The sequence below is a fragment of the Paenibacillus alkaliterrae genome (assembly GCF_021532375.1).
Classification (GTDB): domain Bacteria; phylum Bacillota; class Bacilli; order Paenibacillales; family Paenibacillaceae; genus Pristimantibacillus; species Pristimantibacillus alkaliterrae.
Window position 1 is genome coordinate 1 of sequence record NZ_JAKGAP010000008.1, and the last position, 115,343, is coordinate 115,343.

Annotated in this window: 83 protein-coding genes and 2 pseudogenes (1 of these 85 running past the window's edge); 66 read left to right on the forward strand and 19 right to left on the reverse strand. The window is 49.2% G+C overall.

Annotated features, from left to right (window positions below; genetic code table 11):
- Positions 1–458: 458 nt before the first annotated feature.
- From L1N85_RS04505 to L1N85_RS04515, 3 genes are read left to right on the forward strand one after another with little or no spacing between them, the layout of a single operon-like run.
- Positions 459–3,128 (forward strand): S8 family serine peptidase, encoded by a 2,670-nt coding sequence (locus tag L1N85_RS04505; RefSeq protein WP_235235343.1) that lies wholly within the window; start codon positions 459–461, stop codon positions 3,126–3,128.
- A gap of 37 nt (positions 3,129–3,165) precedes the next feature.
- Positions 3,166–9,351 (forward strand): RHS repeat-associated core domain-containing protein, encoded by a 6,186-nt coding sequence (locus L1N85_RS04510; RefSeq protein ID WP_235235345.1) that lies wholly within the window; start codon positions 3,166–3,168, stop codon positions 9,349–9,351.
- 15 nt (positions 9,352–9,366) lie between these two features.
- On the forward strand, positions 9,367–9,789 hold the full coding sequence (locus L1N85_RS04515; protein WP_235235346.1) for a hypothetical protein: 423 nt from the start codon (positions 9,367–9,369) through the stop codon (positions 9,787–9,789).
- 339 nt (positions 9,790–10,128) lie between these two features.
- Here the strand turns inward: L1N85_RS04515 and L1N85_RS04520 are convergent, their stop codons facing one another.
- On the reverse strand, positions 10,129–10,968 hold the full coding sequence (locus tag L1N85_RS04520; protein ID WP_235235348.1) for a M23 family metallopeptidase: 840 nt from the start codon (positions 10,966–10,968) through the stop codon (positions 10,129–10,131).
- 234 nt (positions 10,969–11,202) lie between these two features.
- Between L1N85_RS04520 and L1N85_RS04525 the strand changes: the two genes are divergently transcribed.
- Positions 11,203–14,310, forward strand: a complete 3,108-nt coding sequence (locus L1N85_RS04525; RefSeq protein WP_235235350.1) for a glycoside hydrolase family 2 TIM barrel-domain containing protein — start codon at positions 11,203–11,205, stop codon at positions 14,308–14,310.
- 100 nt (positions 14,311–14,410) lie between these two features.
- A complete protein-coding gene (locus tag L1N85_RS04530) occupies positions 14,411–14,986 on the forward strand; it encodes a hypothetical protein (protein WP_235235352.1) in 576 nt (191 codons plus the stop codon).
- 58 nt (positions 14,987–15,044) lie between these two features.
- Here L1N85_RS04530 and L1N85_RS04535 read toward each other — a convergent pair whose 3' ends face one another.
- The 4 genes from L1N85_RS04535 to L1N85_RS04550 form a co-directional block, all read right to left on the reverse strand.
- Positions 15,045–15,824 carry a hypothetical protein gene (locus L1N85_RS04535; protein WP_235235354.1) on the reverse strand — a complete coding sequence of 260 codons (780 nt, stop codon included), beginning with the start codon at positions 15,822–15,824 and terminating at the stop codon, positions 15,045–15,047.
- A 14-nt stretch (positions 15,825–15,838) separates the two neighbouring features.
- Positions 15,839–16,150 (reverse strand): hypothetical protein, encoded by a 312-nt coding sequence (locus L1N85_RS04540; RefSeq protein WP_235235356.1) that lies wholly within the window; start codon positions 16,148–16,150, stop codon positions 15,839–15,841.
- A gap of 195 nt (positions 16,151–16,345) precedes the next feature.
- Positions 16,346–17,344 (reverse strand): aldose 1-epimerase, encoded by a 999-nt coding sequence (locus L1N85_RS04545; RefSeq protein ID WP_235235358.1) that lies wholly within the window; start codon positions 17,342–17,344, stop codon positions 16,346–16,348.
- Positions 17,345–17,455: 111 nt separating this feature from the next.
- Positions 17,456–17,818 (reverse strand): hypothetical protein, encoded by a 363-nt coding sequence (locus tag L1N85_RS04550; RefSeq protein ID WP_235235360.1) that lies wholly within the window; start codon positions 17,816–17,818, stop codon positions 17,456–17,458.
- 169 nt (positions 17,819–17,987) lie between these two features.
- Here L1N85_RS04550 and L1N85_RS04555 point away from each other — a divergent pair, with 169 nt between their 5' ends.
- The 11 genes from L1N85_RS04555 (at position 17,988) to L1N85_RS04605 (ending at position 38,092) form a co-directional block, all read left to right on the forward strand.
- Positions 17,988–19,088 carry a lactonase family protein gene (locus L1N85_RS04555; protein WP_235235362.1) on the forward strand — a complete coding sequence of 367 codons (1,101 nt, stop codon included), beginning with the start codon at positions 17,988–17,990 and terminating at the stop codon, positions 19,086–19,088.
- Between the two features lie 62 nt (positions 19,089–19,150).
- A complete protein-coding gene (locus tag L1N85_RS04560; RefSeq protein WP_235235364.1) occupies positions 19,151–20,377 on the forward strand; it encodes an MFS transporter in 1,227 nt (408 codons plus the stop codon).
- A 1,032-nt stretch (positions 20,378–21,409) separates the two neighbouring features.
- Positions 21,410–22,654, forward strand: a complete 1,245-nt coding sequence (locus tag L1N85_RS04565; RefSeq protein ID WP_235235365.1) for an MFS transporter — start codon at positions 21,410–21,412, stop codon at positions 22,652–22,654.
- A 446-nt stretch (positions 22,655–23,100) separates the two neighbouring features.
- The gene (locus L1N85_RS04570; protein ID WP_235235367.1) at positions 23,101–24,063 is read left to right on the forward strand and encodes an S-layer homology domain-containing protein; all 963 of its coding nucleotides are present in this window, start codon (positions 23,101–23,103) and stop codon (positions 24,061–24,063) included.
- Between the two features lie 23 nt (positions 24,064–24,086).
- The gene (locus L1N85_RS04575) at positions 24,087–25,349 is read left to right on the forward strand and encodes an S-layer homology domain-containing protein (RefSeq protein WP_235235369.1); all 1,263 of its coding nucleotides are present in this window, start codon (positions 24,087–24,089) and stop codon (positions 25,347–25,349) included.
- Between the two features lie 31 nt (positions 25,350–25,380).
- Positions 25,381–31,047: an Athe_2463 domain-containing protein gene (locus L1N85_RS04580; RefSeq protein ID WP_235235371.1), complete on the forward strand. Its 5,667-nt coding sequence runs from the start codon at positions 25,381–25,383 to the stop codon at positions 31,045–31,047.
- A 104-nt stretch (positions 31,048–31,151) separates the two neighbouring features.
- Positions 31,152–32,933 carry a sensor histidine kinase gene (locus L1N85_RS04585; protein WP_235235373.1) on the forward strand — a complete coding sequence of 594 codons (1,782 nt, stop codon included), beginning with the start codon at positions 31,152–31,154 and terminating at the stop codon, positions 32,931–32,933.
- Entirely contained in the window at positions 32,911–34,338 is a 1,428-nt protein-coding gene (locus L1N85_RS04590) for a response regulator transcription factor (RefSeq protein WP_235235375.1), read from the forward strand. Before L1N85_RS04585 ends, L1N85_RS04590 begins: the two co-directional genes overlap by 23 nt.
- Before the next feature lie 158 nt (positions 34,339–34,496).
- Positions 34,497–36,221, forward strand: coding sequence for an extracellular solute-binding protein (locus L1N85_RS04595; RefSeq protein WP_235235377.1), 1,725 nt, complete (start codon positions 34,497–34,499; stop codon positions 36,219–36,221).
- Positions 36,222–36,290: 69 nt separating this feature from the next.
- On the forward strand, positions 36,291–37,181 hold the full coding sequence (locus L1N85_RS04600; RefSeq protein WP_235235379.1) for an ABC transporter permease: 891 nt from the start codon (positions 36,291–36,293) through the stop codon (positions 37,179–37,181).
- Between the two features lie 20 nt (positions 37,182–37,201).
- Positions 37,202–38,092: a carbohydrate ABC transporter permease gene (locus tag L1N85_RS04605; protein WP_235235381.1), complete on the forward strand. Its 891-nt coding sequence runs from the start codon at positions 37,202–37,204 to the stop codon at positions 38,090–38,092.
- Positions 38,093–38,202: 110 nt separating this feature from the next.
- Here the strand turns inward: L1N85_RS04605 and L1N85_RS04610 are convergent, their stop codons facing one another.
- Positions 38,203–39,399: an ROK family protein gene (locus L1N85_RS04610; protein ID WP_235235383.1), complete on the reverse strand. Its 1,197-nt coding sequence runs from the start codon at positions 39,397–39,399 to the stop codon at positions 38,203–38,205.
- A gap of 194 nt (positions 39,400–39,593) precedes the next feature.
- Here L1N85_RS04610 and xylA point away from each other — a divergent pair, with 194 nt between their 5' ends.
- From xylA to L1N85_RS04625, 3 genes are all read left to right on the forward strand, one after another.
- Positions 39,594–40,907, forward strand: coding sequence for a xylose isomerase (gene xylA / locus L1N85_RS04615; protein WP_235235385.1), 1,314 nt, complete (start codon positions 39,594–39,596; stop codon positions 40,905–40,907).
- Between the two features lie 20 nt (positions 40,908–40,927).
- Entirely contained in the window at positions 40,928–42,424 is a 1,497-nt protein-coding gene (gene xylB, locus L1N85_RS04620) for a xylulokinase (protein ID WP_235235387.1), read from the forward strand.
- Between the two features lie 301 nt (positions 42,425–42,725).
- Positions 42,726–43,517, forward strand: coding sequence for a sugar phosphate isomerase/epimerase family protein (locus tag L1N85_RS04625; protein WP_235235389.1), 792 nt, complete (start codon positions 42,726–42,728; stop codon positions 43,515–43,517).
- A gap of 81 nt (positions 43,518–43,598) precedes the next feature.
- On the opposite strand, the gene L1N85_RS04630 is transcribed toward L1N85_RS04625, so the two are convergent.
- A complete protein-coding gene (locus L1N85_RS04630) occupies positions 43,599–44,549 on the reverse strand; it encodes a helix-turn-helix domain-containing protein (protein WP_235235391.1) in 951 nt (316 codons plus the stop codon).
- 133 nt (positions 44,550–44,682) lie between these two features.
- Between L1N85_RS04630 and L1N85_RS04635 the strand changes: the two genes are divergently transcribed.
- The 3 genes from L1N85_RS04635 (at position 44,683) to L1N85_RS04645 (ending at position 47,871) form a co-directional block, all read left to right on the forward strand.
- Positions 44,683–45,519, forward strand: coding sequence for a phytanoyl-CoA dioxygenase family protein (locus L1N85_RS04635; protein ID WP_235235393.1), 837 nt, complete (start codon positions 44,683–44,685; stop codon positions 45,517–45,519).
- A gap of 311 nt (positions 45,520–45,830) precedes the next feature.
- Positions 45,831–47,396, forward strand: coding sequence for a GMC oxidoreductase (locus tag L1N85_RS04640; protein ID WP_235235395.1), 1,566 nt, complete (start codon positions 45,831–45,833; stop codon positions 47,394–47,396).
- Between the two features lie 64 nt (positions 47,397–47,460).
- Positions 47,461–47,871, forward strand: a complete 411-nt coding sequence (locus tag L1N85_RS04645; protein WP_235235397.1) for a hypothetical protein — start codon at positions 47,461–47,463, stop codon at positions 47,869–47,871.
- A gap of 66 nt (positions 47,872–47,937) precedes the next feature.
- On the opposite strand, the gene L1N85_RS04650 is transcribed toward L1N85_RS04645, so the two are convergent.
- Positions 47,938–49,194, reverse strand: coding sequence for a BaiN/RdsA family NAD(P)/FAD-dependent oxidoreductase (locus L1N85_RS04650; RefSeq protein WP_235235399.1), 1,257 nt, complete (start codon positions 49,192–49,194; stop codon positions 47,938–47,940).
- Positions 49,195–49,257: 63 nt separating this feature from the next.
- Between L1N85_RS04650 and L1N85_RS04655 the strand changes: the two genes are divergently transcribed.
- The 8 genes from L1N85_RS04655 to L1N85_RS04690 all read left to right on the forward strand — a co-directional run bounded on the left by L1N85_RS04655 (position 49,258) and on the right by L1N85_RS04690 (position 56,007).
- On the forward strand, positions 49,258–50,100 hold the full coding sequence (locus L1N85_RS04655; RefSeq protein WP_235235401.1) for an alpha/beta hydrolase: 843 nt from the start codon (positions 49,258–49,260) through the stop codon (positions 50,098–50,100).
- Positions 50,101–50,215: 115 nt separating this feature from the next.
- Complete coding sequence (locus L1N85_RS04660; RefSeq protein ID WP_235235403.1) at positions 50,216–51,883, forward strand: ATP-binding protein; 1,668 nt, start codon at positions 50,216–50,218, stop codon at positions 51,881–51,883.
- Positions 51,884–51,933: 50 nt separating this feature from the next.
- On the forward strand, positions 51,934–52,074 hold the full coding sequence (locus L1N85_RS04665) for a hypothetical protein (RefSeq protein WP_235235405.1): 141 nt from the start codon (positions 51,934–51,936) through the stop codon (positions 52,072–52,074).
- A 15-nt stretch (positions 52,075–52,089) separates the two neighbouring features.
- On the forward strand, positions 52,090–52,470 hold the full coding sequence (locus tag L1N85_RS04670; RefSeq protein WP_235235407.1) for a DUF3905 domain-containing protein: 381 nt from the start codon (positions 52,090–52,092) through the stop codon (positions 52,468–52,470).
- Between the two features lie 99 nt (positions 52,471–52,569).
- On the forward strand, positions 52,570–53,004 hold the full coding sequence (locus tag L1N85_RS04675; RefSeq protein WP_235235409.1) for a BrxA/BrxB family bacilliredoxin: 435 nt from the start codon (positions 52,570–52,572) through the stop codon (positions 53,002–53,004).
- A 15-nt stretch (positions 53,005–53,019) separates the two neighbouring features.
- Positions 53,020–53,829: an ammonia-dependent NAD(+) synthetase gene (gene nadE, locus L1N85_RS04680; protein WP_235235547.1), complete on the forward strand. Its 810-nt coding sequence runs from the start codon at positions 53,020–53,022 to the stop codon at positions 53,827–53,829.
- A gap of 233 nt (positions 53,830–54,062) precedes the next feature.
- Positions 54,063–54,233 carry a hypothetical protein gene (locus L1N85_RS04685; RefSeq protein ID WP_235235411.1) on the forward strand — a complete coding sequence of 57 codons (171 nt, stop codon included), beginning with the start codon at positions 54,063–54,065 and terminating at the stop codon, positions 54,231–54,233.
- Between the two features lie 10 nt (positions 54,234–54,243).
- Positions 54,244–56,007, forward strand: coding sequence for a copper resistance CopC/CopD family protein (locus L1N85_RS04690; protein ID WP_235235413.1), 1,764 nt, complete (start codon positions 54,244–54,246; stop codon positions 56,005–56,007).
- Positions 56,008–56,011: 4 nt separating this feature from the next.
- On the opposite strand, the gene L1N85_RS04695 is transcribed toward L1N85_RS04690, so the two are convergent.
- The 3 genes from L1N85_RS04695 to L1N85_RS04705 all read right to left on the reverse strand — a co-directional run bounded on the left by L1N85_RS04695 (position 56,012) and on the right by L1N85_RS04705 (position 58,470).
- Positions 56,012–56,506, reverse strand: coding sequence for a peptidase M56 (locus L1N85_RS04695; RefSeq protein WP_235235421.1), 495 nt, complete (start codon positions 56,504–56,506; stop codon positions 56,012–56,014).
- Positions 56,507–56,646: 140 nt separating this feature from the next.
- Positions 56,647–57,075, reverse strand: coding sequence for an RDD family protein (locus L1N85_RS04700; protein WP_235235423.1), 429 nt, complete (start codon positions 57,073–57,075; stop codon positions 56,647–56,649).
- A 12-nt stretch (positions 57,076–57,087) separates the two neighbouring features.
- Positions 57,088–58,470, reverse strand: coding sequence for a M48 family metallopeptidase (locus L1N85_RS04705; RefSeq protein ID WP_235235425.1), 1,383 nt, complete (start codon positions 58,468–58,470; stop codon positions 57,088–57,090).
- 159 nt (positions 58,471–58,629) lie between these two features.
- On the opposite strand from L1N85_RS04705, the gene acpS reads away from it, so the two are divergent.
- Positions 58,630–59,028, forward strand: a complete 399-nt coding sequence (gene acpS, locus L1N85_RS04710) for a holo-ACP synthase (RefSeq protein WP_235235427.1) — start codon at positions 58,630–58,632, stop codon at positions 59,026–59,028.
- Between the two features lie 60 nt (positions 59,029–59,088).
- Positions 59,089–59,313, forward strand: a complete 225-nt coding sequence (locus L1N85_RS04715; RefSeq protein ID WP_235235429.1) for a hypothetical protein — start codon at positions 59,089–59,091, stop codon at positions 59,311–59,313.
- A gap of 77 nt (positions 59,314–59,390) precedes the next feature.
- Here L1N85_RS04715 and L1N85_RS04720 read toward each other — a convergent pair whose 3' ends face one another.
- Positions 59,391–59,738 (reverse strand): c-type cytochrome, encoded by a 348-nt coding sequence (locus L1N85_RS04720; RefSeq protein WP_235235431.1) that lies wholly within the window; start codon positions 59,736–59,738, stop codon positions 59,391–59,393.
- Positions 59,739–59,911: 173 nt separating this feature from the next.
- Between L1N85_RS04720 and L1N85_RS04725 the strand changes: the two genes are divergently transcribed.
- Genes L1N85_RS04725 through L1N85_RS04740 form a run of 4 tightly spaced genes read left to right on the forward strand, consistent with a single transcriptional unit; the run spans position 59,912 to position 63,647 of the window.
- Positions 59,912–60,793, forward strand: a complete 882-nt coding sequence (locus L1N85_RS04725; protein WP_235235433.1) for an AraC family transcriptional regulator — start codon at positions 59,912–59,914, stop codon at positions 60,791–60,793.
- Positions 60,793–61,992, forward strand: coding sequence for an A/G-specific adenine glycosylase (gene mutY, locus L1N85_RS04730; RefSeq protein ID WP_235235435.1), 1,200 nt, complete (start codon positions 60,793–60,795; stop codon positions 61,990–61,992). Before L1N85_RS04725 ends, mutY begins: the two co-directional genes overlap by 1 nt.
- 28 nt (positions 61,993–62,020) lie before the next feature.
- The gene (locus tag L1N85_RS04735; RefSeq protein WP_235235437.1) at positions 62,021–62,653 is read left to right on the forward strand and encodes a bifunctional 4-hydroxy-2-oxoglutarate aldolase/2-dehydro-3-deoxy-phosphogluconate aldolase; all 633 of its coding nucleotides are present in this window, start codon (positions 62,021–62,023) and stop codon (positions 62,651–62,653) included.
- 19 nt (positions 62,654–62,672) lie between these two features.
- Positions 62,673–63,647 (forward strand): alpha/beta hydrolase, encoded by a 975-nt coding sequence (locus tag L1N85_RS04740; protein WP_235235439.1) that lies wholly within the window; start codon positions 62,673–62,675, stop codon positions 63,645–63,647.
- A 944-nt stretch (positions 63,648–64,591) separates the two neighbouring features.
- Here the strand turns inward: L1N85_RS04740 and L1N85_RS04745 are convergent.
- A complete protein-coding gene (locus L1N85_RS04745) occupies positions 64,592–65,488 on the reverse strand; it encodes a LysR family transcriptional regulator (RefSeq protein ID WP_235235441.1) in 897 nt (298 codons plus the stop codon).
- 266 nt (positions 65,489–65,754) lie between these two features.
- Here L1N85_RS04745 and L1N85_RS04750 point away from each other — a divergent pair, with 266 nt between their 5' ends.
- The 19 genes and pseudogenes from L1N85_RS04750 to L1N85_RS04835 all read left to right on the forward strand — a co-directional run bounded on the left by L1N85_RS04750 (position 65,755) and on the right by L1N85_RS04835 (position 94,963).
- The gene (locus L1N85_RS04750; RefSeq protein ID WP_235235443.1) at positions 65,755–66,594 is read left to right on the forward strand and encodes an SDR family NAD(P)-dependent oxidoreductase; all 840 of its coding nucleotides are present in this window, start codon (positions 65,755–65,757) and stop codon (positions 66,592–66,594) included.
- Positions 66,584–67,780: an MFS transporter gene (locus tag L1N85_RS04755; RefSeq protein WP_235235445.1), complete on the forward strand. Its 1,197-nt coding sequence runs from the start codon at positions 66,584–66,586 to the stop codon at positions 67,778–67,780. Before L1N85_RS04750 ends, L1N85_RS04755 begins: the two co-directional genes overlap by 11 nt.
- Positions 67,767–68,474 (forward strand): SDR family NAD(P)-dependent oxidoreductase, encoded by a 708-nt coding sequence (locus L1N85_RS04760; protein ID WP_235235447.1) that lies wholly within the window; start codon positions 67,767–67,769, stop codon positions 68,472–68,474. Before L1N85_RS04755 ends, L1N85_RS04760 begins: the two co-directional genes overlap by 14 nt.
- A 602-nt stretch (positions 68,475–69,076) precedes the next feature.
- Positions 69,077–71,353 carry an AraC family transcriptional regulator gene (locus tag L1N85_RS04765; protein ID WP_235235449.1) on the forward strand — a complete coding sequence of 759 codons (2,277 nt, stop codon included), beginning with the start codon at positions 69,077–69,079 and terminating at the stop codon, positions 71,351–71,353.
- 41 nt (positions 71,354–71,394) lie between these two features.
- Positions 71,395–73,038: an extracellular solute-binding protein gene (locus L1N85_RS04770; RefSeq protein ID WP_235235450.1), complete on the forward strand. Its 1,644-nt coding sequence runs from the start codon at positions 71,395–71,397 to the stop codon at positions 73,036–73,038.
- Positions 73,039–73,259: 221 nt separating this feature from the next.
- A complete protein-coding gene (locus L1N85_RS04775) occupies positions 73,260–74,195 on the forward strand; it encodes an ABC transporter permease (protein WP_235235452.1) in 936 nt (311 codons plus the stop codon).
- A 15-nt stretch (positions 74,196–74,210) separates the two neighbouring features.
- On the forward strand, positions 74,211–75,083 hold the full coding sequence (locus L1N85_RS04780; RefSeq protein WP_235235454.1) for a carbohydrate ABC transporter permease: 873 nt from the start codon (positions 74,211–74,213) through the stop codon (positions 75,081–75,083).
- A gap of 84 nt (positions 75,084–75,167) precedes the next feature.
- Positions 75,168–76,841 (forward strand): ABC transporter substrate-binding protein, encoded by a 1,674-nt coding sequence (locus L1N85_RS04785; RefSeq protein ID WP_235235456.1) that lies wholly within the window; start codon positions 75,168–75,170, stop codon positions 76,839–76,841.
- 86 nt (positions 76,842–76,927) lie between these two features.
- Positions 76,928–79,000 carry an alpha-glucuronidase family glycosyl hydrolase gene (locus L1N85_RS04790; RefSeq protein ID WP_407946319.1) on the forward strand — a complete coding sequence of 691 codons (2,073 nt, stop codon included), beginning with the start codon at positions 76,928–76,930 and terminating at the stop codon, positions 78,998–79,000.
- Between the two features lie 80 nt (positions 79,001–79,080).
- Positions 79,081–82,527, forward strand: a complete 3,447-nt coding sequence (locus L1N85_RS04795; RefSeq protein WP_235235460.1) for a glycoside hydrolase family 2 TIM barrel-domain containing protein — start codon at positions 79,081–79,083, stop codon at positions 82,525–82,527.
- A gap of 127 nt (positions 82,528–82,654) precedes the next feature.
- Positions 82,655–83,038, forward strand: a pseudogene (locus tag L1N85_RS27495) (alcohol dehydrogenase catalytic domain-containing protein); the annotation flags it as partial.
- 15 nt (positions 83,039–83,053) lie between these two features.
- Entirely contained in the window at positions 83,054–83,680 is a 627-nt protein-coding gene (locus L1N85_RS27500) for a zinc-binding dehydrogenase (RefSeq protein ID WP_328285153.1), read from the forward strand.
- 323 nt (positions 83,681–84,003) lie between these two features.
- Positions 84,004–86,310 (forward strand): AraC family transcriptional regulator, encoded by a 2,307-nt coding sequence (locus L1N85_RS04805; RefSeq protein WP_235235464.1) that lies wholly within the window; start codon positions 84,004–84,006, stop codon positions 86,308–86,310.
- A 163-nt stretch (positions 86,311–86,473) separates the two neighbouring features.
- Positions 86,474–87,430 (forward strand): ABC transporter permease, encoded by a 957-nt coding sequence (locus tag L1N85_RS04810; protein ID WP_235235466.1) that lies wholly within the window; start codon positions 86,474–86,476, stop codon positions 87,428–87,430.
- An 18-nt stretch (positions 87,431–87,448) separates the two neighbouring features.
- Positions 87,449–88,318, forward strand: a complete 870-nt coding sequence (locus tag L1N85_RS04815) for a carbohydrate ABC transporter permease (RefSeq protein WP_235235468.1) — start codon at positions 87,449–87,451, stop codon at positions 88,316–88,318.
- A 62-nt stretch (positions 88,319–88,380) separates the two neighbouring features.
- Positions 88,381–89,967, forward strand: coding sequence for a type 2 periplasmic-binding domain-containing protein (locus tag L1N85_RS04820; protein WP_235235470.1), 1,587 nt, complete (start codon positions 88,381–88,383; stop codon positions 89,965–89,967).
- 5 nt (positions 89,968–89,972) lie between these two features.
- Complete coding sequence (locus L1N85_RS04825; protein ID WP_235235471.1) at positions 89,973–90,866, forward strand: family 43 glycosylhydrolase; 894 nt, start codon at positions 89,973–89,975, stop codon at positions 90,864–90,866.
- Positions 90,867–90,889: 23 nt separating this feature from the next.
- Complete coding sequence (locus tag L1N85_RS04830) at positions 90,890–91,795, forward strand: exo-alpha-sialidase (protein WP_235235472.1); 906 nt, start codon at positions 90,890–90,892, stop codon at positions 91,793–91,795.
- A gap of 22 nt (positions 91,796–91,817) precedes the next feature.
- Positions 91,818–94,963: pseudogene (locus L1N85_RS04835) on the forward strand (alpha-mannosidase).
- Positions 94,964–95,429: 466 nt separating this feature from the next.
- Here the strand turns inward: L1N85_RS04835 and L1N85_RS04850 are convergent.
- Positions 95,430–96,365, reverse strand: a complete 936-nt coding sequence (locus L1N85_RS04850; RefSeq protein WP_235235480.1) for a DNA-3-methyladenine glycosylase family protein — start codon at positions 96,363–96,365, stop codon at positions 95,430–95,432.
- A 146-nt stretch (positions 96,366–96,511) separates the two neighbouring features.
- Between L1N85_RS04850 and L1N85_RS04855 the strand changes: the two genes are divergently transcribed.
- The 4 genes from L1N85_RS04855 (at position 96,512) to L1N85_RS04870 (ending at position 100,236) form a co-directional block, all read left to right on the forward strand.
- Positions 96,512–97,117 (forward strand): bifunctional transcriptional activator/DNA repair enzyme AdaA, encoded by a 606-nt coding sequence (locus L1N85_RS04855; protein ID WP_235235482.1) that lies wholly within the window; start codon positions 96,512–96,514, stop codon positions 97,115–97,117.
- Complete coding sequence (locus tag L1N85_RS04860) at positions 97,101–97,652, forward strand: methylated-DNA--[protein]-cysteine S-methyltransferase (RefSeq protein WP_235235549.1); 552 nt, start codon at positions 97,101–97,103, stop codon at positions 97,650–97,652. The genes L1N85_RS04855 and L1N85_RS04860 overlap by 17 nt, the downstream gene beginning before the upstream one ends.
- Positions 97,652–98,470, forward strand: a complete 819-nt coding sequence (locus tag L1N85_RS04865) for an SPL family radical SAM protein (RefSeq protein WP_235235551.1) — start codon at positions 97,652–97,654, stop codon at positions 98,468–98,470. Before L1N85_RS04860 ends, L1N85_RS04865 begins: the two co-directional genes overlap by 1 nt.
- Positions 98,471–99,054: 584 nt before the next feature.
- The gene (locus L1N85_RS04870; RefSeq protein WP_235235485.1) at positions 99,055–100,236 is read left to right on the forward strand and encodes a transglutaminase domain-containing protein; all 1,182 of its coding nucleotides are present in this window, start codon (positions 99,055–99,057) and stop codon (positions 100,234–100,236) included.
- A 395-nt stretch (positions 100,237–100,631) separates the two neighbouring features.
- Here the strand turns inward: L1N85_RS04870 and L1N85_RS04875 are convergent, their stop codons facing one another.
- On the reverse strand, positions 100,632–101,786 hold the full coding sequence (locus L1N85_RS04875) for a virulence factor (protein WP_235235487.1): 1,155 nt from the start codon (positions 101,784–101,786) through the stop codon (positions 100,632–100,634).
- Between the two features lie 228 nt (positions 101,787–102,014).
- Between L1N85_RS04875 and L1N85_RS04880 the strand changes: the two genes are divergently transcribed.
- The 5 genes from L1N85_RS04880 to L1N85_RS04900 all read left to right on the forward strand — a co-directional run bounded on the left by L1N85_RS04880 (position 102,015) and on the right by L1N85_RS04900 (position 108,650).
- Positions 102,015–103,070 carry an MBL fold metallo-hydrolase gene (locus tag L1N85_RS04880; protein WP_235235489.1) on the forward strand — a complete coding sequence of 352 codons (1,056 nt, stop codon included), beginning with the start codon at positions 102,015–102,017 and terminating at the stop codon, positions 103,068–103,070.
- Between the two features lie 69 nt (positions 103,071–103,139).
- Complete coding sequence (locus tag L1N85_RS04885; protein WP_235235490.1) at positions 103,140–104,207, forward strand: Gfo/Idh/MocA family protein; 1,068 nt, start codon at positions 103,140–103,142, stop codon at positions 104,205–104,207.
- Positions 104,208–104,497: 290 nt separating this feature from the next.
- The gene (locus tag L1N85_RS04890; protein WP_235235499.1) at positions 104,498–106,117 is read left to right on the forward strand and encodes an ABC-F family ATP-binding cassette domain-containing protein; all 1,620 of its coding nucleotides are present in this window, start codon (positions 104,498–104,500) and stop codon (positions 106,115–106,117) included.
- Positions 106,118–106,378: 261 nt separating this feature from the next.
- Complete coding sequence (locus tag L1N85_RS04895; protein WP_235235552.1) at positions 106,379–107,284, forward strand: cation diffusion facilitator family transporter; 906 nt, start codon at positions 106,379–106,381, stop codon at positions 107,282–107,284.
- Between the two features lie 349 nt (positions 107,285–107,633).
- Positions 107,634–108,650: a C40 family peptidase gene (locus tag L1N85_RS04900; RefSeq protein WP_235235554.1), complete on the forward strand. Its 1,017-nt coding sequence runs from the start codon at positions 107,634–107,636 to the stop codon at positions 108,648–108,650.
- Positions 108,651–108,707: 57 nt separating this feature from the next.
- Here L1N85_RS04900 and L1N85_RS04905 read toward each other — a convergent pair whose 3' ends face one another.
- The 3 genes from L1N85_RS04905 to L1N85_RS04915 form a co-directional block, all read right to left on the reverse strand.
- Positions 108,708–109,331 (reverse strand): YqaA family protein, encoded by a 624-nt coding sequence (locus L1N85_RS04905; protein WP_235235501.1) that lies wholly within the window; start codon positions 109,329–109,331, stop codon positions 108,708–108,710.
- Between the two features lie 172 nt (positions 109,332–109,503).
- A complete protein-coding gene (locus L1N85_RS04910; protein WP_235235503.1) occupies positions 109,504–110,919 on the reverse strand; it encodes an NAD-dependent malic enzyme in 1,416 nt (471 codons plus the stop codon).
- Between the two features lie 81 nt (positions 110,920–111,000).
- Positions 111,001–112,116, reverse strand: coding sequence for an MGDG synthase family glycosyltransferase (locus tag L1N85_RS04915; protein WP_235235505.1), 1,116 nt, complete (start codon positions 112,114–112,116; stop codon positions 111,001–111,003).
- A gap of 207 nt (positions 112,117–112,323) precedes the next feature.
- On the opposite strand from L1N85_RS04915, the gene kapB reads away from it, so the two are divergent.
- On the forward strand, positions 112,324–112,725 hold the full coding sequence (gene kapB, locus L1N85_RS04920; protein WP_235235507.1) for a kinase-associated lipoprotein B: 402 nt from the start codon (positions 112,324–112,326) through the stop codon (positions 112,723–112,725).
- An 8-nt stretch (positions 112,726–112,733) separates the two neighbouring features.
- On the opposite strand, the gene L1N85_RS04925 is transcribed toward kapB, so the two are convergent.
- A complete protein-coding gene (locus tag L1N85_RS04925) occupies positions 112,734–114,047 on the reverse strand; it encodes a stalk domain-containing protein (RefSeq protein WP_235235509.1) in 1,314 nt (437 codons plus the stop codon).
- A 462-nt stretch (positions 114,048–114,509) separates the two neighbouring features.
- On the opposite strand from L1N85_RS04925, the gene gltB reads away from it, so the two are divergent.
- On the forward strand, positions 114,510–115,343 hold the beginning of the coding sequence (gltB, locus tag L1N85_RS04930) for a glutamate synthase large subunit (RefSeq protein WP_235235511.1). It continues 3,771 nt past the right edge of the window; only the first 834 of its 4,605 coding nucleotides appear in the window; the start codon lies at positions 114,510–114,512; its stop codon lies off the right edge, out of view.

The following is a 115,343-nucleotide window of genomic DNA, read 5'->3' on the forward strand; positions in this document are numbered from 1 at the left end:
CACTGCGTAAACTAGGGAACCGCCGTATACCGAACGGTACGTACGGTGGTGTGGGAGGTCGGCTACTCAAATAATGAGTAGCCTCCTACCCGATTATTACGACGGTTTATTCAATGGATTCTTAAGTCTATATTCTTATGTCTATGGTAGTAGATAACGGTAGATAATTGACATACTTCCCCACTGTAAATACTTTACCGACAATTTTCGATTCAGAAAAAGGGAATGCAACAAATTCAGACATTTTACACCTATTGGTAAAAATATCTTTTTCTATTAAACTTACAATTAAAGTAAAAAAAGGGTTGTGGTAGAACGAATGTCATAAAATTATAGTTTATCGAAACCAACGAGGAGAGTGAAACAAAGGGAAGAGGATAATGTCCTTTTATTATCGTTTAGAGAAAAATCAGCTTAATGTTTTTAGAAAATGTACTTAAAGAAAGGGAGAAGCGGATATGAGGTATATATGGCGTACCAAAATAATGGTTGCGGTCATGCTTTGTTTTACAATGGTGCTGTTGTTATTTGGACCGTTCAACATGCTATCTTTTGCACTGGAGTATGCTGGAGTTCGAGAGCCAAAGTCCAATAAAATGGAGCCTAATTTCTCTAAAGAGGAGCGGTATATCATCAAATATAAGAATGTTGCAAAAGGGAAACAGGATCTAAAAAAGAAAAACAAAAAAGCTGGAAAAGAATTTAAGCATGTGCCTTATATTACTGCTGAACTTACGACGACTGAACTTGAGGACCTGCGCAAGGATAAAAATATCGAGTTCATCGAGAAAGATCATCCAATTGAAGTCATGACTGAAATCACTGAACAGTCAGAGCAAGACCTCTATACGGACAATATTAAAAGTGTCGGCGCGTTCCAGGCACATAACCAAGGTTTTTACGGGGAAGGAATAAAAGTCGCCTTACTAGACACTGGGATCGATAAAGAATCGCCTGAGCTGCGGATCGCGGGCGGGGTTTCTTTTGTACCGGAAGAATCCGATTACGATGATTATAACGGTCATGGTACAGCTGTATCCGGAATTGTTTCTGCCATTCAAGACAATAAAGGTTTAATTGGCGTTGCGCCTAATGTCGATTTATACGCTGTAAAAGTATTGAACACAGAGGGGATTGGGACATATAGCCAAGTGATTCAAGGCATCGACTGGGCCATTGATCAACGCATGAATGTGATTTCAATGAGCTTTGGCGGTAAGGCAGATAGCCTGGCTCTTCAACAAGCAATAGCTGCAGCAGATAGCCAAGGATTATTAATCGTCGCGGCAGCGGGTAACGAAGGATCGGGCGAAGAGACTGAATTATATCCCGCCCGCTATTCTGAGGTACTCTCCGTAGGTGCGGTCAATGAAGGGAATCAACGGGCAAGCTTCTCCAGTACGGGTTCGCAGCTTGATCTTGTTGCGCCAGGAGCCATTATATTAACGACAGGCTTGAATGGTGAGTCTGTCATTCAATCCGGGACATCGATGGCGGCACCGCATGTTACCGGTGCGGCAGCGGCACTATGGGCTAGCGATCATGCGTTAACAAACCAGGATGTGAAACAGAAGCTGCTTGAAGCGGCTACATCATTGGGTGAACCAAATGAATACGGTAGAGGATTAGTCAATTTGGCAAAAGCGTTGGAGTTAAGCGAAGAGCCGCCTGTGATTCCGATCTTGCATAAATCAGAGATGGAAGTATTCGATGCTGAAGTAACCGCAATGAGCAAGAAGTTAATGAGTCTTAGTGACCATGCCATCCAAATGAAGAATATCCCTTTAGCCAAACAAATCGACAATGACTATAATTCACTCATCATCACTAACAATGAGTTGTATTCCGAACCAGAGATTCCGGAATCCAAGGATGAAGTCGTCCAATCACGTGTACTAAACGATTATTATTCCAAACACATCACTGAATTTGAAAAGCTGAAAACGGTATATCAAGAAGCTATTGCACAATATACAGAACAACTTCCGACATACATTGAACCGGAAACAGATTCATTAAGCGTTCAGTCCATGCAATTATTACTCAATACTCCTGTCGATGTGAGTCTTGCAACGGGGGCTTACGAAGTTTTCAGTTTTACCCCGGCAACAAGCAGAGGTTATAAGATTTATACCGGTCCGTATGGAGGTGCCGGAGGTTCCAATGATACCGTTCTTGAACTATATTCAGATGCGAATCTAACGACGCTCATTACTTCAAATGATGATTCGAACGGTACACTATTCTCTGAAATCAAGCCCACGCTTACCGCTAACACGACATACTATGTTAAATTGCGTCATTTCAGCTCCGGCGCTGTTCATGCACGGCTGACGGCAGAGGTCTTTACACCTGCTATTTCACTAAATTCGCCGATTGATGTTGATTTGCCGACAAGCGGAAGCCAGATTTTTAAATTTACGCCCTCCAGCTCCGGATATTATAAGATCTATACCACCTACTATAACGGAAACAGTTCAAGCGGTTCCAACGATACGGTTCTCCATGTCTATTCGGATGTAAATTTATCTACCCAGATCGCTTATAATGACGACTCCAACGGCACTTTATTTTCACAAGTCAAAATGAATATGACTGCCGGTAAGAGTTTTTATATCAAACTCAGGGGTTATGGTAATGGTAGCGTACATGCGAGAATTAACGTAGTTCCTGAACCGCAAAGCTTTCAGTCAATTGACTTAAATACTCCCATTGATGTGAACGTTGGACAAAACCAGTATATGGCCTATTCGTTCACACCGACTATTACGGGGAGTTATCGAATTTATACAGGTCCTTACGGCGGAACGGGGGGATCAAGTGACACAATTTTGTATCTATATGGTGATACTAACATGACCAGCAGTCTCATTTATAATGATGATTCAAACGGTACTGTATTTTCTGAAATCAATTATACGTTAAGCGCTGGAACCACCTATTACATCCGACTTACAGGTTTTGCTGGCCGAAGTATAAGCACCAGGATAATGATAAGTCAACCAAAAAATTCTTACGTGTACGACGATGCTGGTAGATTGGATTACATTACGCTTAGTACCGGAGGAACCTTGGATTACCAGTATGATGCTAACGGTAATCTGAAAAAGAAGGTATTCCTGCCTTAAAAGAGTTTAAATTCAGAACGTTAAGGGAGAGGTTCTTTTGAAGTTTAGTATAAAATCGCGCATCGTATCCTTTGCGTTGGTCATCGCTCTCATGATGAGCTTATTTAGTACTTATGAACCCGTAAATGTGTATGCGGAAGCCTCCAGTTCAGATACGCTGACCGTTGATAGAGTCATCGAACGTTTTGCGGTCACGTCAGCATTTATTGACGCAGAAGAAGCGGACGGCTATTCCATTCACCAGGTTTATGCGGCCTTGTTCAGGGCAGAGAAAAGCGGCATTTCTTACGAAAGCGCGAAGCTGGCCTTGTATCCGGCTGAAACCAACCTGTCCACACAGGCTGAAGGTGAAGTGAACAACGCGCAGCTGCCGCTTGATGTGGTGCTTAGCGATCCTGCTGTCCAGTTGGAAGGGGAGCTCTACGATCCGGAGAAGCATCAACAAATTCAGGAAGAGACACCTGCAGAAGAAAAAGAAGAAGTCGAAGAAGAAGAAGAAGTCGGAGCGGAGCCGGAAGCGGGCAGTGAATCCACGCCTAATCCGAATCAAGAAGAGGAGCAACCAAGCCCGGTTCCGGATGAAACGCCGCTGGCGACAGACGCGCCGGTGACCTCGCCAGAGCCGACGAGTGAGGAGGCAGAAGAAACATCCGATCCTGAGATACCGGCTGAGGAGGCATCCAACGATCAGGAGCAGAACGAAGAACAGGCAGACGCTGAGAAAGAAGAATCCGGCAGCCAGCAAGCTACCGAGTCGATGTCGGCTATGGCGATTAGCGGGGGGCAGGAAGTTGCTCCGGTATATAATAAATCCTCCTTTAATCAAGCGCCTTATTCCATCAACAAGGATCAGGAATCCATTTCTACACTGACAGGTGACTTGTCCTTACACGAGACGGACATGATGCTTCCGGGACGAAACGGACTTTCCTTCGCCCTGACGCGCACTTACAGCTCGTCCGAAGCGGCGCTTCATGATTTGGATCACGGTTATGAAACCTATCCGGCGACGCTTTACAAATATTATGTCCAGTTTAACGCGATACGCAAGCAGCAGTTGTACAACATTGTGTATGAAGAAGCTAAATACGTAGAGGAAGACTTCGACGGTAATGGTACGGTGGACAATACATCGATGGCGATCGATTGGTATGATGTCACGCACAGCACGTATTCATCCGCTGAACAAGCCTGGCAAGTAGCCAGCCAGGGGATTTCCTATTCTACGCCTTCCGAGTCCCGTACGGAGACGACCTATTTGACCGGCAGTACGAACTCGTTTGTCTCTTCTATTCCTTACAATCAAGGCGGCTTCAGCGGTACGCTGTACAAGTCCGGTTCGTCTTTTGTCTCTTCAGGGTCTTATACTCCCGCAGATTCCCGGACGGAGACCTCAACGTGCAGTAATAACAAAGTTGGCGTATATAATGCGCAAGGGAACTGGGTACTCGTCAGTTCGGATCCGGATTGCCCAGATTCCAAGTTCTATAGCAGCGGCGGCTATACCGGTACTTTATATCGGACTACAACCGATACGATCAAAACCTGTGCTTCTACAGGAACACCAAACTACCAGTGTACGAAGATGTGGCAAGCCAATTATGCGGGTACAGTAACCAAACCGGCCTCGGACACGAGGGTATATCGACAAAACTACAGCGGAACCGTCACGAAACCTGGTACGAACAGCACCGTCCGCTATGGAAGCTGGCAGGGCAGCGGTACCTATAAAGAGCGTCTTAAATATGTCATGTCCGATGTGAGGGTCATCGGTACAGAAGGCAGCGGCGTGGCCACGACGCGGACTACGCTGGCCTACGAAGACTATGGCATTGCGCAAAGTTTGGCCACCCAGATTCAAAACTCGCCAGGAGCTCTTGCAGAAAGCTCAGGCGGCTATAACTATTATGTCAGCAGCAGCCCAGGCACCAGCATACAGTCAATCGCAGACGGCACGACAACCGGCTACCGCTATATCAACAAAACCAAGCAGCCGCTAAAAGAAAAGCTGTATGCCATTGGCAAGGGCTGGTCCTGGAATTTGCCGTTTGTGGAGACGGATAACAGCAAGCAGTACGTTCATCTGGCCGATGGCGGACGGTATGAAGTCGAGAATGGCACGCTGAAAGATTACACCTGGCTTGTACTAAGCTTCGCGCAGGATACCACCGTTAGTACAGGCGGGGAAACGTCCCAGTACGTTCTGTCTTCGGTCGATGGCACCTTGAAGCAATACTTCACCAGCGACGGCCGTCTGCTGCAGATAAAGGATGCTTACAATAATGCGATTACGTTTTCGTATGCCGATCATCCTGCGTATGGAACCAAAATGCTTAGTTCGATTACCGACAGTATTGGCAATTCGATTGCGATCACCTATACGGCTACGGAAGTGCGTTTGGTGAAGGGCAATGAAACCGTCGTCTATCAGAAAGAAAAAATCAACGACACGGAAGTGCTGAAGTCCGTGCAGGATGCAGAAGGCCGTCAAACAACATACTCCTACCAGATGGCGTCAGCCAAATTCAATCTGATTGGCTATGATGAAGGCCGGGCACTGTCCAATCCGTATGTATTGTTGACCAACGTCGTTCATCCAACAGGAGCGAACACCGCTTATACGTATGAGCCTTCGCCGGTTAAACGCTTCATTGGTTCTTCCTCGTTCAAGGAAGCTTACCGTATGAGCAGCCGGGCCGATGTGCTGACGTATGAGAACGACACGATCAGACGGTTTAATGAGCAGTCCATAACCTACACCAGCGATTTCGCCCAAACGTATGGGCAAAGCTTAACGTTCAGTACGACTTTGCATCAAGGACAGTTGGCGACCGCCTTCAATTACCGCGCAGCCTATGTCAACGATTCGCAGCCGACGCAATACTACCTGGAGACACAGGTGGCGAGCGGGGGCGGCATCACGAAAACGACGACGAATACGTACACCAAGAAAGTAGGCTCGCGTACGTACGCCGTAGCCTATCCGACGACAGTGGTCACAAGCGATAATCAGACGTCGGATACGGTAACCTCGTCGGTGCAATACGATGATTACGGAAATGTGACCCAATCGACGGATGGACTGGGAGCTGCGTCGACCAACACCTACGATCCGGTGAAAAAATGGCTCACCAGCACCTTGCAGCAGGTAGAGAGCAATCAATATCTGTACACGGATTACACTCGCAACGAACAGGGAAGCCTCACGGGCACCACGGTGCGCAAAACGAACGCCAGCGGCGAAATCCTGCAGCAGGTAAGCTTTGGCGGGTTCGACAGCTATGGCAATGCGACGACCTCAACGGTGGCCAATGGTACGAAATCGCAGGTTTTCACCATCACCTATGATACCTTGCATCACGCGTATCCGGAGAAACAGCAGATTCAGGTGAAGGATGCAAATGGCGTCAGCAGCACGAGCACCACACAGTTGGAATATGACGCGCCAACTGGACGCATTCTTGCATCGATCGACGGCAAAAATGCCAGAACTGCATATGCGTATGATAAGCTGGGACGTATTAAAACCGTCACGTATCCGAATCAAACCACGCTCAGCGCCGCGTATGACGATGCGCAGAATACGATCACCGTAACCGATGAGCTCGGACGGCAAAGCCGGACGCAGTTCAATGGCTTGGGCTGGCAGCAGGAGCAAGGGGTGTTCTTGGCCAGCGGCTATAAACGCTTAGCACTTACGGAGTACTTTTCTAACGGCCAGATGGAATGGACGGAGGATGCGACCGGCAACATCACAAGGCATGAGTATGACGTTTGGAGCCGTCCAACCAAAACCATCGCTCCGAATCTGTCCGAGTCGATGATCGCTTACAATGATGCACTGCGGGAAATCGCTGTGACGGATGCGCTGAATAACCAAGTCTTTGAGGTGTTCGACAAGTATGGCCGTACGATCCGGACAGAAGAAAAGGCGGCAAACGGCAATCGCACGGTTGTCAGCCAGATCAGCTATTACCCCATCAATGGCCGCCCGTATCAGCAAACGGATGCGAAGCAGCAGATCACCACGCATGCGTACGACCTGTTGGGACAGCTTATGTCGGTCACCAACGCCAAAAATGAAATGACGCAGTACCGCTATGACCAGTTGGGCAACCATATCAAGACGATTTTTCCGGACGGGAAAGAAGTCAACAAACGTTATGACGAGCTGGGACGGCTAATCGAGAACATCGACCCGCTGAATCAGAAGGATACGTATTTCTATGATGCCAATGGAAATCGCAGCATGCTCATCGATAAGATGGGACAAAGCTTCACGTACGCGTACAATAGTCGGAATTGGCTAGAGTCCAAAATCGGCCCGACAGAAACGATCTCTTTTGATTATTATGACGATGGTTCGCGCAAATGGATGACCGATTCCACGGGTACCACGAACTATGCGTACAAGCCGTATACCGGCGAACTGGAGATGGTGACGTATCCGGATGGCAAAAACATTCAGTACACGTATAACGATGCAGGCCAGCGTACAGGTATAATCACGCCGTTTGGCGATGTCGTGGTCTATGGCTACAACGAGATTAACCAGTTGAAGACCCTGTCGTGGAACGGGGATGTAGAGGCGGATTACACGTACAAGACCAACGGCCAGCTGTGGCAGGCGAACCTGGGCGGCGGCGTGGTGCAAGCGGAGAACGAGTATACGAACGGACTGTTGAAAGAGCTGAAGCAAGTCGGTCTGCAGGGGAATTTTAACCGGACGTACACGTATGACCGTGATGCAAACAAAAACATTACCGATATTATGGAGAAAAACCAGACAACGGTGACCCGAGACGACAACTTTTCGTATGATAAACTAGACAGGGTGGAGACCGCGAGCGCGTTCCAGGAAAAGTATACGTATGACAACCGGGGCAATCGTCAGACGCTGCAGTCCGATCAGAATCTGGAGCTGCCTGGAAACATCGATTACGAGTATGACAAGTGGGACCGCCTCACCAAAGTCACTCGTCAGGACGGCACGAACGTATCCTATCGTTACAACGGCGACAACCTGATGGTAGAGCGGAGCGAGAATGGACAGACGACGCGTTACTATTACGATGGGCAGCAGATCATAGCAGAAGGACTTGTCCAGCCGGATGGAACCGTCTTGGAAAAGGTGAGCTATCTGCGCGGCCACGGGCTCTCCATGCTGGAAGAAAGCGATGGTACGAAGGGGTACTATGTCCACAACGGGCATGGCGATGTCGAAGCGATTCTGGGTGAAACCGGCCAAACGCTGAACAGCTACACGTATGATATATGGGGAAAACCGCTGTCTGCCGCGGAGACGGTATCCAACTCCTTCCGCTATTCGGGCGAGTATTGGGATGAGACAACGGACTTGCAATACCTGAGGGCTCGCTGGTATGATCCGAGTATAGGGCGGTTTATTAATGAGGATACGTATGAAGGGGAAGTTACCAATCCTCTAACGTTGAATCTTTATACGTATGTAGCGAATAATCCTTTGAATTATACAGACCCTTCTGGACACATGATGGTTGGGGATGAGCGTTTTAAGGGGACAGACATTTACGCTGAATTGCAATATCTAACTGACATGTGGAATGCGACAGATGATAAAAATTCAAGAGCTCAGATTCATGGCGCGGCAAATGCTTTGCGTGTAATTGGTGATGCAGGGCATAGTTATTCAGTTATTAGGTCCAAAACTTATATCTCATCAGACACGGCTACTGACCCGTTTACAGGTAACGTATTTAATGGTAACCCTAATGGGGCTGGATTATCTTCTCTAGATGTAAAAACACTACAATATATCTTAATAGACCGCAATACTGCAGTAGTGACAAGTGCTGGATTCATAGGTCAAACTGAAAATTATTCTACTGGGAAGAAAGGTAGAGCTTCTGTAAGTGGTCTTTCTGTAACTAGCCAAGGACGACAGTTACAGAGATTTAATCCAGGTAACAATAATTTAATTGTATCTGCAAAAGTGAATGTAGCTGATCCTCTCGTTTGGTATGCGGCAGCGATTAATGACAATCTTGTTTTCACAGTTAATCTGACGACGGGTGCAATCAAATTAAGTGGTTCAATTGACGGATTTCCAGCACATGAAATCTGGGTAAGATCTTCCGAAAGCTCAAGTTATAATAATATCTATTCTTATTATTCAGGAAGCCTTACTGATCTTGGACCGATAAAAGGGAACAGCACAATTAGTGGGACTTACATTCCTAAGTAAGAGGGTGAAGGAAGAATGCTTAACAAATTAGTTGGATTTAGTCTAACATTACTTTCAACAGTTGGATGTTTCGTCTTATTTAAGTTACTGATTCATGGGGAGACTGATATCCAACTTCTTTTGACAGGTATATTTTTTATCATTCTGTATGCCAGTCCATTTATCTTATTTGGAGGAGTAGCATCTTTTGCAATAGATAAAATTCATTTAAAAACTTCAAATATTTTACTATATGTACTGTTGGGTCTGTTAATATCATTAATTGTTATTGGGATATTTAATCTTACTTCTTTGGATATATTGATATTTATAATATTTACTTGTGTTGTTGGTGCTCTCGTATTTCAATTAAGTGGGGCTATCAAGAATAGTATAATGAAATATATTATCGGGGTTGGTATTCCAATTTTAATTCTTATATTTATGTACTTGTTTTAATATTTCACCACATGGAGTAGATGCCCCATGTGGTTTCTTTACCACATGCGAGTACTTACTCCATGTGTTTTTTTTTGTCTTTTATCCGTAGCCCCTATCTGTTATCAGCTACGTAAACGTTAAATACTCCCCACCAAGAAGTCAAGCGAGGACTGGTGTATTGCTAGTTCTAAACTACGTTTACGGTTTCTTATTCAAGGTTTTTCTACACATGATTACAATCAAATTACCGACTTTACTATTGAGTGCATTTTTTTGAGAGAGGCCTATGTAACTGAACATAAGCCTCATTAATGTATGATAGGTTGCTGTTTAAAACTAACTATCCTTACGAACATGCTAAAGAGACCACCACTTCATATAAAGGTAAGGATCGATAGCGTGGTAGGTCGGCGTGCGCTTGTAGATGCCGAAGTGGAGGTGAGGAAGGAATTTGCCCTCCGTTCCTTCGGGACCGTAACCGGTGCTGCCTGCGTAGCCGATTAGCTGCCCAGTCGTTACGGTTGCTCCAACCTTGACCCCTGCGGCATATTTGGATAAGTGCGCATAATAAAACTCGGTCGATTCATCTACGCGGACCGTAACTCGCCAGCCGCCATACTCGTTCCAGCCGGCCTTGACAACCGTGCCGGCCATTGCGCTGTAGACCGGCGTGCCTTTGTCGGCAAACATGTCAACGCCCTCATGGGCGCGGACCGCCGAACCGTCAGCTGACCAGGAGCGCGCCTCGGCGTAGTTGTTCGAGAACGGCGTATAGGTGCCCTTGGCGAGCGGAAATACGCCGTTCAAATAAGCGGAAGGTTTTTTCGGAACGCGAATTTCGAGTCCGGTCCAGATATTGTTCGGATTCGTCAACTGCGGATTAGCGGCGATGAGCTTGGCTAGCGGGACGCCGTGCCGCTGCGAAATGATCCACATCGTGTCGCCCGGAAGGACGCTTACGGACGTGAATTCGGGAGGAGCGGGGACAATCAGCTTTTGACCGGCTGTTATGTAATCCGAGGTGAATCCGTTCAGCTTTTTGAGCTGCTCTACCGTAGTGCCTTGCTTGGTGCTAATCAGCCATAGGGTATCGTTTTTCTGAACCGTATAGGAAGCGGCGGAGCCAATTCCGGGCGATACGGTCAATAGAGCGGCCAATGCGGTACCGCAAACTAGCTTTTTCATTCTCAAATTCATGCTGTCTCGTCCTCTCTATGCAGAAGAATGGCCCTTCGTTTCCATTTTAATAGAGAAACCGCTTTAGTTTTAGAAGTAAATGTTGGGAATTGGCTGCGGCTGCGGGAGCTGCATGGATAGAGCGTTGTTTCATATTTTTATATGTAATATGAATATTCTTTCATTAAACAAGGGGACGTAATGAATTATAATGTGAATATAATTTCACTATAAGATGAAGAGGTGTTTAGATAAATGCGAAAAAAACTCAATTATACGCCGCCGGCCAACGGCTATCCGGAGTGGAACAATAATCCTGAAATCTATCAATTGAACCGGATGGAGGCACATGCGTCGCTCATGCCGTTCGATACGATCGAGGAAGCCTGGGAGGGTGACCATCGCAAATCGGCGAACTATCTTTTGTTAAACGGCCAGTGGAAGCTTGCTTTTGCTCCCAACGCAGAGTCGAGAATCGCGGGCTTTTATGAAACAGGCTTCGATCACAGCAGCTGGGACGAGATTACCGTACCTGCTCATTGGCAGCTGCAGGGTTACGATTATCCGCAGTATACGAATGTAAGATACCCGTGGGATGGCAACGAGGATATTAAGCCTCCTTTCGCGCCTACGGCGTATAATCCGGTAGGTTCCTATGTACGAACCTTCACCGTCCCTGCCGGCTGGGAGGGCAAGCCTGTTTTTATTAGCTTTCAAGGCGTGGAGTCGGCGTTTTATGTATGGCTGAACGGGGAATTGGTCGGGTTTAGCCAGGATACGTTTACCCCATCCGAATTTGATCTGACGCCATACCTCGTCCAAGGCGAGAACAAGCTGGCGGTTGAGGTTTACCGCTGGAGCGATGCAAGCTGGCTGGAGGATCAGGATTTCTGGCGGATGAGCGGCATTTTCCGGGACGTTTATTTGTATACGACGCCTGAGGCGCATATTTATGATTTCTTCGTGAATACAGTGCTGGATGAGCAATATCGCGATGCTGAGCTAGTCATTGATGCGAAGCTGATCAACTATTTCACTAAGCCGCTAGGGGCCGTTACCGTGGAAGCGGCCTTGTACGATGCCGATCGGTCGCCAGTATTTGAGATACCGTTAACGGTTAAAGCGACCGTCGACGGGGAAGAGCTTACAACTGTCCGAATCGGTACTGACGTACGGAATCCGCTCAAATGGAGCGCCGAGCAGCCGAACTTATATACGTTGATTTTAAGCTTGAAGACGGAGGACGGCACGCTGCTTGAAGCGATTAGCTGCAAGGTCGGCTTCCGCAAGTTTGAAATCAAGGATGGATTGATGCAAATCAACGGCAAGCGCATTATGTTCAAGGGCGTTAACCGCCATGAGTTCTCCTGCGACACGGGCCGCGCCATAAGCGAAGCGGATATGCGTAAGGACGCAGAGCTGATGAAGCTGTATAACATTAATTCCGTCCGGACGTCCCATTATCCGAACAATCCGCTTTGGTATAAGCTTTGCGATGAATACGGCTTGTACGTCATCGATGAAACGAATCTCGAGACGCACGGCTCCTGGTTCTACGGCCAAAAGGAGTTAGGTGATACGGTTCCAGGCAGCAGGCCGGAGTGGACGGGCGCCGTCCTGGACCGCTGTAACTCGATGTTCCAGCGTGACAAAAACCATGCTTCGATCGTAATCTGGTCACTCGGCAATGAATCGTTTGGCGGAGACAACTTTATCAAAATGCATGATTTCCTGCGTGAAGCCGATCCGTCCCGCGTCGTTCACTATGAGGGGACATTCCACTTTCGCGCTTCCGATGCGGCGTCGGATATCGAAAGCCATATGTACACGAGTCCGCAAGGTGTCGAGCAGTATGCCCGCAGCAATCCGCAAAAGCCGTACATCCTGTGCGAATACAGCCATGCAATGGGCAATTCATGCGGCGGGCTGCATGTCTATTGGGATATTTTCGAGAAATATCCGGTGCTGCAGGGCGGATTTATCTGGGATTGGATCGACCAATCCATTCGCGTGACGGACGAGGACGGTACTGTGAAAATGCAGTACGGAGGCGATTTCGGCGAGTCGCCGCATGACGGAAACTTCTGCGGCAACGGTGTGATTTTCGCGGATCGTACCGTGTCTCCAAAGCTTCAAGAGGTAAAGAAGGTTTACCAGAATGCGAAGTTTGAAGCGGTTGATTTGGCAAGCGGAGCGGTGAAGGTGACGAATCGCCATTTGTTCAGCGCGTTAGACCGCTTTACGTTTGCCTGGCAGGTGGCGATCGATGGAATTACGGTTCAAGAGGGAACGATCGAGGCCGTAACAGCGCCGGAGGAAGAAGAAACGTTAACTATTCCATACGCGATGCCAAAGCTGTCTTCCGTCTCTGAAGAGGCCGTGCTTACGCTGCAGCTGCTATTGAAGGAGAAGACGTTATGGGCGGAAGCGGGTCATGAAATCGCGTTTGAGCAATTCGTGCTGCCGGCGCCGGTTGAGCTGGCCATTGGAGGTAAAGCAGTTGCGCCTCCTCTTCAAGCCGATGAAATGGAGCAGGCTCTCGTTGTGAGCGGAGAGCGCTTCGTCGTGAAGTTCGACAAAGAGACAGGCTGTCTTTCTTCGTATGTATGGAATGGAAGCGAACGGCTCGCGCTAGGGCTCGCACCGAATTTCTGGCGCGCTTATACCGATAATGACCGAGGCAACAAGCAGCATGAACGCTGCGCCGCTTGGCGAATCGCAAGCACAGAACGCACGCTGCGCGGAATGACCTGGGAGATCGGTGCAAACAAAGTAAGCGTTCATGTAAGCTACAGCCTGCCTGCGACAGCCGAATCCCGGTTAGCGATGGTATATACCGTAAACGGTCACGGCGAGGTTGAGGTCTATGAAGAGCTGCAGCCGGGCGCGGGATTGCCGGAAATTCCGGAGGTGGGCATCCTCTTCCACATGCCGCCGCAATACGGTCAGGTAAGCTGGTATGGCAAAGGGCCGGACGAAACCTATTGGGACCGCCAGACAGGCGGCAAGCTGGGACGCTACGCTGGCAAAGTTCAGGATCAAATGGTTCCGTACATCCGTCCGCAGGAATGCGGCAACAAAATGGACGTACGTCAGGCGGCTGTGACGAACACCCAGGGCGAGGGCATCGTCCTGAAGGGTGCACCGCATTTTGAGCTGAACGTTCTGCCGTATACTCCTTTCGAGCTGGAGGCGCATGACCATATCCATAAGCTGCCGGAAAGCGATAAAACGGTTGTCAGGGTCAACCATAAGCAAATGGGCGTTGGCGGCAATGACAGCTGGGGACAGCGTCCAGAGAAGGAATATACGCTTTATGCGAACCGCGTGTATGCGCATCGCTTCACGTTTCAAGGGGTTTAATGGCCTTCATATCGCCGGCCGTTACAATGCCCAACACGTTTCATCCGGCATATGATGAAGGAGCAGTATCCGACAGGATGGCAAAAAAGGAGTGTTCTTATTGCTTCGGAACCATTCGAAACGCCGGAAGCCACCACGGGCCGCCGCCAAGAAACGCAAGCCCGTTGCTTACAAGAAGCGGAATAAAAGACGCTTTAACCAGGACCCCGGTTCTTTCTTTCCGGCCTATTCCAAGCTGATAGAATCGGTAATCGGGGTGATAGGGGATCAAATTTTGAACATTGAGATCAAACTGGCCGTGCAGCAGTTTTTGATTAATGAGACGATTGATGAGTGGAACCGGAAGGGCGGTTTTAGCGAGAGCGAAGTGAAGAGCCTGTACGAAAGGACTTATCAGTATTGGAAAAACGATCTTAAGGAGCAGGGCAAGCCGTTTGCAGAGCTGGATCTGATGAAGCGCCCGGCACTGGAAGCGTACAAGAGCAAGCTTGAAGAAACCGGGATGGCGGAGTTGGCGAAACCGGCTCCTATAAAACCGTTTGTAACCAATCCGAGAAGGGAGGAAGACGCTGAGCTTATCTTCCAGATGAAAGAAGAAATGAAGGTTTTAAAGCGGGAATTTTTGAAGCAAAAGCTGGACATGATGAAACGCACCCTAAGTAAAGACACGGTATAGGCGGATGCAAGCGCCTTATACCGTGTCTTTTTTTTTCGTCTTCAGCCAGTGAAAGCCTTCATGTTCCCGGAGGCTGTTCCTGAGTCGCGGCGGGAATCGGCATCGTTCCAGGCGGCAGGACGGCAATGCCAGGTGCAATCTCGACCGAGCCGGGAGGCAGCTGCATGCCGGGAGGAATAACCGTTGCTCCCGGCGGAATGGCCTCGGATGGCGGTTCCCCGCCTGGCGACGAAGGTGCGAATCCGGTTGGAAGCGTTGCACCGGGTGGAAGCAAAAGCCCGGGAGGGATGCTGACTCCTTGCGGGATGGCGGTGCCGGGCAGTAAATCGCCGATGAAATCGGCTTCCCCCGGAGCTGCAGCTGGAGCCGGATCCGGTGCTAAAGCCGGGGCTTGAGCACCGGCCGGGGAGCTCGGGACCTGTGCGCCTTGCGGTGTAATGTTGGTCGTTGTGACCACAGGGGGCAAGGCTCCGGAAGGCTGGGATCCGTTGAACAAGCCGATCTGCATGGAGCCGCTGAGCGTTTCCAAATTGATGGAATCGACAATAATATCAAATTTATCAAATTCGTTATGGATGTACATGTTGGAAGGCTGACGGTTCTGGTTCATTTGCGTCACGTTGGATTGAATATCGGCGAGCTGGCGCTGCATATTCAGCAACAGCTGCGATGTTTGCTGCTGGATAAGCTGCAATTGCTGCATGGATTGAATCATCATCGAGCCTGCGGCGGATGTTGGATCTGTATATGGGTAAACGTAACGATACGGGGAGGTACAGGGATATCCGTAGGTATAGTAATAAGGATAACCGGTATAAGCGTAAGGGTGCACGTTCAAGTTGACTTCCCTCCTTAGAGATTCCCGTTCCCGCCGTTGCCAAGATCGTTGATTCGGTTAAACGGCGTATTGAACTTGTTGTTGTTCCCGGAGTTGAAGGCACCGGCTCCGCCATGCTGAGCGGTTGTCGTCCGGTTGGCGTTTTTCGTCCGGCTGGCGTTGTTGTTGCTGTTGAAGTTCTCGGTGGCCGTATTTTGACTGCTGATCGGGTCAATGACTGCAAAGTCTCCAACGTTAAAGGAGGCGGAGCCGCTCATCGTCGTGACGTTGATGTTTTTAATATTGATATTGACTTTTGCTCGTTGAGAGCGGCGTCCTAATGGCATCGTTTTTCATTCCTCTCCTTTACCGTTGAAACTCTTACATCGATTCACATCCAATCCGGTAGTATCTTCGTTAATAATAGGATATGTTTCTCGCTGTTAAAGAACAGTGTTTTTCGGAAAATAGGCTTGTTTCTTTCATAACATATAGCAAAAAAAAAAAGGAATAACAGCGCTGGGCCGTTATTCCTCGAACCATTATTTTCTAACGTACAGTCTGCTTGTTTCTTCCCAAATGCCGCCCGGCTCAAGCGCGACCAGTCCGATTTGCTCTGCAGGCAAATCTACGTTCGGCGCGTTAACCAGATTTAGCTGCGGCTCGGGACAGAAGAAGCCCGGCGTCGCATTGTTGTTCCAGATCATCCACTGCTTGTAAGCCGTGCCGACGTCATAGACAAGCGTTACGTTATTGCGCGTATCCGTAAGCTTCATGGCGTTGCGGCCGTTTTGCGGCTCAGTCGTATAGTGGTTGTCCATCGACTCCCAGAAAGGCGAGATGCCCGTTGTCTTCATCGCTTCCTCATCGGCTGAAAGCGGCTGGTATTTGCCGGTCGGCAGCATCCGCTCGTTAAGCTCCCAGCGTTTGCCGGTCGTGAGGGTGAAGCGATAATCATCCGACGTGCTGTTCGGCGCGAACGGCGCATTAATCGCGGTATGGAAGGCGATCATGCAAGGCATGGCGTCGGTTCCTTCATTATGTACGGATACATGCTGCAGCAATCCCGAATCGTTTAGCGAGTAGCGAAGCTTAATTGTAAAGCGATGCGGCAAGTATTGGTAGATCGTGTGGCTTTCATCGATAGAAATATTGAGCGAGACATAGCTTTCCGTCTTGTTCGTGCCGAAATCTTCAACGCTCCAAGCAGCGGTATGGAAAAAGCCGTGCAAATGGTTGCCGGTCTTCGCTTCGTTAACGGGAAATGTATACGTTCTGCCGTTCCAAGTAAAGGTACCGTCCTCATAACGGTTGGGAGGAAACAGAACGGGAATGCCGTGAATGCCCGGATTCGCTCTGAAGCCGTCCATTTCCTCAGCCGATGGCTCGCGAAGGAAGGTGTAGTTGTTTACTTTATCGCGGAATGCGATGAGGTTCGCTCCAACCGCCGGCAATACCGCCGCTTCATATGCGCCCCATTGCAGCCACACGGCTTGCTCATCATGGAATGATTGTTCGAATGCTTGTCCTTGCGTAGACATGAGAAACCTCCTATGTATTCGTATAATATTCAACCTAAGAATAGCAGGATGAGAACAAACAAACAACCGCCCTATTCCACGTTTAGCGGAAAAAATGCGGTTGCTTGTACGCTATGGCGTAATGCGCAAATCCTTGTTCGAGGCGCGCTGCGAGAAGAGCTGTTGGATCACATATTGCTTGCGGCGATTGACGGACACCTGTTTGGATTCGGAGATGTCTGAGCCGAAATAAATGGTGCCGCCTTCGATCGTTTTGATTTTGCCAATGTTAATGTACCAGTTGGAGTTGATTGGATAGAAGCTGCGTTCGTTGGTGAGCTGATCAATCTGTTCGGCAGTCAATCTCTTCTTTATATTATAATTTCTGCCATGGAAGCTTACGATTCCTTGAATACCGACCTTGAAGTATAGAACATCCGACTCCAGTTCGAAATCCTCATATACGTTCCGTTCGCTCAGTACTTTATTCACCATCTCATTTTCCCCCTTTAGAAATGTGAACCACTGATTTGTTAGCGCTTACATTGTAACATGTCACAATACGTTTTGTGAAGTCTTTTATTTTAAAAAGACATTGTTTGCTGAAGCGGCATGTGCTATGGTCTCTTTAATGCCAAAAAAAAGACGGAAGGGTCGGGTGCGAATGAGCGACAATAACGCACAATTAAGTTTCAACGGAGTCTTCTACGCAGGCTCGTACGGAGATGCGGATGAGCCTACGATTCATGTTTGTGCCTTTAATGGTAGGACGAATGAGTTATCCGTTATTCAAAGCGTATCCGGATTGGAAAATGCTTCATACCTCGCGCTTCATCCGGGCGGCCGCTTCTTATATGCGGTAAGCGAAACGGCAGCAACGGGCGACGCGGTCGGCGGCTCGGCCGCAGCTTACGGGATCGAGGCTGACACAGGCCGGATTAGCGCAGTCGGCAGCCGCTTGCTCTCTTATGGAGCCCATCCCTGCTATATTAGTACGGATCAGGCGGGCCGGGCGCTCTTTGCGGCAAATTATACCGGCGGCAACGTTGTATTGTTTCCGCTTTCGCCGGAAGGCGAATTAGCGGCAGCCTCGTCGGTGCAGCGGCATGAAGGCGAGCTGGGACCGAATGCAGCCAGGCAGGATGCGCCTCATGCGCATTGCATCACTCCGCTTGGAAATTCCGGCTTTGTTTGCGCCGCTGACCTTGGTCTTGACGCCGTCATTATTTATCGCTATGATGCGGAGCGGCTCACGCTGACGCAGCACGGAATTTGCAACGTTCACCGCGGCGCAGGACCGCGTCATCTTGTTTTTCATCCTGTGCTGCCTGTCGGATATGTGTTGAATGAGCTTGACTCGACGATTACATGGTTAAAGGTGGATGCGGAGCAGGGAGTAATTGGGGCCGGGCCGGCCATTTCTGCGCTGCCTGCGGGTTATGAAGGCTATAACGATGCCGCTGATATTCATCTTGCGCCTTCCGGCCGCTACTTATACAGTTCGAACCGCGGACATGACAGCATTGCCGTCTTCGCGGTTGATCAGGGCAGCGGTGCGCTGACGCTCGTGCAGCATATCGACTGCGGAGGAGAGACGCCGCGTAATTTTGCAATTACGCCCGATGGCGGCCATCTGCTTGCCGCTCATCAGAAGTCGGGAAGCATAGCCGTGTTCAGCGTGGATACGGAGACCGGATTGCTGACCGCTACGGGTGCAACGCTTAAACTCCCGAGCCCCGTATGCATTAAATTCGCAGACGCTTGACCGCCTGTATGATCCGGTAACGGAAAAGAGGCATTTTCGTTAGAAAGGCAGGAACTGTACGAATGTCAACACAACTAGGTGTCGCCGGCACAAGGACTGACACCGTCAAATCCGCAACGGTTTACGCCATATTGGTAGCCATAAGCTCTGTTCATTTAATGAATGATATGATGCAATCCGTCGTATCGGCGTTGTTTCCCGTGCTTAAGGATTCGCTGCGGCTCAGCCTTGCGCAAATCGGCTGGATCGCATTTACGTTAAATATGACCTCATCCGTTCTGCAGCCTGTCGTCGGGCTTATATCGGACAAAAGGCCGGCTCCGTGGATGCTGCCGCTCGGTATGCTGTCCAGCTTGCTCGGCATGGTTGGGCTGGCATTTGCGCCAAACTTTTATTTGCTGCTTCTCGCTGTCGTATTTGTCGGGCTTGGCTCTGCCGTTTTCCATCCCGAGGGCTCGCGCGTCGTGCATTTGGCCGCCGGCAACCGGCGCGCCTTCTCGCAGTCTATCTATCAGGTGGGCGGCAATTTCGGTCATATGCTGGGGCCGCTTATGACGATGCTGATCTTTCTGCCGCTTGGCCAGAAGGGGGCGATATGGGGGACGCTGCTAGCGGTTACCGCCATTCTAATCCTGTTAAAGGTCGTGCCGTGGTATAAGAAACACCTTGCCATCCATAACGGAATGATGCAGAAGAGGAAAGCCGCAGGTCAAGCTAAAGCGGCGCTGGCGCCAAAGGTCGTAGCGCTCGCGCTGGCTATCCTGTTTGCAATCGTGTTCGCGCGTTCCTGGTATGCGGCTGCTATCGGAAATTTTTATCAGTTTTACGTGGAGGAAACGTACGGCTTATCGATCAAGGCAGCCCAGGTGCCGCTGTTTCTATTTTTGGCGGCAGGCGTTGCCGGCACCTTCTTGGGCGGAATTGCGGCGGATCAAATCGGACGTAAAAAAATGATGTTAATTTCGATTCTAGGCGCCGCGCCGTTCGCGCTGCTCCTTCCGCATCTGCCTCTCGCATGGGTATACCCGTTGATCGTCGTGCTTGGCTTTATTTTGCAATCCGGGTTTTCGGTAAGCGTCGTCTATGCTCAAGAGCTTATGCCTGGCAAGGTTGGTACGGCGTCAGGACTCATTACAGGCTTGGCATTCGGTATGGGCGGTCTGGGCGCGGTCGTGCTCGGTTATTTGGCGGATGCCTATACGCTCAGCTTCATTATGGCCGCTTGCAGCGCATTGCCGTTAATTGGACTGCTTGCGATTCTGCTTCCGAAGGACCGTCGAGAAGGCTGAGCGCAGAAATAGGAATGGAAGAACAGTCGTTTACGGGAGATAATCCTGGAGACGGCTGTTTTTTTTACTTTTGTAGAAGAGTGTAGAAAGGTGGACAAAAGATAGACGAAACACAGCGCAAGAAGCTAACGGCGTAGTATCAGGAGCACGAAAGGGTGATGGGCGTGTTCCAGATTACATATCATGATTTATACAGTTCGCCCCATATAATGGAAGCTATTTTATTGTCATAGAAGATGGATTTATACAGTAACTTCACGATCCCAAGCCCCGTTTGACGCGCTATGATGGATTTATACAGTAACTTCTTTCTCGGTTACGAATTACTCCTAACTTAGTGACCAGTTTATTTAAGCATAGATTCTCACAATTACCAGTTAATTCAGCGAATTGCATAAGTCCTGTACAAATAACGCGAATAGGAAAATTTATCACTTACAACTAGAGGACCCCCACTTTTATTATGTGGAGAAGTGAATCGGTGACTGCCAAGAATAACTTACAAAAATCCACCCTAACAATCCAAATTATGTTATACTAAATAAGAACAAATGTTTGGGTTTGAAGGGGTGAGATCATGGCAGAAATCCAACATTACAAAACGTATTAGATCTTGATTAAGAAGGGCAAATCAACGCGGATGTAAATGGAGCAGCCAATATATTGCGAAAAGTAGTTCCAAAGGCTTCGGCTTATGGAATAGAGGGATTGGACAGTACCCAGTCCGTCAAGGTGCCAACTCCACTGGTGATAAGCATTCGGTAGCTTGTTAGAATGATACATCATTCTAGAGACCGTTAATTTCGAGCATCAGATCCGATATGATTATAAGGACGTTTTCGCGACAGAAGGACGACAGCTTGCCGATATGGTCCGTCAGTACAACCGGGAGGTGGCCGAATTAAAGGAGCTATGGCTGGAGAAGCTGCAGCCTTACGGAGAGAAAGGCTATCACCATGCGGCTGACGAGGAGAAGAAATAATGGAGACTCAAACCGGAGTGAAAATCATTTAAGGGAGAGTGCGATTTGAAATGTCTGCTGAAGCTGTGAAAGGGGCGGGAGGAAACCTGCTCCTCAACAAATTTTTTCAAACGATTTTGTTATCGAATGTGTTGCTGCAAATTGGGATTTGGGTGCGGAATTTCGCCATTCTGATGTACGTGACCGATAAGACGAATGCGGACGAATTTGCGATTAGCTTAATGGGCTTCGTTGAATTTTTGCCGATATTCGTATTTTCGTTTATCGGGGGAACGTTCGCCGACCGCTGGAAGCCGCGATTAACGATGATATGGTGTGATTTTTTATCGGCGCTGTCGGTATTTATTGTGCTTATTACGCTGCTCTACGGCTCATGGCATATGGTCTACTTGGCGACCTTCGTGTCTGCGATCCTCTCGCAATTCTCGCAGCCCTCTGCGATGAAGCTGTTCAAGCAGCATATTCCGGAAGAGCAGCTGCAATCGGCTATGGCGATGTTCCAGTCGCTAATTGCGATCTTTATGGTTCTTGGGCCGTCGCTAGGCGTTATTTCGTATCAAAAGTTTGGGATTGAAGTTTCAATCGGAGTAATGGGCGTAGCATTCCTGTTATCGGCTGTCGTCTTGTTCCGAATTCCGCGCGACCGTGAAGTTGAGCGGACGGAGGCAGGCGCGGAACAGCGCTTCGTGCAGGATCTTAAGGATGGTTTTGCGTACGTATGGCGCAGTCCCGTGTTGAAATCGCTGGGCGGTACGTTCGCGCTTGCCGGCACGGCAGTCGGCATAGCCCATACGCTGGGCTTGTTCATCGTATTGGAGCGGCTGGAGCAGCCGAAAGAATTTTTACAATATATACTGATGGTCAACGGTGTTGCGATGCTTGTGGGAGGCGGACTGGTCATGGCTATAGCCAAAAAAGTTCCGCCGCAAAAGCTGCTCGCGCTCGGCATATTTCTAAGCTCCGTCTGCATGGTCGGCATCGGGCTGTCGACAAGCGTTCCGCTAACGTTAGTTTTGCAGTTTATAAGCGGACTCGGTTTCCCTCTCATCCAAATCGGCATCAGCACGATGATTTTGCAATGGTCGGAGGAGTCGTACATCGGACGGGTGAACGGTGTGCTTAGTCCGATGTTTATGGGTATGATGGTCATTATGACACTCGTTGCTGGCCAGCTAAAGTCTGTATTTCCGCTCGTCGGAATCTACAGTGCGGCGGGCGGTATCATGTTCTTAGGCATGCTGCTGCTCATCCCCTTGTTTAAACATAAACCGCTTGTTGCCGGGGCCGAAGGCTAGCGGCAAGCTGGAGGAGATGTCAAGCTGGAGGAGATTGACAGATCGTTCGGCCTGAAGTAACATTTAGAATAGTTGACAGGAAGCATAGCGAAGCACGCTTGTTCCCCCGAAAGAGGGAGAGGCGTGCTTTTTTTGTCGTTTGGAGAAAGGGAGGGCTTGGAAAAAGAAGGGGATTTCGACAGAAAACAAGAAATTCTATAAGATGCCTGTAAAAATGTACAAAACCAAAACCAGTGCTTGCCAAAAGTCGTGAATGCGAGCCGTTGAACGGACTTTAGATCCCTTATATCTGGATAGAACCCCCTGTTCGGAGCTATAGCGGACACAGGTTCCTTTATTCGTTCATTTCTGGGCGAAAACCTAGAGAAATACAGCAAATAGCGGATCGTATGTCCAGCAAGTTCGAATGGCATAGACATTAATTTGGATCGAATGAGGGAGTGTGAATGTTTGTAATGAAGCTGATTACATATAGGGTTTTGCCAGCTTTCGTTTTGTTGATGACCGTTTTTTTCCCCTTGCAGACATTTGCAGCGGAGAAGGTTGTTATAACGAAAACATATGACGTGCAGTCCGCCGCGGATTATATCGAATTTACGCTGGATGGTTATGACGGTGCCTTTACCTCTTCGATGACGATGCCGAACGGGCGGGTCGTTAAGATGGATAAAAGCAATAAAATTTCGGATAGCTCTCAGCCATATTGGACGAATGACTTTGCGGTAAGAGGCGCTCTGAAAGGAAGGTATACATTTAAAATTCATGCTCCAAAACAAGCCTATTATAACCTTCGCGTCAGCATACCGTTGTTTTCGGACATTCCGAATCACTGGGCGGCGGAATCGATCCATACATTTGTTCAAAAGGGAATAGTAGACGGCTTCGGGGATGGACGATTCGGGCCAAATGAACAAGTAACAGGTGAAGCGCTTGTCAAAATGCTTGTGCTTGCCTTGACCGCCGAGCAGCCGAACGGAAAGCGGCAATGGCTGACGAATTTCCGGTGGAAGGTAAAGGACGAGAAGCTGAGCAAGGAAATGGGCTTTCAAGAATTTAGCTTTGTTTCAGAAAATGGCCTCCCTTGGTCAGCTCCTTATTTATCGGCGGCAAACGGAATTGGCATAACAAAAGATTGGTCGAATGGTGAATTTCAGAAAGCTTTTAAACGCAAGGATGTAGCACTCTTGGCAGCTAATGTCATGAACATGGTTTCACCGTCTAAGCCGGCCAAGATTCCGGCATTCTCAGATATTAAGGCGTTGGACGCCAAGTACCAGGATGCGATTGTACAGGTAAATAATTCTAGTATCTTTAGCGGCTATCCAGATGGAACGTTTAAACCGGAAGATAAGGTGACGCGGGCAGAAGCCGTAGTTGTCTTAACGCGATTGATCGGGTTTCTGAATTAATGACAGGTAGAGGAGTGGTTCAAATGGTAAAAAAAATAATGATTGGTTTCATCGCGTTGTCTCTGTTCGCAGGATTGGCTTTTACGGCGGGTTCTGACAAAAGCGATCGAGCAGTTGCAGCCGAAAAGCTGCCGTTCTCGGATATTGAGAATCACTGGGCGAAGGAGAGTATTTTAAAGGCAGCGGAGAGCGGCCTTGTGGATGGCTTCCCGGATGGAACTTTTAAGCCGGATTCCGTTGTGAGTGGAGATCAATTTGTTTCAATGATGCTGCGTGCTTTTTCAGACGGTGGAACGAATTTTGATCCAGAGTGGATGGATGCATTAATGAATTATCAGCCGGCATTTTGGGGAACCATTCGTTCGGTCGTGAAGGAGAAAGGTTTCAATTTTCAAAACGCCAAAAGTGGGTATTGGGCTAAGCCAAATATTGATATGTTGTATGACATGAATGTGTTGATGACATTTGATTCTGTATTTCCTCCGACAAATGAGCGATATAAAAAGCAGATTAAACGCGAAGAGGCTTCTTATCTTCTTGGTTCTTGGTTTGATAAATTTGAGAACTCATTCGACTCAGCTTATATTGACTATACTTCAGCTAATAGTGGTTTAGTGGATATGAAAGATTTTACGGACTCTTCAGTTCGCATCTATCGAGAGACTGTATTGCTGTCCGGAATAATTCGTGGCTGGAACAAACACTTTTACCCGCAGCGTTATGTAACCCGAGCTGAAGCATTAACAATGGTTCAACGCTTGCGGGATCCAGCCTTACGAGATCCATATAAGCCAGATTTGAAAGGTCAGTATTATACTGAGTTAGATGGTCAGATATTTTTGTACAGTGATAAATTTAAATATGATTCGTACAAAAAGATTATCGATTTAGCGAATAAACATGTTACAAAAGGATATGTAAGTGTTGGAAATTTGGGTGTTACAGTTTTTGATAGCAAAAATACTTATGATAAACGAGACTTTTTAATTCGTTTGGGGGATTTTGTTAACGCACCTTCAAGCGAATTTGGATTGACTGTAGGGGAAGGGGATGCACGATACATCAAAATGATTTATCCAAAGGATAAAAAATATCCAAATTCGATTGCTTTTGTAGATGCTGCATTTGAATTTTTGGCAGGAAGTGGTAAAGGTGCTGATTTTAAATCTAATATTTCTTCAATGGAAAACACCTTAACTACGAAACCTTTAGAATTTTCTTTTAATAATAAAAAGTTTAGAGTTTTTACTTCTGGTAAGTTTTTCAGAATAGAATTGCTTTATTAAAAAGGGGAATTTCATGAAAGGAGCATCAGAATTGAGGAGATTAAGAAAAAATGTATCATTATGGATGATTGTTATTATGTTTTTATCAACGGTGGTTTCATTTATTCCTGCTACAGCTTTTGTTGAAACAGCTTTTGGGGCAGAAATGATTAATGGTTTCGATAATCCGTGCGGATACAATGTTCAGTCAGATGGAAAAATACCTTCCGGCGTTCGACCTTGTAATGAAGATGGATACAAATTTAATTCCAAGCTTTATTACGCTGAAGTAGTCATGAACGAAGCTGGGAAAAAATCGCCGCCGAGAAACCTGATCGTGTACGGCGATTATTCTTCTATCCCTGAGCGCAGCCAGAATTATAAAAGGGGTTGGCAAACAGACGAGAATATCGTCATTAATCCAGCGCCAAACGGGGAGGGTCACTATTATGCCTATACGACAAAATATGGTGGATATACATACGGGGAATTTAGGTACATAGGCTATACGGTAGACGGTTCCTTGTATCATAACAACTATTTTATTGTGGACGATGACAGGGGTATAAATTTAGCAAACAAGCATTGGGTCTTTCAACCTTGGAAAAGCTTGCCTAGTTCATACAGACATAAACCAGCAACACCCGGATTTATTTATGAAGATTTTGACTACAGTACAACCTTACCGGAATTCGATAAACTGCTTGAAAATATTCAACGTTCAATAGGATTCGATATTACGCAAGGGGTGGCATATAGTGATCGATATAACGTTTTGAGTGGCATCCCTGAAAACAGGGACCCAAGAAATTACATGGTCGTAAACCAACCAGCAACAGCCAGAGAAGCCGGTTTCGGTACCATGTTTCACTATAGCTGGGCTTCTCATTCGTTGTGGTATCAGACATTTTCTTTCGCGAAATTAAAAGGGCCGGAGAAGAATGCTCCGCCAGCTGCTTGCGTTGTAGAGCCGGTACAAAAACAGCCAATTCCATTAGGAAAAGACCGCAAGGTGCAAGTGCAGATTAAAGAAACGGGCACGCTGCAGGATCAGCTCATGCACGGCTCATTAGCAGCCGAAGCTTTATTTTATACGAGAAGGGAAATAAGCAACTGGCAGCTTAAACTTTATGATCAACAACAAGCAAAAAACTTGAATCTAGCCTCCTATACGAAAGCGGACAGTGTAGTCATTAAGGAAAATCAAGGATCGGGAATTTTCACCTTAGAAATCGATACCGACAAATTGGACAAGACGGACCCGAAAATGTGGAAATACACAACATATGGTGAAGCGGTGGCTATCTTTGCGAATCATACGGCTGCCGATCCGAACTTGTCCAGCAGTCCAAAGTGCAATCTCGATTTATCGTTTAAACCCGCAGAAAAAGGCGTTATGCTATCCGATTTCAATATCATACCGCAAGTGCATTTCACTAAAAAATTAAGCTTTGACAAAGAAATGATTGGTTATCAGGACTTATCCTATGGTAAAGATGCTGACTACTATATTTTTGAAATATCCAACGATGAAGACGGAACGAAAGTAACTAAAACCTTTGATCCAGCCATTCCTGAAATAAAGAAGCCCAAAGCGGGTTACCTGGATCAGGAAGCAGTCCGTACATTTTTACATGATTACATATTGACCAAGTTTTCGGAGTCAGCAACAGGTCGCAAATTAAAGACATTTCAAATCAAACAGACCATTGTCGATAAAGATGAAACGACAAATAACCAATCCATTGCGTTGAAAACAATGATTGTCATTCAAGATGCGCCGATTGAAATAATTGGCGGTTGTGCAAATCCAAACGCTGTGTTTCCGCCTGCTCCGCCGCAGTACATACAGCCGGAAGCGAGCTGGCCGCTTGACTGGTACGATGTTGTGCCGTTTCCGGTAACGGACGCAGAACCTGGCTATATCCCTGCGCTGAGCTGCAAATCAGCACCCGGCTATGAAGATTTCGCCAAAAAAGCATTCATCGATGGCAAGGAAATTGATGTGAACAAATTTTTTAACGGAGAGTATGTGTTTGGTGAAGCTGCGCTTGGGATCCGCGAAGTAAAAATTGTATGGACGGCACCTGATGGCACGGAATCATTTATGATCAGGCACGTAGTCATTCACGAATCAAAACCAAGAGTATCGTTAAAAATCGAAGGGACGTATAAGCAGAACCGGACGATGATGGCATATGACCGATCTGCAGCGAGCAATGATCAATGGGTTGAAACGAATGCGCCTTTAGAAATTACATCTTTTAGTTTTGTTGATACGAGCGATCCGAACCTGAAATGTCGGACTGGATATTGCGAGAGCAATCTTTCGCAAAAAATGTTTATGTACAAGAAAACAGGAAATTACCAAATGAGTATCGCGGCCAAAAGGGTTATCAATTATGGTAACGGAAAATCAATAATCCGTTACTCCGATCCGTACCTCGTCGATTACGAAATCATGCCCGATCATAAACCAGCCATCATAGCCCATGCTTATGGTGCTGAAATCAGCCGATTGGACAAGCTGCAGCTGTACTATGATGTGCAAAGTACGGATGAAGATTTCATCGCATCCAAGACATTGAAAGTATTTTACGACGCGAATAATGACGGCACCTTTGAAACCAAAGTCTATGAGACAGCCGATGACGTAACAGAGCTGCCGAAGCTTCCCAAGCTGGGTCAATATCAAATCGTTGTAGATGCTAAAGAAGGGACTAATCAAGATCGACTGATGGAATTTATTACACCCGCGGATGATCAGACAAATACTTCTTCTTCATATTTTTTTGTAGACAACTATGAACCTTCAAGCGATTTATATTTGGAAGTTCCAAATGAAAAACCGGACATGGATGTTTTCTTCATGTTGGATTCCAATTTAACGCAGAGTTCAACTGATTATGTAAAGAACAATAAAGTCACGATCACGAACGCTTTTACAACGGGGAACATGCTTGCGAATATCGGGATATGGGATATGAAGACGTACACCTATGATCAACCGGCTAATACCTCTAAAAATACGGGATCAAGTTATCCATCGAGTACGATTACTTATTCTAGTGAAGGTTATTCAGGAACGTTGTCCCGAACAAGTGTATCAAATTCGCCTTATAACAGGGATGAAGGGAAGTATGTTTCTAAAACAGATTCTAAAACCGCAACAGATTCTTGCAGCAACACCGTTACGACAACCTATAACCAAAATGGCTATGCGAATGGAAGTTCTTCTTGGAGTGAATGTCCAAGCAGTGTGTCGTATAGTGATGGAAGCTATTCAGGATCATTAAGCAGATCAGGTACTTCTTCAAGCGGTTCATGCCCATCTTCTGGAGGTCCAAAAAACGGATCTTGCAGTGTAACATGGTATGCCAGCTATTCAGGTACTGTATATTGGACTCGTGATGTTTGGGAGCCGCGGATGGTTAGCTATGATGATTACACAGGGTATTATAGCGGAACCATTTACAAGGATGTCAGGCAGTCGTATGACGCATCGTTTATGAGGGCGGTTCAGTCAAAGTACGTGATTTATATTTCGGATAATACAGTTAGCCATCTTCCGGATTTGCAAAATGTCATGAATAAACAAGTTGCTAAATTAGTACTTATCGGGCAGAACGCCATCCAGGCGCAAATCATTCACGACAAGTACATTCAAAATAACAAAGCGATTGATCAACTGGTAAGCGATGTAATTGATCACATTGGCGAAAATAATCCGGCAATACCAAAAGTATTTAAATTGGTGGGCGAGGATGTGGAAACACATACCGCAACGTTTGATTACGAGGATGATTCGATAGCTGCAGACGAAATGCAAATTATACAAGATCCAAACCATTTCGATAATTCAACGGGCTTTGATACTTTTAAAGGAAAATCGATAATTTTGGAGAAAAGCGCAGCTAATTGGCATACGTATCAGTCAATCGTGAACCTGATCAAGCCAGGTAAATATACTTTTTTTCGTCGTGTTAAGGATATGCCAACAACAGATCCGAATTTCGCGGATTACGCTTATTATTCAAACGAGTCGGCAATCGAGGTTTTTGTGCACCGCAAGCCGGTAGCGGATGTCACATTAGATTTTGATTACTTATTGGCCTCCAATACGTATCGCACAACCTGGGTAGATATGTCGTATGATCTGGATCATAACATCACCAGAGCCAATACGGATCGAGGCATTCAAGCCAGAACGATTAAATTTACCAATCAAACAACAGGTGAGGTGTTTACCAAAATTCCGGAGTCCCTGCCGCCAGGCACATACGTATTGGATTACATGGCCCAGGACTTGGAGGGCGTTTGGTCAGAGCCTGTTCAAAGAACCTTTGTTCTGCCAGATACGGTACCCTTGCAGATGAAGTCTAATTTGAAAACGGCGTATAGCGGCTTTTCATTAGCCAGCGTTCCAGCAAGTGAGTCTTTAGTCGCTCATCAACTTTGGACAAGGTATCCTTATTCGATCTCATTAGCTTTTTCGATGGCTGGTCATATATCCCGTTCCGTTCCTTATTACACCGGCACGAAGAATGGTAACGATATTACCTGGAATAACGAGTCATTCACCATACCAAGCACGACGCCGGACGGTCCATATACCTTCACGATTACCGGGAATGGTTCCGTCGCGGGTTCAAAAGCAGCTCAAACCTATGCCGTTCAAGTGGAAACGCCCATCGAATTGAGCGGTACAATCGATGCCGTTAGCGGCAGCGCATCTAACGTCGCATCCTTAGTGGTCAACGAAGCCTATCTTTTAAAGGCAAAAACAACGAAATATGCGAATTCAGCAACTGTGACCATATTTAAAGGGACGCCATACCAAAGAAATGTTACGCTAACATCCGCCACAAGCCAGACAACGGGGTACGGCCAGAAAAATTGGACGGGCAGCTATACCGTTGGCGCAATTCCGAACGGGTTCTATACCTTCGAGTGGAGGTCCACTACGCCAAATGGCAATAGCCAGACAGTAAGCAGGACGGTCGAGATCGTTAGTAACCGCCCGCCTGCGGCAGACTTTGATTGGTCGCCGAAGCCGCTTTATGAAGGGGATTCAGCTCTGTTTCAATCGGCCGTAAACGATCCGGATGGCAATACATTATCGGTTGTCTATGAGTTAACGAGCCCGACTGGAGTGAAGAGCAGCTATTCGTATTCGATTGGAGGCCCGAGCTATCCTGCTAAAGGACCTGCGCTAACGCTGACCTTGGCTGGGACATGGACAATGCGGATGACGGCCAGCGACGGCATCGCGGCTCCGGTCGCTGTGACGAAATCCGTACAGGTGCTGCCCCTAACCGTTATCGGCCGTGTAAAGCATACCGAGCTATGGGAACAGCACCGGCAGGATTTTAATGTGAAGAAGTCAGGAAATGCGAATTCGCCGCGCGGCTATTCGGTTTTCTGGGCAGGCGAGAAGTTTGTACTGGAGGCGGATACGACCGTGACCGGCACAGCAACGAGGGCAGACCGGGTAGAGGTGCAAATGGGCGATTATTCCGCCGCGCTTATCGCATCGGATTCGGCACGCACCAGTTGGAAGGGCGAGATGTGGGATGCTGCATTTGCCGGGTTGGCAAGGGGCGCGATTACTTTCACATTTACCGTTCATTACAGCAATGGAACCGTTAAAACCGATACTATTGAGGCCACCATCGATGGGCAGACCATGGATATCGTTGGCGTGCATCGAAAACAGTAACGGCTGAATGGATACGACAAGCAGATTTTTGATTTTTCATATTTGTGGTAAGATGACGGAAAAGACTGTGTTCATTATTTCATTGTGGCAAAGGTGTCGATACGTTGAAACATTTAATTCAGAAGCTAGGTCTTATACTGTTTGAGCAATTAACATTAAAAAAGCGGATTATTCTCATTATCGCAGCAGGCACATTAATTCCGTTCGTATGCACCGCGCTCATTTCTAATCATGCCATTACCTTGATTCTTAATAAACATCTGAATTCCGGGGTTCAAAGCAACCTGCACCAGGTACAATTGTCGCTGGAAAACACAATTAGCAATCTCAATCATGTATCGCAGCAATTGGCGTATCCCGGAAGCGTAGGCATGAGACTGGAACAATATTTATCCGCTGCCCAGCAGTATGAAAAAGCAAAATTAATTCAAGATATCCAATCCGAGCTGAACCTTATTACGTTCACGAATCCCTCAACGGGTCTGGTGATGTACTACTTTGAAAATGATGAAAGCTATATGTTTCAGAACAGCGCAATAAGGTCAGACTTCTCGATCGACAAGCTTCCTTTGCTTGCCGAATATTATGGAATTACCTATTTTGGTCCGCATATCAGCAACAGCATGTATAATGAACAGTTCGTGCTGTCCGCACTGCGCCGGGTCGACTTGCCTGGTCGAGAAGGGATATATGTCTACATCGAATCCGGGTTTAAATTGACCCAGAGTATACTCGAAAGCGACCGTATCGGCAAAAATTCGTTTCATCTGATTCTCGATAATGATCAACGGATTTCTTATAGTGAGGCAGCCGGCATTTTTCCCCAAAACACGTATTTTTCAATGAACGGTGAACCTTCTGAGCAAACTGCCAGCGCAGACTCCGGTCTGATGAATGGCTATTACTGGTTCAAAGGCACCAGCACTCAGGGCTGGAGCATCGTGTCGCTCATCCCGAAAGCGGATTATAATCAGGAGAAGAACCGCTGGATTATGCAGATGTTTTATTTGTTTGCACTTTTCACTACAATCGGACTGATTACCTCATGGTTGCTATGGAAGATGGTGTATAAGCCTTTAAATCAATTCAACATGGAGATGAAAAACGTCATAAGTACCCGTGTCCACTCTCCTTCGGTGAGAACCAACATTCCAGAGTTCACCTACTTGCTGAAGCAATTTCAAAATATGAAAGATCAGATTGCCACCCTGTTTCAGGAAGTGGAGCTGAAGGAGAAGCGTAGAGCTGATCTGGAGGTTGAGAAGCTGCTATATCAGATTAACCCTCATTTTCTGATGAATACACTGGATACCGCACACTGGCTTGCTGTCATGAACGGGCAGAAGGAGATTGACAAGCTGGTGTTGTCACTGAACAAGCTGCTGCATTATAATTTGGGCAAATTGGGCGAAACATCGACCATTCGGGAAGAAATCGACTCGCTACGTCAGTACCTCATTTTACAGCAAATTCGCTACGACTTTGAATTCGATGTGCGGATCGATGTGGATGACGATGTGCTGGATGTAACCGTGCCCCGCTTTATTCTGCAGCCGCTTGTCGAAAACGCGTTATACCACGGTCTGGATGACGAAGGTTACATTCGGGTGGACGTGAAGCAAAGGTCACACATCGAGATAACAATTCAAGATAACGGTGCCGGTATTGCGGAAGACAAGATCGAAGAGCTGTTAAGCGAGCAAAAAACCGCACGAGAAAAGGTAGGTATGGGAATCGGCATGAATTATGTGAAACGGATGATCGAATCCCATTATGAAGGTAAAGCCAAGCTGGAAATTAATAGTGAAATCGGAGCTGGCACCAGCATAAAACTTACTTTACCCTTCAGGGAGGTAAAAAACGATGATGAACGTACTGGTCGTTGATGACGATAAGCTCGTACGAAAAGGTCTGATTTCCGCCATGCCTTGGCAGGATTTCAATTTGCAAGTCGTCGGTGAAGCCAGAAACGGAGAAAAAGCGCTGGAAGTTCTAGCCTCTCAGGACGTTGATCTGCTGCTGACCGATCTGGCTATGCCGGTCATGTCAGGTCTTGAATTGATGAGAATCGTACGTAAAAAATATCCCCATATCTTCATTGTGGTATTAACGCTTCATCAGGATTTCGAATACATTCAGGAAGCACTCCGTTTAGGAGCGATTGATTATATCGCTAAGGTTCAATTGGAAGAGGAGAATTTCGAGGAAGTGCTGGGGCGGATATGCGGACGAATTGCCGATGAACAAGCCAAGCTTGATGCTCAGGAGAAAGAACGAGGCAAAGAGGAGATACGTCTGGATCAGGGGTACGCCATGATCACCCTCATGAACAGTTCGGTGAGTGAACACATCGAACCGAGTATTATGTCCAATCTCTCTCCTTCGCGAGAGATTGTGCCTGGTCTGCGGCTGTGGCTGCCTGCGGACGACCGGGAAGCCCGGGAGACAGGCAAACAACTGTCTCAAGCGGCAGTGGAACATTCTCAGCTGTGCATTCTACAGCTTAATGGGATGGAAGGGCAAGACTTATCACAGGTGGAGCGATTGCTCATAGCATACAAAATACACGGGCTCTTTTATTCCTATCGTCCGAACACGAATATTTATCCGTTATTATTAAATAGTATGAAGGCAACACCTCCCGAAGTGGAACAGTCGGCCATGATGTCGGTGCGCGAGAGGGGCTTGTCGCTAGAGTGGGTTCACAAAGCATCACTGTTTGAGCAGCTTGTTGAAGATTTATACAAACTGCAACTGCCCGTCGTTCAGCTCATGAACGAACTGGGTCGGTGGGTTCTGGAGTGGAACCGTATCTATCAGCCGGTAACCTCCTGCAGCATCGATGCTCCGGCATCGCCTGATTGCTGGGTAACGGTGGAGGAGTGGCTGAATAAGACTCGCAATGCACTTACGGAGGCATTAGGAAAGCCGCTTTATTCGGCGGATGTACAGGAATGCATCTTAAAATCAGTACAGCTGATTCATGCAGGGCTGGCTGGACGTCTGAATGTGACCGGCATCTGTCAGGAAGTCAACATGAGTAGAAGCTATTTTAGCCAATGCTTCAGAGATATCGTTGGTTCGACCTTTAATGATTATGTAAGGCAGCTTCGCGTGAACAAGGCGAAGGAGTACCTGTTGAAAACAAACAAGACGATCTTCTGGATCGCCGAGCATACGGGATACGCGGATGAGAAGTATTTCAGCCGAATCTTTCGCAAGCATACTGGGCTGCTTCCAAGCGAATTCCGTCAGCTTCACCGTGCAGGAGGAGAAACGTCCGAAACATAGGATGACAAACATCCGATGACATCCATTCCTTTATGCTGATCTGTTCAAAATTTAAGCAATACCCCACCTAAACCTGAGATCGCCCTCTAACCATGAGAGCGGTCTCATTATGTTATTGTTAGGGTAAGAAAAAAACAAAGCGAAAGAAGGGGTGCAATATGAATAAAAAAAATCAAGGCATACTGCTTCTGTTCATGGTCATGCTGCTCATCATCAGCGCATGCGGCAACGCAAACAATTCGCCCAATAATACAGGGGCGAATAATAACGTTGCGAACGAGACGAAGAACCCGGATAATCCGCCGGATCCTTTCGGTAAATATGAGGAGCCGGTCACCATCAGTATTGGAATGGAAGTCGATCCTACTGATCAAAGCTTACCGGCCGGCGATACCCCGTCAGACAATCAATATACACGAAATGTGAAAGAAAACTTGAATATTAATGTCGAACATGCCTTCACAGCTTCAGGCGCCAATATGCCGCAGAAGATCAGTCTAGCCATTGCAAGTGACGATCTGCCGGATGCGATGGTCGTAGGGCCGATTGAATTGAGACAAATGGTCGAGGCCGATCAATTGGCAGACTTGACGGAGGTATACAAGAATTATGCTTCCCCTACCATTAAGGGCATAATTGAAGGCACGGACGGCGCTGCACTGAAGGCTGTCACATTCGATGGAAAAATTATGGCCATACCTGGTGTGCAGTTGAAAGCAGACGGTATCCATACAATGTGGATCCGTCAGGATTGGCTGGATAAGCTCGGCCTGGAGCCTCCGAAAACGATAGAGGATCTGGAGAAGGTCGCCAGGGCATTCGTCGAGCAGGATCCGGACGGGAACGGCACGGCCGACACTATAGGCATTTCCGGTCCGCAAAGCGGTGATGGCAAGATGTATGCGAATTTCCTGGAATCCAAAAACAATTTGTATGGCTTTGATGCTATATTCTCCGCCTTTGGCGCATACCCCGGCTTTTGGATTGAAGGGGACGACGGGAAGCCGGTATATGGATCAATCCTGCCGGAAACAAAAGAAGCGCTCATCAAGCTGAGCGAAATGTATGCAGACGGACTGATTGATCCAGAAATGGCAGTGCGTAAAGATTCCAAGGAGCCGGTCGTAAACGGCAAGTCCGGTATGTTCTTTGCCCCATGGTGGATGGGCTACGGTCCGATATCCGATGCGGTCAAGAATGATCCGAAGGCGAATTGGCAAGCTTATGCGCTGCCGCTCAATGCAGAGGGAAAATTCAGTCCTCACGTCGGTACCCCTTCCAGCGAATTTGTCGTCGTTCGCAAAGGTTATGAGCATCCTGAAGCGCCAATGAAGATGCTGAATAATTTGTTCAAGGGTGAGTCCGAAGCAACCTTCGATCCGAGCAAGGGAGGACCGGGCTTCTACCCGTTGCGTCTAGTTTATGCTCCATCCGACGAGACGGAATATACAGTTAAGGCTATTCGTGAAGTGCTTGCTGGCACGAAGACACCTGAAGATTATGCGGACGATGTCGAGTATAAGCTGCTCGCATCCGACCTTCTAGCTATCAAGAAAGTGAAAAAAGAACCATTCGATCAGATGGGAATTGAAACGTGGGACCCAAGCGCAGATATGGGAATTTGGACTCGTGCCTATTCCATTATGATTGGCGGCACCCCGCTTGTGGACACCGAAATGGTCGATGTGCCAAGCTTGATCTATGAACAAACCCCATTAATGGAAAGCCGCTGGGTGAACATGAAGAAGATGGAAGATGAAATGTTCTTGAAAATTGTAATGGGTGCGGCTTCTGCCGACTCATTCGATCAGTTCGTCGCAGATTGGAAAAAGCAAGGCGGCGATCAGATTACACAAGAAGTAATAGATGCAGTAAACCAATAAACCTTATTATGGCGGCGCCAGCGCTTAGCTGGTGCCTTGCCATTTGATCACGTCGAAGGGAGAGATAGCATGAAAACGAAAGGGTTTGCCAAGCATTATTACCTCATGCTGTTGCCAGGCTATCTTTGGCTCATTATTTTCAGCATTATACCCATGTTCGGCATCATTATTGCCTTTCAGCAATTCAACCCTGGAAAAGGTATCTTTGGCTCAGAATTTGTAGGTCTTGAGCATTTCAGATACATGTTTACACTCAATGACACGCGGGATATTTTATTTAATACACTCTTTATCGCCGTTATGAAAATCATTGCGAATTTGATTGTACCGCTCATCTTTGCGCTGATGCTCAATGAATTGCGGCTGCTGATCATGAAGCGATGGATTCAAACGATCGTTTATTTGCCGCATTTTTTGTCCTGGGTTATTCTGGGCGGCATCGTACTTGATTTGTTCTCCTACAACGGACCGATCAATCAGCTTGGCGGGTTATTCGGATTAGAACCTGAGCTCTTCTTTGCCAATGCAAGCTTGTTCCCTTACCTTATCGTAGGCAGCGATGTATGGAAGGAATTTGGCTTCAACACCATTATCTACTTGGCGGCTTTGACGGGCATCAGTCCCGCATTGTACGAAGCAGCAGGCATAGACGGCGCCAGCCGCTTCCGCAGCTTGTGGCATATTACTCTGCCAGGCATTCGCACGACTGCAGTCCTGTTAACAGTTCTCAGTCTCGGGAATGTGCTTAACGCTGGTTTCGATCAGATTTTCAATCTGTATAACCCGCTGGTGTACTCGACAGGAGATATTATTGATACATGGGTGTACCGGACAGGTCTGTTGAATCTGCAATATGAGCTGGCAACAGCAGTAGGCTTGTTGAAATCTTTGGTTGGATTTCTATTGATCTCCATTTCCTATTACTTGGCTTACAAGTTTATTAACTACCGTATATTCTAACAGGAACAGGAGGTGGCAGGATGGTTAGAGATACAACGCCCGGTTCAAAGATGTTCGATATCCTATTGATTATCGTGCTGGTGCTCATCACTCTCACCTGTATTTTGCCGCTGTGGTACACATTAGCGCTTTCTCTGAGTTCGAATTCCGCAGCTGCAGCAGGCAGGGTATGGTTATGGCCGATCGATTTTAACCTCAAGGCCTATCAACAAATTTTGCAAGACAGTCAATTTTTCAACTCGTTCTGGATTTCTGCGAAGCGTGTTTTCTTGGGAGCCGGACTAAACCTTATCGTTGTAGCTATGATGGCTTACCCGTTGTCGAGAAGCGCTCAGCAATTCAGAGCACGCAATATGCTCATGTGGACACTCATATTCACGATGCTGTTCAACGGCGGGCTGATTCCTTTATACCTGACTGTTAAGGAGCTGGGTATGCTTAACAGCATTTGGTCAATGGTGCTCGTCGGGGGAGCCCAGACTATCGTCTTCAACATTATTCTGACCGTCAACTTTTATCGCAATCTGCCCAAGGAGCTGGATGAAGCGGCACTTGTGGATGGAGCAGGGCCATGGTATACGCTGTTCAAAATATACATCCCGCTCGCTGTTCCGGTGCTGGCAACTGTGACGCTGTTCAGTATTGTCTATCACTGGAATGAGTTCCTCTATGGTCTCATCTTCATGACGCGTGAAGAATACTATCCGCTGCAAACCTATATTCAACAGCTCGTCGTCTCCGTTGATCCCGCCACGATGACGGAGGATCAGTACAAGCGAATGTCCGAGCTCTCGAACCGAACGCTGGACGCCGCAAAGATTTTTATCGCCATGCTGCCCGTATTGGTTGTGTATCCATTCCTGCAACGATTTTTCATTCACGGAATTACGCTGGGGTCAGTTAAGGAATAACTCTGAAGCCTCGTTTGGCGCGCTATAGTGGATTTGTACAGTAACTTGTCGAAAATCAAAACCCGCCTTCGTCTTATTAGGTGGGTTTTCGTATATGACCAACACCGTTCTCAGCTCTTTATCTTCGAGAAGAACTTGCTGATCGCATAATAAGCCGCGCCCCGAACGGCGGATTGCTCTTGAAGCTCGGCGAACAGAATCCGCATTCGCTCCCGGTGATAAGGCAGCGCCCGGCGGTCAACGGCAGCTTGCACGGCTGGCTCGAGCCACTCTGCGGCGCGGCTCATTCGGTTGCCGATGATGACGACGTTCGGATTGAACACGTTGACGATATTCGCTATGCCGGCGCCCAAATAATCGCCGATCGAGCGGATAAGCCCGCGTACGCGTTCATCGCCGGCCGATGCCGCCAGCAGCAGCTCCTCCAAGCTTTCGAAGCCCAAAGGCGCCGCCCGCTCAAGCAGCGCGTTCTCTGAAGCGTACAATTCCCAACAGCCCCGATTGCCGCAGCTGCAGGGCTTGCCGTCGTACTCGATCGACAAATGTCCGAGCTCGCCGGAGAAGCCCGATCCGCCTTTGTACAGCTCTTTATTCAAAATAATGCCCGTTCCGATTCCGATCCCTACGCTGACGTATATCTGATTCGGTATGCCGCGTCCGGCTCCGTATTTTTGCTCGCCTTGAGCTCCCGCATTCGCCTCATTATCGATCGTAACCGGTATCCCGAACCGTTCCTCGAGCTGCTTCTGCAGCGGAACCTCGCGCCACTTCAGATTAGGCGCGAACAGAATCGCTCCCTTATCGTCCACGATGCCGGGCACCCCGACCCCAATTCCGACAATGCCGTAGGGGCTCTCCGGCGCTTCATTCATAAGCAGCCCGATACATTCCTCAAGCTGCCCAAGCGTAAATGCCGCATCATGCTTCTTCAAGGAACGTTGATGCTCGGCTATGACATTGCCCTCCAAATCGACCAGCAATCCGCGTATATAATTAACGCCGAGATCGATGCCGACCGCGTAACCGGCCGTTCCGTTAAATAGAAGGATGACGGGCTTGCGTCCGCCGCTCGATTGCCCGGGTCCGATTTCAAGCACAAGGTGGCTGTCGATCAGATCCTGCACGAGACTGGATACAGTCGCTTTATTGAGTCCGGTAAGCTCGGATATTTGCGCTCTCGACAGCGGAGCATGCTTCAGTACGGCTTCGAGCACGATGGATGTGTTTATTTTTTTGATTAACGCGAGGTCGCCAGTTGGTTTCAATTTCAATGCAAAAGCCTCCGTCCAAGTAACAATAACTAACATTGTATCACGAATTGCCGAATAGTGAGATTGCTCGTACCGCATACTGTATACGGAGCAAAAAATGGATGATACGTTTCATAACAGTTTAACATAAAAACTTAGTTTGTTTAATAGACAAACTAAGTTTGCCCGTGTTATTCTGTCATTAAGCAATTCAAAACTACTTTAATTCCGTGAAGGAGGATTTAGTTCTAATGAGCTATTTCAAAGAAATCAACACTATCCAGTTTGAAGGTAAGGGCTCGGACAATCCGCTTGCCTTTAAACATTACGATCCAAAACAAGTCGTTCTAGGCAAAACAATGGAAGAGCATCTTCGCTTCGCGGTTGCTTATTGGCATACGTTCAACGCTAACGGAACAGACCCGTTCGGCGCTCCTACAATGATACGCGGCTGGGATCAATATAACGGCCTCGACCGTGCGAAAGCGCGCGTTGAAGCGAACTTCGAATTCATGAACAAATTGAACATTCCTTTCTACGCGTTCCACGACGTGGATATCGCGCCAGAAGGCGAAACGCTGCAAGAAACAAACAAAAACCTCGATGTGATCGTGGCTATGCTGAAAGACAACATGAAGTCCACCGGCAAAAAGCTGCTTTGGAACACGGTTAACATGTTCTCCAACCCGCGTTTCGTTCACGGTGCAGGCACGACCTGCAATGCTGACGTATACGCTTACGCAGGCGCGCAGCTGAAAAAAGGTCTTGAGGTCGGTAAAGAGCTTGGCGCTGAAAACTATGTATTCTGGGGCGGACGCGAAGGCTACGAAACGCTTCTTAATACGGATATGGGCTTTGAGCTCGATAACCTGGCCCGTTTGTACCACATGGCAATCGCTTATGCGAAGGAAATCGGCTTCGACGCACAATTCCTGATCGAGCCTAAACCGAAAGAGCCGACGAAGCACCAATATGACTTCGATGCGGCAACTACCATTGCGTTCTTGCAAAAATACGGCTTAAAGGATCACTTCAAGCTCAACCTTGAAGCGAACCATGCAACGCTTGCAGGCCATACGTTCGAGCATGAAATCCGCACAGCGGCTATCAACGGCATGCTTGGCTCGCTCGATGCGAACCAAGGCGATCTGCTTCTTGGCTGGGATACGGATGAATTCCCTACGGATCTGTACTCCACTACTCTAACGATGTTTGAAGTATTGAAAGCTGGCGGCATCGGCCGCGGCGGCGTTAACTTCGACGCGAAGGTGCGTCGCGGCTCATTCGAGGCGGAAGATCTGTTCCTAGCGCACATCGCGGGTATGGACAGCTTCGCTTGGGGACTTAAAGCAGCGGCTAAATTGATTGATGAAAAGATCCTTGATAACATCGTCGACAACCGCTACCGCAGCTTCAAGGAAGGCATCGGCGCAGAAGTCGTTTCCGGCAAAGCGACGCTGGCTTCACTTGAGCAATACGCGCTTCAAAACAATCCGATCAAAAACGAGTCCGGCCGCCAAGAGCGTATCCGCCTCATGCTTAGCGAAGTTATTTTCAGCGTTTAAGTCGGGAGGATCTGCGACAAATGAGCTATGTTATCGGTATAGATTTAGGAACGAGCGCGGTAAAAGCGCTGCTCGTCGACCGTAATGGTACGGTAGCCGCGGAAGCATCCCGCAGCTACCCGCTGTTCCATGAACATTCCGGCTGGAGCGAGCAAAGGCCGGATGACTGGGTAGACGCGACGATTGAAGCGCTGCATGAGCTCGCTTCGACAGCCGGCATCGACGCCGCTGCCATTGAAGGCATCAGTTTCTCCGGCCAAATGCACGGATTAGTGCTGCTGGACGAGGAAGGCAATCCGGTTCGCAACGCGATATTGTGGAACGATACCCGCACGACGGAGCAATGCCGCGAAATCGAGCGTACGCTTGGCGGCAAGCTGCTCAGCGTGACGCGCAATCCAGCGCTGGAGGGCTTCACGCTTCCTAAGATCCTTTGGGTTCGTCAGTATGAGCCGGAAGCTTTCGCGAAAGCGAAGCTGTTCCTTCTTCCGAAGGACTATCTGCGTTACCGTCTGACGGGCGAGCTGCATATGGACTATTCCGATGCGGCAGGTACGCTATTGCTGGATGTAGCAGGCAAAGCATGGAGCAATGAAGTGCTTGAAGCGTTCGGGCTCTCGGCCAGCTTCTGCCCGCCGCTTGTCGAATCGCACGGCCTGGTCGGAACGCTGCTTCCGCAAATGGCGGAGCGCACGGGCATGCCGGCGGCAACTAAGGTATTCGCGGGCGGCGCCGATAATGCGTGCGGAGCGATCGGTTCCGGCATTTTGTCCGAGGGGCTTACGCTTTGCAGCATCGGCACGTCCGGCGTCATCCTCTCCTACGAGAATGACAAAACGAAGGATTTCGCCGGCAAGGTGCATTTCTTCAACCATGGCAAAGAGGATTCCTTCTACGTGATGGGCGTTACCCTCGCGGCAGGCTACAGCCTCAGCTGGTTCAAGAAAACGTTCGCGCCGAACGAGTCTTTCGATCAATTGCTTGAGGGCGTAGGGGATGTTAAACCGGGAGCGGGCGGCTTGCTGTTCACGCCGTACCTCGTCGGCGAGCGTACACCGCATGCCGATTCCGTCATCCGCGCCAGCTTCATCGGCGTCGACGGCTCGCATGAGCGCAAACACTTCGCCCGGGCGGTAATGGAGGGAATTACTTTCTCGCTTAACGAGTCGGTCGATATGTTCCGCCGTGCCGGCAAAACGGTCGGTACGATCATCTCGATTGGCGGAGGCGCGCAAAACCCGGTCTGGCTGCAAATGCAGGCCGACATCTTTAATGCTGATGTCGTTGCGCTCGAGAACGAGCAAGGACCGGGACTAGGAGCTGCAATGCTTGCAGCTTACGGCTCCGGATGGTTCGACAGCCTCAAGTCGTGCGCGGACAAATTCGTGAAGCATGCGGATTCCTACTCGCCGCAGCCGGAAGCGGCAGCGGCTTATGAGGACATTTTCAAAGTTTATCAACAGGTATATGAGCAAACCCGCAGCTTGAATGAGGCGATAGCGCCTTATCGCGGTTAAGCTGTACAGATAGAAAGGGCTGTTATCCTCGCGAGAGGATGACAGCTCTTTTTTTTGTATAAACATGACTTATGCAGTTCGTCCCATTTGATGGAAGCTGTTTTATTATCATAGAAGATGGATTTATACAGTAACTCTTCGGTCCCAAGCCCCGATTGGCGCGCTATAAATAAAGGATATTTCTTGGCATTGCTTAATTATGCTAAAATTGAATATGTGCTAATCGAAGGGGCGGATCCATCTCATATTTCTTTCGAGCTTGCGCCTTTATTTTTAGTTTCCACTTCTAGGGAGGGTTATTATGAAACTGCAATTATTTCATGCTTTTTGGGGCATGAACGGGTCATTGAGGGAGAAATTCGAGCGTGCTGCGTCGAACGGTTATCAAGGAATTGAAACGGGGCTTCCGGGAGCGAACGACAAGAATGAGTTCAAGGAGCTGCTGCAGGAGTTCGGCCTGCTGTATATCCCTCAGATCTACTCGTACGGCAATCATAAGGAAACCTATCACGAGCAATTGGAAAATACGTTGGAATTTTCTCCGCTCTTCGTAAATTCGCATACCGGCAAAGATTATTTGGCGGAGGAAGAGCAATTAACCTTGTTTGAATTCGCTTTGAGCAAGGAAAAGGAACTCGGCGTCGCCGTGGCGCATGAAACCCACAGGGGACGCGCCATGTTTACTCCGCGCGCTACCGTGAAGCTGCTTAAGCAATTCCCCGATTTGAAAATTACGGCAGATTTCAGCCATTTTACATGCGTTTGCGAATCGTTGCTTCATGATCAGGAAGAGGATTTGGCCTTTATGATTGGGCGCACCCTGCATACGCATGGAAGAGTGGGTTATACGCAAGGACCTCAGGTTCCTCATCCTGCAGCGCCTGAATATGCGGAGGAGCTGGCAAGATTCGAGGGCTGGTGGGATGAGATTTGGAAGCAGCACCGCCAAGCAGGCAAGCCGCATACGACGGTGACACCCGAGTTCGGACCGGTCAACTACATGCCGCGTATTCCGTTCACGGGCGAGCCGACAGCGGATTTGTTTGAGGTCAATCAATTTATCGCGAAGCGCTTCTCTGAGAAATATAACTAAATTCGAATCTGTTGCTTACAAAAGGCAGCTTAATCCCGGCGGATATTTCACCGGGTAAGGCTGCCTTTTTCCGTGTAATCATTATGCTTGCCCGGTTTGCATTCCGCTTCCGCTGCGGGCTTTGCGCCATTCGGTCGGCGTAACGCCCACGAAGCGCTTGAACACGGTAGCAAAATGCTGACTCGATTGATATCCTAACCGATGCGTAATGTCTGTTACGGAATCTTGGGATTCCGTAAGCTGACGGCAAGCTTCCTTCACGCGGAGCCGCTCGACGAATGTGATGGGCGGCTCTCCGGTATATTCCTGAAACGTGCGGTAGAAATGGGAAGCGCTGACGCCTGCGAATGCGGCCAGCTTCTCCACGGAAGGCCGCCACTCCGGTTCCTTGCCCATTTTGTCGATAAGCATGTCGAATTGACGCAATAAATCATCCGCCACTGCGCTGGTGCCAGCGCCAGGCTGAATAAAGGCAAGCAGCAAGTCAAGAAGAGCATGACGCACAGCCATACTTTGTAAAGGACTTTCATTCATCAGCGCTTTTTTTAATTTCTTGAAAGACTCAACGGGATTTAATCCGATATGAACCACTCGCGGTAATTTCGCGAGAGCTTGTTCGATAAGCTTGCTTTCCTCCGGCGAGAGCCGGAGCCATCCTTGATGATGGGGAACGGCTATAATGATCCACCAAAACTTGCATGGCTCTATGACATTGAAGCCGCCGCGGTGTTTCTCTCCGGGACGCGAATAGAACAAATCGCCGGCCTGCGTTTCGTATATGACGTCATTTAGCTCCCAGCTGGCTTTTCCCCGCTCTATGAGAACGAATTCGTAGCATCCCGGGTGTTCATGCTCGAAGAGCGGCAGCGCTTTGCGTATTTCATCGCTTCCGAACATGACGAATTCCGGTACCAGGCTGATAAGCGGATCACTTTCCGTATTGTAGGTCCAACGCGCGTTTCGGGGTACCGTGGAGCTCCCGGGCTCTTTTGAAATCAGACTGCTGTCATCCGAATATGGCTTATCCTCCAAGGGTATCCTCTCTTTCCCCATATGTTTCTATGTGTGTTCTTATGTTTCTTATCCTACTTCGTAATAACAAGAACGTCAAACGATGCCCTCAAGGGTTAAGATGAAGACAACCACATTAAAGGAGGATTTATCAATGACATTACAAGCGGAACGCCAGTATAAAATTACGCAGCAGGATAAGGAAACATTTAATCGAGACGGGTATTGGATCAGTCCGAAGCTGATCGACGACGAGCAAATCGAGCGTTTGCGCAAGGCGCATGAGCGTGTCTGGTCGGGCGATTACGACGGCGACGGGGTGCCTATGAATCCATTCCGGCTTAGCGGCAACCCGGATGCGCTTCGTAAATTTGATAACGGCTGGTGGATCAACGACGAGGTGCGCAAGGTCGTTACCGATCCTTTTATCGGACAGCTGTCGGCTGATTTGCTCGAGACGGATGAAATTCGGCTGTGGCATGATCAGGTCATTTATAAGCCGGGCATAGGCAACAAGACCTCCGGGGATGGCAATGTAGGCTGGCATCAGGATTACGGTTACTGGCAATGTTCGGACACGCCCGATATGATCACCGTTTGGATCGCACTGCAGGATACGGATTTGACGAACGGCGGCATGATGACGATATTGGGATCGCATAAGTGGGGACTGATACAAGGCAGTGACTCCTTCTTCAATCAAGACTTGGAGGGATTGCAGCAAAAGTATTCGGGAGGCCGCGACTGGATTGAAGAGCCCTGCATCTTGAAAGCAGGCCAAGCAAGCTTTCATCACGCTCTTACGTTTCACGGCTCGGGACCGAATCGTACGAATGATCCGCGCCTTTCCGTTGTAGCGCATGTCATGAAGGGCGGAACGAGCTATCGCGCCGGCGTCCAGCGTCATGAAAACATCCGCCTGATCGGCCCGCGTCCGGTCAATGGCCAAGCCTTCGCAAACGACTTTTTCCCTGTATTATACAAAAAATAACAGCAGACCCTATCGGCGAAGACCTCTGGAATTTCATTTCCAGCGGATCGATCGATCTCCACAAAGCCATCGATATTAGCACTAAAACCATGCAGACCGATAAGGGGCATGGTTTTAGTGCTATTTTCTGCAATCGTATTTGGAAATTTCACTGCTCGGCTTCGGCATTAAACATAAAGCTTTCCCGGATTCATGGGGGGACCCCGCGAATATAGCAGGAAAGACAGAAGTATATATGAAGTTATGAAGTATCTGCGGAGGGATGGAGAATACTTGATCTTGCGCGATAATGCTGAAAGGGTGTGTGGGCATTGAGGATATATATTGCCGATGACGGAGATACGCTTAGAACAATCGCTCAAAAAAACGATGTCGAAATCAGGCAGCTGATTTCACTCAATCCGTTTATCCCAAGCATCGATCTTAATATCGCAGGCAAATCGGTGAAGCTGCCTTCTCCGTCCGTCACAATTAGGACCGATGCCCCTCTCCTTTCTTGCGATCTATTTATCCCTCAGGTTTCATTGGAACGAATGGCTCAGACCGACTATGATGTGATTGTCGTCGGAACAGGTGCGGGAGGAGGGGCGGCAATTTGGCGGTTATGCGATCAATTGAGGGATACCGGAAAAAAGATCGGCGTCGTTGAAGCAGGGCCTGTTTTGCTGCAAACACATGCAGATAATCTCCCCATATTGAGCGAACAGTTATCTTTCCAAAATGTATCGGTACCGACCGGGAATTTTTTGAGGACGAGATTGGTTTATGCGCTGGGGGGAAGAATGTTATATTGGTCGCTCGTCAGTCCCCGAATGTACGTTGGCGAACTGGCTCGTTTCCCTGTCACTTTGCAAGGGATGGAATTATATTACAACCTAGCCGAACAGATCATGAACGTCACGACGCGCATGAAACCTTCTCCCTACATGAATCCGTTTGCGCAAATCCTGTTGACCCGACTTTGGGAGGGAGGTTTTCCCGAAGCGACAGTCGGACCGTTGGCTTCTAACTTTGAGCCTGAAAAATATGGTTCCGTCGTTCATTTCAGTTCCCTTTCTTTTTTGGGCGAAGGCTTAAAGCAGCGGCCTTTCGATTTGGCCGTCAATGCCAGAGCGGTACAAATTCTCACCGAACAAGGCAAAGCGGCCGGCGTCAAGGTTATGACTCCAGAAAAAAAATCCTACGTTTTATCTGCAAAAAAAGTCGTTTTATCGGCCAGCGCTTTTGAAACGCCGCGGCTGCTGCTTTATTCCGGAATTGAAGGGAGAGCAATCGGACACTATTTGACACACCATACTCATTTGGAATTCAACTTTAAAACAAGCCTTATGCGAAAAGATTTGCCGGATACCGGACCGGTCTTTATAATGCTTCCCCAAACCGAAAACCGTCCTTATCAGTTTGTATTCAACGTCACGGTTCAAATACTGGAACCGATAGCGGAGCTTGAAGTGAGGGGCGGCGTTTTCGGCAAGGTTGAGCCGCGTTTTGAAAACAAGGTGACGTTGAACCCGCTAATGAAGGATGAATATGGCGTACCGATGCTGCAAGTCGATTTTTCCTATAGTGAACAAGATGAAGCGGTTATGGCCCAAATGGCGGATGCTGTCAAAACGTTCGCTGCTGTCATGGGGGCTAGTATGGAACCCGAGATCCAGAGGATTACGGGGAGGGATTATCACGAAGCCGGAACCTGTCGTATGGGCGATGATCCCGCCACTTCCGCAACGAATCGGTTCGGGCAAATTCATAACGTATCCGGTCTATATGTCGCGGATAACAGTGTGCTTCCTTCTACCGGAGCTGCCAACCCGACGCTTACCACCGTGGCCATGGCTATCCGTACGGCAGATCATATCGCGCAAAACTTAAGATGAAGAATGACATTAATTTCGGAAAATTTGGCATGCTATAACAAATGATTGGAAAGGAAGATGAGAAATGACTTTTAACTCAGCATTATTGTTTGATTTTAACGATGCCCAGAGCGCTTCGCTTGCTTGCGAAACGCTGCAGCAGCTCGGTTACGAGACTGTTCTGCATGAGGGAAGCCGCATGCATGTTCATTTGGAAGGCAGCGATCTGACGTCGGCGCTCGAAATCGCGCAGGCACATGGCGGGCAGCTGGTCGAGCAAGCCCGGATCTCACAAGGGGCATTAACCGACACCGCGTATTCGCTTGATGCAATTGCCATACCTGCCCATCTGGTGAATGAGGAGTGGTCATCATCAGACGAGCAGTTTGAGGAAGCAGAGGGGCTGCGCAATCGAGATGACGATGCCGGCTTCAATGACGAGTTTTTGCCTGATCCCGGCACTTACGACCATTTTTCCGGAGATGTGCGGGCTTAGAGCGAATAAGGATACGAAAGAGGCTGCAGCCAAGTCATAGCGCTTGGCCCGCAGCCTCTTTCGTTTTTATTTGAGCACGGCGTTTTGGCCTGCCGTGTACCCTGTCGAGAAAGCAGCCGTAATGTTGTATCCTCCCGTATAGCCATGGATATCCAAAATTTCTCCGCAGAAGTACAGTCCTTCCATCAGCTTCGATTGCATCGTCTTCGGATCGATTTCCTTCAAATTTATGCCTCCGCCGGTTACGAAAGCATCTTCTATAGACAAGGTACCGTACACTCGAATCGGAAAATGCTTGATAAGCTGCGATAGGGCTAACCAATCCTGCTTCGGAATATGATCGAAGGTAAGGCTATCCGGAAGTCCGGCCTTCCGAAGCAGGAGCGGAATCATTTTTTCGGGCATATAGCCCTTGAGCACGTTCTTGATCGTTTTCTTGGATTCCTGCTCGGCCAGCCTCAGCGTTTCCCGGTAGACCTCGTCTTTGCTCTTGTCAGGCAGCAAGTCGACAGCTACCTCAATATTGCCCGTGCCGAACTGCTTCAATGCCTTCACGACAAACTGGCTGCACCTTAGAACGATCGGACCCGAGATGCCGAAGTGAGTGAAGAGCATATCGCCCCGATGCGATATGACGGGTTTACCCTTCGGGCTCCATACGGACAGCGCCACATCCCGAAGCGACAGCCCTTGAAGCTCTTTACTTGTTATGAAGGGCTCGTTCGACGTGAGAGGCACCTCGGTTGGAAAGAGTTCCGTTACCGTATGGCCGGCTTTCTCCGCCCACGGATAGCCGTCTCCAGTTGAGCCGGTCTGAGGCACCGATTTGCCGCCGGAGGCGACGATAACGCTTCTGCCGCGAAAAACTTCACCGGATTTTAACCGGACGCCTTCGACTCTTCCATCCGCATACATGATATGATCGACGGGAGCGTTGAGATGAATTTTGACTCCTTGCTTGCGTACTTGACCCACGAGCGTGTCTACGACGGTTTTCGCTTTGTCGGAAACGGGAAACATACGTCCGTTATCCTCTTCCTTAAGCGCTATGCCAAGGTTCTCGAAAAATGCGATAATATCTTTATTATTAAAGTTAGAGAAGCTGCTGTGCAGAAACCGCCCGTTGCCGGGTATATGCTTGATCAGCTCGTCCAAGTCCTTATTGTTGGTTACATTACATCTGCCGCCGCCGGATATGCCGAGCTTGCGTCCCAGCTTGTCGCCTTTGTCGAGCAAAAGCACGCTTGCGCCATTCTTGCTAGCCGCTATGCTGGCCATTAATCCGGCGGAGCCGCCGCCGATTACAATTGCATCATATTGCATTTCGATCCACCTGCTATTTTAATTAGTATGACTATCATACCACAAAAGAAAGGCGGCGTTGCGATGTTGCGCGAGGAATGGCATTCAATCGGTGCAAATAAGGCTTATCTTTTCATTCGGGAATGGAAACCGGAAGCTGCGCGGGTAAAAGCGGCCGTTTGTCTCGTGCATGGAATGGGGGAGCATGGCGATCGCTACAGCCACGTCGCGGAGTATTTCACCGAAGCAGGTTATGCGCTCATGGCGTTAGATCAGTACGGTCATGGCCGCTCCTCCGGCAAACGGGGCCACCTGAATTCGCTTATTGCAGCAGCCAGCGATACTGGCCTTATCATAGAAGAGGCAGGTAAAAGACACCCAGACGTACCTGTCTTCCTATACGGTCACAGCATGGGCGGAAATGTGGCGTTAAATTGCGCTTTGCGCCTTAATCCGCCAATTAAAGGACTCATTCTAACGAGCCCATGGCTTCGTCTTGCGTTTAAGCCCCATCCGGCGGTAGAGTGGATTGGACGCAGGCTGGCTTCAATCGTACCGGCGCTTCAGCAAGAAACCGGCCTTAATCCCGCGGATTTATATCGTCCGGGCTATGCCAAGGCCGCGCCTATCGTGGAGGATCCGTTATGCCATACCAAAATTACGCTCCATACCTATCGCGAAATCGATGCCGGCGGCGAATGGGCGCTTGCGCACGCAGACAGTCTGGAGGTGCCCGTGCTGCTTATGCATGGTTCCTCCGACCGGATCACTTCACTTGCAGCAAGCGAGCTGTTAGCGGAGCGGCTTGGCGCGAAATGCGAATGGAAAATTCGGGAGGGCGGCTTCCACGAGCTTCATAATGATGTGGAGGGCGAGCAAAACATAAAGCAAATCATCGATTGGATAGAACTACAATTGTCAAAATAAATCGTTTATGTTTTAATCGTTTATAGTTTAATAAATTTGGTATTAAGGAAAAAATCCATATTTTACTACATATATGGCATGTATTCGGAAAGAGAGTAGAGGGAGCCGATCATCCGTGCTAAAGGAATTGCTGTTACAATTTGTCGTATCCTTATTGCCGATATTCGCCTTCCAGCTCTGGCATGACAAAGAGCAGGGCTGGAAGGGAACAACCGTCTTTATGTGCATATTTTGCAGCGTATCGATGGCGCTTTGCATGATGACCGCCCCGAACATATTTGGCTATGAAGTGGACTTTCGCCTGATTCCTTATATGATAGGTTCTTTATACGGCGGATTTCCTGCGCTTGCCGTATTGACGCTGGTCTATGTGACGATGCGGATTCCTATGCTGGACAGTACATGGGAAACGGTGAGTTTTATCATATTTGTGGCCGGCTTCGTTCCGCTTATCTTTTTGTCCATAGGTCCTTTTAGGAGGGCCTCGGCTTTACGCAAAGAACGTTACGGGCTGCAGCTTATGTCCTTATTAATGCTTTACTTTATTGTTACGATAACCGGCTTTATCTCAGTTAGCGAAGAAAAATGGTCGTTTTTTATGGTAGTGGCGCTTATATTGGCCGTTTCCGCCACATTGACGTCAACGTGGCTGTCCATATATATGATCGAGAGCGTAAAGGAGAAGCAGCAGCTCCATGAAGAAGTTACGCGCTTATCGACGAATTACCGGAACGAAGTGGAGAAGCTGCAGCAGCTTATAGATGAGACAGCCTTCGCTGTTATCATCGTTAATAACGAGGGCCGAATTACGCATTTTAACAAAATGGCGACAGAGCTGCTGAGCCTTCATCCCGCTTATAAGGATGCATGGCAGTTGATTGGAGTCCCGTTTCCGATAGTATTTCAAGGACCGGAAGATGCTTGCGTCAATATGCTCCGTCAGGCGCTTATGGGAACAAGGGCTACATCATTGCCTTTCGTAATCCGCGATAAAATATTGCTCAAGACAAGCTTCTCCCTTCGAAGCTCGCACAATAATGAAATCGCGGGGGCAGCCCTGATCGCACATGACGTAACGGAAATTAGTCAGCTTAGAGACGAGGTAGGGCGAATGGAACGCCTTAGCCTTGTCGGTCAGATGGCGGCGAGCATTACGCATGAAATACGCAATCCGATGGCGGTTATACGCGGCTTCGTCCAGCTCATTCAGGAGCGCAGCCCGAAAAACCAGCAGGAATATTTTCGAATCGTCATGGAAGAGCTTGACCGGGCCAATATGATTATTAGCGACTTTTTGTCGCTTGCCCAGAATAGAGCGCTGAAAATGGAAGTATCGTCGCTGCACGATATCATCAATGAATTAATTCCGCTGCTTAATGCCGATTCGAACCTGCGCGGACAATCGATAGAAGTAAGCCTTTGCCGCGATATGCCGCTTTTGATGTTGAACGACAGAGAAATTAAGCAGATGCTGCTTAATCTGGCCCGCAACGGCATGGAGGCGATGGACGGCAAGGGGGTTCTGCGCATTAGCACCAGCCTCATGAGTGACAAAATCGAGCTGCGCATTGCAGATGAAGGAGTAGGCATTAACCCTGATAAAATGAAGCATTTATTCGAGCCGTTTTTTACGACAAAATCGCATGGAACAGGTCTTGGGCTGCCGCTATGCTTAAGCATCGCCGAGCGCCATAACGGACGAATCGACGTGGAATCCACGGAAGGCGAAGGGACAACCTTTATCGTGACCTTCTTCTTGCCGAAAGCTCCTCTCTGTAAATAAGGCAGGCGGCTGCTGTACATACTACTTAAAAAAGGGAGGAGGGGATTGTTTTGACACAGCATAATGAGGAAAAGGGCCGTTCGGCCGAGCAAGCGCAGCAGGCTGCGAAGAACGCTGCCGGTAAAGGAAAGTCGCCGGAATCGGAAGGCTTTGACAAAAAGCTGGATGGCCCGAATCGGCCGTCTACATAGTACGGGGGTGATCGTTTGGCTGATCAGGAGCATAAGGGGGCGAGTGACCTGCCGAAAGGAGATCCGGCGCTGGATCCGTATGAGATCGAGTTTTTGCCGCAGTTTCGGGAAGGCCGGGGAAGCAGAGCTCCTTTTGTAAATAAGCATGGCGTCGTCATCGGCGATCATGAATACGAGTCGTCGAACTCGCCGCTGTCGCTGTGGAGCACCGAGACGGACCCGGCAATCATGGCAGGGGACGAGTGGGTGCATCCGTTCAAGGATGTCGGCTTTCAGACGGCGGAGAACCGCGATATTTTCGAGAAGGGACTTCCGCCGCAAGGCGGCATATTCATGCATCCGGACAAAAATGCCGCTTACGGAGTCGGAGACCCGGATGATTCTGAAGATGAATAGGAAAAAGAGCAACCGGAGTGAGCAGACTCCGGTTGCTTTATTTTGATTACGGACGGTATAATAGTAGCTAAAATAAAGTAATTAAAGGAGTGTGTTTCGATGTCGATGTCATTCGAACGATACATGTTAGATATGGTGCAGCCTATGCGGGACGATCTTACCCGCATTGGCATTCAGGAGCTTCGCACGCCTGAAGAGGTAGAGCAAGCCTTGCCGGATGCAAAAGGAACGGCGCTCGTTGTCGTCAACTCGGTTTGCGGCTGCGCGGCGGGACAATGCCGTCCAGGCGTAGCGGAGGCGCTTCAGCACGATATTACCCCTGATCATTTATATACGGTATTTGCCGGACAGGATAAAGAAGCGACAGCGAAAGCACGCGAATATTTTGCGCCGTACCCGCCGTCTTCCCCTTCCATCGCCCTGATGAAGGACGGAGAGCTGGTACACTTTATCGAGCGCCACCAGATCGAAAATCGTTCCGCAGCGGACATTGCAGCCGATCTGTCAGACGCTTTCGATCGGTTTTGCCGATAGGCCGGGACGGTTATGATGAGCCTGCAGCAGGAAATCATCGAACGCCTTGGCGTAAAGCCGGAAATCGATCCGGAGACGGAAATTCGCAAACGGGTCGATTTTTTAAAGCAATACGTGAAGCAGTCGGGAACGACGGGATTGCTCATCGCGATCAGCGGCGGCATTGACAGCGCGGTTGCGACAGGTCTGTGCAAGCGCGCGACGGATGAGCTTAGCGCCGAATCTGGCCGCGAATACATGACGCTCGGCGTATTCCAGCCCTATGGCGACCAATCGGATATCGCAGACAGCTATGCCGTTGCAGAAGCCTTCCAGCTGAAGCATAAAGTGGAAACGAATATTGCGGAAGCGGTAGACGAAATTACGCTTGAGGTCGAGCACGGCTTCAAAGCGCTTGGCATACCGCGGCATTTGAGCCGGGGCGGCAAGGGGAATATTAAGGCGAGAACGCGGATGGTTACGCAATATGCGCTTGCCTTTGACCTTAACCTGCTCGTGGTCGGCACGGACCATGCGTCCGAGGCGGTCACCGGCTTTTTCACGAAATGGGGCGACGGCGCGGTAGACATTACTCCGCTCAGCACGCTGAACAAACGTCAGGTTCGCCAGCTGGCCTCCCATATCGGCGTTCCGCAGAGCGTGCTGGACAAGGCGCCGACCGCCGGCCTCTGGGATGGACAAACCGACGAGGAGGAGCTCGGCATCACTTACGGTGACAACAGCGACTACCTTGAAGGCAAAGATATCAACGCCGAAGCGCGTGAAAAGCTGGAGAAGCAATATTTGAAAACCGAGCACAAGCGCTCCCCGATCCCGGGGATTTAAGCTGCTGTTCGATTGAGTAAGAGACTTCCCTTAAGTCTGAGTCATCGGCTTGGGGAGGTCTCTTTTTTTTGCTGCCGATTCTGATGTATAAAATGCAGTGGTTGCATTGCATAGTTCTTTAAGGCGATATTCACATAACTTTCACAGGTACATAGCTCTATCGAGTCATGTCGCTACAGCCTCCGATTGATACAATTTGGACAGTTAATCCAATACATCGGAGGTTGTTTTTTATGGAATTTCGCAAAAAAATCGCAGGCGCGGCTTTGGCCGCCGTATTAACGCTAGGCGCCGCAGTACCTGTATTCGCGCATGACGGCTGGACCCAAACGAGCTCGCCGATCGTGGCGGCCGGACAAGTCTCTTATGTGGAGCTTGTTAACGTGACGTTTAACGATTTATAAGAAATAATCGATGATGAAGAAACCGTTAAGCTGTATAGCTTTACTTATTATGATGTGGGCATGCCTGCCGAGCTTCGTCTCGGCGCATGCCTATATTTTGCAATCGACACCTATGCAGGATGCGGAGCTGATCGCCTCTCCATCCGTCATACGGATTACATTTACGGAAAAGATCGATACAAAACTAAGCTCCATTACGCTGCAAAATACGGCTGACGGAAGCCGAATAGCGCCGACTGCTGAAGCGGTAGAGCCGACAGCCAGCTCAACGCTTGTAGAAACAGCGATGCCTGCGGTAACAACAGAACTGAATGCCGACGTGAGCGCAGATGGAGGCTTGCAAACGCCATTGCCAACGGCTGAGACGATTGATCAACCTGAAGGTAAGGAGGCTGAAGCGAGTACTGATGCCGCAGCGACTGATGAGGAGACGGAGCACATCCACACGGAAGGCGAGCATGATCATACAGACGGCCACGGACTGATGGTTTTGCTGCGAGTACTGGATGTTTTGGCGGGGGCGGTGCTTGCGGGCCTCTTATTTTTCCGCCTCTTCATTTGGCGTGAGGCTGGGGACGAAGCGCCGTTTGGTTTTACGCTGCGGGCAGAAAGAATCGTAATTACAGCGGCGGCGCTTGTATGGGTAATATCAGGATGGATCAGGCTGTCCATGCTCTCGGAGCAATTCGGAAGCTTGTCCTACTATACGCTGGCGGCCGAAACGATGATCGGTAAGATCGCTGTATTAAGACCAGCTGGAGCATTGCTTGTGCTCTTGCTGGCATTCGCGCCCGTCCGCGAGCGGTTATGGGCGAACCGCGTGAAGCTTATAGCTGTGGCTGCGCTAATCGTGACCTTTCCATTGACGGGTCATGCTTACGCTGCCGTCAAAGATGCGGCAGCGGCTGTTGCTGCGCATGCGGTTCATATGTGCGCCGCCGCCATTTGGTTCGGCGGACTTGGAGGGCTGCTCTCGTTGACCTTCTGCCGCCATGCAATCGATCGCTTGAATCAGACAGCGACGCGCTTCTCAGAGTGGGCATGGCCTAGTATGTCGCTTATTCTAGTAAGCGGCGTATGGCTTTCTCTCGCGAGGCTTTCATCTTGGCGAGAGCTCCTGTCAACGGAATATGGACAGCTAATCTTTGCGAAATCATGCCTCATGCTGCTTGTACTCGTTATCGCCGCGCTGCATACGCTTGTGTTTATGCCGAATATTGCGAAAGCGATGGCCGCGGGCTCATTGCCTCCCGCCGAGCTTAGCCAAACCGCCACTGCTCGCGGTTTGCTGCTCGGCGTTCGGATCGAAGTGCTGCTAGCCATTAGCTTATTTGTGCTTGCAGGCTGGTTATCCTCCACCTCTCCGCCGTCTGATGCTGACACGCAGCGGCAACGGGAGCCCTTTTACTGGCATGTCATGGGCGAGCAAGCGCATATGAGCCTGCGTATGGCTGACGAAGAGGCATCAGAAGAGCAGACGGTTCGGCTTGATGTATGGCTGCCTGAAGGCATGGGAGCGCCGGTCTCGGCTGCAGCGGCCATAACGCCTCAGCGTAATGGTCAGGCTGAGCCTGGCGGCGAACAAGTGACGATTCCATTAGAGCTTCAGCCTGAAGCAGTAGAACTTTATGAGTATCCGGGCTTTACAAAGTACACGTATCTGGCAGCAGGCGCTTTCGTAGACTATACGATAGAAAGCCTAATAACGGTGGACGTGAGCGATGCGGACGGTAACGACTTCCATTACGAAAAGGCGATAGGGAGGGAGAGATAAAGGGTTAAATAAACGTCAGCCCCCGCGCCAGCGGAACGATGTGTTGATGGTCGGCCCACAGGATGAAGTAATTGTAGAAGGTTCCTTGTATTAAAACAGGACGGGGATACATAACGATCAGAGCGGCCTGATTTCTCAATTCCATCGGCTGGTCGTCCGACGGGAAAATGAAGCAGGCTTCCTGATAATGGATATGCGTCATGACAATCCGGGGTGTAGAACCGTAGGGCCTTAAGGGATGAAAGGCTTCCGTACGGCATACTTCGTCAATTTGGCCCTCAGACGAAATCGCGGAAATTTGAAAAAATCCGTCGGTCCCTTCATACCGTTCCTCCGTGACTTTACGCCAGTTTGCCGGATAAGGAAAAGAAACGCGGTATAGCGGATAAGTATAAATTTTGTACGGAGGGGTCTTAATAACCGACCACTGTAGAGCTGTGATTCGTCCTCCGGCTATCCATCCGGAGTCTCCCGATCGAGACATTTCAATACTTCCCATGAACAAAATCCTCCCCGGTAAACTTCTTTTAACATCATTTCAGTTTATTCAGGATAAGGGTCATAGGCGCATGGCAGCCAAAAGAAAAACATCCGAATCCACCATTTTTGTGAATTCGGATGCTTTTTAATCCTACATTATTAATTGCCCGGCTTTTCATATGTGACATAAGTGCCTGCAATGAAGTCGTGAATGCTTCGTTTATCATTGCGCAACCCAATCATAAATGCACTTACAATGAGTGCGATTCCCAATGTAACACCGTAAATAATTGAAGCGACAATAACGCGCATAAGCATTGTTCCAAAACCGACTTTATCGCCATTCACTTTTACAATCCGAATTCCGACAATGCGTTTGCCCACGGTATATCCAAGCCAAATGACAGGAAGGATTAAACCATACAAAATCGAGATGATGTTTGTATAAATATCTTCTCCCCAGGCGCCCGTTATCAAATAGCTAATGAATGTTAGCGGCACCATCACGACGATGGCATCTAAAATGATTGCTGCTGCGCGGATCCAAAATCCTGCAGGTCTAACGATGGATTGGGTGTTTGCTTCCATTACAAGATCCTCCTAGTTATAATTTCTTAATAAGGTTACAGTTTCCTGATTTCCTTGCTTGATTGCGTGTTTCAGTGCAGTCGAATCTTCATAATCTTTCACGTCTGTATTTGCGCCAGCATCTAACAAAGCTTGTGCAATTTCATTTTGTCCGCTTGATACGGCGTATATTAGGGGGGTCCAACCGTTATAATCTTGGTGATCGATGTCGGCGCCTGTCTCAAGCAATGATTGAACAATTTCGATATGACCGTCGCCGGCAGCCATCATTAAAGGAACAACGCCGTAATAATCCTCAATATTTGGATCTGCTCCTTTGCCAATCAATGCTTTGGACGCTTCGATATCAGAAGCTTTCACAGCCCAATGTAACGCAGTCCAACCATTATAATCCTGAGTATCTAAAGGTTCCCCCGCGTTTAATAAATTATTCAATTTTTGGCGATCTCCATCGATAACTGCATCAATCAACGGCGGGGTGGAGTCAAGATTCGAGTTTATCTCGACCTCATTCATCAGCGATTCAATATCGAGCTTTTTAAGAGCAAACATGCTTCCGCCGATTATGAGAGCAAACAGTAATGTAACGGCTGATATCCCAAACCAAATTTTTTTAGACGATCGATTAGCGGCGATTGCGTTCTCATCATCCCCCATGAACAATCCAATTTCTCTAATTCGTTTCGGCAAAGGAGGATGGGTTGATAAAATTTCACTCAACCAGATGATAAAACCCTTTTCCTCATTTACTTGATTGAGATAGCTTGTTCGGTTGACACGTTTAGACAGCATTTTCCCAACGCTGAACATAGTTAAGCAATTTTTGGCCGCTTCCGAATTTCCTGTGTAAAAAGCAGCGAATCGGTCGCAGGTGTATTCGCAAGCGCGGGAATAAGCTTGTGTGACTCCAGGAATCCACATAGCAGGCAGCACCATCAATTGCGTTGAAATATGCCGGCGCTTAATATGAGCCAGCTCATGCGCGATCACAAAAGACAGCTCATCTTCTGCGCCTTCTTCAATCAGCTCAAAAATCGCAGAGTACAGCACAACCATGTTACGTCCAAAAAAGCGGGTGGCAAAAGCGTTTAATGCTCCGCTTGATTCCAACACATACACTTCGGGGATAGACTTCATCTCCATTTTTGCGCACAGCTCTTTAATCTTGTCGTACACTTCTGGAAATTGCTCTGGATTCAAACGGACTCCGTTCGTTCGGATATACCCGAGCATCAGGGCATGTAATAATAATGATATCGCTAGAAACAAACCCAAATAGACAATTCCTATGAGTGAGGAAATCAGACTAATATAAGTCCCGATACTGAAAACAAGAGCAATAATAAAATATTTCCGTTCATTCTTATGGATCAGGTTCTTCGGAGAATCGTTCATTGCTTTGCTTTCTCTCCTTCGTATATATTTCAAACATATTGATTATAGATACATTTGTATATAAAATCTATATGTATTATTTGGGATTAATATAGGCAAATCTTGACTTCAAACAGCCCATCTGCTAATCTCACCTTCAAGGAAAAGGCGGGTGTAAGCATGATCATCGGCATCGGACATGATTTGTCGGATATAACAAGAATGGCAAAAATAATAGACGGCCGCACGGGCAGCCGTTTTATGGAGCGAGTGCTTTCGGCAGGCGAGAGGGAGCTCGCGGCGCAGTATCAGGGTGAGCGTCTATATCAATTTACGGCCGGGCGATTTGCCGCGAAGGAGGCGGTCGTGAAAGCATTCGGCTGCGGAATCGGCCAGGTTATCGGCTTCACGGATATCGAAATTTTGCGCGGAGACTGCGGAAAGCCGGTATGCCGTTTGTCCGAGGCGGCGTGGAGTCGCCTCGGACTAAATCCGGAAGCCGTTAGCATTCATGTGACAATCACGCATGAGCGTACGCTGGCTTCCGCTTTCGCGGTTGCTGAACGGATCATGCAGTAACCTTTTGTCTATACTTGGAATGTAATATACCAAGCGGATAGGCGAGAGGGGATGGCAGCGATGAGAGATCGGCAGCAGAAGGCGAGGCGTCGTTTTAAGACGGGGCAATGGGTCGAGTATGACGGCTTATATTCGGATGATTGGGGCGGTGACCTGATGCTTATGCAAGGCGACCTCTTTCCGGTTCATCCGCTGATGGGCGTAACGAACTGGACGTATGCCGGCCAAACCTCTATTCATTACTCGAAGTCTCCAAAAATGAACGGTCATCATATCGGTTATTAGATCGTCCGGCGATCATACGAAAGGACTGCCCAAAAGCGGCAATTAGCCGCTTCCGAGAAGTCCTTTTTTTCATTTGATTACTTCTTTCCAGCCAGCCAATCCGCCAGTCCAGCGATTTCCCCGGCGGTCAGCCGATCCTTGAAGGCAGGCATCGTGGCTCCTCCTTGTTCGATTTGCTCCGTTATATCCGCCGCGCTCATCCGTTCTCCGAGCTTCTGAAGGTTAGTCGCAGGGCCGATTCTTCCCTGCAGCTCGGTACCGTGACAGTTCACACAGTTTGCTTTATAAATCGTCATCACCTTTGCTGGCCCGTCGAGAGCATTTTCCCTTGTTTGCGCTCCTTCGCCGCAGCCTATAATCGCTGCCATCAGCCCGGCTGCAGCGGCCAATTTTAGCCCCGAACGTATCATTCGTTGTTTAGGCATAAATCCCCCACCTTTTAAAAATTCAATATATTGTTAATTTTGAAACTAACTCAGGTCATTCACAATGCGTCCATATGCATTTATGTTATTAATTCGTATAATAGAGAAGGCATATAACAAATGACATAGGATATGAATTAGATTATACCGCAGCTTAGCCATTAGGAGACTTCATGAAACCGACAATCGAACGAATTTTGCAAAACCAATTAAATCATATTCATGCCGAAGTCATCATGAGCGCATATACGGAAAGCAGTCCGGGCTGGACCGCGAAGAAATCGGAGCCGGGCTTTTATCGCTTTAGCTATACGGTCAAGGGACAAGCTTGGTTAGACATACAAAATAAAAGCTATACCGTTAAACCGGGTATGCTGTTTTTTCTGCCCGCCGGCACGCTTCAGTCGTTCGGTACGGAAGGGGACGAGACCTTTGGCCGCTATTGGTGCCACTTTCGGTTAGAGCTAAGCGATATCGGTTTCATTCAATCGCTGCAGCTTCCGCCATACGTTTATGTACAGGACGAGCAGATGATGGAGCAGCTTTTTACCAAAATGATCACCTATCAGCAAGGTACCTCGGTTACGAGAGAGCTGCGAATGAAAGCTGTGATGCTGGAACTGCTTGCCGTTTATTTGGATGAAAGTCATGTCCAGCAGCATATGCTGAGCGATTCGGGCTTTGCCGTGAAGTGGAATGAGGTGCTCGCTTACATCGAAGCGAATTTGCATGCGAACATTCAAATCGAGGAGCTTGCGAGGTTTGCTTTTTTGCATCCCAATTATTTCATTACCTCCTTCAAAAGCAAGATGGGCTGCTCGCCGATCCAGTACGTGACGAACCGCCGCATTGCCAATGCCAGGCAGCTGCTTTCGGAAACCTCGCTGCCCGTATCGGAGGTCGCGAAGCGGGTAGGGATGCAAAATCATTATTTATCGCGTTTGTTCAAACGCTGCACCGGCATTACGCCGGTACAATATCGCCGGATTGCCAGGCTTGGAATCGGGAACCTGACAGACTATACGGCAACGAGGGACGAGAAGGAGGACAGCTAGTGGAGCGGCAAGAGGTTAACGAATTTTTCAGTACCGAGCTTCTCGCTTGGTACCGGCAAATTAAGCGGGACCTGCCGTGGCGGATGAATCGGGATCCATACCGGGTGTGGGTGTCGGAAATTATGCTGCAGCAGACGAGGGTGGATACGGTTATCCCTTATTACAACACCTTTATGAATAAATTTCCGACGGTAAAAGCACTCGCAGAGGCGCCTGAGACGGAAGTTCTCAAATGCTGGGAAGGACTAGGCTACTACTCGCGGGCCCGTAATTTGCAAGCCGGCGCCCGCGAGGTGACGGAGCGTTATGACGGCATTGTGCCGGATGATAAGGCATCCGTTGCCGGCCTGAAGGGAGTCGGCCCTTATACGACGGGCGCCATTATGAGCATCGCGTTCAACCGGCCGGAGCCGGCGGTTGACGGAAATGTGATGCGCGTGCTCTCCCGGTATTTTTGTTTGGAGGACGATATCGCGAAGCCGTCCACGAGGGTAAGCATCGAGAAGCTTGCGGCTTCACTTATTCCGGAGGGGGCGGCCGGCGATTTCAACCAGGCTCTGATGGAGCTGGGCGCGCTCGTCTGCACGCCAAAATCGCCGGGCTGTCTGCCATCATGCCCGGTTATGGAGCATTGCACGGCGCGCCTTGAAGGCAAGGAGCATGAGCTGCCGGTTAAGACGAAGGCGAAGCCGCCGCGGCCGGAATTCAGAGCGGCAGCTATCGTTGCCGGCAGCGGCGAGCATGCCGGCAAGGTGCTCGTCCGGCAGCGTCCGGCTACCGGGCTGCTTGCCCAAATGTGGGAGCTGCCTCATTTGCTGCTGCCGAAGGATAAAGCCGGCTGGCTGGCTGAGCATGCGCCAAAGGAACAGGGAGAGCTGGCCGCCATGATCGGGCAGATGCTCGAGGAGGATACGGGCTTGCTGATCCGTCCCCGCAGCTGGTTCACGGATGCGGATCATATTTTCAGCCATATTCATTGGAAAATGCGTTTTTACTTGGCGGATTTAGGTGAGGCCTCGGGCATGCTGGAGGAAGTCGCCTCTGCTGCCGAGTACGCTGGAATAGCGGCTGAAGCGGCATCAGAGTATAATGTAACGGATAAACTGGCATCACATTATCGCTGGATCGGCCTGGAGGATATGGAAACCTTGCCGTTCCCGAATTTGTTTTTGCGCATCTTAAAGCAGTATTGGGAGTAAATGAACATTAAGAGCGGAGGGAAAATGTATGAGCAATATGCTGGAGCTGCTGATGCAGCACAAAATCGTTGCAATCTTGAGGGGCATTGAAGATCGTCACGCGGACGCTGCGGGGAAGGCTTTGATCGACGGCGGCATTCATATGATGGAAATTACGATGAATACGGAAGGCGCGGCGGTCATGATCGAGCGTTGGCGCAATAAGTTCGACGGCAAGGCGGCAGTAGGCGCCGGAACGGTAACGGATGTAGAGCTTGCCGAGCAAGCGGTTGCTGCAGGCGCTCAGTTCCTCATCTCCCCTAATTTGGATGAAGAGGTCATTGCTTACGGACGGGAACGGGGCTTGTCGGTCTGGCCCGGCGTCATGACGCCGACGGAAATCGTGAAGGCATGGAAGGCCGGGGCCGATGCGGTGAAAATTTTTCCGATGGGAACGCTTGGCGTAGACTACCTGAAGGAGATTCGCGGTCCGTTGAACGATATCCCGATGATCGCGACAGGCGGCGTTGACCTACATAATATAACCGATTACTTTAAGGCAGGAGCGAATGGGGTCGGGATGGGCGGCAAGCTGGTCAACCTGGAATGGGTGCGGGAAGGCAAATGGGATCAGATAACGGAACGGGCGCGTCAGTTCGTTGCGGCCGTTCAGGCTTTGTAATGGCGAGGGGGAGCAGGTTATGGGCTTAATCGCGGGACTTGTGGTTGGCGGTATCCTTACCGCTTCCGTGCTTTCCGCGCTTGTGTGGCGCATCGGATCGCAAAGTCAGCAGCCGCGTATCATTGCGAATGCCGCCGCCCCTGAAGTCGATACTCAGTGGAAAGCCGTATCGTTTAGGAGCGGCGGCTCGCAGATGAAGGGCTGGCTGCTTGAGCCGTCGCAGGGTTCGGCAACGCAGGAGGAAGGCTGGCTGTTTGAGACGGCACAAGATTCAGCAGCGGAGGAGGAAGGACTCCTTCCGCTTGTTGTCGTTGCGCATGGCTGGGGCTCCAACAGGACGAGAGTGCTGCGCTATACGCACCCGCTTTATAAGGCCGGCTTTGCCGTATTCATGTACGATGCCCGAAACCACGGGGAAAGCGATACGATCAAAGCGCCTTCCGCGCTTATGTTCCGTGATGACGTGATCGCCGCAGTCGATGCGGCCCGCCGATTGCCGGGCATCGATCCGGATCGGGTGTCAGTGCTCGGCCATTCGTTAGGAGGATTCGGCGCTTTGCTCGCGCTCGATCAAGGCATGAGGGTTTGCTCGGTCATAACGGATTCGATGCCCGTCCGTTTCGAGACGATGATGGAGGCGGAGCTGAAGAGGAAGAAAATCCCGTCCTTCCCGCTTGCTTATCTGATTCCGCCGATTTGGTTAATCCGCTCAGGCATATCGCAAGCTCAGTTTCGGGCGGCGAATATTCCCGACGTGCTGGCGAGGCATGCGGGTTTAGAAGGAAACGCCCGTACGCCGGTGCTGATGATTCACTCGAGCGAAGATGATTTTATACCAGCTGCGGATTTGCGGCAGCTTAAGGAGCAGTTGTCCGCGGGGACGATCGAAACGCTATTCGTGTCGACGAAGGGTCATAGTTCATCCGAGCAGGACCCGGCGTTTTGGGATCGGGTTTTGCCGTTTCTGGAGGAAACGCTGCTCAAGGAGGCGTAATTCTTAACGATCCAACGTGCATAAGGCAAAGCTATATACCGGTAATTTTAGCTCTATTTTGCGTCACCCGCTCTCAAACAGGGCTCAGACATCCCATTGCTCTGTAATAGAGCTAAAAATTAGATCTATTTCCTCCCAAATAACTAAAATTGTAAATATAGAGCTAGAATTTAGATCTATCGTGCACCGCCCGCCATCAAACAGAGCTCAAACATACCATGGCTCTGTAATAGAGCTAAAAATTAGATCTATTTCCACCAAACTAACCAAAATTGCAAATATAGAGCTGGAAATTAGCTCTATTGTGCATCGACTGTCATCCAACAGGCTCACCCAAAATCGCTGAATAACGCCGAAGTTTTCCTCTATTTCAGTCGGTAAAGCAGAAATAAAGAGCTACTTATTTGCCGTTATCCTTCCGCCGTGTGTGGAATGATATGCTCAGGCGTTAATTTTATCCCAAAAAAGAGGCCTGCGGCAAGAAGCCGCAGGCTGTAAGAGAGAATATATAATAAAGGGGGGTCATGGGTTTATTATATAAGCGCAAGATGAAATCAAGCTGAGATTAATATTACAGTTTGATTACAGGGAGCAATCTCCTAAATCGAATATCTCAGTTGTTGGTGATAAAAATAAAGTTGTTTAATCTGGATGGGTTGAATGGATGGTTGGTGAAAATAAAGTTGTTTAGTCTAAATTTCAGCGGGTTTACGTGTATTAAGAATGCAAACAGCCGTATTATCCTAAAATACTTGCCTAATCGGAGATGATGTTCAGTACCCCCCCTAAGAGGAGCTGCCTTATTGAGGCAGCTCCTCTTAGGGGTTTGAACTAAATATTTCTGTTAAGGCCAAGAAACGTTATCTGGCTTGATTAACCCCTGCCATACCCATTACCCCAAAAGTTTTTTACCCGAGTTTATAACAACCTCTTACCAGTTTTTCCTACACATCTGTTAATTTCGCCTGAATTTCTTTAAAAAACAAATCGGCAGCAGCCGAAAAGACCTGGTGCTTTTTCCAAACAATATTTAAGCCAGATTCAAGTCTTGGCTCCAGCGGTCTAAAACAAAGGTTACTATCACTAGACGTATTCACTATTCTATCAAGAGTTATTGCATAACCAATGCCTTCTTCAACCATAATGGCAGCATTATATGCAAGATTGTAGGTAGTCACGACGTTTAATTTATCAAAATCTTCTCCAAACCAATCCGCAAATTCATTTTTAGAAAATGTCTGTTTCATAGCCTGTCGTGAACAGATTAGCGGAACATTTATTAAATCTGCTGCTTGAATGGTATCTTTGAAAGCAAGAGGACTGTATTTCCTCATAACAACACCCCAAACATCCTTGTCTGGGATATTGATATAATTGTATTTTGATAAATCAGCTGGTTGAATTAAAATACCAAAGTCAAGCAGTCCCTTGTCAAGCCGTTCAGTCACATCATCTTCGTTTCCGCTGTAGAGGTGATACCGTATATTGGGATAACTTAACTGCAAGTCTCTTACTACCCGTGCAATCTGTTTCATGGCTTCTGTTTCCCCGCCGCCTATATAAACATCGCCACTTATTGTTTCTTCCATGGATCTAAACTCCGCCTCTAATTTATCGACCATAGCAACGATTTCTTCTGCTCTCTTTCTTAAGAGCATTCCTTCATCTGTGAGAATGACACTGTGACTACTGCGAATAAAAAGTTTTTTTCCTAACTCTTGTTCAAGATCTTTTAATTGTCTAGACATGGTTGGTTGTGTAACATGCAAAAAATCAGCAGCCCCTGTAATGCTTCCTTTTCTTGCAACAGCAAGAAAATAACGCAAAACTCTAACTTCCATCTATACTCCTCCTCGTAAGTATTACAATACACGTTTCAGAAATACTCATCAAGCATATCTTGATATAAGATATGAGCATTTGCTATGCACAAAAAGAACGCTAAAATAAATAACGAAGGAGGTAATCGGTTGGTTTATTTCGCAGAAGCTTCTTCGATACAGGGCAATCTTCCGCCGGAATCGCGGATTCCGCCGCGGCGCAACCAATTTATACAAACAGTATTATTCACATGATATTGGAAGAAAACTGGAGGGAATGAATAACAATGGATACGACAAAGGTTTGGTTTATTACGGGAGCCGGTCGGGGTATGGGCACAAATATCGCGAAAGCTGCTTTGAACGCCGGACACAAGGTTGTGGCTACCGGCCGTAATCCGGATGCGGTGGCCAAGGCGATCGGTGAATCCGAGAATGTATTGGTCGTCCAATTGGACGTTACCCGGCCTGCCGATGCACAATCCGCAGTCAAGGCGGCAATCGACCGGTTCGGGACCATCGATGTGCTGGTCAATAATGCCGCACACTTCTATGGGGGTTTCTTCGAGGAACTGATCCCGGACCAAATCGAACGTCAGTTGCAGGTGGCGTTGATCGGCCCGATGAATGTTACCCGGGCGGTGTTGCCTGTGATGCGCAAGCAGCGTTCCGGTCATATCATCTCGATCTCTTCGGGCGCCGGCATTTCCGGATTCGAGTTTAATTCCGCCTATTGTGCATCGAAATTTGCGCTTGAGGGGTGGATGGAGTCGTTGGCGCCTGAGGCAGCTCCATTCGGCATTCATACGACCATTGTCAACCCGGGCTTTTTCCGTACGGAATTTCTTACGGAAACGTCGTCGACATACGCCGAGCCGTCGATCGAGGACTATGCGGACCGCAGGGTTGGTTACATGGAATTTTTTTACAAGCAGAACGGGCAACAGTCCGGCGATCCGAACAAGCTCGCCAAGGCGCTCCTCCTAATTGCAAGCGAAGCTGAGCCGCCGCGACGCTTCATCGCAGGCGCCGACGCGGTCAGCATTGCAGAGCAGAAGATTGCCGACCTCCAGGCGCAGATCAATGCCTACCGCGATCTCTCGACGTCCATGGCCTATGAAGACTAAACCAAATCATTTGCTTGTCTATATATTGACCTTTGGTGTATTCGGTATCTTGAATACCGAGATGGGCGTGATCGGAATCTTGCCTTTGATTGCGGACCACTACCATGTCAGCATCTCCACCGCAGGGTTGATCGTGAGTCTCTTTGCGCTTGCGGTTGCCGTCTCCGGCCCGATTATACCTTCATTGTTTTCGGGCATGGACCGCAAAAAAGTTATGTTGCTTGTGCTTGGCATTTTTATAGTAGGCAACCTTGTCTCCGCCTTCACATCAAACTTTACCGTGTTATTGATTGCGCGTGTCATTCCGGCCTTTTTCCATCCTGTTTATTGTTCATTGGCATTTACCGTCGCAGCGGCGTCCGTCGGCAAGGAGGAAGCTTCGAAGGCAGTGGCTAAAGTATTCGTTGGCGTGTCTGCAGGGATGGTGCTTGGCGTACCGGTCTCGAGTTTGATTGCCACCGCCACTTCGCTTACCTATGCGATGTTGTTCTTTGCCGCCGTAACGACAGTCGCTTTCGTCGCGACACTCTTGTTCGTACCATCGATGCCTGTTACGGAAAGGCTCTCTTATGGCACGCAATTGCGCGTATTAAGAAGATCCATGACCTGGCTTTCCATTGCCGCTGTGATCTTCATGAACGGAGCCGTATTCGGGGTGTACAGTTACCTTGCCGAGTTTCTGAAAACCGTGACGAATTATTCCTGGAATACAATCAGTTTGATGTTATTCCTATACGGTGTGGCCAACATTGTTGGAAACATGATTGCAGGGAAGCTGCTTGCAAATCATCCATTAAGAACGGTACAGTCTTATCCATTTGCATTGGCGGCAATTTATATCCTGCTTTTCACCTTGGGACAGTTCAGCGTGCCAATGGCCTTCATTATTTTGATTTGGGGAATATTGGGCGGCATAGGAGGCAACATTACTCAATATTGGATTGTGTCTTCAGCGCCAGAGGCTCCCGAATTCGCGAATGGACTCTTTCTGACATCCGCCAACTTGGGAACAACGATTGGTGCAGGTGTATGCGGACTATTTATAGCAGGAATAAGTACGCAATACGTCGTACTTGGGGGAATCTTGTTCCTGATCTTAAGCGTCGCAACAATATTTCCAACAATTTCTATGTCCGGCCGATTGAAGAATGCCGGCCGATTGGAGGATGCCAATGTTGCAAGATAAGCAAGCAGCGCTTGTCACAGGCGCGAATCGGGGAATCGGATATGAACTGGCCAAACAATTGGCATTGGCGGGGTTCAAGGTCATGTTAACAAGCAGGGATCCGAAGAAGGGGTCTGAAGCAGCGCAACGACTTGCCGAGTCCGGATTGGATGTTTCGTTCGTCCTCATGGATGTCACAGATCAAGAAAGCATCCGTCAAGCAGCATTGACCGTCAAAGAGACCGCTCACCGATTGGATGTATTGATTAACAACGCGGGCGTATATCTGGATGGGAGTGCCAAGTTATTGGCCATGGATCCTGCGATTCTGGAGCGAACGATGTCCACGAATTTCTTCGGCGTATACCATGTCATGCGTTCATTTCTTCCGCTCATGGAAAAACGGGGATATGGAAGGATCATCAATGTTTCCTCGGAATATGGGGCCATGAATGCCATGTCGTCTTCAGGTGCGGGTGCGTACAAGATCTCCAAACTTGCAATGAATGCATTGACCCGGTTGGCAGCAGCGGAAGTCACGGGAGATATCAAAATTTATGCAGTCGATCCGGGCTGGGTAAGCTCGGATATGGGGGGACCCTCTGCTCCGAGAACTCCGAAACGCGCTGCCGAGTTGATCCTCCGGTTAGCGACGATGGGATCGGAAGGAGCTCGCGTAGAGTTCTTCAGGGATGGCAAACCAATCGATTGGTAAAAAAGCGGGGAACGATATATGTTCTTGTCAGGGGCTAAAAGCCTTGTGAAACCGAACAACAACATTATTATTCATTAGGCCGGCTGTTTTTGCAATTAAGTGGAGTTAAAAGAACTGATGTATAAAATGGAATTTGTGGCCATAATGAATCTATTGTCTTGTCCCCGAAGTTTTTTGATGCGTTGCCTTTTTGAATAGAATCAGTGATAGGATTTGTGGTTTTAATAGGAATAGTGACTAAAGTGATTCGTGGATTTAGAGTGCTTACTTTGCTGATGCAAGGTTGAGCACTTTTTCTTGTTTGTTCCTTAGTTCATGATTCAGTTTCAATAATTCCATTAAACAACTATATTTTCAATTCGTGATTGAAGAGGGCATCTGATAAAACGACTTTATTTTCTCTCACCAGTTGTAACCATTATGCACTCAAAATGGCCAGTTTGATCAAACAAAATCTTGATCTGACTGGTTTTGTGTATTCAAAATGAACAAAATGTACATTGAGTTTCAAATTGCCCATGGCATAAACGGCGACAGCTTGTGATATCCTATCGCAATCGTGATATGATGATTGGTGAAGTTATGTAGCAGGAGGATATTCGATGCTGTTGGTGAGGAGAACCTTTACGCGAAGCGTAGCGTTTCGATGGATTGTCTCATACGCCGTTATTTTACTGATCCCTGTCATTTTAAGCATGATCGTATATAGCCAGACTAGGGATATCGTGAGATACGGGATCGAGCGGGCAAACGTCGCCGCTTTGAAGCAGGTGAAATATATTGTGGACGGGGAGCTGCACCAGATGGAGAGTCTGGCCGCGCAGTTGTCCATTCATTCGGCTGTCCGGAAATTTTTTGCCGGGAATCAAAAAGAAAACGCTTACCTAATCTATCAGACGAAACAGGAACTGAACAACCTGCTTTCGACGACTGATTTTATCAAAGGGATCAATCTATATTCGAGTGCGCAGCAATCGGTGCTGTCGAGCGAAACGTATGGACAAGACCGGCTGTTTTTCGAGATGGAGCATCAGACGGACACATTCGCCTACGAGGACTGGCTGCAATTGATGGAGGCGCTGCAGCCGGGAAGGTATGTCCTGCTGCCGGTCGAGAATCAAGGTAATAAAACGATAACTCCCTTCTATATACGGTCGTTCCCGATGCAAGCGGGAGCCGAGCCGGCAGGCACCTTGTTATTCCGGCTTAATGCCGAGAAGATCAAGACGATGCTTCAGAATATCGACTGGGTGGAGCAAGGCCAAGTGTTCATCATGGATGCGAACGATCAAATCCTGTTTCAGAACTCCGGAGAATCGGCGCTGCCGCCTTCGTCATACCAGGAGTGGAATGACCGTGGGACAGGCACCTTTACTGACACGTTCCAGGGAGTTGAGTCGATGATTACGATCGAGTCGTCCGATACGACGGGATGGAAGTATGTCAGCGTGTTCCCGACCGACGTGTTCTGGGAGCGTGCCCGGGCCATCCAAACGATGAATTTATTCGGGCTCTTGCTTTGTTTTGCGATCGGCGGCGCGGTTATTTATTATTTTGCCCGCAAAAACTACAACCCGGTAAAACAATTGATGAGCGTCTTCTCCCGGAGTCCGCTGCAAGGGATTGAGGCCGACTTGGATGAATACACTTTCATTCGAAGAAGCGTGCTCGAGACGATTCGTGAACGTGACGACATAAGCAATAAACACGATAAACAGCTTCAGGTTTTACAGAACTACTATCTGGGAAGGCTCTTGAAAGGCCAGGCGGATCGGAACGTACCCCTAGGGGAGCTCGCGAAGGCGCATAATTTGTCCTGGACATCCGACCGGTTCGCGGTGTTATTGTTCTATATCGACAGTGACGAGGGCGGAATAAGGGATCTGGCCTTGTCGCAGTTTATCGTGTCCAATATCCTTAAGGATGCTGTCGGTGACCGTTTAACGGTCCATTTCACGGATGTGGACGGTACACTCGCGGCGGTCGCAAATGTAGGCCCGGATCGCGCGGAGCAATGGAAGGACGAGATGGAGGACGCATTGGCGCAAGCATACGAATTCATCACGGCCCGGTACAAGCTTCGTTTCACAACGGTGGGGAGTGAGCTGCAGACTGGCTTGGACGGTGTGCATCAGGCATTTCTGCAGGCGCTGGAAGCCCAGGAATATCGTATGGTGCTGGGTGAAGGCATGATGATCTGGTACGGGGACGTGATGCCGAGCGAGAGCACTTATTTCTTCACGGTGAACGATCAGATGATTCTGATCAATTTCTTGAAAGCCGACGAGTTCGAGAAGGCCAAGAACATGATTGACAACGTTATCCAGCGGGCTTTCCAGAGGGAAACGTCGCTTGAAATCGCGAAGTTCGTCCTCCTTGATGTAGCGACGACGCTGATCAAGACGATTCCCGATCAAGAGCAATCCGGCATCGCCTGGGATGAATGGCGTCCGCTCAAGAGACTGATGTCATGCTCTACGAAGTGGGAGTTCCATCAAGAGCTTCTCGATTTCTTCGATCGGGTATGCGGCGTGCTGCGAAACAAGCAAAGCGTACAGACGAGCGCCGGCATCGGCGAGAAAGTCGTCGAGTTCGTCACGGAGAACTTCAGCGACCGGGACTTAAGCGTGTCGATGATCGGTGATCGTTTTCGCCTGACGCCCCAATACGTATCGCGATTATTCCGTGAACATACGGGGCGTGGTCTGCACGATTATATCAGCCAGACCCGCATAGAAGCTGCCAAGGAGATGCTGCAGGAAGGGGCAAGCGTCGACGTGACGGCTGAACGGGTCGGATTTTCAAGCGGCCATGCCTTTATTCGGGTGTTTAAGAAATACGAAGGGATTACACCCGGGAAATACAAAACGCTCCAGTAACGGCCTTGGAATAGGGCGGAAGGAGAAAGGAGGCAACTTGCATGGAAAGGCAATTTCTCGGTTGGCTGAGGAAAAGCTGGATCTTGATGATCGGCTTTGCCCTATTTACGTCCGGATGCTTCGGTGGAGATAGCGGGGAAGAAAACTTGCCGGCCAAGGCGCCGACGGAGACGGGAACGGAGACAAAGACCGATAGTTCGGATACCAGCGGTTCCGCGGCGAACGGGGGGCCGTTCCAATATCCGATGCAAGGCGCTCCGGAACTTACGTTAATGACGGAATTTCCCGACATGGGGAGGCCGAATCGGGGACCCATCGACCAAGAATATGAGAAACGAACGGGCATTCCGATTCAACATCTCGGCGGCGTTCCCATGCGGGATAACAAATTCAATTATCTTCTCGCATCCGGAAATTTGCCGGACATCTTTATGAATAACTGGCTCCAATTTCCCGGAGGTCCCGAGAAGGCGATCGAGCAGGGATATATTCTGCCTCTGAACGACGTCATCGATCGGTATGCGCCGAACTTTAAGCGAGTGCTCGAGGAAAATCCCGAAATCGATAAAATGTTGAAGACGGACAGCGGCATCTACTACGCGTTCCCGTTCATTCGTTCGGAAGAGGGCAGGGTATACGGCGGGCCGATCGTACGGAAGGATTGGCTTGACGACCTCGGGTTGTCTGTCCCTGCGACAATCGACGAGTGGTACACGATGCTGAAGGCCTTCAAGGAGAAAAAGGGAGCTGCCGCGCCGTTGACGCTGCGAACCTTGTTCTTGGGTGAACGAACGGCAGGCTTTGCGGGGGCGTTCGGCGTCATGGGGAATTTCTACCTCGAAGACGGGAAAATAAAGTACGGTTATCTGGAACCGGGGTATCGTGATTATTTGGCGACGATGAGCAAGTGGTATCGGGAAGGGTTAATCGACAAGTACTTTGTCGCCCTGGATTTGGAGACCGTGGACAAGAAGCTGACGTCCGGGACAAGCGGAGCCACGATCGGCTGGCATGCGTACATCGAGAAATATAACGTTGCGGCGTTGTCGAACGGCTCGGCCGCCCGTTATGCGGCCGCTCCTTACCCGACCTTGGCCGAAGGAGCCATCCCCAAGTTTGGACAGCTCGACAACGCGTATGCGGGCACCAGCTCGGCTGCGATCAAGGCTACGACGAAGCATCTGGAAGCTGCGGTCCGCTGGCTGGATTACGGGTATTCGAAAGAAGGCAGCATGCTGAACACGTACGGCATTGAAGGCGTCACGTATACGATGGAGAACGGCCGGCCGGTGTATACGGATTTGGTCGTCGCGAATCCGGACGGTTTATCGAGCGACCAAGTGATGCTTCAATATGCGCACCAAACGAATTTTCCGATGATCCAACACGACGCTCAGCTGGAATGGAAGTTTGAAGAAACGAACCGGGCCCTTGAAATTTGGAGCAAGACGAAACATAAGGATTATTTGCTGCCCCCGATTACGCCAACGCCGGAAGAAGCTGACGAGCTGTCTGCGCTCATGGACGGGATTGGCGAGTATGTAAACGATGCGGAGCTTCGCATCATTCTGGGCATAGATTCAATTGACGCTTACGACGAAATGGTGAAGCAGCTGAAGCTGCTTGGTATCGAACGGGTATTGGAAATTAAACAAGCGGCATACCAACGGTATTTAAACAGATGACCTCCGAACAATTGGAGGTCGTTTTTTTTTATTCCTATTGCGTCCGATTCGGGAAAGTGAGCCCCGGTTTCAAGTTGTCACCCGCGATTTCCTCGTTATCGTACATCATTTTCGTTATTGCACATTGATGGCAAAGGGCGTCTCCGATACATTGATGGAGCGACGGAACGTCAGGCTTAGGGTCCAGCCAGGGGAAATTTTCATAAGGAAGTGATGATGGAATGGCAGCTCATGCGCAAAACAAGGCTGTAGATACAACTCCGCTTTGGAAACACGTTAGAAAGGAATGGAAGCTGTATTCGTTCCTGGTTATACCCGTAATTTACTTCATCATCTTCAAGTATGCGCCGATGCTCGGGAACATTATCGCTTTCCGGAAGTATAGAGGCGGAACGAATTTCTTCGGGTCGGAATGGGTGGGATTTACTTATTTCGAGATGTTTATGAAGGATCCCACGTTCTGGAGAGCCTTTTTCAACGATCTAAACTTAAGCGTAAGCTATCTCGTGGTCAAATTTCCTATCACCTTGCTGTTCGCGCTGCTGCTGAACGAATTGCGGAGAATCAAGTGGAAGAAGTTTGTTCAAACGGTATCGTACCTTCCCCATTTCATCTCCATGGTTATCGTGGCGGGGATGATTAAGGAGATGGTTTCCTTAACGGGACCGATCAACAATGTATTGGCCTCACTCGGGTTCGATAAGATCTCGTTTATCTCATTGCCCGAGTGGTTTCCGGCGCTTTATGTCACCTCAGGCATCTGGCAAAGTCTTGGCTGGGGAACAATTCTGTATTTGGCTGCGATGACGGGCATTAATCCGGCGCTTTATGAAGCGGCGAAAATCGATGGCGCGAACCGGTTCCGATTGGCGATGCATGTCACGATTCCCGGCATTCTGCCGACGGTCATGGTGCTCTTGATCCTGGATATCGGCAGCATCTTGGGTTCGAATTTCGAGAAAATCCTGCTCTTGTACAATCCTCTGACTTATGAAACGGCGGACGTCATCTCCACCTACGTCTACCGAATGGGCATCACCGGCAGCAACTTTAGTTATGCGACGGCGGTAGGTCTGTTCGAAGGCATCATCGGACTGATCCTGGTGACGATCGCGAACGAAGTTTCGAAGAGAACGACGAAATCCAGCTTGTGGTAGAAAGGAGCCAATCCGGTGAATCGAACCTCGGCTTTTAACGCTTTCACTATTGTAAACGGATTATTCATGATTCTGGTAGTCTTATTCACCTTATACCCTTTTGTCTATCTCGTGGCGCAGTCTTTCAGTTCTGAAGCCGCCATCTATGCCGGCGAGGTGACTATCTTTCCAGTCGAGTTTACGACCAAGACTTACGAAGTCATACTGAGCAAACCTGACTTCTTCCGTTACTACTGGAATACGATTGTTTATTCTGTGGCAGGCACGCTTATCGCGGTGACCGCGACGGCCGTCATGTCCTATCCGCTTTCGAAAGATAAGCTGCGCCTTAATAAATTTTTTATCCCGTTCGTGCTGTTTACGATGTATTTCGGCGGCGGTCTCATACCGAACTACATCCTTGTCGCAAAGACACTCGGCATGAGAGATACGATCTGGGCCATCGTCATTCCGGGGGCGATCAGCGCCTTCAATGTCATCCTGATGAAGACGTTCTTCGCCGGCCTGCCGAACGAATTGGAAGAAGCGGGACGCGTCGACGGTCTGGGCGTGTTCGGGATTTTCACAAAAATTATTGTTCCTCTATCGAAGCCGATCCTTGTAACGATTATGTTGTTCGTCATCGTCGGCATGTGGAACAACTGGTTCGGACCTTCGCTATTTTTACAAACGAAGGAGAAGTGGCCGGTCGCCTTGTATTTGAAACAAATTATCGATAACGCGGTCAGCCCGGCCGAAATCGGGGCTACGTCCGAACAGACCAGCCAAATCGCGGCAAGTGTCAAATCAACGGCTATGGTACTCACCTCGCTGCCCATTATCTGCATCTATCCTTTCGTGCAGAAGTATTTCGTGCAAGGGATGATGATCGGGGCAGTCAAGGAGTAATCGATGTAATCGATATAACCGGAAGGGCTACAGCCGTATCCGTTATATAAAAATCGCAGGAATCAAATAAAGGGAGGCAGCGGTATGAAGAAATTAAGTAAAGCGGCATTCATGATGATGCTGGCATTGATGGTCGTATTGGCGGCAGCGTGCAGTTCGTCTGAAAACGAAGGGGCTTTGGGCAATAAAACGCCCGTATCGGGTGGTGCAGGCACAAACGGTGCGGATGCAGCGGAGGATTACGCTTTCGGGGAAGATCAGACATTCCGCTCGGGCGAACCGGTAACCTATTCTATGATGTACAGCGACCATGAGAATTATCCTACGAAAGAGGACTGGAGACTCTGGAGCGCCATTAAAGAAAAGACGAATGTGAGCTTCGACCTGTCCATCACGGCAAGAACGGAATATGAAAATCAAAAATCGTTGCTGGTGAACAGCGGCGATGCGCCTTATATCATCCCTAAAACGTACGACGAATCCGCTTTCGTTGCGTCCGGTCAAATCGTGCCCGTCAGCGATTGGGTGCAATACATGCCGAACTACATGAAGGCCGTCAAGGATTGGGGAATGGAAGAGGATCTGAAGGCCAAGTTGAGAGAAGACGGCAAATATTACGTTCTTCCGGGCATGTGGGAGGTCGCTGGCGGCGGGTACTCCTATATCATTCGCAAAGATGTATTCGAAGCGGCGGGAGTGGACGTTCTCGGCCAAGAGGCGAACTGGACGTACGAAGATTTTGCCGAAGCGATGAAGAAGATCAAAGAACATACCGGTGCGAAATACGTATTCTCCGACCAGTTCCAGGGCAATTCCACTTTGAGCATTGCCGCCGTTCAATACGGCGTTACCGGTGGATGGGGCATATCGAACGGCTCGGTATACGACCACGAGAAGCAGCAGTTCGTGTTCGCCAACTCATCGGACGATTTCAAGAACTACCTGGGATATTTCAATAAGCTCGTAAAAGACGGCATTATGGATCCCGAATCCTTCACGCAAGAAGACGATACCGCTCGCGCTAAGTTCTTCAAAGGCGACAGCTTCGTCATTAACGGTAACTACCAGCAGTTGTCGGATTTTAAATCCAAGATGCAAGATCCGAACAGCGAACTGTACATGATCACCCAACCGGGCGGACCGAAAGGCATGCTTCAGATCGAGACGTCCCGGCTGGAGAACGGTATTATGATCAGCCAGAACGCCCTCGACGATCTGGGCGAAGAAGGTTTTATCAAGATGCTTCGTTTCGTCGACTGGCTCTGGTATTCCAATGAAGGTCAAACGCTCAGCTTGTGGGGCGTAGAAGGCGAAACTTATGACCTGGATGCAAACGGAAACATCGCGCTCAAACCGGACATCTATTACAACGGGGTGAACGAAGGCGCAACGAAGCAGCTGAACGTCGATTACGGCTTCGCCGGCGGGGTATTCGCGTACGGGGGCTCCACCAAGCTCAAGATGTCCAAGATGACCGAAGGGGAAAAGGATTACTTTAACCGGATTCTGGAGACCCGCGAGCCTCGCAAGCTGGCGCCGCCGATCATGGCCACGCCGGAGGAAAGCGAGCAGATGAACCTGATCTCGACACCACTGATAGATTACGTAAAGACAATGACCTTAAAGTTCATCACCGGTCAAGAAAGCCTCGACAACTGGAGCAACTATACGGCCCAGGTTGAAGCAAACGGCAGCAAGCGGTATACGGACATGGCCAATGATATTTTTCAGAAGACCAAGAGTTTGCTGGGTAATTAATTTCTTGAAAACGGGCTGGGTGCGGTGTCCTCCAATGGACGTTGCACCTGCCCTTTTATTAGAGTGGAGGGAATCTGGACGTGAAAATAAGCGAAAAGACCAGTTACGAAGCATGGCTTCGTTATGAAGCAGTGGAAAATGATGCATTAAGGGCGAATTACCGCCTTCGCTGCTCGGTGATCGTATCCGCGGAGCAGACGAAAGTATTGGGTACGGCGGCTAAAGAATTGGCGGAAGCCGTGCAGGCCATGACCGGGCACGTCCCCGATATTGCTGCGATTCGAGACCGTCAGATCCCGTGCGTGATCATTGGGGTCTTAGGGAGAGGGGATCCGGAGATCGATGGCACAGCCGGGCCCGACGCAGATGAACTCGGCAGCGAAGGGTACGTGCTTAGAACGCTGAAAGGTCAGCAGGGAGAGGCGGATTGCATTGCGATCGTCGGGGCGTCGGACCGGGGCGCGCTGTATGGAGCCTTTCATTTGATTCGGATCATGCAGATGAGAGATTCGATCGAGGATCTGCATATCGTAGAGCATCCCGTCAACGGGCTGCGGATGATCAATCAGTGGGACAACATGGACGGGACGATCGAACGCGGGTATGCGGGGAAATCGATTTTTTACCGGAACAATGGTTTTGTAGAGGACTTTACGCGAATCCGGGACTATGCCCGCTTATTGGCCTCCACCGGAATCAACGCCATTACGATTAATAATGTCAACGTTCATCGTGAAGAAACGAATTTGATCACGGCGGAGTATGAACAGACGCTGTCGAAGGCTGCGGATGCGTTCGGAGCGTACGGCATTAAACTGTTCTTGAGCATTAACTTCGCGAGTCCGATCGCGGTCGGCGGACTGCAGACGGCCGATCCGCTGGATCCGGCGGTAAGAAGCTGGTGGACAGAGCGGGCATCTGAGCTCTATCGGGCAATTCCCGAGTTCGGCGGTTTTCTGGTAAAGGCCGATTCCGAATTTCGTCCAGGTCCCTTTACGTATGGGCGGGACCATGCCGACGGAGCGAACCTGTTGGCCGAAGCGCTCGCTCCGCACGGCGGAGTGGTGATCTGGCGATGCTTCGTCTACAACTGTCTTCAGGATTGGCGTGATCGTTCGACGGACCGCGCTAAGGCGGCCTATGACCACTTCACACCGCTCGACGGCCGTTTTGCCGACAACGTTATACTGCAAATCAAGAACGGACCGATGGATTTTCAGGTTCGCGAGCCGGTATCGCCTTTGTTCGGTGGATTGAAAGATACGAATCAAATCCTGGAGCTGCAAATCACGCAAGAATATACGGGCCAGCAAAAGCATGTCTGCTATCTTGTGCCGTTATGGAAAGAGGTGCTCGATTTCGATACGTATGCCGCAGGCGAGGGTTCTACCGTCGCGAGGATCGCGAGCGGCGCCTTGCACAACCGTTCCTACGGCGGACTGGCGGCGGTATCGAACATCGGGGACAGCGCTTGCTGGACCGGGCATCCGCTCTCTCAGGCAAATCTGTATGGCTATGGACGGTTGGCCTGGAACCCTGCACTATCCACCGAACAGATTACCGCGGAATGGATTCGGCTCAGTCTCGGCAGCGATCCGATGGTTGAAGACGTCGTCTCTGGTATCCTGTTGAGGTCTTGGGGCATCTACGAAAGTTACACCTCTCCGCTCGGCGTCGGCTGGATGGTCAATCCGAATCATCATTACGGGCCGAACGTGGACGGATACGAGTATTCGAAGTGGGGGACGTATCACTTCGCGGATCATCAAGGCATCGGAGTCGATCGTACCATCGGCACGGGAACCGGTTATACCGCCCAATACCACTCGCCGCAGCGTGAACTGTACGATTCGCTTGAACGCTGCCCGGACGAATTGCTCCTGTTTTACCATCATGTCCCGTACACCCATGTCCTGCACAGCGGTAAAACGGTCATCCAGCATATCTACGATACCCATTTCGAAGGCGCAGAGGCGGCGGCAGCCCTGCTGGAGGCTTGGCAATCGATAAGAGGCAGGATCGACGAGGCTTATTTCGAGCTTGTCGCCTCCCGTTTATCCGAGCAGCGCGAGCACGCCAAGGAATGGCGGGACGTCATTAACACTTATTTCTTCCGGAAGTCTGGCATTGCAGACCGGCAAGATCGTCTGATCTATTAAAGGATGGAATATACCGGTATGCAGGTGTAAACTGGTGATATCCGGTAACTCCACACCAAACGAAAGCGGGCTCAGCGGCTATGAATAGGAAAAAGCTTTTTAATGACGGATGGGAATTTGCAAAGAGCGGCCTGGACGCTGCGGACAGTGCCGGCCTGCGCTTCGAGCCGGTCGATCTTCCCCACGATTGGCTGATCTACAACACCTTGGAGCTTTATGAGAACAGTATCGGTTGGTACCGCAAGAAGTTGATTCGAAGGAAGGAAGAGATCCGGCGTGGAGAGCGGCTTTTTTTATGCTTCGACGGCGTGTATATGGATTCTGCCGTATACGTAAATCAGCGGCTGGCGGGTGAATGGAAATACGGTTACTCCTCCTTTGAACATGAGATTACGGATTCCGTTGTCGAAGGGGATAATGAAATCGTCGTGAAGGTTGTGTATCAAAGTCCGAACAGCCGGTGGTATTCGGGAGCCGGCATTTACCGGAACGTCTGGTTAAAGACAAGGGGCAGCAATCACATCGTCTCCGACGGCATCTACGTCTCGACCAGGCAGTATGGCGGCGCGTGGTCGGCGGATATCGACACGGACATGCGCATCGAAGACGACGTGCAGCTAACGCATAGTATCGAATACCAGGGCCGGACGGTCGCAGCCGCTTCGGTGCGGGTTGCCGCGGGAGTTGAGAACAACCGGCAAACCTTGACGGTCGACAAGCCGTTGCTATGGAGCCCGGACGAGCCGAATCTGTACCGGCTGGTCACGCGGCTGCAGCGACTGGCATCCGATCCGGCTGAGGAGCCGCGTTACGGGGATGTGGAGACGATCGCGCAGCATCTCGGCTTCCGAAGTATCGTACTCGATCCCGAACAGGGACTTCAGGTAAATGGGACAAAGCTGAAGCTGAACGGAGTGTGCGAGCATCATGATTTGGGGGCATTGGGAGCGGCGTTCAACGTCCATGCGCTGAGAAGAAGATTCGCGATCTTGAAGGAGATGGGCGTAAACGCGATTCGAACGGCTCACAATATGCCGGCGCCGGAGCTTATGGATTTGGCGGACGAAATGGGGCTGTTCGTCGTTTCGGAAGCGTTCGATATGTGGGAAAGGTCCAAGACGCCTTACGATTACGCGCGATTCTTCAAGGAATGGGCGTATCGCGACGTGCGCAGCTGGGTCCTGCGGGACCGGAATCATCCGAGCCTGCTGATGTGGAGTATCGGGAACGAGATCTACGATACGCATGCGGACGAGCGCGGGATGGATGTCACAAGGATGCTCATGGATTATGTGCTTGAATTCGATCCGAAGCAGAACGGGCGCGTGACGATCGGCTCCAACTACATGCCGTGGGAGAATGCGCAGCGATGCGCCGATATCGTCAAGGTATCCGGCTATAATTATGCGGAGAAATATTATCACGCACATCATAAAGAGCATCCGGACTGGATCATTTACGGCAGCGAGACCGCATCGGTCGTCCAGAGCCGGGGAATCTATCACTTCCCGTTCGATAAATCCATCCTTGCCGACGACGACGAGCAATGCTCCGCCCTCGGAAACAGCTCGACAAGCTGGGGGGCGAAGTCCGCGGAAGCGTGCATCCTGGCCGAGAGAGATGCACCTTTCTCCCTCGGACAATTTCTGTGGACCGGATTCGACTACATTGGGGAGCCGACGCCTTACCACACCAAAAATTCCTATTTCGGCCAGATCGACACGGCCACGTTCAAGAAGGATTCTTATTATATCTACCAGGCCGCTTGGACCGATTATCGGACGCATCCGATGGTTCATTTGTTTCCCTATTGGGATTTCAATGACGGGCAGATCATCGATGTGCGCGTCTGCTCAAATGCTGCGAGGGTTGAGTTGTTTTTTAACGGAAAGACGGTCGGGATGCACGATATCGATCATGAGCGCGGCTCGCAGCTCGTCGGATGGTGGAAAATCCCTTACGCGGCCGGGGAAATCAAGGCGATCGCCTATGACGAGTCCGGCAGTGTCATTGCCACCGATGTCAGAAGGACATTCGGGGATGCGAAACAAATCCGTTTGAAAGCGGATAAAGAGGTTCTGACGGCAGACGGCACGGACTTGATCTTCGTGGAAATCGGCATGGTGGACGGCGACGGTAATCCGGTCGAGAACGCGAATAACCGCGTACGCGTCGAGGTGACGGGGGAAGGGCGACTGCTCGGGCTTGATAATGGAGACAGTACCGACTACGATCCGTATAAGGGTCTAAGCCGAAGATTGTTCAGCGGCAAGCTGATGGCCATCATAGTCTCAACCTTGGTGCCGGGCAAGATCCGGATCGAGGTATCTTCCGAGGGCATGCAGACCGAGGCTGCGGTATTTGAGGCTGTTGCGGCCGAAGGCGGAGCGCCGGAAGGCATTTCGGTGAACGAGAGGAATCGCGAGCTGCCTTGCGTGACCGGCGGATTGGAAGAAATTCCGCTTCGCAAGATCGAAATCGTCAGCGATACGGGACAAAGCTTCAACGAATCGACCAGGGAGATTGTCGTTCGAACCAAGCTTTGGCCGGACAACACCACGTATCGGGAGGTCGAGTGGCGTGCCGTGACAGATGAAGGCATCGATTCGAATATCGCCAGGATCGAAGCAAACGGCCTGGGGGCGAGGATTACCGCCATCGGCGACGGCGCTTTCCGTCTGCGCTGCACGAGCAAGAACGGTACGGATAAGACGAAGCTCATCTCCCAGCTGGAGTTTAAGGCGGCGGGCCTCGGAACGGCGTATAAGGATCCGTATGGCTTTATTTCGGCCGGACTTTACGATTACAGCAAAGGGGATGTCGGCAACGGCAACGATAGAGGCGTAGCGACCAGCAGAGACGGCGAAACGCAGGTAGGCTTCCGCGGTATCGACTTCGGTCCGTATGGCTCCGATACCATGACGCTGCCGATCTTCGCCTTATCGAGCGAAGAATATGCTCTGCAAATATGGGAAGGGATGCCCGACGAACCGGGCAGCGCATTGGTGGCCGACGTCGTATATCAGAAGCCGTCCAAGTGGAACGTGTACCAGGAAGAAACATATCGTCTGAGTAAGAGACTGCGCGGGATTACATCGATTTGCTTCGTTCTTCAGAAGAAGGTGCATATCAAAGGATTTTCCTTCGAACGGCAGAACAGAGCCTTCGAACCTAACGCGGCGGCTTCCAGCGACCGGATATACGGAGATACGTTTACTGTGGCGGACAGTCGAGTGGAAGGCATCGGAAATAACGTCTCCCTTGAATTTGCGCATATGGATTTTGCGGGCGCTGGCGCTTCGAAGCTCATCATCTGCGGGAGATCGCCCATCGACAAGAACACTATCCATATCCGTTTTTCAGGTGAAAACGGCGAAAGCAATCAACTTGTGGAGTTCACACATTCGGACGGATACGAAGAACGGGAATTTGATTTGGAGCCGGTAACGGGGAAGCAGAAGGTGACGTTCATCTTCCTGCCGGGCAGCAGCTTCGACTTCGACTGGTTTCGCTTTACGCAGAGATAGAGAAGAAGAATCCGCTCTCTGAGCGATTATTTTGCATCGTGAGAAGGACGCATAGCTGCCAGTAACACAAATATATTTCTAGAAGAGGTGAGCGCTTATGCCGCAAGGCAAGATGAATGCGGCGATCATGGACGAACCGTTGTCCATCGCCGTCAAGCAGGTTGAAATTCCCGTTCCGAAGCATAACGAGGCACTCGTTAAGGTGTATTGCATCGGGGTATGCGGGTCCGACGTCCATTATTATGAACATGGCAAGATCGGCCGTTACGTGGTGAAAGAGCCAATTGTACTGGGCCACGAGCTGGCCGGCGAGGTCGTGGCAGTGGGCAAGGACGTGTCGAATTTGTCGGTCGGCGACCGAGTGGCGGTGGAGCCCGGCGTCACATGCGGGCAGTGCGATTATTGTAAATCCGGGAGATACAATCTATGCCCCGACGTCGTATTTCTCGCGACGCCGCCGGTGAACGGTGCCTGGGCGGAGTATATCGTCATGCCGAGCGCCTACCTGTTCAAGCTGCCCGACACGATGAGCTACGAGGAAGGAGCGCTGCTGGAGCCGCTGTCGGTCGGCTTTCACGCCATGCAGCGCGGCAAAGTAAAGCCGTTCGACCGGCTGCTGATCACCGGCCTCGGTCCGATCGGACTGCTCGCGGGACAGGCGGCGAAGCTGTTCGGCGTTACCGAAATATACGGAACGGATGTCGTGCCGTACCGTCGGCAGCTGGCGCTCGACATGGGCTTCACGGCGGCGCTTGATCCGATGAACGAGAACGTCGGGGAGCGGCTGGCCGAGCTGACCGGCGGGGCGGGTATTACCCTAATCGTGGAATCTTCGGGCAATGCCAGGGCGATGGCCGACACGATCAATCTGGTGAACCGCGGCGGAAGAATCGTTTTCGTCGGATTGCCCGCGACCGAGGCGGTACCGATGGATATGGGCCAGCTCATTGACGCAGAGATCGACGCTTACGGCGTGTTCCGGTACGCGAATACGTATCCGGCGGCGATTCAAGCGCTGCAGCGCTCTGCCGTGGACATCGAGAAAATAATCACCCACCGTTACGCGCTGTCGGACATTAAGGAAGCGGTCGAAACGGCGCGAACGCAGAAGGATACCAGCATCAAGGTCATGATTTATCCTCGTTTACCGTAGCATTGCGTTTTTGCGGAAGATTGGCTGGTGTTTATACAAGTGGCTGCCTCAACAAATGATATGCTCCCCATACAGTAGACAGGTTTATTTATAAAAACCTGCTGCTGTGAGGGGAGTTTTTTCATGTTACACGCATGTATTTGCCGGCAGCCCCTAGTCCCGCTATTAGATCTAACTGGCAGAAATTGAACAAACAATTGCTCATTTGCGGTGCTCACTCATAAGTTCCGAAATTAGACCTGAATGTCGAAGTTGACAAAACCGAACTTGTTTAGTTTCATGTAAGTAAGCAAATAAGTGAATTCCTTGGAAAGTGGGCAGGCATGATGAAGCGAAGCATTCAAAATCGTTTTACGAACATGAAAGCTTCAGGGCGCGGGAAGTTTTACCGGGTTAGCTTGATAACCATTCTATTTACTACCTGTATTCCTGGTTTAATTATCGGTTCCTTCATTTATTTCTTTATTAATCATAAAATCGAAACCGAACTGCAGCAAATCCATCAGGACAGGCTGGCCCAAACGATTAAGTCGGTTGACGATCAATTCTCTTATCTGGAATTGACGCTCACGCATTGGGCGCATGACCCGGTGTTCGGAGACAAACTGAAACAGTTGGACTTTATAAATGGGTACAAGCAGATTTTTGATCTCTATAAAACCTTGCTTGTCATGGAGGGAACGCATCCGCTCATTCAGGATATGGAGCTCATTTTGCTTGAACCTCAGGGATATCTATTTAATTCAGTACAATATGTTCACTTGCAGTCCGAAGATCTCGAACGCTATAGGCGATTACTGGAGGAGAATCGCCCGGTTCATTGGACGTTATCGGACACATCTCTGACGGTTTCTCACAGCATACCAGGTGGAATCTCCCGTCCATTCGGGATTCTGAAAGTGACGCTGAACGAGTCGAACACACAGCAACTTTTAGGAACGTTAGATCCGTATAACAACGGATCCGTATTTTTGATGGACGAGGAAGGCGCGTTTATCCGACATAGCGGCAGCCAAAAATTTTCCGAATTAAATGCGAAGCTCAAGGAAAAAGTAATGACGCTCGAGAATAAACGCGGCGCATTCGTCATGGATTGGCATGGTGAAAAATATTCCGTATCCTACGGAGAAATGAATCGTCTGGGCTCGAATTGGGTTTTCGTATCGGCCGCGTCCATGTCGGCGATTACACAACCGGTAGCAGAGGTAACCAAAATCATTATTATGATTAGCGCTTTAGGACTTACAATCGCACTGTTACTGTCATGGTTTGCTTCGCAGTGGTTGTACAGGCCAATTGAGAAATTAAAGCGTATATTTGACGCAGCATCCAACAATTTAACTGATTCGCAGGACGAATTTGAATGGATCAGTAAGCAGTGGGAGCATGCCACGAACGAAAGTTTAAATTTAAATACCCGTCTGAAGCAGCAATTGCCACGGTTGCGGGAGGGTTTCATACTTCAACTGGTTCAAGGACATTTGTACGCGATGTCGGAAGTAGAACTCCGGGAACGCATGCATAGCTACGGCTTGGCAATGGGGGAAGCAACGATCTGCGCGGTGGTTGTCCAGTTAACAGGTTTCTCCAAGCTTGAGGGCCGTTTCTCCTCTGGTGATCAGGGACTTGTATCGTTTGCCGCCGCTAATATGATGGAGGAATTGGCGGCAGCAAAATTCAATCAGGTGCAAATCGTTCATTTCCATGATCTGTGGATCGGACTCTTGATTGTAATGCCTCCTCCCGAGGGTTCGCAGAGGAAACAAGTTTTCGAATTGGCCCAAGACATGATTGACGCCATCCACAGAATCCTGAAGATTAACGTTACGATTAGCGTCAGTCCTGAATCTCGAAGTATGCGTGACGGATATGTGCTGTTCGAAGAGGCGAAACGGGCCATCGGCTACCGTGAGCTTGGTGCAGTCAATCAAATAATCGATGCCGACAAGTTAGAAGCCTTTGAGTCTGAAATTCGGATCGACTATCCGCTTGCGATAGAAAAACAGATCCTTCATGCTTTACGAAGCGGAGAACGTGAAAGCGTGGAAAGGCTGCTTGGAGAGTTTATGGCTGAATTAGCCGAACAAGGTAAGGAAGTAAATGTGAGGCAAAATATGCTTCATCTTCTCGGGAGCATTCAACATAGTATCTTGGAGGCCGGGATCGATCCGTTTCGTATCTATGGGAAGACCGACTTGTATGAAGAATTGGGGGGGCTGTCTGAATCTGAAGAATTATTGGCGCAGATGAAATTCGGTGTCATAGAGCCGTTTCTTAAATATTTCGGGAATCGGGATGAAATCCGCTTCAATCAGATGGTGGAGCAAACGATGAACATGGTGCATGAGCTGTACGAAACCGATATATCATTGGAAATGTGCGCCGAGACGATGGGGACGACCTCGTATACGTTGAGTAAAGCGTTTCGGCAAACAACGGGTAAGAACTTCATCGATTTTCTAACGGATGTTCGGCTAGATAAAGCAAGGGAGCTGCTCCGGGACACAGAAATTAAAGTCAACGATATAGCCCAGCAAGTGGGGTACCAACCAAGCTATTTTCATCGGATTTTCAAAAAGCGGGAAGGCCTTTCCCCTACGAAATTTCGTGAAAACAGCCGGCAAAAGTGAGATTGCAAAAGGTATACAGAATGGCAAAAATAGTACAGCAGGCTGCATGGAGCTCCGTGCAGCCTGCTTTTTTTTGAGATGCAAAAATGTGTGATTGAAGGAACTTTGCTTGTGTTTTATGGTTACTGCAGACCACAGACAACAAACGCAAAGGAGGTACCGCATGAATTCAACAGTGACGGCCGCAAATGAAAAAACAGTCATACCCAGACAGAAATATCATTTAGGTAAAAGAATGTTTAGAGACCGATATTTGTACTTACTGGCTTTGCCGGGCTTGCTGTTTTTCTTGATCTTAAAATTTGTGCCGATGGGCGGCATCGTCATCGCTTTTCAAAATTATTCCCACTATATCGGAATACTAAAAAGTCCATGGGTGGGTTTCGATCATTTTATCCGTTTATTTACAGGTGATCAATTCTGGTTGTTACTCCGAAACACGATGGCCATCAGCTTACTGAATTTATTTTTTTTCTTTCCATTGCCCATCATTATATCGCTTCTTTTGAATGAATTGCGAAGCAACCGCTATAAGCGGGTTATCCAAACCATTATCTATTTGCCGCACTTTCTGTCGTGGGTGATCATAGTCAGCCTTACATTCTTAATGTTATCTGTTTCGCAAGGTGTCATTAACCAAGTGATTGAAATGGCAGGCTATGACAAATATCCTTTTCTGACCGAACCGAAAATATTTTGGTTAATGCTCACCTTGCAGTCGATCTGGAAGGATGCGGGTTGGGGAACGATCATTTTCTTGGCCGCTATGGCCAGCGTCGACCCGCAGCTGTATGAAGCAGCCAAGATGGATGGAGCAGGCAGACTCAGGTCGATGTGGCATGTTACGCTGCCGGCCATCCGCAATGTCGTAGTTATTTTATTTATTTTGCAGCTAGGGAACATTATGGATGTCGGATTTGAACAAGTATTTCTCATGGGTAACGGTGCCGTAAGCAACGTGGCCGAGGTGTTCGAAACGTACGTGTATCGAATGGGGATTCAGCAAGGACAGTTCAGTTTCAGTACGGCGGTTGGACTATTTAAATCGGCGATCGGTTTGATCCTTGTCGTCATGGCAAACTATATGTCTAAAAAAATGGGCGAAGAAGGCGTATTTTAGTCCAGGGGGTGACCGTATATGCGGGAAAATTTAGGGGATCGGGTGTTTAATGCAGCGAACATCACGTTTCTCGCGGTTGTAGCTATTGTAACGCTGTTTCCAATCTATTATGTGGTTGTCGTATCGTTTTCTGATCCGACAGATTATTTACAGCGCAAATTGGTTCTATTTCCGACCAAATGGTCTTTTGCCTCTTATGAGTATTTGCTGAATAACAAGTCTTTCATGCGGTCGATAGGCAACAGTCTGTTCCTAGCTACTGTAGGTACGGCTTGCAGTCTAATGGTCACCGCGTCGCTGGCTTATGCGATTTCTAGAAAACGATTGGCCGGCAGAAAAATTATTCTGTTTCTAATTCTGTTCACCATATTGTTTAATCCTGGAATCATTCCGAATTATCTTGTCGTGAAAGAGTTAGGATTTCTTAACAGTACTTGGTCGCTTATAGTCCCCTCTTTATCCGCGGGATGGTTCGTGATTCTGATGAAGAGCTTCTTCGACAACATCCCGGATGCGCTTGAAGAAGCGGCCAAGATCGACGGTTGTAACGATCTGACGGTCTTTGCCCGCATCATTATTCCTTTGGCATTGCCGGCGATTGCCGCATTTGGTCTGTTCTATGCCGTCATGTACTGGAACATGTACTTCAACGCGTTATTGTATTTAAACGATTATCAGAAATGGCCGATTCAACTCGTTCTGCAAAATATTATTTCCGATTCGGCCGCTGGAGCGTTGATGGAGGATCGATTAACGCAGCAGCCGCCGCCGAGCGAGATGCTGAAGATGGCGGCCGTCGTTATCGCCGTTACACCGATTCTGTGTGTATATCCGCTGCTTCAGAAGCATTTCGCTAAAGGCGTAATGGTAGGTTCCGTAAAAGGTTGAGCAGAGTCCTCATGATTGGAGATTCTTTCAGCATATAGAAAAAATTTAAGGGAGGCGTAAGTATGTTTAAAGTAAATCGAAATAGCTGGTGGAAAACGTCGTTTCTAGTACTCATCGCATTGTCAGTTGTATTGGCGGGCTGCTCGTCGAACAATCAGAACAGTCAGAACACGAAAGGGAATAATAACACAAGCAGCTCAGGTAATGCCGGCAGCGTTCCGGCGAAGGAAGAACCGCTCAAAGTATCGATCATGTCGCATTTCTTCCAAGACACTCCTCCGGATAAGGGCGGCGAAGTGCAGCAGAGAATGCAGGAAGCGCTTAACGCGGAACTGGACATCCAGTGGGTTTCCGTCAACAATTACGAGGATCGTTTTAACGTCACCGTCGCTTCCGGCGATCTGCCGGAATTGGTTCTGGTAAGGGACCCGTTCTCTTCTGTATTCCGTACCGGTGTTGAGCAGGGAGCATTCTGGGACATAACGCCTTATTATAAAGATTATGGGAATCTTACCCAATCCATCTCAGAGACAGCTTGGAACCTTACGAAAATGAAAGACGGAAAAAACTACGGCGTACCTCGTCCGCGTCCGACCGAGGGTGAAACGTTCTTCGCCATCCGGAAGGATTGGTTGGATCAATTAAACCTGGAGCTGCCAACGACTACGGATGAACTGTACGCAGTCATGAAAGCGTTTGTCGAAAATGATATGGCTGGAAACGGTCAGACGGTCGGTTTCTCTGGTTATGTGAATCCGGACAATATGGGGAACTTCTCTCCATTCATTAGCAGCTTTACAGGAGCTAACGGTTCAAGCGGAAACGTAGAGTGGAAGTTGGTTGACGATCAGTTGGTGTATGTCGATACTCTTCCTGAAACGAGGCAGGCTCTCGAGTATTTGGCCCGTGCCTACAAAGATAAGCTGCTGCCTGCCGATTTCGCATCTCTCCGTTCCAGTCAGTCCGTTGACCTTTATAAAGCAGGAAATGCAGGCATGATCGTGGAGAAAGGGGCTTCCATTTCCGAGTATTTATCCGCCATGAGCGCATCGAATTCTGATGTGGATTACCAAGTATTGTATCCGCTCACATCGATTAACGGTTACAATCCAAGAGCGGGAGGCTTCAACGGAATGCTTGCGATTCCCAAATCTGTTCCGGAGGAGAAGATGAAGCGCATTCTATCTATGCTGAACACGTGGATGTCGGATGAAGCGTATGAAATCCAACAGTGGGGAATCGAAGGCGTACACCATAAGGTTGAAAACGGCAAGAAAGTCATTATTGAAGAAAAATTTGCAGTAGACAGTATTGCCAATTACAATCAAATCGTCTTCAAACACGGGCCGTACGCTAGTTCCTATGGTGACCATCACCCGGATGAAATGAAAGAAGCTTTCGGCAAAATTCAGGAAGAACGTACCAAATCCAGCGTGCCGGATTACAGTGTCGGTTTATATTCCGAGACGGCGCAAACGTATTTGCCTGAAATTCGGAAGAAGACGCAGGATTTAAAAATCAAGATCATTTTGGGCAACAAATCGATCGGCGATTGGGACGCTCATGTCGAAACATTAAAAAACGATACCACTTTGAATAAAATCATTGAGGAAATTAATGCTTCCTATAACGCTCGCGCATCGGAGTAATGGATATGAGAGAGAACAATCTTTTACCGACGTCACTCCGGCCTTTGTTCGATTATCCCGTTCGCGATACTTCCATCTGCTTAGGTGGAGACGGCTGGTATTATCTGACCGGCACAACGGGATACCCGGACTGGTGGGGCGTAACCGGAGATGTACAGGTATGGAAGTCTGCAGACTTGCAGGAGTGGACGCCGATTGTCACGGAGCCGCGCAAACGGTCCACCGTGTGGAACATCGACCGCGATGGAACTTGGCAGAAGGAGGTCGGGCAGCGCGATGGCGCGCCCTTCCGCCCGCTTTGGGCGCCGGAGATTCATTATTTAGATAATACCTATTGGATCGCGTATAGCATTCCGAGGCTGGGAAATGGACTGTTGAAAAGTGTTAGCGGGCGTCCCGAAGGCCCATACGAGGATAATATTAGAGGAGAAGCTCCGATAAGTGAACATATCGACGCTTCCTTATTCCAAGACGATGATGGATCCGTGTACTTTCTCTACGATAACGGCAAGATCGCCCGCATGAATGAATCCATGACTGGACTGGCGGAGGAACTGCGCTTGTTACAGCCGTCGAATGCGGAGCATGTAGGCTTTGAAGGGACGTTCCTATTCAAAGCGCATGGACGCTACCATCTTGCCGGTGCGGAATTTATCGATGGTGCATATCACTGCTTCGTAGCCAGCGCGGAACATGTATATGGACCATACGGAGACCGGTATTTGGCTATTCCGCACGGCGGACACAATATGTTTTTTAAAGATATGGCGGGTCAATGGTACAGTACATTTTTTGGGAATAGTCCGCATGCGCCGTTTCAAGAAAGGCCGGCCATTCTGAAAGTAGAGTTCGATCGGGAGCTTCGGATTCGACCGGTACTTGATTTTTTAAAAGGATAAGAAATCGTAGGGGGATGAAAGCCGTGACGATAAGTATATCGGCCATTCCGTCGCCTGTCCTGCTCCAAGGAAGCAGTCGGATCGCATATCGCGATCCGACTGCTTTAGTTCATAAGGGTACGTTCCATCTATATTATACCCTTGTCGAGACGGAGTCTGACGGCGGCGTGTATATGTATACCGCAGAAAGCACAAGCAAGGACTTCATAACTTGGAGCCCTCCAAGGCGTCTGACGCCGAGAAGCCGAAAATTCAATTTTTCCAGTCCGGGTAACGTTATTCGTCATAATGACCGGTGGATGATGTGCTTGCAAAGCTACCCGCGACCAAACGGAGAGAAATATGGAAATGCCGACTCGCGATTATGGACAATGGAGAGCTTTGATCTTGTCGAATGGTCAGAGCCGAAATTGCTGCGCGTTAAAGGACCGCATATCCCGGTGGAGGACATGGGAAGGATGATCGACCCATATCTGGTGGAAAGCGTGGAAGAGCCGGGGAAATGGTGGTGCTTCTATAAACAGAACGGTGTCAGCCTTTCATGGTCGTACGATTTGGAGGAATGGCAATATTACGGCCACGAGCATGCCGGTGAAAATGTTTGCATCCTTCACGATGACGGGCAATATATCATGTTTCATTCCCCGCCCAACGGAATCGGCGTCATGCGTTCGAACGATTTGCAACATTGGAGTCATGATGAAGGCTTATTAACGTTCGGCCAATCCGAATGGGAATGGGCGAAAGGAAGAGTAACGGCAGGCTTCGTTCTGGATTGCAAACATGTGCAGGGAATCGGAAAATATGTGATGTTTTATCATGGCACGGGGCCTAAGGATGAAGAGGTTATCTTCGATACGCATGCCTGCATCGGCATCGCATGGAGCGATGATCTCAAGGTTTGGGAATGGCCAAAGAAAATGCAGTAAGATCAGAAGGAGGTTTGCAGCTGTGTTCTGGACGATAGAGAAATTGGAGCAGCGATTAAAGGAACTCAATGGTTTCCGGTATCGGGAGATCATACCGTTCACAAAAATGCGCTTTCAAGAGGATACCGAGGGAGCGATCGGAACGTATCCGAGCGACAGCGGCGAATGGAGCGAAGTCCGCATCGGAGACAGATGGAACGGGAGGGACAAAACCATTTGGCTGGCCATGGAGATAGAGATGCCGTCAACGTGGAAGGACCTGCGGCCGGTGGGGCTTTTTAATTTTGGCGTAACCGGACGAGGCAATATCAGCGGATTTGAGTCCTTGTTGTTTGTTAACGGTGCGCCCTATCAAGGCATCGATACGAATCATACGGAAGTTCTGTTGCCGCAGGATTCTGCCGGCAGTCGTATCTCGCTGCATGTTCGTCTCTGGACCGGCCTGAACGGATACCTGCCTTCCGGTGATATCGAGCATCAGCTTCAGCAGGCAGAAATCGCATGGATCGATGAACCTACGGATGATTTGTATTATACCGGAACGGCCGTTTTAGAAACGGTCAAGGTGTTGGCGCCAAACAGCACGATCCATCTTGATCTTCTGCAAGCGCTCGATCGAGCCGTCAAAGTGCTGGACTGGTCTCGACCGGGTTCGGATGAATTTTATCGGTCTGTGGAACGGGCGTCGCATGAGCTGAACCAACGCCTTGGCGCGATGCCGAAGATGAACGACATAACGGTTCAATGTATCGGACATACCCACATCGACGTCGCGTGGCTGTGGAGGTTGAAGCATACCCGGGAAAAATCGGCGCGTTCGTTTTCGACCGTGCTTCGTCTCATGGAATCGTACCCTGATTATATTTTCCTTCAAACTCAACCTCAGCTATACGCTTATCTGAAAGTGGATTACCCTGAAATTTACGCCGCTATCCGTGAACGGATCCAAGAAGGTCAATGGGAAGCGGGCGGCGCCATGTGGCTGGAAGCCGATTGCAATCTCGCTTCCGGGGAATCGCTGGTCCGTCAGTTACTTTACGGAATTCAATTTTTTCGAGAAGAATTCGGCATAGAGTGCAAGTATTTATGGCTGCCTGACGTATTCGGATACAGCTGGGCGTTGCCGCAAATTTTGAAAAAATCGGGTATTGAAGCATTCATGACAACCAAAATCAGTTGGAATCAGTATAATCGGATGCCGCATGACACCTTTATGTGGCGGGGCATAGACGGTACGGAAATGCTCACCCATTTCATCACGACGCCGGATCCGAGCCGGACAGAAAATGGCGCATTCTTCTATACGTATAACGGTACCGTGACGCCGGAGACCGTTCAAGGAATTTGGGATACGTATCGGGATAAAGCGTTGAATAGGAAGCTTCTGTTGGCGTACGGCTACGGAGACGGCGGAGGAGGCGTGAACCGAGACATGCTGGAAATGAGGCGGCGGCTGGAACGCATGCCGGGTCTGCCGAACGTGACGACAGGCCGGGCAGATGACTACTTCGACGATCTTGTACGGCGAGTCGGAGAATCGGAAGAATATGTGCATACTTGGGACGGGGAGCTGTACTTGGAGCTTCATCGCGGCACCTATACGAGTCAGGCCTATACCAAACGAGCCAACCGTAAGCTGGAGCTAATGTACCGTGAAGTGGAATGGCTCAGCGCCATGTTGTGTATGATGTCGAATGATTGGCGGGAATACCGCCGGGAGGATCTGCTTGCAGGTTGGACTATTTTAATGCGCAATCAGTTCCATGATATTATCCCGGGTTCTTCCATCCGTGAAGTTTACGAAGATAGCAGAGTAGAGTACGAGGAAGCGGAGAAGATAGCAGCAGCGGTCCGTGCTGCATCCGAGAGCGAATTGCGCAAACCCGGCTCGGAAGAGGGCTCCGCATATACGTTATTTAATTCTGCGCCATGGGTAAGAAACGACGTCCTCGAGCTGCCTCTCCAAGGAGAAGATACAGGCGGAGGATGGATTGATGAAGCAGGGAACGAGCTTTGTGCTGAACTGGCTTCAGACAAATGGCTGGTTCAGGCGGAAGGACTTCCATCCATGGGCTTCAAGTCCGTAGAGTTTGTCCGCGATCTAAAGACCCAACCGATGACATGCCCGTTTTTATTTGAGGGGAAACGATTGGAGACGCCGTTTTATCGTATCGATTGGAACGAGGCAGGGCAGCTAACGGGGATTTACGATAAAGCATTCGTCAGATCGGTATTGGAACCGGGGTCCTGCGGAAATGTGTTTCAGGTGTTCGAGGATAAACCGAAGTCCCGGCATGAGGCATGGGACATCGATCTATATTATGAGGAAAAGAAACGCGAGATTAGCATGTGTACGAGCATCATTCCGGAAGAAATCTGAGCGCTCAGGGCCGTCATCCGGTTCGAGTGGTCCTATATGGACTCCACGATTGTGCAGAGGCTCGTCGTGTATGCGAACAACCGAAGGATCGACTTCCGCACCTCGGTTGACTGGCATGAACACCGACAGCTGCTGAAGGTAGCTTTTCCGGTGCATATTCGATCTGTTGAAGCGACGTACGATATTCAGTTTGGAAACGTGAAACGACCGACACACTGGAATACCAGTTGGGATTACGCCCGGTTTGAAACCGTTGGTCACCAGTGGGCGGATCTGTTGGAGCGTGGATACGGCGTCAGTTTGCTGAATGATTGTAAATACGGCTATGATATTAAAGATCACATTATGCGTCTAACGTTAATCAAGTCGGCGCTTATTCCGGATGACCGAGCCGATCAAGGCCAACATGAGTTTACGTATGCGCTGCATCCTCATGGCGGAGACTGGTACGAAGGCGCAACCGTACAGGCCGCATGGGAACTGAATAATGAGCATCCTTCATGAGAGGGGAGGCTTCAGCAGCTCAACCGTTCTCGCTTATCTCCCTATCTTCGGATCATATTATGATCGATGCGGTCAAGAAAGCGGAGAATGAGTCGGCGATGGTCATTCGACTGCATGAATATGCAGGGATCCGCGGATCCGTTGAATTGACTACGGGTATTCAAATAAAGGGGTGGCGCGAATGCGATTTGTTGGAACGTCCGGAAGTCGAGGACGTGAAAACAGATCCGATTGTGCTAACGTTTAAACCGTATGAGATAAAGACAATTATGCTGTGGAAATAAAAAGATGGAAATTAAAAGAATGCTTGAATCCTGTTTAAACATTAAACTTCATAAAAGTACGGTTGTGTCGAGAGAAATTCAGGTATTCATTCCTGAAATTTGCTCGGCTTTTTTTCTACACATATAGCGCGCCAAACGAGGCTTGGGAGCGAAGAGTTACTATATAAATCCATCATAGCGCACCAAACGAGGCTTGGGAGCGTGAAGTTACTGTATAAATCCATCATAGCGCACCAAACGAGGCATGGGAGCGTGAAGTTACTGTATAAATCCATCATAGCGCGCCAAACAGGGCAAAGGAGCGTAAAGTTACTGTATAAATCCATCATAGCGCGCCAAACAGGGCAAAGGAGCGTGAAGTTACTGTATAAATCCATCATAGTGCGTTCACAAACGGGTTTTATAAAAATCTTCTGCGAAGGACGCTTTCGTTAAGTCGGGAGTTCTGGTTTCGGGCGCTTTTGTTTTAATAGAGGAATCTCCACAAATAAAAAGTGGCATAGGATTCCCAACCCGTCCATGCCTTGGACAGCTTCAAAATTTCTTCCTTCGACGGCTTCTTCTCGGTGCCCATTACATATTTAATCGCATTGTGCAGGCCGACATCGTCGATGGGGAAAGCGGAAGGCATTCTCAAGCAGCGCATTAGCACATAGTTAGCTGTCCAAGGTCCAATGCCGCGCAGGTTGACGAGCAGCTTTTCAGCCGTTTTTAAATCGCCAGCCGCCGTTAGAAGCTCTTTGCTCATCCGACCTTCAGCGATCAGCTTGGCTGTCCCGATAAGATACTCGCATTTTTTAACCGTCATTCGCAACTCTGCCAAATCTTCGACGGCCAATACGGCGATCTCTTGTGCAGAAGGAAACAGCCAATACGATTCCCCCTCGCATGACACATGACGTCCGAAGCGTTCGACGAAGCGTCTTTTCAACGTATAGGCATAAGTAAGATTAATTTGCTGCCCAATAATGCCCCAGCAGATCGCCTCGAATAAATCGGGAATGCCTATGACCCGCAGTCCATGGAATGAATCGGCGGCCCTGTGCAGAAGCGGATCGGATTTGGCTAATTTGTAAAAAGGAAGCAAGTCGGTATCCAAATCAAACCAGTCTCTGACATATCGGACGACGGCGCTGCGCACTCTTTCGCAGGAAGGCGCTGTATCTCCCATAAAACGAACGGTTATCGAATGGTCATGATCCGAGCTAATTTCAATGACAAGCGTTTCTCCTTCAATCGGAATCGCTCTGTAAAGCCGCTGCTCTTTGATATGAAACAAACATTCGTTTGGAGCGTTAGACAGGTATTTCATATTTTCGGCAAAGCTGAATGGCTGGGGAACAAACAATTTTAACGTATGACCATGATCCTCCCATTGCGGATACACCTCATTCTCCGACATAAAAACCCTCCATTCCCGAGAACATATCTCTACGTTAGTTTTATCATAAAAAGAGATCACGCAGTTTCGTTATCTTGCTATTACATTCTCAAATGCGTACAGAAGTAGAACATTGAGGCTATAATGGAAATGGAGGTGAGAGCGCAATGCTGCCTTTTGAAGAGGAACGATTGACCGAAGAAAAGTGGCGGGCGATTATTGATAATAATGCCGCTTACGATGCCAGGTTTATATATGCGGTTAAGACGACGGGAATATTTTGCAGGCCGTCATGCAAGTCCAGGGAGCCGAAGATGGAGAATGTTCGTATTTTTAAAAATGCGGAGCAAGCGCTGTCGGCCCATTTTCGCCCATGCAAACGATGCAAGCCAACCGGCGGGCGCTTGCCTGATATCGATTGGGTAGCTCAAATTACGCAATGTATCGATACGAATTATAGCGAGACGCTGACGCTGGAAACGTTGGCCGATATGTGTCACGGAAGCCCTTATCATTTGCACCGTACTTTCAAGAAAATCAAAGGAATGACGCCCGTCGAATATGCTCAGCAAACGAGAATGGACAAGGCGAAGCAGTACCTGATCCATTCGGATAAAACGATCGCGGATATCGGTTTGTCTGTGGGGTTGCCGAATGCTTCTTATTTTATAACGCTGTTCAAAAAGAAAACCGGCCATACGCCCGCTGACTACCGCCAATTATACAGAAACAAATCCATTACGGAGGTATCGTATGATGGAAGTCAAAAATAACCCGACGATATACTGGTCGTTATTGACTCATGAGGATTGGCGCATGTATGTAGCGGCAACGTCACAGGGGCTTTGTTACGTAGGCTCGCAGAACAAGCCGTTTGCTGAATTGGCCGAATGGGGCCAAAATCGTTTCCCTGGCAGCGATTGGATTCAAAATGATGAACAACTGCAGCCGTATGAGGCGGAGCTGATCGAGTACTTGCAAGGAAAACGCCAAAACTTCACCGTTCCGTTCGATTTCCGCGGCACAACCTTTCAGCTTGCGGTGTGGAACGCGCTCTGCCGAATTCCATACGGACAAACGCAATCCTATTCGGATATTGCGGAGCATGTTCAAAGACCGTCTGCGGTACGCGCGGTTGGTGCGGCAATCGGCGCGAATCCGGTTCTGATCACCGTGCCTTGCCACCGGGTAATCGGGAAAAACGGCTCGCTAACCGGCTACCGCGGAGGGCTGGATATGAAGACGAAGCTGCTGAGGCTGGAACAGGTAGGAACGTCGAATGAAGGAAGCCCGGTCCATGCCTCATGATCCGAACTGAATTTTTCTACAAATACCCGAAGACGCTGCTTAATAAGGGAACGGGTTTTCTTACTGATTATAGCCATTCCTTGAATCCGTATACGGGCTGCTCGTTTGGCTGCTCCTACTGCTATGTGCGGCAAATGCCGGTCTCGCTGTTCCGCAAGGCCGATTGGGGAACTTGGGTGGACATCAAGAAGGAGGCTGCCGGAATCTTGAGCAAGGAGCTTCGCAGAGCTAAGGCAAAGGGGAAGGTCACGATATTCATGTCCTCAAGCACGGACCCCTATCAGCCTGTCGAGCATAAGGAAAAAGTGACGAGAGCGCTGCTGGAGGTAATGGCGGAGGATCCGCCCGATTTTTTGTTTGTGCAAACCCGGAGTCCGCTTGTTGTCAGAGACATTGATATTTTGCTGCTGTTGAAGGATAAAGTTAGGGTAAGCATGACCGTAGAGACGGATCGGGAGGATATTCGCAAAATATTTACGCCGGGCGCTCCTCCAATCGGCGCCAGACTTAAGACGCTGCAGCTGCTGGCGGAAGCAGGCGTGCCGACACAGGCAACGATCGCTCCGGTTCTGCCGAGCAGTGAAGCGTTCCCGGGATTGCTTAAATCAAGGGTTGATCGCGTATGTGTAGACGATTATTTTATGGGAGACGGCAGCGGCGGTACGCGAACCCGCAATTTGGGCATCTTTTCGTTATATGAACAGCTCGGCTTGGAGGAATGGTATAACCCTGCGGCTTATCGGATCGTATATGATAGATTGCTAAGCCTTTTTCCAGAAGATCAGATCTATTTAAGTCAACAGGGGTTTGCTCCGTGACTGCTGCTTCTGCAATTTCCCGAGGACGATTAAGATAAGGCAGGAATGAATGGAGGCGCAGCGCAGCAGTGCCTCTTTTCTACTTTTAGATGATGCTTGCTATAAGGCATGAAAGAGCTTTCTTGAACATATGATGGAAACGATACACCCAACTTTATAAGTTGAACTAATCATTTGCGCGAGTTCTCGACTGAACCGACAGCATGAACTGGAAAAACTCCTGTTAATTGTCTCAAACACGCTTTATTAAAGCAATTAACGGGAAAACCAGGCGTTATTCACCAGAATAATCGCTTCTAATCGGCAAACTGACCATATTAGCGGGATAATTCCCAGTTAGGCCAAACTTACTCGCTGATGAAGCAAGTTTAGCGGGAACTTTTCCAGTTAGATTCGTCCATTTCATCTCACAGGAGCAACGCTATTATGTCAGCAAGCTTAATAGGACCTGAAAAAACCTATGCATCTCTAGTTTAACTGATATAAATCGTAATTTTCAAAAAAACTTTATGCACGCGCCTCCGTATTAATTAAGATGAAAGATGTTGAAAATAGTATAATGGAATAAAGTTTAGGAGGTCTTTATGAATAAAGCCGTATCGAAGCTGCTGATTATGGCCGTCATCATTATAGCAGTGGTCAGTCTCGATTTGAAGATTGACTTGTTTCCCGCAGCGGCAGAATCAGATGAGGTGGTCGCGGTGCAGCAGCCGAATAAGCTTGAGCAGCTGGAGCTTGAAATTGCGGACAAATTCCAGGCCCGGTCCGAGCGTTTTTCCATTACGTATACAGGAGACAAGCAGGAGCTGTCGGATAAAATGACAGAGGTCATTCGAGCGGCACTGAAGCATGACGATTATTCTGCTTATATTCTCGAATCTTATATCTATACGATCCGAAGCTGGGGCAACAAATCTACAATTTCGTTCGAGGCCAGGTACCGCGAGTCGAAGGAGCAAACCGCCGTTGTGGATCGAGAGGTGAAAAAGGCACTGGCAGCTATACTAGAACAGGATATGAATGACCATGAAAAGATAAAAGCGATACATGATTGGATCGTCACGAATGTGGAATATGATCAATCTTTGACGCATTATACGGCTTATGCGGCGGTCATTCGCGGAGAAGCGGTGTGTCAGGGTTATGCCCTGCTGGGTTATAAAATGTTGAAGGAAGCGGGCATTCCGGTGCTTATTGCGGAAGGCACGGTAAATACGGGCGAACACGCCTGGAACATGGTTCAGCTGGACGGCCGATGGTACCATCTGGATTTGACGTGGGATGACCCGATCACAAAACCGGCTGAAGGCAAGAAGCCGACTGCGCCCGTGGTCAAATCCAGCGATGGAACGATCCGGTACAATTATTATTTGAAGACAGACGGGGAGCTGCGCGCAGATCATCAATGGACGAAGACATATCCTGCTGCCGACACCAAGTATGCTGATATTATTCAAGAGCTTGAGCAGCAAGGGGCGGCAACAGAGCGGGAACGCTACAGTAAGCTTAAGATGGCGCTCGGCTTGCACTGGCTCGAGCCGGAACACACGGTCTCAAGCACGGAGCAGCTGCGAACCGTTATCCAATCGGCGCTTAAATCTCGCACCGCGAGCTTGGAATTCCGGTTTGAACAAGGCGAACGTTTCCCGGAGGCTCTGAAAACGGCCTTCCAGAACGTGAACGTAGCCGTTGGCTACCGGGCCAGCTATGAGCCGTTTGCGGGCGACGACTCGCTGCTTGTACGGATACAGCTGGAGTATCAGTGAAAGCAGGCCGCACAAGCGCGTTCAAACAAGCGAATAAGGCAGAGTAATGCAGAGTAATGCAGAGTAATGCACATAGAGAAGAAACGGAGGGGCTGTGCCCAAGGTCATCGTTGATGACCTTGGGCCAGTCCTTTTTTACTTTGGGGGAGGCTGTTTCGGCGACATAGAGAAAAAACAGATAGCCTAAAAAAGAACGAAGCGATGACTATTTAGATATTAGACCCATTATGAGCAGTGGGACACGTTCGGGTGCGTTGTTGGGATATCGCTCAAATATTAATTATGCATCGGGAAATCCATACGCAGCCGTGATTCCAATAGATATTGGAGCTATAGGATTAATTTTAATGATTGTCAGCATACTTCTTTTATGCTGCTTTCCTCTTGGAATGTCATCATTGCTCATCCTTGCGCGCAGCGGTCATTTGCTGCCATACTGATCCGGCTGCTTCCTCGCCGCGCTCGATGCGCTCCAGCGCCATCTGGGCCTGCAGCTGGATTTCAAACTCGGAGTCCTTGGCGGCCTCGCGAAGCGCTTCAACAGCCGACTCGTCGCCAGCCTCGTACAGGAATCGGGCTGCGCGCCAGCGAACGAGCTTGTTCTTATCGCGAAGCGCTTCAATCATTGGCCCGATAGCTGCCGGATCGCCTAGATCGGAAAGCGTATCGCCTGCCGTCCGTCTTACGGAAGTAGACGAATCACGCAGCGCCGTAAACAAATGCGGCAGCGCTTCGGGCGATCGGAGGTCGCCCAAATAGATGACGGCCAGCCTTCGGATCGAGCTATTCTCGTCTTTCAGTGCCACTTCGAGAAGGGGAATACCTTCGATCGACGATACATAACGCTCCAATGCGGCATAACGAACCTGCCAATCCGCAGAGGCGAATTGCGTCAGCGCTTCCTCAAGTGACAAAGGTGCAGGCCTCACGGCAAGCCCCGCGACATTCTCAATGACTTCCGTCCCTTGTGCAATGGCAGCGGAAACCAGCGCGGCCAGCCGCTCTCTAGTATACGAGGCTTCTAGCTCGCGAACGATCTCAGCCGCGATTTCGTCGGGCTCGCCGTATCGAACGCCGAACTCCTCCAGCTTGCGCTCGCGGATCATGCCCGAGCCGGCAGCCTCAGTCACGGCATCCCCAAACTGCTGCGGAAGCGCCGAACGAACTTCGCTGTCTCCCATGCGGACGCGTACCTGCATGGGAATGCCTCTATACATTTGGACGAGCACCTGCGCTTCGCCATAACTAGCGGCAGGTCCCTTATCACCGTCGGCCTGACCGTCATCCATCGCATCCCGTTGCAGCAATTGCCCTGCCTCAGCAAGAATAGCTGCCCAGTCAGCTCCAGGCTTGCGGTCCAGCGCGATAAAGTCAGTCGTGCGGAATAAGCTGCGGACGCCTTTAATTTGCAGCAGCTGCTGCAGGAGCTCAGGCGCATCGACGGCTTCTCCTGCTTTATAGGTTAGTCTTCGTCCGCGAGGAAGCGTCTCGTCAACGTTCAGCTTCATGGAATTAGGACTCGGCGTAGGTTCTATCGATATGAGTTTCATAAGGAATCCTCCTGTAATTATGGATCACGACACCAGCGTTATTCCAGCGTGTCACAAATTCTGTTTCGAAAGCGTAATGTTAGGTGTAAACATGTAACACTTAGTTTAACTGATTTTATTCAAGTATGCGAACGAAGCGGCCCAGCATGGGAGTGATTGACTTGCTTTTCACGCCTTCGGCTTGGTATCTTAGTTAATAAAAGCGAATATCGAGGGAGGAATGGACGGTTGAGGTTAAAACGATTTGCCAATATCGATCCGATTGAGCAGCATACATCGTTGAAGCAATTCAAGAGATGGCGGCAAGAGCGCATTCGCAGGCTGAAAATGAAGGATTATTCCTTTACCGTCCCCAGCGTTCGGCCTGATATCGTTTATTTAGAAAATAACCGCAGACTGCCATCTGTTACATGGGTCGGTCACTCCACCTTTTTGATTCAGCTTGGCGGCTTGAATATAATTACAGACCCTGTCTGGTCGAGTCAAATGGCTTTTCAGAAAAGGCTGACGCCGCCGGGAATCCCGATAGAGGACGTACCTCCAATTGATGTCGTGCTCATATCTCATTCTCATTATGACCATTTAAGTGTAAATTCGCTGCGGAGACTTGTTGGTCCGAGACAGCTGCTCGTGCCCGCGGGCTTAGGCTCGAAGCTGCGCAAGAAAGGTTTTATTAACATCAAGGAGCTGCATTGGTGGGAATCCATCAACATTCACGGGGTCAAATTCAGCTTCGTTCCCTCCCAGCATTCTACGCGGCGAAATCCGTGGGATACGAACAGCTCGCACTGGGGCGGCTTTGTTATGGAGCAATCGACGTCAAGAAGCGGTAAACTGGTTGGCCATGTTGGCGGAAAAATAAAGCATCCTAATCGGGATAATGCTCCAATCGAAATGTCTGCGGATAAGAAAAGGGAGCTTGAACACCCATACGTCGCGGAATCGCCAACGATTTACTTTGCCGGTGACAGCGGATATTTTCAAGGATTTAAGGAAATCGGACGCCGTTTTCCGATCGACGTCGCGCTGCTTCCGATTGGCGCCTATGAACCGGAATGGTTCATGGGACCGCAGCATACGACCCCGGAGCAGGCACTCCAAGCCTTTGAAGATACAGAGGCGAAATGGTTCGTGCCAATGCATTACGGCACATTTAAGCTTGCCGACGATACGCCGCGTGAGGCGCTGGACCGACTGGAGGAGGACCGGGTCAAACGTACCATCGAGACGCAGCGGCTTGTCATCCTGCCGCTCGGGAAAACCTGGCGACTCGCAGGGAAATGAGAAACGCGGACAAATGCGGGCCGAAGTTACGAAGAAGGTTTACTTCAAGACCCTTAGGAGGAATTTGCAATGAGTCAGACTAACATACGACTTGGTATTATTGGTGCCGGGGCGATTGGCAACGTACACATGCAGACGTTCAACAATGTAGAGGACATAGAGCTGGCTGCAGTGGCAGACGTTTATTTGCCGCTTGCCGAGCAGCGCGCGCAAGAGCATCACATTCAGACGGTTCATACGAGTCCGCAAGCTCTGCTTGAGGATTCGTTGATTGATGCCGTGGTAATCTGCGTACCGAATCAATTTCATGCGGCGTTGGCCATTGAGGCGCTTAAGAAAGGCAAGCATGTACTGCTCGAGAAACCGATGGCTATCGATTCCGAAGCTGCAAGGATGATCGTGGAGGAAGCGGAAAAATCGGGCAAAGTGCTGATGATGTCGCATCAAATGCGCTGGACGGGACTAAGCAGGGCCTTGAAGCAGCACATTGATAACGGAGATGTCGGTCAAATCTATAACGCAAAAGCAGGCTGGTTCCGCAAAAAGGGTATACCCGGCTGGGGCTCCTGGTTTACGCGAAAGGATCAAGCCGGCGGCGGTCCGCTCATTGATATTGGCGTTCACATGCTCGACTTGTCTCTGTATCTCATGGGCAATCCGAAACCGGTATCCGTGTATGGATCGACCTACGCAGAGTTCGGCCCGAACCGTCAAGGCATCGGAAGCTGGGGAACACCGAACTGGGACGGCTATTACGATGTCGAGGACCTTGCTTCCGCATTGATTAAGCTGGATAACGGCGCGACCTTGTCTCTTGAAGTAAGCTGGGCAGCGCATTCGGCGTTCCTGCCGGAGGAGCCTTTCATTCATTTGATGGGGACGCAGGGCGGCGTTGCGATCGTAGGCAACAACGGCAAATACGTTACGCATACGGACGATGAGGTAGTCGAGAGCGACATTACTCCTCTTGAAGGAGAGGAGGACCGCATCTTGATGAGCCGACATTTCGCAGAGTGTATACGCGAAGGCAAGCAACCAATCACATCGGCCCTTTCCGGGTACACAAACAACCGCATTCTCGATGCCATTTACGAATCCTCCCGAACGGGCAACGAAGTCAAGCTGAAATGGGATTAACGCAGCAGTGCTATCTATGATGAACCGAACTAAATTTGAAAGCCTCCTCTTAGGTGATGACATCATTCGCATCGCTTTAGAGAGGTTTTTTCTTTTTTCAAAAGAAAGGGGATTTTATGAAAAAAGGAATCGTATGTCTATTGCTGACTATACGAAGTCTGGTGCCTGAACGGTTTGGCGAATGAACAGGAACGTTCGCCCGAAGGCAAAAGAAGGTACGGTTTCCGAGCATACTGTGGTATAATAGTTCGAGATTACGCGATTTTGTAGTGAAGGACGGGATATAACGAATGATTAGTACGAGCGGCATAACGCTCCGTTATGGAAAACGGGCGCTATTTGAAGATGTAACCATTAAATTTACGCCTGGCAACTGTTACGGTTTGATCGGCGCCAACGGCGCGGGCAAATCTACATTTTTGAAAATATTGTCCGGTGAAGTCGAGCAATCGCACGGAGAAGTGCATATCACGCCGGGCGAGCGTCTCGCGGTATTGAAGCAGAACCATTACGAATACGATGATTTCCTCGTACTCGAGACCGTTATGATGGGTCACAAGAAGCTGTATGAAGTCATGAAGGAGAAGGACGCTCTTTATGCGAAAGCGGACTTCACGGATGAAGACGGCATGCGCGCAGGCGAGCTGGAAGCGGAATTCGCCGATATGAACGGCTGGGAAGCGGAGTCTGAAGCATCGGAGATGCTGAACGGTCTCGGCATTACGCCGGATATGCATAGCAAGAAGATGTCTGAGCTTGACGGTAACGAGAAGGTTCGCGTCTTGCTTGCTCAAGCTTTGTTCGGTTCCCCGAACATCCTGCTGCTCGATGAGCCTACCAACCATTTGGACATCGAATCGATCCGCTGGCTGGAGGATTTCCTGGCCGATTATAAAGGCACAGTCGTCGTGGTCAGCCATGACAGGCACTTCCTGAACACGGTATGTACCCATATTGCGGATATTGACTTCGGCAAAATCCAAATGTACGTAGGTAACTATGACTTCTGGTATGAGTCGAGCCAGCTTGCCTTGCAGCTTCAACGCGGCGAGAACAAGAAGAAGGAAGACAAGATCAAAGAGCTTCAAGCGTTTATTCAACGTTTCAGTGCGAATAAGTCGAAGGCGAAGCAAGCAACATCGCGTCAGAAATTGCTCGACAAAATTTCGCTTGACGATATTCGTCCTTCAAACCGTAAATACCCGTTCATTCTTTTCAAAGGGGAGCGTGAAGCGGGCAAGCAGCTGCTGCTGGTTGACGGCTTGACGAAATCGATCGATGGAGAGAAATTGATCGATAACCTGACAATTGCCATTAACAAAGGCGATAAGGTTGCTTTCGTTGGTCCGAACAGCTTGCCTAAGACATTATTGTTCCAACTGCTCGTGGGTGAGACTGAAGCGGATGCAGGCAGCTACTCATGGGGAGTAACGACAACGCAGGCATATTTCCCTAAGGACAACTCTCCCTATTTCGAGGGGGTAGATTTGAACCTGGTGGAATGGCTTCGTCAATACTCGAAGGATCCGGATGAGACGTTCATTCGCGGTTTCTTGGGCCGCATGCTGTTCTCCGGCGATGATGCGATGAAGAAAGCAAGCGTATTGTCCGGCGGCGAGAAGGTACGCTGCATGCTGTCGAAGATGATGCTTGAAGGCGCGAACGTTTTCATTCTGGATGAACCGACGAACCACTTGGATTTGGAGTCCATTACGGCATTGAACAATGGCCTTATCGATACGGATTGCACCATACTGTTCACGTCGCATGACCATCAGTTCGTCCAGACGATCGCTAACCGCATCGTTGAAATTACGCCAAACGGCGTAATCGACCGGATGATGACCTACGACGAATATCTTGAAAGCGCCGAGGTTAAGGCGCTTCGCGAGCGAATGTACGCCGTATAAGTCTCATGAAACAGAAGCATCCGCCTGTAGGGAAAACCTTACGGGCGGATGTTTTTTTTGACATTGCATGTCAAAAACGTCGCGGATAAGCTGTTCGAATGCAAGCAAAAGCCATAGAAAATTGTTGCATTCGTGCATAAAAGTGCGCACCTGGTCAACACTGTTTCTCTAGACCCACACGGTTTCGTTCGGTTATGATACCGTTATATAATTTAGCTGCAAAAAAATAGTTAAGTTTTTAAGCTTGGGAGGGTATTGAAACTGAATCAGTATGAAGAGATTAAACAAGGCGAGAAGGGTGCCTGGGTCAGTATCACAGCCTATTTGACGCTGTCCGCGATCAAGCTTGTCGCCGGCTACTGGTTTGCGTCAGGGGCTCTCGTAGCGGACGGCTTTAACAATCTCACCGATATTGTAGCATCTGCAGCGGTATTGATAGGACTTCGCATATCGCAAAAGCCGCCGGACAAGGATCATCCTTACGGTCATTTTCGCGCGGAGACGATTGCCGCATTAATTGCTTCTTTCATTATGGCGACTGTTGGTATTCAAGTGCTCATCAGTGCGGTAAAATCGTTATTCGCTGCGGAACATACAGTCCCGAACCTAGCGTCGGCGTGGGTTGCGCTGTTTGCGGCGGCATGTATGGCCGGCGTGTATATTTATAATCGCAAATTAGCTCTTCGTATCAATAATCAAGCTTTACTCGCTGCTTCCAAAGATAATTTATCGGATGCGCTTGTCAGTACGGGAGCGGCCATCGGTATTATTGGCGCGCAATTCGGATTGCCATGGCTGGATCCAGTGGCCGCTCTGGCGGTCGGTGCGATTATTTGTAAAACGGCTTGGGAAATTTTTTATAGCTCGACGCATGCCCTGACGGATGGTTTTGACGAGAATGAATTATCCAGCTTGCGTACTACAATCGCCAAGACGAAGGGCGTCAAGACGATTAAGGACATTAAGGCCCGCGTACACGGCAATCATGTATTGGTCGATGTAATCGTCCAGGTTGATCCGGAGCTTACTCTAATCGAAAGTCATCGCATTAGCGATGAGATAGAGCATCGGATGGGGCGAAAACATAATATTATGAGCGTCCATGTCCATGTCGAGCCGCATGAGATCGTAGAAAATATGTTACTGAATGCAGCCGAAAAGCAATGATTTCAATCGGTAATTGTTACCAACGGAAGTTGGCAGGGAAATATAAGGGTCTAAAGACTTAATTTATTAAATGAGGCATTTGACCCTTTTTTTAGAGGTACAAACTACAAACGAATCCAAATGCAGGCAACGATTTGGGCTGGAATAGGTTGAAAGGCATCTCCGTGACGGAAATGCCTTTTTTTATTTTTTTTACAAGGGATGAATATGCCTCTGTTCCCAATTTCGCCTAATCGGTAAATAGGAAATATGGACGATGCTTGTCAATTCCGCCGAACTTACAATGGTACCAGAACCGTTACACCAACACTGTTTACACACCAAGGAGGCGTGCTTTTTGAATTACACCATGAAACAAAGGATGGCAACAGCAACGTTAACGGCAGCATTATTGTTTAGTTCGATTTCCGTTCCGGCGGCTTTGGCAGCACAATCAGCAGAAGTGCAAACAGGCGTAAATTTTCGCACATCGCCATCAGCGTCGGCGTCGGTCATCCGCACCTTGAAGAAGGGCGAACAGGTTTCAGTTGTGGACAAGGTAAATTCATATTGGTACAAGGTTAGTGACTCTTCCGGAAGAACAGGCTACATATCCGCCTCATCGAAATATATCTCAATCGAAAGTCCGCCAAGCAGCGCTGTCCAATCGGGGAATGCAATCGTTAAAGCATCCGTCTCGTTTCGGAAAGCTGCATCTGCATCAGGTCAACGTATTCGTTTCTTAAAAAAAGGAGAGCAGGTTACCGTGCTTTCCAAGACGAACAAGTACTGGTATGAGGTTCAAGACGCTAATGGCGTTCGCGGTTATGTAAGCACGCAATCCTCTTATTTAGATGTAACGGGTACAATCTCAGGAGGAACAAATAACTCAGGAGGCAGCGGCAATTCGGGAGGCGGAGCCGTAACGAGTCCCGGAGCATCGTCATCGGAAGCCGTTGAAAGAGTGATCGCGGCAGGCATGAAATATCTGGGTACGCCGTATGAGTATGGATCCAGCCGCAATACGACGACGACGTTTGACTGCTCTGACTTCGTAAGACAAGCCTTTATTGATGGCGTTGGTCTTAAGCTCCCAGCAGACTCGCGCCAGCAGGGCCAATATGTAAAGGACAAAGGCGATGTAAAGACGGACTGGCGTCAGCTCGAGCGCGGGGATTTGATTTTCTTTATGTCTTACAAAGGCACGAAAGCATCCTCGTACAGCGGAGTGAACAAAAGCACGGCAACAATTACGCATGACGGTATTTATTTGGGAGACGGCAAGATTCTTCACACGTATTCCAAAGAAAGCGGAGGCGTTACGATCAGCAGCATCGAAGGGACGCACTGGGAATACCGCTTCTTATATGGCGGAAGCGCATTATAGATTAGATCAAAAAAGGCCGGTTAGGGAAATTCCCTAACCGGCCTTTTCGTTGATAGGCTAAGAGCTAATTTGAATCGCTTCATCCTGTGCTTTTATTTCCGCTTGCTTGGCAGCCAGCTCTTTCTTCTTGCGGTATCGCTTGCGAAGGAACAGAAATACGATCACGATCGGTACTGCGCCGACGAAGATGTATAAGGAAACATCCTTGACCATGCTCTCGGCAGCTCGCCCATAAAAGTAAAACAATAGTCCAACCACGTAAAACTTGAGGCCCCGCCCTATAGCCGCATAGCCGATCAAACGCCATAACGGGAAATTCAAGCACCCGGATAAAATCGTAAATACTTTAAAAGGAATAGGCGTGAACGATCCGATTAGAATGGCAGCCTCGCCATTTTTTTGGAATTTTTCAGTAGCCGCATCGATCCATTCTTTTTTCAGAAACTTATAGAGGACCGATTTGCCCATTATTTTTCCAAGGTAATAACCGACCGGAGTTCCTAACAGACAGGCAATATATCCGACGGTTGCCAGCCATAATGCTGCAGCCGGGTTGAGAATGCTTAATGACACTTGGAGGAAGAAAGCCGGGATCGGAAATATAATAGCATCGAAAAAGGAATGAATGAACAATCCCAAAGGTCCAAAGTCCTTTAAAAAATCTACTACAGCTTGAAACATTACATGGCTCCTTTTTCTTTAACTGACGATAATTATTATATCATATTTAATACGGTTAAAAAGATGATAGGTGTCATGTCTTTTACGCAAATGACTAACGCTCAAAAATAAAAACGCCGCTTCGTTTCGGGATCAACCCGTAAACAAGCGGCGTGTGAAATATGGCTGCGATTTACTCCCGAATCTGGCGGCGGGAGACGCCGCTTTGCTGGGCGGCATGGATAACGCGGCGGCGGACCTCCTCGACCACGCGAGTGTTGAAGACGCTGGGTACGATGTACAAGCGATTTAGCTCATCGTCACTTATGACCGATGCGATGGCTTCGGCGGCAGCCAGCTTCATTTCTTCATTGATCGTGGTGGCGCGGCTATCAAGCGCTCCGCGAAAAATGCCGGGAAAGCAGAGGACGTTATTAATTTGGTTCGGATAGTCAGACCTGCCTGTCGCAAAGACGGCAACGATGTCCTCGGCGAGCTCGGGTCTGATCTCCGGTTCCGGATTAGCCATTGCGAATACGATCGGTTCCTTCGCCATGGACTCGATGTGAGCGCGAGTCAATATGCCGCCGGCGGAAACGCCAATAAATACGTCGGCGCCTGCCAGCGCTTCGGCTAAGTCTCCGCTGAGGCGCTGCGGATTCGTATGATCCGCATACCACTGCCACATCGGATTGTCGTAGCTGCGCTCGGCGGACAGTATGCCCGCGCGGTCAACGCCTACGATATGCTGCGCGCCGCCTGCGAGCAGCATTTTCGTGCAAGCGGTGCCCGCAGCGCCAATGCCGCATACAACGATGCGTGCCTCTTTTAAGTTGCGGCCTGTAAGCTTGAGCGCATTGAGCAGGCCGGCATACAGCACGACAGCCGTTCCGTGCTGATCGTCGTGAAAGACGGGGATATCGAGCTCCTGTCTGAGTCTCTGCTCAATTTCGAAGCAGCGAGGCGCCGAAATATCCTCCAGATTAATGCCGCCAAAGGCTGGCGCGATATTTTTCACTGCCGCAATAATTTGCTCGGTATCCTGCGTATCCAAGCATATAGGGAAGGCATCCACGTCGGCGAATTGCTTGAACAGCATGGCCTTGCCTTCCATTACGGGCATGGCCGCGTAAGGGCCGATGTTACCAAGACCGAGTACGGCGCTGCCGTCCGAAACGACGGCGACCATATTTCTTTTGATCGTTAGCGTATACGCCTTTGAGGGTTCCTCGTGAATCGCTTGACAAACTCTGGCGACCTCCGGCGTATAGACGCGCGACAAGTCATCGCGGTTTTGTATAGGCGTTTTTGGCTGAATCGTGATTTTGCCTCCGAGATGGAGCAGAAACGTTCGGTCGGAAATATGGAGCAGCCTGATGCCAGGCAAGGAGCGCAGAGCGTTCGTGAGCCGTTCGGCAGCGCCTTGCTCCGCAATTTTGACGGTTAGGTCGCGAACACTTTTGTTTTTGTCCGTATGTATGACGTCAATGGCGATGATATCGCCTTTTGCTTGCTCGATCGCGGTAGCTGCTCGTCCAAACTGGGCGAGAGTCGTATCGATTTCCAGCCTTAATATAATCGTTTTACCGTCCGCCATCTGTGATCTCATCAAAAACAGCTCCCTTCATTTTCTATACTATTTGGATAAGAGTACACAAATTATGCTTCTTTATTTTTGAAAAGAAAGCCGTCACTGCATGAACTGCAGGACGGCTTTCGGGCAGCTCATCGGGTCATATTGTTGGTTTCTTTTAGTTAGCAGGCTGTCCCTGAATTGTCCTGAGGCGTAAGCATCGTGAATGAGCGAAAACCATCGGTCGACGGTATCGTTCGAATCCAGCATTTCGCCAAAGCCGTTGTTAATGAAGTATTCGCAATTCTCTTCCTCTTGACCGGGAATCGGCTCATAGAACAGCATCGGTATTCCCTTGCTCATTCCCTCGGTGCAGGTCATGCCCCCCGGCTTTGTGACCAGCAGATCCGATACGTCCATAAGCTTGTTCACCTCGCGGGTGAACCCGAGTATACGGATGTTGGGATGCTGAAAGAGCGGATCTTCGAGCATCTTTTCCTTCATCTTCTCGTTAGATCCGACGCAGTAGATAAGCTGTGTGCTTTCGCGCCATTTGGTCATATATTCAAGCGCATTGTCTTCATACATGATCCCCCAGCCGCCGCCCATGACGAGTACGGTAGGCATAGGCTTTAAAGCAAATTGCTGCCGCATTTCTTCTTTCTCGTATGTATGCCAGAAATTCGGGTGAACGGGAATGCCCGTTACCTCAATGCGATCCGGAGTAACGCCCTTCTCCACCAATCTGTCCTTTACGAGCGCCGAGGAGACTAAGTACTTATTAACCTCCTTGTTAACCCATGAACCGTGCGCGTCGTAATCGGTGATGAGCGTGTATAGCGGCATATCCAAACCTAAGCGCTTAAGCCTTGCGACGACGGCATTGGGCACAAAATGAGTACATACGATTAATTCCGGCTTAAGCTGGGATATTACCTGTGACGTTTGGGTATAAAACATACGATGAAGCGCAAGCTGGGTAAAGCGGTTAAGAGATTTTTTATAATTGCTTCGGTAAATAAGACCGACCATCTTCGGCTGTTTGCTTACGGTTTTGCGATAAGCGGATATGATCCACGGACCAAGCACCGGGTTAAGAAATTTTCCAAGCTCGATGACGCGGGTCTGAATATCTGGACATAGCTGCTTTAATCCGACAGCAAGCGCATAGGCAGCCTGTGTATGACCGGAGCCAAAGCCTTCAGAGAGCAGAAGCACTCTTTTCTTACGCATTCATTCCACCTACTTTTCTAATTCCATATTACGATGCAAGTGCGTCTAACACAAGTTTAATCCATGAGGGTTGCTATTCATATAGTGGTTATTTTATCCTTAGAAGCAGATGTGCACATTATCATCATATGAATCCCTGGAGTCAACTATATTTACATATATTTTACATGTACATATTTATTGAAAAAAAAGTGAGGATGAGAAGAAATGGAGCAAAGAAAGGTTAACGATACGAATCAAACGTTTCAAATTGGAGATTTGGTTAAAGCGGAGGTTCGCTCAGGTCAATATGTAGGCGAGCTCGTAGAGTATAACAGCCCCCGTGCGCTCGTTAAGGTGCTTGCTGTCCTTAAGCACCCCGAGCAAGGAGACCTGCACAACCCGTATAATCCGGATGTGCCTATGTTTCATGAGAGACGGGCGCTAAGCTATACGGAGAAAACGACGGTTCCCATCAGGGATATCAGTCGTTATCTAGGTAAAGTACCCGATTACAGCGAATCTCTGAAGGCTGCCGCAGCGGCGGAAATAGAGGCGCTTGACCGCTTGCAGCGATGGGCGGCCAAAGGCCTCGAGCAAATGCAGCAGCTTCAGAAGGAATATAAATAATGGAACGCTTATTTATTAATGAAGGCGGTTTTTAACGTATCGCGATAAACGACCTGGAATGCAAGCCCTTCGGACAAAGCTGCGAGCGGAAGATAGGTTTTGCTTTCCTTGCCAACTCTGTGCAGGAACGCAGGCTGAGCGTTCAGCTTAGTCTTTACACCGTTAACGGATATGGCGGCGGCCCCAATCGTGATGTCGACCGTGCGGCCATCCTGTACGATTGTAGCGGTCTGAGCAGCAGAGTTCCAGTCCACCGTTGCGCCTAGTGCTTCGGTAATTTCGCGCAGCGGTACGAAGGTGCGATTTTCTAAGAGCACCGGCTTGTAGCTGCTGATGAGCTCCTTGCCATTAATGACGACGGAAATCGGAACTCCTTCCGCCCGCGGCTTCACCGTCAGGTATTCGTCCCAGATGGCGTTCGCGAATGCTTTGCCCATCGCGGCATATCCTGAGCGGCTGGGATGAATATCTCCTTCAGATATAGAAGTGAAGCTCAGCTCATTGCCTTTGAAGGGATCGGCGACGTTGGCCGCCTTTACGTTAATCCCTACATTTGACAGACGTGCGACCACCCCGTCCAGCCGTTCTTGGAGCTGCTTTTGACCATCGACTAGAAATAACCGGTCTGCCTCCGGGTAGAGCTCGACAAGCGTATCTTTAATTTTGAATGGCGCTGGGACCGGCAAATACTGATCGGCGACAACGATCTGCGCCTGAGGCCGAAGTTCTGCCATGCCCCTGATCGTCTCTTCGAGTTCTTTTTCATAAATCGCAAGCGCGTTATCAAGCACGATTGCCGCCTCGGCGAGGGTACCGCCTGCTTCAAGCTTAGTAAAGACAGCGTTCATATCGTTGCCGCCGATGGTCATGATGATCAGATCCGCTTCGGTCAGCGATGAACGAAGCTGTAGTGTTTCCGCAAAGATCCGTTCCGCTCTCGGATCGATCAAGTTGCTCTGGATATCGTCTGCCTTCACGCTTACACCTTGTAATGCCGCTTCGATCCAGCGGGCGAGCCCCTGTGTTTTCAGTCCGAGCACGCCATAGTTGGAAAACTCCGCTCTTAGCCCCTGGAATAGAGCCTGCTCATAGACTTGTTCAACGTACCCGTACGGAATGGATTGCTCGGTAAACCCGTGCTCATAGCCTGCCGTTAATGAATCGCCCACCGCGACTATATGATAGGCGGTATTCTCCGCAGGGCCCGCAACGGCCGAAGCTGCCGATGAGTGTTGTCCGCTAATGATCGTTGTTGTTAACAAAATGGCAATCATGAAAGCCGGTAGCCCGCGATACGATACTTTCCTTAACTTACTATACAACTCGAACACATCCTTTTGATAAAATAGTAAATGTTATGCTTCATTTTAATACACAATAGAAATTTAAGTAATCATTTGCTGCATGATTATGTTATGCTTGCTTTTTATTGCCTGCCGGTTGCATAAGGCATTACACGGGAACGTGCGTTAGCGCCAGTAGTCAAAAAGTACAAACAATTATAAAAATATTAAATTGATTCCGTTTTGGCCTGATGTTAAAATAATATAATAATCGCATTGTCGCGGTATAGGCCCGGTATATGGTTAATGGAACGGAGGCGCCCGGAATACGGACCGCATGCCGTTTTGCTTAAGAATGGCAAGGAGCAGGCCGATGCGCCTCGCTGACTATCATTCTATGATTAAACAAGCCAATTATGAAGCGTGACGCGCATTCATCGGTGCTTATCTTCAACACGTTCACGCTTACCCAACAATCTTCTCATAGAAAGGTTGCACACAATGAAAGAACTTATTTTGGGATTGCCGCCGAAGCAGGGGCTTTATGATCCGCAATTCGAGAAAGACGCATGCGGCATGGGCTTCGTGGCCAATATCAAGGGAATCAAGTCGCATAAGGTCATCCGCCAAGCGCTGATGCTGCTGGAGAACATGGAGCATCGCGGCGGACAAGGCAGCGAACCGAATACGGGAGACGGAGCGGGCATTTTGCTTCAAATTCCACATGCGTTTTTTGCTGCCGAATTAAAGAAACAAGAGATCGCGCTTCCGCAGGAAGGCCGTTATGCCGTTGGTATGATCTTTATGCCGCAGGACGAGGCTGCCCGCAGCGCAATTGAGCGTGAAGTGGAGACGATCGTGCAGGAAGAGAACCAGACCGTGATCGGATGGCGGACCGTTCCGACGGACGATAAGAAGCTTGGTGAATCGGCGTTAGCCGTTAAGCCTTTTGTACGCCAGCTGTTTATCGGCCAGAACGGCAGCTTGAAGGACAACATGGCGTTTGAACGCAAATTATATGTTATTCGTAAGCGCGCAGAGCTTGCGATTCGTTATGCCGGCAAAGAAGGCGGCAATATGTTCTATTTTTCCAGTCTTTCATCGAGAAAGATCGTATACAAAGGGATGCTTACTACCGAGCAGGTCCGTTCGTTCTACACCGAGCTTAATGATGAGTCGGTCGTATCGGCGATGGCGCTTGTGCATTCCCGTTTCAGTACGAACACTTTCCCCAGCTGGGAGCGGGCGCATCCTTTCCACTATATGATCCACAACGGCGAAATTAACACGCTTCGCGGTAATGTGAACTGGATGCATGCCCGTCAGACGCTGTTC

What these genes read in the sequence shown, in the direction of transcription:
- L1N85_RS04720 (WP_235235431.1), bottom strand. Translation starts at nt 59,738, where the DNA reads ATGCCTAAACAACGAATGATACGTTCGGGGCTAAAATTGGCCGCTGCA.
- L1N85_RS04825 (WP_235235471.1), top strand. Translation starts at nt 89,973, where the DNA reads ATGAGAGAGAACAATCTTTTACCGACGTCACTCCGGCCTTTGTTCGAT.
- L1N85_RS04540 (WP_235235356.1), bottom strand. Translation starts at nt 16,150, where the DNA reads ATGCCATTAGGACGCCGCTCTCAACGAGCAAAAGTCAATATCAATATT.
- kapB (WP_235235507.1), top strand. Translation starts at nt 112,324, where the DNA reads ATGGAGCAAAGAAAGGTTAACGATACGAATCAAACGTTTCAAATTGGA.
- L1N85_RS04560 (WP_235235364.1), top strand. Translation starts at nt 19,151, where the DNA reads ATGTCAACACAACTAGGTGTCGCCGGCACAAGGACTGACACCGTCAAA.
- L1N85_RS04740 (WP_235235439.1), top strand. Translation starts at nt 62,673, where the DNA reads ATGGGCTTAATCGCGGGACTTGTGGTTGGCGGTATCCTTACCGCTTCC.
- L1N85_RS04885 (WP_235235490.1), top strand. Translation starts at nt 103,140, where the DNA reads ATGAGTCAGACTAACATACGACTTGGTATTATTGGTGCCGGGGCGATT.
- L1N85_RS04755 (WP_235235445.1), top strand. Translation starts at nt 66,584, where the DNA reads ATGAAGACTAAACCAAATCATTTGCTTGTCTATATATTGACCTTTGGT.
- L1N85_RS04505 (WP_235235343.1), top strand. Translation starts at nt 459, where the DNA reads ATGAGGTATATATGGCGTACCAAAATAATGGTTGCGGTCATGCTTTGT.
- L1N85_RS04785 (WP_235235456.1), top strand. Translation starts at nt 75,168, where the DNA reads ATGAAGAAATTAAGTAAAGCGGCATTCATGATGATGCTGGCATTGATG.
- L1N85_RS04550 (WP_235235360.1), bottom strand. Translation starts at nt 17,818, where the DNA reads ATGGTGAATAAAGTACTGAGCGAACGGAACGTATATGAGGATTTCGAA.
- L1N85_RS04570 (WP_235235367.1), top strand. Translation starts at nt 23,101, where the DNA reads ATGTTTGTAATGAAGCTGATTACATATAGGGTTTTGCCAGCTTTCGTT.
- acpS (WP_235235427.1), top strand. Translation starts at nt 58,630, where the DNA reads ATGATCATCGGCATCGGACATGATTTGTCGGATATAACAAGAATGGCA.
- L1N85_RS04645 (WP_235235397.1), top strand. Translation starts at nt 47,461, where the DNA reads ATGACTTTTAACTCAGCATTATTGTTTGATTTTAACGATGCCCAGAGC.
- L1N85_RS04875 (WP_235235487.1), bottom strand. Translation starts at nt 101,786, where the DNA reads ATGAAACTCATATCGATAGAACCTACGCCGAGTCCTAATTCCATGAAG.
- L1N85_RS04610 (WP_235235383.1), bottom strand. Translation starts at nt 39,399, where the DNA reads ATGTTAGTTATTGTTACTTGGACGGAGGCTTTTGCATTGAAATTGAAA.
- L1N85_RS27500 (WP_328285153.1), top strand. Translation starts at nt 83,054, where the DNA reads ATGAGCTACGAGGAAGGAGCGCTGCTGGAGCCGCTGTCGGTCGGCTTT.
- L1N85_RS04855 (WP_235235482.1), top strand. Translation starts at nt 96,512, where the DNA reads ATGCTGCCTTTTGAAGAGGAACGATTGACCGAAGAAAAGTGGCGGGCG.
- L1N85_RS04650 (WP_235235399.1), bottom strand. Translation starts at nt 49,194, where the DNA reads ATGCAATATGATGCAATTGTAATCGGCGGCGGCTCCGCCGGATTAATG.
- L1N85_RS04915 (WP_235235505.1), bottom strand. Translation starts at nt 112,116, where the DNA reads ATGCGTAAGAAAAGAGTGCTTCTGCTCTCTGAAGGCTTTGGCTCCGGT.
- L1N85_RS04890 (WP_235235499.1), top strand. Translation starts at nt 104,498, where the DNA reads ATGATTAGTACGAGCGGCATAACGCTCCGTTATGGAAAACGGGCGCTA.
- L1N85_RS04910 (WP_235235503.1), bottom strand. Translation starts at nt 110,919, where the DNA reads ATGAGATCACAGATGGCGGACGGTAAAACGATTATATTAAGGCTGGAA.
- L1N85_RS04810 (WP_235235466.1), top strand. Translation starts at nt 86,474, where the DNA reads ATGAATTCAACAGTGACGGCCGCAAATGAAAAAACAGTCATACCCAGA.
- L1N85_RS04565 (WP_235235365.1), top strand. Translation starts at nt 21,410, where the DNA reads ATGTCTGCTGAAGCTGTGAAAGGGGCGGGAGGAAACCTGCTCCTCAAC.
- L1N85_RS04605 (WP_235235381.1), top strand. Translation starts at nt 37,202, where the DNA reads ATGGTTAGAGATACAACGCCCGGTTCAAAGATGTTCGATATCCTATTG.
- L1N85_RS04625 (WP_235235389.1), top strand. Translation starts at nt 42,726, where the DNA reads ATGAAACTGCAATTATTTCATGCTTTTTGGGGCATGAACGGGTCATTG.
- L1N85_RS04520 (WP_235235348.1), bottom strand. Translation starts at nt 10,968, where the DNA reads ATGAATTTGAGAATGAAAAAGCTAGTTTGCGGTACCGCATTGGCCGCT.
- L1N85_RS04700 (WP_235235423.1), bottom strand. Translation starts at nt 57,075, where the DNA reads ATGGAAGCAAACACCCAATCCATCGTTAGACCTGCAGGATTTTGGATC.
- L1N85_RS04770 (WP_235235450.1), top strand. Translation starts at nt 71,395, where the DNA reads ATGGAAAGGCAATTTCTCGGTTGGCTGAGGAAAAGCTGGATCTTGATG.
- L1N85_RS04515 (WP_235235346.1), top strand. Translation starts at nt 9,367, where the DNA reads ATGCTTAACAAATTAGTTGGATTTAGTCTAACATTACTTTCAACAGTT.
- L1N85_RS04655 (WP_235235401.1), top strand. Translation starts at nt 49,258, where the DNA reads ATGTTGCGCGAGGAATGGCATTCAATCGGTGCAAATAAGGCTTATCTT.
- L1N85_RS04760 (WP_235235447.1), top strand. Translation starts at nt 67,767, where the DNA reads ATGTTGCAAGATAAGCAAGCAGCGCTTGTCACAGGCGCGAATCGGGGA.
- L1N85_RS04525 (WP_235235350.1), top strand. Translation starts at nt 11,203, where the DNA reads ATGCGAAAAAAACTCAATTATACGCCGCCGGCCAACGGCTATCCGGAG.
- L1N85_RS04850 (WP_235235480.1), bottom strand. Translation starts at nt 96,365, where the DNA reads ATGTCGGAGAATGAGGTGTATCCGCAATGGGAGGATCATGGTCATACG.
- L1N85_RS04735 (WP_235235437.1), top strand. Translation starts at nt 62,021, where the DNA reads ATGAGCAATATGCTGGAGCTGCTGATGCAGCACAAAATCGTTGCAATC.
- L1N85_RS04745 (WP_235235441.1), bottom strand. Translation starts at nt 65,488, where the DNA reads ATGGAAGTTAGAGTTTTGCGTTATTTTCTTGCTGTTGCAAGAAAAGGA.
- L1N85_RS04555 (WP_235235362.1), top strand. Translation starts at nt 17,988, where the DNA reads ATGAGCGACAATAACGCACAATTAAGTTTCAACGGAGTCTTCTACGCA.
- L1N85_RS04905 (WP_235235501.1), bottom strand. Translation starts at nt 109,331, where the DNA reads ATGTTTCAAGCTGTAGTAGATTTTTTAAAGGACTTTGGACCTTTGGGA.
- L1N85_RS04690 (WP_235235413.1), top strand. Translation starts at nt 54,244, where the DNA reads ATGATGAAGAAACCGTTAAGCTGTATAGCTTTACTTATTATGATGTGG.
- L1N85_RS04870 (WP_235235485.1), top strand. Translation starts at nt 99,055, where the DNA reads ATGAATAAAGCCGTATCGAAGCTGCTGATTATGGCCGTCATCATTATA.
- L1N85_RS04635 (WP_235235393.1), top strand. Translation starts at nt 44,683, where the DNA reads ATGACATTACAAGCGGAACGCCAGTATAAAATTACGCAGCAGGATAAG.
- L1N85_RS04725 (WP_235235433.1), top strand. Translation starts at nt 59,912, where the DNA reads ATGAAACCGACAATCGAACGAATTTTGCAAAACCAATTAAATCATATT.
- L1N85_RS04795 (WP_235235460.1), top strand. Translation starts at nt 79,081, where the DNA reads ATGAATAGGAAAAAGCTTTTTAATGACGGATGGGAATTTGCAAAGAGC.
- L1N85_RS04775 (WP_235235452.1), top strand. Translation starts at nt 73,260, where the DNA reads ATGGCAGCTCATGCGCAAAACAAGGCTGTAGATACAACTCCGCTTTGG.
- L1N85_RS04685 (WP_235235411.1), top strand. Translation starts at nt 54,063, where the DNA reads ATGGAATTTCGCAAAAAAATCGCAGGCGCGGCTTTGGCCGCCGTATTA.
- xylB (WP_235235387.1), top strand. Translation starts at nt 40,928, where the DNA reads ATGAGCTATGTTATCGGTATAGATTTAGGAACGAGCGCGGTAAAAGCG.
- xylA (WP_235235385.1), top strand. Translation starts at nt 39,594, where the DNA reads ATGAGCTATTTCAAAGAAATCAACACTATCCAGTTTGAAGGTAAGGGC.
- L1N85_RS04545 (WP_235235358.1), bottom strand. Translation starts at nt 17,344, where the DNA reads ATGTCTACGCAAGGACAAGCATTCGAACAATCATTCCATGATGAGCAA.
- L1N85_RS04820 (WP_235235470.1), top strand. Translation starts at nt 88,381, where the DNA reads ATGTTTAAAGTAAATCGAAATAGCTGGTGGAAAACGTCGTTTCTAGTA.
- nadE (WP_235235547.1), top strand. Translation starts at nt 53,020, where the DNA reads ATGAGCCTGCAGCAGGAAATCATCGAACGCCTTGGCGTAAAGCCGGAA.
- L1N85_RS04805 (WP_235235464.1), top strand. Translation starts at nt 84,004, where the DNA reads ATGATGAAGCGAAGCATTCAAAATCGTTTTACGAACATGAAAGCTTCA.
- L1N85_RS04695 (WP_235235421.1), bottom strand. Translation starts at nt 56,506, where the DNA reads ATGGGAAGTATTGAAATGTCTCGATCGGGAGACTCCGGATGGATAGCC.
- L1N85_RS04675 (WP_235235409.1), top strand. Translation starts at nt 52,570, where the DNA reads ATGTCGATGTCATTCGAACGATACATGTTAGATATGGTGCAGCCTATG.
- L1N85_RS04815 (WP_235235468.1), top strand. Translation starts at nt 87,449, where the DNA reads ATGCGGGAAAATTTAGGGGATCGGGTGTTTAATGCAGCGAACATCACG.
- L1N85_RS04750 (WP_235235443.1), top strand. Translation starts at nt 65,755, where the DNA reads ATGGATACGACAAAGGTTTGGTTTATTACGGGAGCCGGTCGGGGTATG.
- L1N85_RS04705 (WP_235235425.1), bottom strand. Translation starts at nt 58,470, where the DNA reads ATGAACGATTCTCCGAAGAACCTGATCCATAAGAATGAACGGAAATAT.
- L1N85_RS04860 (WP_235235549.1), top strand. Translation starts at nt 97,101, where the DNA reads ATGGAAGTCAAAAATAACCCGACGATATACTGGTCGTTATTGACTCAT.
- L1N85_RS04595 (WP_235235377.1), top strand. Translation starts at nt 34,497, where the DNA reads ATGAATAAAAAAAATCAAGGCATACTGCTTCTGTTCATGGTCATGCTG.
- L1N85_RS04575 (WP_235235369.1), top strand. Translation starts at nt 24,087, where the DNA reads ATGGTAAAAAAAATAATGATTGGTTTCATCGCGTTGTCTCTGTTCGCA.
- L1N85_RS04590 (WP_235235375.1), top strand. Translation starts at nt 32,911, where the DNA reads ATGATGAACGTACTGGTCGTTGATGACGATAAGCTCGTACGAAAAGGT.
- L1N85_RS04765 (WP_235235449.1), top strand. Translation starts at nt 69,077, where the DNA reads ATGCTGTTGGTGAGGAGAACCTTTACGCGAAGCGTAGCGTTTCGATGG.
- L1N85_RS04715 (WP_235235429.1), top strand. Translation starts at nt 59,089, where the DNA reads ATGAGAGATCGGCAGCAGAAGGCGAGGCGTCGTTTTAAGACGGGGCAA.
- L1N85_RS04600 (WP_235235379.1), top strand. Translation starts at nt 36,291, where the DNA reads ATGAAAACGAAAGGGTTTGCCAAGCATTATTACCTCATGCTGTTGCCA.
- L1N85_RS04900 (WP_235235554.1), top strand. Translation starts at nt 107,634, where the DNA reads ATGAAACAAAGGATGGCAACAGCAACGTTAACGGCAGCATTATTGTTT.